The 115,343-nt window shown below is 39.2% G+C and carries 106 protein-coding genes, 2 tRNA genes and 4 pseudogenes (2 of these 112 cut by a window edge); 81 read left to right on the plus strand and 31 right to left on the minus strand.

Going from position 1 to position 115,343, the window contains the following annotated elements:
* From hemC to QT74_RS00620, 10 genes are all read right to left on the minus strand, one after another.
* A protein-coding gene (gene hemC / locus QT74_RS00575) for a hydroxymethylbilane synthase (RefSeq protein ID WP_033763786.1) crosses the window boundary here: on the minus strand, positions 1 to 352 show its start. Its footprint begins 569 nt before the window's first position; 352 of the gene's 921 nt are visible here — the first part of the coding sequence; it begins with the start codon at positions 350 to 352; the stop codon falls past the left edge of the window.
* A 10-nt stretch (positions 353 to 362) separates the two neighbouring features.
* The gene (gene proS / locus QT74_RS00580; protein WP_033763787.1) at positions 363 to 2,096 is read right to left on the minus strand and encodes a proline--tRNA ligase; all 1,734 of its coding nucleotides are present in this window, start codon (positions 2,094 to 2,096) and stop codon (positions 363 to 365) included.
* Between the two features lie 3 nt (positions 2,097 to 2,099).
* Positions 2,100 to 3,449 (minus strand): glutamyl-tRNA reductase, encoded by a 1,350-nt coding sequence (gene hemA, locus QT74_RS00585; RefSeq protein WP_033763790.1) that lies wholly within the window; start codon positions 3,447 to 3,449, stop codon positions 2,100 to 2,102.
* Positions 3,449 to 4,372 (minus strand): polyprenyl synthetase family protein, encoded by a 924-nt coding sequence (locus QT74_RS00590; protein ID WP_033763791.1) that lies wholly within the window; start codon positions 4,370 to 4,372, stop codon positions 3,449 to 3,451. The genes hemA and QT74_RS00590 overlap by 1 nt, the downstream gene beginning before the upstream one ends.
* A 9-nt stretch (positions 4,373 to 4,381) precedes the next feature.
* Positions 4,382 to 4,777: a hypothetical protein gene (locus tag QT74_RS00595; RefSeq protein WP_033763792.1), complete on the minus strand. Its 396-nt coding sequence runs from the start codon at positions 4,775 to 4,777 to the stop codon at positions 4,382 to 4,384.
* The gene (locus tag QT74_RS00600; RefSeq protein WP_033603574.1) at positions 4,770 to 5,054 is read right to left on the minus strand and encodes a DUF2018 family protein; all 285 of its coding nucleotides are present in this window, start codon (positions 5,052 to 5,054) and stop codon (positions 4,770 to 4,772) included. Before QT74_RS00600 ends, QT74_RS00595 begins: the two co-directional genes overlap by 8 nt.
* Positions 5,055 to 5,073: 19 nt before the next feature.
* Positions 5,074 to 5,508 carry a DNA starvation/stationary phase protection protein gene (gene dps / locus QT74_RS00605; RefSeq protein ID WP_020971924.1) on the minus strand — a complete coding sequence of 145 codons (435 nt, stop codon included), beginning with the start codon at positions 5,506 to 5,508 and terminating at the stop codon, positions 5,074 to 5,076.
* A 206-nt stretch (positions 5,509 to 5,714) separates the two neighbouring features.
* Complete coding sequence (gene flgS / locus QT74_RS00610) at positions 5,715 to 6,860, minus strand: acid survival sensor histidine kinase (protein ID WP_023527055.1); 1,146 nt, start codon at positions 6,858 to 6,860, stop codon at positions 5,715 to 5,717.
* Positions 6,857 to 7,174: a hypothetical protein gene (locus QT74_RS00615; protein ID WP_000609421.1), complete on the minus strand. Its 318-nt coding sequence runs from the start codon at positions 7,172 to 7,174 to the stop codon at positions 6,857 to 6,859. Before QT74_RS00615 ends, flgS begins: the two co-directional genes overlap by 4 nt.
* Positions 7,171 to 8,199, minus strand: coding sequence for a flagellar basal body P-ring protein FlgI (locus tag QT74_RS00620; RefSeq protein WP_033763795.1), 1,029 nt, complete (start codon positions 8,197 to 8,199; stop codon positions 7,171 to 7,173). Before QT74_RS00620 ends, QT74_RS00615 begins: the two co-directional genes overlap by 4 nt.
* Before the next feature lie 188 nt (positions 8,200 to 8,387).
* On the opposite strand from QT74_RS00620, the gene QT74_RS00625 reads away from it, so the two are divergent.
* The 3 genes from QT74_RS00625 to QT74_RS00635 are packed head-to-tail and all read left to right on the plus strand — an operon-like array spanning position 8,388 to position 11,521.
* Positions 8,388 to 9,866: a DEAD/DEAH box helicase gene (locus QT74_RS00625; protein ID WP_033763796.1), complete on the plus strand. Its 1,479-nt coding sequence runs from the start codon at positions 8,388 to 8,390 to the stop codon at positions 9,864 to 9,866.
* Positions 9,867 to 9,886: 20 nt separating this feature from the next.
* Positions 9,887 to 10,975 carry a prohibitin family protein gene (locus QT74_RS00630; protein WP_033763798.1) on the plus strand — a complete coding sequence of 363 codons (1,089 nt, stop codon included), beginning with the start codon at positions 9,887 to 9,889 and terminating at the stop codon, positions 10,973 to 10,975.
* 6 nt (positions 10,976 to 10,981) lie between these two features.
* Entirely contained in the window at positions 10,982 to 11,521 is a 540-nt protein-coding gene (locus tag QT74_RS00635) for a DUF2393 domain-containing protein (protein ID WP_033763801.1), read from the plus strand.
* An 80-nt stretch (positions 11,522 to 11,601) separates the two neighbouring features.
* On the opposite strand, the gene nikE is transcribed toward QT74_RS00635, so the two are convergent.
* From nikE to QT74_RS00650, 3 genes are all read right to left on the minus strand, one after another.
* Entirely contained in the window at positions 11,602 to 13,152 is a 1,551-nt protein-coding gene (nikE, locus tag QT74_RS00640; RefSeq protein WP_033763803.1) for a nickel ABC transporter ATP-binding protein NikE, read from the minus strand.
* A gap of 9 nt (positions 13,153 to 13,161) precedes the next feature.
* Positions 13,162 to 14,184 (minus strand): ABC transporter permease, encoded by a 1,023-nt coding sequence (locus tag QT74_RS00645; protein WP_195742329.1) that lies wholly within the window; start codon positions 14,182 to 14,184, stop codon positions 13,162 to 13,164.
* 210 nt (positions 14,185 to 14,394) lie between these two features.
* Positions 14,395 to 14,470: transfer RNA gene (locus QT74_RS00650), tRNA-Ala, on the minus strand.
* A 166-nt stretch (positions 14,471 to 14,636) separates the two neighbouring features.
* Here QT74_RS00650 and hopF point away from each other — a divergent pair.
* From hopF to xseA, 7 genes are all read left to right on the plus strand, one after another.
* Positions 14,637 to 16,070 (plus strand): Hop family outer membrane protein HopF, encoded by a 1,434-nt coding sequence (gene hopF, locus QT74_RS00655; RefSeq protein WP_033763805.1) that lies wholly within the window; start codon positions 14,637 to 14,639, stop codon positions 16,068 to 16,070.
* Between the two features lie 12 nt (positions 16,071 to 16,082).
* Positions 16,083 to 17,501, plus strand: a complete 1,419-nt coding sequence (gene hopG / locus QT74_RS00660) for a Hop family outer membrane protein HopG (RefSeq protein WP_033763806.1) — start codon at positions 16,083 to 16,085, stop codon at positions 17,499 to 17,501.
* Between the two features lie 109 nt (positions 17,502 to 17,610).
* Positions 17,611 to 18,846 (plus strand): adenylosuccinate synthase, encoded by a 1,236-nt coding sequence (purA, locus tag QT74_RS00665; protein WP_033763808.1) that lies wholly within the window; start codon positions 17,611 to 17,613, stop codon positions 18,844 to 18,846.
* On the plus strand, positions 18,843 to 19,271 hold the full coding sequence (locus QT74_RS00670; RefSeq protein ID WP_033603583.1) for a flagellar export protein FliJ: 429 nt from the start codon (positions 18,843 to 18,845) through the stop codon (positions 19,269 to 19,271). Before purA ends, QT74_RS00670 begins: the two co-directional genes overlap by 4 nt.
* The gene (locus QT74_RS00675; protein ID WP_033763810.1) at positions 19,264 to 19,953 is read left to right on the plus strand and encodes a MotE family protein; all 690 of its coding nucleotides are present in this window, start codon (positions 19,264 to 19,266) and stop codon (positions 19,951 to 19,953) included. Before QT74_RS00670 ends, QT74_RS00675 begins: the two co-directional genes overlap by 8 nt.
* Positions 19,950 to 21,005 (plus strand): RIP metalloprotease RseP, encoded by a 1,056-nt coding sequence (rseP, locus tag QT74_RS00680; RefSeq protein WP_195742331.1) that lies wholly within the window; start codon positions 19,950 to 19,952, stop codon positions 21,003 to 21,005. The genes QT74_RS00675 and rseP overlap by 4 nt, the downstream gene beginning before the upstream one ends.
* A 12-nt stretch (positions 21,006 to 21,017) precedes the next feature.
* A complete protein-coding gene (gene xseA / locus QT74_RS00685) occupies positions 21,018 to 22,280 on the plus strand; it encodes an exodeoxyribonuclease VII large subunit (protein ID WP_033763814.1) in 1,263 nt (420 codons plus the stop codon).
* Between the two features lie 34 nt (positions 22,281 to 22,314).
* Here xseA and QT74_RS00690 read toward each other — a convergent pair whose 3' ends face one another.
* Complete coding sequence (locus QT74_RS00690) at positions 22,315 to 23,469, minus strand: DNA methyltransferase (protein WP_080247119.1); 1,155 nt, start codon at positions 23,467 to 23,469, stop codon at positions 22,315 to 22,317.
* Entirely contained in the window at positions 23,462 to 24,076 is a 615-nt protein-coding gene (locus QT74_RS00695) for a hypothetical protein (RefSeq protein ID WP_033763815.1), read from the minus strand. Before QT74_RS00695 ends, QT74_RS00690 begins: the two co-directional genes overlap by 8 nt.
* 176 nt (positions 24,077 to 24,252) lie before the next feature.
* Here QT74_RS00695 and QT74_RS08630 point away from each other — a divergent pair.
* The 19 genes and pseudogenes from QT74_RS08630 to QT74_RS00790 all read left to right on the plus strand — a co-directional run bounded on the left by QT74_RS08630 (position 24,253) and on the right by QT74_RS00790 (position 41,721).
* Positions 24,253 to 24,768: pseudogene (locus tag QT74_RS08630) on the plus strand (BsaWI family type II restriction enzyme).
* Positions 24,765 to 25,523, plus strand: a complete 759-nt coding sequence (locus tag QT74_RS00705) for a DNA-methyltransferase (protein WP_033763816.1) — start codon at positions 24,765 to 24,767, stop codon at positions 25,521 to 25,523. The pseudogene QT74_RS08630 and the gene QT74_RS00705 overlap by 4 nt, the downstream one beginning before the upstream one ends.
* A gap of 73 nt (positions 25,524 to 25,596) precedes the next feature.
* On the plus strand, positions 25,597 to 28,167 hold the full coding sequence (locus tag QT74_RS00710; protein ID WP_033763818.1) for an ATP-dependent Clp protease ATP-binding subunit: 2,571 nt from the start codon (positions 25,597 to 25,599) through the stop codon (positions 28,165 to 28,167).
* 54 nt (positions 28,168 to 28,221) lie between these two features.
* A complete protein-coding gene (locus QT74_RS00715) occupies positions 28,222 to 28,941 on the plus strand; it encodes a cytochrome c biogenesis protein CcdA (protein ID WP_000460102.1) in 720 nt (239 codons plus the stop codon).
* Between the two features lie 9 nt (positions 28,942 to 28,950).
* Positions 28,951 to 30,087 (plus strand): amidohydrolase family protein, encoded by a 1,137-nt coding sequence (locus tag QT74_RS00720; protein WP_033763820.1) that lies wholly within the window; start codon positions 28,951 to 28,953, stop codon positions 30,085 to 30,087.
* Complete coding sequence (gene mqnF / locus QT74_RS00725; protein ID WP_033763822.1) at positions 30,072 to 31,301, plus strand: aminofutalosine deaminase family hydrolase; 1,230 nt, start codon at positions 30,072 to 30,074, stop codon at positions 31,299 to 31,301. The genes QT74_RS00720 and mqnF overlap by 16 nt, the downstream gene beginning before the upstream one ends.
* A 60-nt stretch (positions 31,302 to 31,361) precedes the next feature.
* Positions 31,362 to 31,604: a nuclease gene (locus tag QT74_RS00730; protein ID WP_000780061.1), complete on the plus strand. Its 243-nt coding sequence runs from the start codon at positions 31,362 to 31,364 to the stop codon at positions 31,602 to 31,604.
* Between the two features lie 9 nt (positions 31,605 to 31,613).
* Positions 31,614 to 32,927, plus strand: coding sequence for a tRNA (N6-isopentenyl adenosine(37)-C2)-methylthiotransferase MiaB (gene miaB, locus QT74_RS00735; protein ID WP_078257808.1), 1,314 nt, complete (start codon positions 31,614 to 31,616; stop codon positions 32,925 to 32,927).
* Between the two features lie 38 nt (positions 32,928 to 32,965).
* Positions 32,966 to 33,619, plus strand: a complete 654-nt coding sequence (locus tag QT74_RS00740; protein ID WP_000053505.1) for a lysophospholipid acyltransferase family protein — start codon at positions 32,966 to 32,968, stop codon at positions 33,617 to 33,619.
* Positions 33,612 to 34,595 (plus strand): hypothetical protein, encoded by a 984-nt coding sequence (locus QT74_RS00745; RefSeq protein WP_033763832.1) that lies wholly within the window; start codon positions 33,612 to 33,614, stop codon positions 34,593 to 34,595. The genes QT74_RS00740 and QT74_RS00745 overlap by 8 nt, the downstream gene beginning before the upstream one ends.
* Positions 34,585 to 35,118, plus strand: a complete 534-nt coding sequence (locus tag QT74_RS00750; RefSeq protein ID WP_021436510.1) for a hypothetical protein — start codon at positions 34,585 to 34,587, stop codon at positions 35,116 to 35,118. The genes QT74_RS00745 and QT74_RS00750 overlap by 11 nt, the downstream gene beginning before the upstream one ends.
* Entirely contained in the window at positions 35,115 to 35,654 is a 540-nt protein-coding gene (locus QT74_RS00755) for a hypothetical protein (protein WP_033763834.1), read from the plus strand. Before QT74_RS00750 ends, QT74_RS00755 begins: the two co-directional genes overlap by 4 nt.
* Positions 35,655 to 35,669: 15 nt before the next feature.
* Entirely contained in the window at positions 35,670 to 36,068 is a 399-nt protein-coding gene (locus QT74_RS00760; protein ID WP_001150532.1) for a YkgJ family cysteine cluster protein, read from the plus strand.
* Between the two features lie 36 nt (positions 36,069 to 36,104).
* Positions 36,105 to 37,400: a tetratricopeptide repeat protein gene (locus QT74_RS00765; RefSeq protein WP_033763835.1), complete on the plus strand. Its 1,296-nt coding sequence runs from the start codon at positions 36,105 to 36,107 to the stop codon at positions 37,398 to 37,400.
* Positions 37,388 to 37,945 carry an indole-3-glycerol-phosphate synthase gene (locus QT74_RS00770; RefSeq protein ID WP_033763837.1) on the plus strand — a complete coding sequence of 186 codons (558 nt, stop codon included), beginning with the start codon at positions 37,388 to 37,390 and terminating at the stop codon, positions 37,943 to 37,945. The genes QT74_RS00765 and QT74_RS00770 overlap by 13 nt, the downstream gene beginning before the upstream one ends.
* A 55-nt stretch (positions 37,946 to 38,000) precedes the next feature.
* Complete coding sequence (locus QT74_RS00775; protein ID WP_000055471.1) at positions 38,001 to 38,252, plus strand: YfhL family 4Fe-4S dicluster ferredoxin; 252 nt, start codon at positions 38,001 to 38,003, stop codon at positions 38,250 to 38,252.
* Between the two features lie 12 nt (positions 38,253 to 38,264).
* Positions 38,265 to 39,719 (plus strand): Ppx/GppA family phosphatase, encoded by a 1,455-nt coding sequence (locus QT74_RS00780; protein ID WP_033763838.1) that lies wholly within the window; start codon positions 38,265 to 38,267, stop codon positions 39,717 to 39,719.
* Positions 39,716 to 40,738 (plus strand): lipopolysaccharide heptosyltransferase I, encoded by a 1,023-nt coding sequence (gene waaC, locus QT74_RS00785; protein WP_033763840.1) that lies wholly within the window; start codon positions 39,716 to 39,718, stop codon positions 40,736 to 40,738. Before QT74_RS00780 ends, waaC begins: the two co-directional genes overlap by 4 nt.
* On the plus strand, positions 40,735 to 41,721 hold the full coding sequence (locus tag QT74_RS00790) for a lipid A biosynthesis lauroyl acyltransferase (RefSeq protein ID WP_033763842.1): 987 nt from the start codon (positions 40,735 to 40,737) through the stop codon (positions 41,719 to 41,721). Before waaC ends, QT74_RS00790 begins: the two co-directional genes overlap by 4 nt.
* A gap of 72 nt (positions 41,722 to 41,793) precedes the next feature.
* On the opposite strand, the gene tgt is transcribed toward QT74_RS00790, so the two are convergent.
* Positions 41,794 to 42,909 carry a tRNA guanosine(34) transglycosylase Tgt gene (gene tgt, locus QT74_RS00795; protein WP_033763844.1) on the minus strand — a complete coding sequence of 372 codons (1,116 nt, stop codon included), beginning with the start codon at positions 42,907 to 42,909 and terminating at the stop codon, positions 41,794 to 41,796.
* A 56-nt stretch (positions 42,910 to 42,965) separates the two neighbouring features.
* Here tgt and QT74_RS00800 point away from each other — a divergent pair, with 56 nt between their 5' ends.
* The 13 genes from QT74_RS00800 (at position 42,966) to QT74_RS00860 (ending at position 65,003) form a co-directional block, all read left to right on the plus strand.
* The gene (locus tag QT74_RS00800; RefSeq protein ID WP_033763846.1) at positions 42,966 to 44,402 is read left to right on the plus strand and encodes a COG3400 family protein; all 1,437 of its coding nucleotides are present in this window, start codon (positions 42,966 to 42,968) and stop codon (positions 44,400 to 44,402) included.
* A 4-nt stretch (positions 44,403 to 44,406) separates the two neighbouring features.
* Entirely contained in the window at positions 44,407 to 45,438 is a 1,032-nt protein-coding gene (aroB, locus tag QT74_RS00805; protein WP_033763849.1) for a 3-dehydroquinate synthase, read from the plus strand.
* Positions 45,429 to 47,000: a mechanosensitive ion channel family protein gene (locus tag QT74_RS00810; protein ID WP_033763851.1), complete on the plus strand. Its 1,572-nt coding sequence runs from the start codon at positions 45,429 to 45,431 to the stop codon at positions 46,998 to 47,000. Before aroB ends, QT74_RS00810 begins: the two co-directional genes overlap by 10 nt.
* The gene (gene mtaB, locus QT74_RS00815) at positions 46,997 to 48,253 is read left to right on the plus strand and encodes a tRNA (N(6)-L-threonylcarbamoyladenosine(37)-C(2))-methylthiotransferase MtaB (RefSeq protein ID WP_033763854.1); all 1,257 of its coding nucleotides are present in this window, start codon (positions 46,997 to 46,999) and stop codon (positions 48,251 to 48,253) included. Before QT74_RS00810 ends, mtaB begins: the two co-directional genes overlap by 4 nt.
* Complete coding sequence (locus QT74_RS00820; RefSeq protein ID WP_033763857.1) at positions 48,240 to 49,892, plus strand: AAA family ATPase; 1,653 nt, start codon at positions 48,240 to 48,242, stop codon at positions 49,890 to 49,892. Before mtaB ends, QT74_RS00820 begins: the two co-directional genes overlap by 14 nt.
* Positions 49,893 to 49,894: 2 nt before the next feature.
* Complete coding sequence (gene bioV, locus QT74_RS00825; protein ID WP_033763859.1) at positions 49,895 to 50,413, plus strand: pimelyl-ACP methyl ester esterase BioV; 519 nt, start codon at positions 49,895 to 49,897, stop codon at positions 50,411 to 50,413.
* 12 nt (positions 50,414 to 50,425) lie between these two features.
* Complete coding sequence (locus tag QT74_RS00830) at positions 50,426 to 50,899, plus strand: DUF4149 domain-containing protein (RefSeq protein WP_000713336.1); 474 nt, start codon at positions 50,426 to 50,428, stop codon at positions 50,897 to 50,899.
* 53 nt (positions 50,900 to 50,952) lie between these two features.
* Positions 50,953 to 59,664: an immunomodulatory autotransporter protein ImaA gene (gene imaA, locus QT74_RS00835; protein ID WP_033763989.1), complete on the plus strand. Its 8,712-nt coding sequence runs from the start codon at positions 50,953 to 50,955 to the stop codon at positions 59,662 to 59,664.
* Positions 59,665 to 59,711: 47 nt separating this feature from the next.
* The gene (lysA, locus tag QT74_RS00840; RefSeq protein WP_033763862.1) at positions 59,712 to 60,929 is read left to right on the plus strand and encodes a diaminopimelate decarboxylase; all 1,218 of its coding nucleotides are present in this window, start codon (positions 59,712 to 59,714) and stop codon (positions 60,927 to 60,929) included.
* Positions 60,930 to 60,933: 4 nt separating this feature from the next.
* Positions 60,934 to 61,224 carry a chorismate mutase gene (locus QT74_RS00845; RefSeq protein ID WP_033763864.1) on the plus strand — a complete coding sequence of 97 codons (291 nt, stop codon included), beginning with the start codon at positions 60,934 to 60,936 and terminating at the stop codon, positions 61,222 to 61,224.
* Positions 61,225 to 61,236: 12 nt separating this feature from the next.
* Entirely contained in the window at positions 61,237 to 62,109 is an 873-nt protein-coding gene (locus QT74_RS00850) for a DUF2156 domain-containing protein (protein WP_033763866.1), read from the plus strand.
* A complete protein-coding gene (locus QT74_RS00855) occupies positions 62,110 to 63,789 on the plus strand; it encodes a bifunctional chorismate-binding protein/class IV aminotransferase (RefSeq protein ID WP_033763868.1) in 1,680 nt (559 codons plus the stop codon).
* A 194-nt stretch (positions 63,790 to 63,983) separates the two neighbouring features.
* The gene (locus tag QT74_RS00860; protein WP_001215729.1) at positions 63,984 to 65,003 is read left to right on the plus strand and encodes an aliphatic amidase; all 1,020 of its coding nucleotides are present in this window, start codon (positions 63,984 to 63,986) and stop codon (positions 65,001 to 65,003) included.
* An 82-nt stretch (positions 65,004 to 65,085) separates the two neighbouring features.
* On the opposite strand, the gene flgL is transcribed toward QT74_RS00860, so the two are convergent.
* The gene (gene flgL / locus QT74_RS00865; protein WP_033763871.1) at positions 65,086 to 67,569 is read right to left on the minus strand and encodes a flagellar hook-associated protein FlgL; all 2,484 of its coding nucleotides are present in this window, start codon (positions 67,567 to 67,569) and stop codon (positions 65,086 to 65,088) included.
* 245 nt (positions 67,570 to 67,814) lie between these two features.
* On the opposite strand from flgL, the gene rplU reads away from it, so the two are divergent.
* The 15 genes and pseudogenes from rplU to QT74_RS00940 all read left to right on the plus strand — a co-directional run bounded on the left by rplU (position 67,815) and on the right by QT74_RS00940 (position 80,544).
* Positions 67,815 to 68,129, plus strand: a complete 315-nt coding sequence (gene rplU, locus QT74_RS00870) for a 50S ribosomal protein L21 (RefSeq protein WP_033763872.1) — start codon at positions 67,815 to 67,817, stop codon at positions 68,127 to 68,129.
* A 13-nt stretch (positions 68,130 to 68,142) separates the two neighbouring features.
* The gene (gene rpmA, locus QT74_RS00875) at positions 68,143 to 68,409 is read left to right on the plus strand and encodes a 50S ribosomal protein L27 (protein WP_000940619.1); all 267 of its coding nucleotides are present in this window, start codon (positions 68,143 to 68,145) and stop codon (positions 68,407 to 68,409) included.
* A gap of 116 nt (positions 68,410 to 68,525) precedes the next feature.
* Positions 68,526 to 70,174, plus strand: a pseudogene (locus tag QT74_RS00880) (ABC transporter substrate-binding protein).
* A gap of 10 nt (positions 70,175 to 70,184) precedes the next feature.
* Complete coding sequence (locus tag QT74_RS00885; RefSeq protein WP_000947996.1) at positions 70,185 to 71,189, plus strand: ABC transporter permease; 1,005 nt, start codon at positions 70,185 to 70,187, stop codon at positions 71,187 to 71,189.
* Positions 71,189 to 72,046, plus strand: a complete 858-nt coding sequence (locus QT74_RS00890; protein ID WP_000443370.1) for an ABC transporter permease — start codon at positions 71,189 to 71,191, stop codon at positions 72,044 to 72,046. The genes QT74_RS00885 and QT74_RS00890 overlap by 1 nt, the downstream gene beginning before the upstream one ends.
* Before the next feature lie 11 nt (positions 72,047 to 72,057).
* Positions 72,058 to 72,921, plus strand: a complete 864-nt coding sequence (locus QT74_RS00895; RefSeq protein WP_000599857.1) for an ABC transporter ATP-binding protein — start codon at positions 72,058 to 72,060, stop codon at positions 72,919 to 72,921.
* On the plus strand, positions 72,918 to 73,724 hold the full coding sequence (locus QT74_RS00900; RefSeq protein WP_000770450.1) for an ABC transporter ATP-binding protein: 807 nt from the start codon (positions 72,918 to 72,920) through the stop codon (positions 73,722 to 73,724). The genes QT74_RS00895 and QT74_RS00900 overlap by 4 nt, the downstream gene beginning before the upstream one ends.
* 18 nt (positions 73,725 to 73,742) lie before the next feature.
* Entirely contained in the window at positions 73,743 to 74,825 is a 1,083-nt protein-coding gene (obgE, locus tag QT74_RS00905) for a GTPase ObgE (RefSeq protein WP_033763873.1), read from the plus strand.
* Between the two features lie 41 nt (positions 74,826 to 74,866).
* Positions 74,867 to 75,862: an alginate lyase family protein gene (locus QT74_RS00910; protein WP_033763875.1), complete on the plus strand. Its 996-nt coding sequence runs from the start codon at positions 74,867 to 74,869 to the stop codon at positions 75,860 to 75,862.
* Between the two features lie 282 nt (positions 75,863 to 76,144).
* Complete coding sequence (locus QT74_RS00915; RefSeq protein ID WP_033604519.1) at positions 76,145 to 76,699, plus strand: YceI family protein; 555 nt, start codon at positions 76,145 to 76,147, stop codon at positions 76,697 to 76,699.
* Between the two features lie 8 nt (positions 76,700 to 76,707).
* Entirely contained in the window at positions 76,708 to 78,000 is a 1,293-nt protein-coding gene (hemL, locus tag QT74_RS00920) for a glutamate-1-semialdehyde 2,1-aminomutase (RefSeq protein ID WP_033763877.1), read from the plus strand.
* A gap of 4 nt (positions 78,001 to 78,004) precedes the next feature.
* Complete coding sequence (locus QT74_RS00925; protein WP_000743087.1) at positions 78,005 to 78,268, plus strand: AtpZ/AtpI family protein; 264 nt, start codon at positions 78,005 to 78,007, stop codon at positions 78,266 to 78,268.
* 15 nt (positions 78,269 to 78,283) lie between these two features.
* Positions 78,284 to 78,688, plus strand: coding sequence for a hypothetical protein (locus tag QT74_RS00930; protein ID WP_033763879.1), 405 nt, complete (start codon positions 78,284 to 78,286; stop codon positions 78,686 to 78,688).
* 83 nt (positions 78,689 to 78,771) lie between these two features.
* On the plus strand, positions 78,772 to 79,650 hold the full coding sequence (locus QT74_RS00935) for a carbon-nitrogen hydrolase family protein (RefSeq protein ID WP_033763882.1): 879 nt from the start codon (positions 78,772 to 78,774) through the stop codon (positions 79,648 to 79,650).
* 12 nt (positions 79,651 to 79,662) lie between these two features.
* Positions 79,663 to 80,544, plus strand: a complete 882-nt coding sequence (locus QT74_RS00940) for a polysaccharide deacetylase family protein (protein ID WP_033763884.1) — start codon at positions 79,663 to 79,665, stop codon at positions 80,542 to 80,544.
* Between the two features lie 53 nt (positions 80,545 to 80,597).
* On the opposite strand, the gene QT74_RS00945 is transcribed toward QT74_RS00940, so the two are convergent.
* Positions 80,598 to 81,290, minus strand: a complete 693-nt coding sequence (locus QT74_RS00945) for a hypothetical protein (RefSeq protein ID WP_033763887.1) — start codon at positions 81,288 to 81,290, stop codon at positions 80,598 to 80,600.
* A 1-nt stretch (position 81,291) separates the two neighbouring features.
* The gene (locus QT74_RS00950; RefSeq protein WP_033763889.1) at positions 81,292 to 82,410 is read right to left on the minus strand and encodes a DNA-methyltransferase; all 1,119 of its coding nucleotides are present in this window, start codon (positions 82,408 to 82,410) and stop codon (positions 81,292 to 81,294) included.
* A gap of 94 nt (positions 82,411 to 82,504) precedes the next feature.
* Between QT74_RS00950 and QT74_RS00955 the strand changes: the two genes are divergently transcribed.
* Positions 82,505 to 82,882, plus strand: coding sequence for a hypothetical protein (locus QT74_RS00955; RefSeq protein ID WP_033763892.1), 378 nt, complete (start codon positions 82,505 to 82,507; stop codon positions 82,880 to 82,882).
* Positions 82,882 to 83,847, plus strand: a complete 966-nt coding sequence (locus QT74_RS00960) for a CobW family GTP-binding protein (protein WP_033763893.1) — start codon at positions 82,882 to 82,884, stop codon at positions 83,845 to 83,847. The genes QT74_RS00955 and QT74_RS00960 overlap by 1 nt, the downstream gene beginning before the upstream one ends.
* A 5-nt stretch (positions 83,848 to 83,852) precedes the next feature.
* Here the strand turns inward: QT74_RS00960 and QT74_RS00965 are convergent, their stop codons facing one another.
* The 6 genes from QT74_RS00965 to QT74_RS00990 all read right to left on the minus strand — a co-directional run bounded on the left by QT74_RS00965 (position 83,853) and on the right by QT74_RS00990 (position 90,242).
* Positions 83,853 to 84,998, minus strand: coding sequence for a YbfB/YjiJ family MFS transporter (locus QT74_RS00965; RefSeq protein ID WP_001263617.1), 1,146 nt, complete (start codon positions 84,996 to 84,998; stop codon positions 83,853 to 83,855).
* Between the two features lie 504 nt (positions 84,999 to 85,502).
* A complete protein-coding gene (locus QT74_RS00970; protein WP_033763896.1) occupies positions 85,503 to 86,258 on the minus strand; it encodes a HugZ family heme oxygenase in 756 nt (251 codons plus the stop codon).
* 62 nt (positions 86,259 to 86,320) lie between these two features.
* Positions 86,321 to 87,946 carry an arginine--tRNA ligase gene (argS, locus tag QT74_RS00975; RefSeq protein WP_033763898.1) on the minus strand — a complete coding sequence of 542 codons (1,626 nt, stop codon included), beginning with the start codon at positions 87,944 to 87,946 and terminating at the stop codon, positions 86,321 to 86,323.
* Between the two features lie 2 nt (positions 87,947 to 87,948).
* Entirely contained in the window at positions 87,949 to 88,194 is a 246-nt protein-coding gene (gene tatA / locus QT74_RS00980; protein WP_033763900.1) for a twin-arginine translocase TatA/TatE family subunit, read from the minus strand.
* Positions 88,195 to 88,264: 70 nt separating this feature from the next.
* The gene (gene gmk, locus QT74_RS00985) at positions 88,265 to 88,885 is read right to left on the minus strand and encodes a guanylate kinase (protein WP_000551240.1); all 621 of its coding nucleotides are present in this window, start codon (positions 88,883 to 88,885) and stop codon (positions 88,265 to 88,267) included.
* On the minus strand, positions 88,878 to 90,242 hold the full coding sequence (locus QT74_RS00990) for a hypothetical protein (RefSeq protein ID WP_033763902.1): 1,365 nt from the start codon (positions 90,240 to 90,242) through the stop codon (positions 88,878 to 88,880). Before QT74_RS00990 ends, gmk begins: the two co-directional genes overlap by 8 nt.
* A 142-nt stretch (positions 90,243 to 90,384) precedes the next feature.
* Between QT74_RS00990 and QT74_RS00995 the strand changes: the two genes are divergently transcribed.
* On the plus strand, positions 90,385 to 90,927 hold the full coding sequence (locus tag QT74_RS00995; protein WP_033763904.1) for a phospholipase D-like domain-containing protein: 543 nt from the start codon (positions 90,385 to 90,387) through the stop codon (positions 90,925 to 90,927).
* 7 nt (positions 90,928 to 90,934) lie between these two features.
* On the opposite strand, the gene QT74_RS01000 is transcribed toward QT74_RS00995, so the two are convergent.
* Positions 90,935 to 91,672 (minus strand): outer membrane protein, encoded by a 738-nt coding sequence (locus QT74_RS01000; RefSeq protein ID WP_195742330.1) that lies wholly within the window; start codon positions 91,670 to 91,672, stop codon positions 90,935 to 90,937.
* A gap of 140 nt (positions 91,673 to 91,812) precedes the next feature.
* Here QT74_RS01000 and flgH point away from each other — a divergent pair, with 140 nt between their 5' ends.
* The 4 genes from flgH to pseH are packed head-to-tail and all read left to right on the plus strand — an operon-like array spanning position 91,813 to position 94,629.
* Positions 91,813 to 92,526, plus strand: a complete 714-nt coding sequence (flgH, locus tag QT74_RS01005; RefSeq protein WP_000709991.1) for a flagellar basal body L-ring protein FlgH — start codon at positions 91,813 to 91,815, stop codon at positions 92,524 to 92,526.
* Positions 92,527 to 92,543: 17 nt separating this feature from the next.
* Positions 92,544 to 93,233 (plus strand): pseudaminic acid cytidylyltransferase, encoded by a 690-nt coding sequence (gene pseF, locus QT74_RS08635; RefSeq protein WP_033763905.1) that lies wholly within the window; start codon positions 92,544 to 92,546, stop codon positions 93,231 to 93,233.
* Complete coding sequence (locus QT74_RS08640; protein ID WP_033763907.1) at positions 93,224 to 94,090, plus strand: hypothetical protein; 867 nt, start codon at positions 93,224 to 93,226, stop codon at positions 94,088 to 94,090. The genes pseF and QT74_RS08640 overlap by 10 nt, the downstream gene beginning before the upstream one ends.
* Entirely contained in the window at positions 94,087 to 94,629 is a 543-nt protein-coding gene (gene pseH, locus QT74_RS01020; RefSeq protein ID WP_033618026.1) for a UDP-4-amino-4,6-dideoxy-N-acetyl-beta-L-altrosamine N-acetyltransferase, read from the plus strand. The genes QT74_RS08640 and pseH overlap by 4 nt, the downstream gene beginning before the upstream one ends.
* Here the strand turns inward: pseH and QT74_RS01025 are convergent.
* Positions 94,562 to 95,500, minus strand: coding sequence for a tetraacyldisaccharide 4'-kinase (locus QT74_RS01025; protein WP_033763910.1), 939 nt, complete (start codon positions 95,498 to 95,500; stop codon positions 94,562 to 94,564). The genes pseH and QT74_RS01025 overlap by 68 nt on opposite strands.
* On the minus strand, positions 95,497 to 96,279 hold the full coding sequence (locus QT74_RS01030; protein ID WP_033602187.1) for an NAD+ synthase: 783 nt from the start codon (positions 96,277 to 96,279) through the stop codon (positions 95,497 to 95,499). The genes QT74_RS01025 and QT74_RS01030 overlap by 4 nt, the downstream gene beginning before the upstream one ends.
* Positions 96,280 to 96,364: 85 nt before the next feature.
* On the opposite strand from QT74_RS01030, the gene QT74_RS01035 reads away from it, so the two are divergent.
* The 9 genes and pseudogenes from QT74_RS01035 to QT74_RS01075 all read left to right on the plus strand — a co-directional run bounded on the left by QT74_RS01035 (position 96,365) and on the right by QT74_RS01075 (position 101,680).
* A tRNA-Arg gene (locus tag QT74_RS01035) sits at positions 96,365 to 96,441 on the plus strand.
* Between the two features lie 94 nt (positions 96,442 to 96,535).
* Entirely contained in the window at positions 96,536 to 97,528 is a 993-nt protein-coding gene (gene ilvC, locus QT74_RS01040) for a ketol-acid reductoisomerase (protein ID WP_033763912.1), read from the plus strand.
* Between the two features lie 22 nt (positions 97,529 to 97,550).
* Positions 97,551 to 98,357 (plus strand): septum site-determining protein MinD, encoded by an 807-nt coding sequence (gene minD / locus QT74_RS01045; protein WP_033619837.1) that lies wholly within the window; start codon positions 97,551 to 97,553, stop codon positions 98,355 to 98,357.
* A complete protein-coding gene (minE, locus tag QT74_RS01050; protein WP_000051430.1) occupies positions 98,354 to 98,587 on the plus strand; it encodes a cell division topological specificity factor MinE in 234 nt (77 codons plus the stop codon). The genes minD and minE overlap by 4 nt, the downstream gene beginning before the upstream one ends.
* 6 nt (positions 98,588 to 98,593) lie before the next feature.
* Complete coding sequence (dprA, locus tag QT74_RS01055) at positions 98,594 to 99,394, plus strand: DNA-processing protein DprA (RefSeq protein ID WP_033763914.1); 801 nt, start codon at positions 98,594 to 98,596, stop codon at positions 99,392 to 99,394.
* Positions 99,391 to 99,795 (plus strand): Holliday junction resolvase RuvX, encoded by a 405-nt coding sequence (gene ruvX / locus QT74_RS01060; protein WP_033763916.1) that lies wholly within the window; start codon positions 99,391 to 99,393, stop codon positions 99,793 to 99,795. Before dprA ends, ruvX begins: the two co-directional genes overlap by 4 nt.
* 133 nt (positions 99,796 to 99,928) lie before the next feature.
* Positions 99,929 to 100,670: pseudogene (locus QT74_RS01065) on the plus strand (tetratricopeptide repeat protein).
* Between the two features lie 127 nt (positions 100,671 to 100,797).
* Positions 100,798 to 101,136, plus strand: coding sequence for a hypothetical protein (locus tag QT74_RS01070; RefSeq protein ID WP_000699885.1), 339 nt, complete (start codon positions 100,798 to 100,800; stop codon positions 101,134 to 101,136).
* Positions 101,120 to 101,680 carry a hypothetical protein gene (locus QT74_RS01075; RefSeq protein ID WP_033763918.1) on the plus strand — a complete coding sequence of 187 codons (561 nt, stop codon included), beginning with the start codon at positions 101,120 to 101,122 and terminating at the stop codon, positions 101,678 to 101,680. The genes QT74_RS01070 and QT74_RS01075 overlap by 17 nt, the downstream gene beginning before the upstream one ends.
* 94 nt (positions 101,681 to 101,774) lie before the next feature.
* On the opposite strand, the gene QT74_RS01080 is transcribed toward QT74_RS01075, so the two are convergent.
* The 3 genes from QT74_RS01080 to pyrG are packed head-to-tail and all read right to left on the minus strand — an operon-like array spanning position 101,775 to position 105,846.
* Positions 101,775 to 102,671: an RluA family pseudouridine synthase gene (locus tag QT74_RS01080; RefSeq protein WP_033763921.1), complete on the minus strand. Its 897-nt coding sequence runs from the start codon at positions 102,669 to 102,671 to the stop codon at positions 101,775 to 101,777.
* Positions 102,671 to 104,221 (minus strand): single-stranded-DNA-specific exonuclease RecJ, encoded by a 1,551-nt coding sequence (recJ, locus tag QT74_RS01085; RefSeq protein WP_033763922.1) that lies wholly within the window; start codon positions 104,219 to 104,221, stop codon positions 102,671 to 102,673. Before recJ ends, QT74_RS01080 begins: the two co-directional genes overlap by 1 nt.
* An 8-nt stretch (positions 104,222 to 104,229) precedes the next feature.
* A complete protein-coding gene (pyrG, locus tag QT74_RS01090; protein ID WP_033763924.1) occupies positions 104,230 to 105,846 on the minus strand; it encodes a glutamine hydrolyzing CTP synthase in 1,617 nt (538 codons plus the stop codon).
* Between the two features lie 255 nt (positions 105,847 to 106,101).
* Between pyrG and QT74_RS01095 the strand changes: the two genes are divergently transcribed.
* The 8 genes and pseudogenes from QT74_RS01095 to QT74_RS08645 form a co-directional block, all read left to right on the plus strand.
* Entirely contained in the window at positions 106,102 to 106,764 is a 663-nt protein-coding gene (locus QT74_RS01095; RefSeq protein ID WP_033763927.1) for a phosphatase PAP2 family protein, read from the plus strand.
* Between the two features lie 43 nt (positions 106,765 to 106,807).
* The gene (fliF, locus tag QT74_RS01100) at positions 106,808 to 108,511 is read left to right on the plus strand and encodes a flagellar basal-body MS-ring/collar protein FliF (protein ID WP_033763929.1); all 1,704 of its coding nucleotides are present in this window, start codon (positions 106,808 to 106,810) and stop codon (positions 108,509 to 108,511) included.
* An 18-nt stretch (positions 108,512 to 108,529) separates the two neighbouring features.
* Positions 108,530 to 109,561 carry a flagellar motor switch protein FliG gene (gene fliG, locus QT74_RS01105; protein WP_000201859.1) on the plus strand — a complete coding sequence of 344 codons (1,032 nt, stop codon included), beginning with the start codon at positions 108,530 to 108,532 and terminating at the stop codon, positions 109,559 to 109,561.
* Complete coding sequence (gene fliH / locus QT74_RS01110; RefSeq protein WP_080247111.1) at positions 109,548 to 110,327, plus strand: flagellar assembly protein FliH; 780 nt, start codon at positions 109,548 to 109,550, stop codon at positions 110,325 to 110,327. Before fliG ends, fliH begins: the two co-directional genes overlap by 14 nt.
* A 2-nt stretch (positions 110,328 to 110,329) precedes the next feature.
* Positions 110,330 to 112,180: a 1-deoxy-D-xylulose-5-phosphate synthase gene (gene dxs, locus QT74_RS01115; protein ID WP_033763932.1), complete on the plus strand. Its 1,851-nt coding sequence runs from the start codon at positions 110,330 to 110,332 to the stop codon at positions 112,178 to 112,180.
* A 20-nt stretch (positions 112,181 to 112,200) separates the two neighbouring features.
* Positions 112,201 to 113,991 carry a translation elongation factor 4 gene (lepA, locus tag QT74_RS01120; RefSeq protein WP_033763996.1) on the plus strand — a complete coding sequence of 597 codons (1,791 nt, stop codon included), beginning with the start codon at positions 112,201 to 112,203 and terminating at the stop codon, positions 113,989 to 113,991.
* A gap of 14 nt (positions 113,992 to 114,005) precedes the next feature.
* Positions 114,006 to 114,764, plus strand: a complete 759-nt coding sequence (locus QT74_RS01125; protein WP_033763935.1) for a protein NO VEIN domain-containing protein — start codon at positions 114,006 to 114,008, stop codon at positions 114,762 to 114,764.
* A 350-nt stretch (positions 114,765 to 115,114) separates the two neighbouring features.
* Positions 115,115 to 115,343 (plus strand): annotated as a pseudogene (locus tag QT74_RS08645) (AAA family ATPase); it runs 1,920 nt beyond the window's last position.

Genomic DNA, 115,343 nt, shown 5'->3' on the forward strand with positions numbered 1-115,343 from the left:
TAGGCAAACTCATCAAATCAGGGAATTTCACGCTTAAAAAAGTGTCCCTCACATCAGCCCTTTTGGTGATGCATGCCAAGTCCAACCCCTTTTCAAACACGACCGGCACGTCTTTTAAGGAATGCACCGCCAGATCAATTTCGCCTTTTAAAAGCAATTCTTCTAATTCCTTAGTGAATAGCCCCTTACCGCCAATCTTATTTAAAGGTGCATCTAAAATCTTATCGCCTGTGGTTTTAACGATTTGAATCTCGCTTTCTATCAAGCATTCTTTTTTCAAGCGTTCTTTAATGTGATTCGCTTGCCATAAGGCTAGTTCGCTCCCCCTAGAGCCAATCACTAAATTTCCCACTCTCTCCCCCTTATTCGCTCGCTAACATTTCTAAAATTTTTTCTTCTAATTCGGTGTCTTTAAGCGTTTGTTTTTCTAAATTAGCGCGTTTGATGCATTCAAATTCTTTACTCTCTAAAGTTTGCTTCCCAATAATGAGTGCTAATCGTTCCCCAATCAATTCAAAATCCCTCATCTTTGCCCCAAAACGCGCGTCTCTGTCATCTAGCAGCGCATCAACGCCCTTTTTAAGCAACCTTTCATACACTTCAAAAGCGAGTTTTTTTTGCGCTTCATCTTTCCAGTTAGAAACCACAATCACCACATCAAAAGGAGCGGTATTTTTCGTCCACACACAGCCTAAATCATCGCTTTTTTGCTCTAAAATCGCGCTAAGCAATCGGCTAATGCCTATCCCATAGCACCCCATTTCAAAAAATCGCTCTTTACCATTCTTATCCAAGAAACTCGCTTTCAAGCTTTTAGCATAGCCTTGCCCGAGTTTGAAAATATGCCCCACTTCCAAACTCTTATGGTATTTCAACGCTCCTTGACAATTAGGGCAACAATCGCTTTCTTTAACCTGGACAATATCCGCATAAACAAGGTTTTCAAACCCTTTTAAATCCACGCCCACCGCATGAAAATCCTTTTCATTAGCCCCAACGATCAAGCAATCGCTCTCTTTTAAATCTTCATCAAAAATGATATAAGAAACATGCTTTTTCAAGCCATAAGGCCCTATAAAGCCCGCTATTAGCCCTGCGTGGTTTAAATCTTCTTGACTGGCCTCTCCTAATTCCAAAGCGTTCGCTCCTATAATGTTCAAGGCGTTCAAGGCTTTAGTCTCTTCTAAATTGTCATCGCCCCTAACAAAAAAGCACGCTAGGGTTTCTTTATCTTTATGGATCACTTTTTTAACAAGCGCTTTTAAAACAAAATAAGGCTCTGTTTTAAAAAACTCCGCCACGCTTTGAGCGCTGGTGGTATTAGGGGTAGGGAATTTCGCTAATTGCGCTTTGGGGACATTTAAAGGCTCAGGCCTTTTAGAGCGTTTAGCGATTTCAATGTTGGCGGCATAATCACAATTTTGACACACCACGATCGTGTCTTCCCCGCATTCTGTTAAAACGACAAATTCCCTGCTTTTACTCCCTCCAATCGCCCCGCTATCCGCTTCCACAATGCGAAAATCCAAACCCAAGTCGCTTAAAATCTCTTTATAAGCGCTCTGCGTGTTTAAAAATTCCTCATCCAAGCTCTCAGCGTCTTCATGAAAGCTATAACCATCTTTCATGATAAACTCCCTCGCTCTCACCAGCCCAAATCTCGGGCGGATTTCATCACGGAATTTCGTGTGGATTTGATAGAGATGCACGGGTAATTGCTTGTAGCTTTTGATGAAATTAGAGGCAATTTCGGTGATATTTTCTTCTAAAGTGGGGCTTAAGACAAAATCATTGTCTTTTCGGTCTTTAAAAACCAATAATTCCTTGCCGTATTTATCCAAACGGCCTGATTTTTCCCACAAACTCGCCAAAACCACAAAACTCATTAAAATATTTTGCGCCCCATGCTCTTGCATGCGTTTGTGCGTGATGTTTTCTATTTTGTCTAGCACTTTTTTAGCTAAAGGCAAAAAATTATAAATCCCGCTGCCTACTTGATAGATGTATCCTGCTTGAGCTAAGTGCTTATGGCTTTTTAACACGGCATCTTTTGGGGGTTCTTTGAGCGTTGGGGCAAAAAGTTTTGAAAATAGCATGCATTATTCCTCGTAATATTCGCATTTATAGAGATTCAAATTCTGGGCATGGTTAGCGTTAGATTTGTCTAAATTAAACAAGTTTTTAATCGCGCCCACAAGCACATCAGATTCTTCTTTTTGAGCGTTCTTTTTTAAAGCGATAGTAGGGTGGTGTAAAAAAGTGTTGAAAGCGTTGTGCAAAATCTTTTCAATGTTGCTTTCGTATTCTTTAGGCACATAGCGTTTTTTAAGCGCTTTTTGCAATTCCTTTTGGGCTGAAATCCTAGCTAATTCCCTTAAATCCTTAATCAAAGGCTCTACTTCTAAGCTTTGGATCCATTGGTAAAACTCCATCGTGGCAAGCCCTACAATCTCATAAGCTTTCGTCCTGCTCTCTTGCCTGTTTCCCACATTTTCTCTCACCATAGGCTCTAAATCATCAACGCTATATAAGAAAATATTATCGCATACCGGCTTTTCAATATTTCGTGGCACGGCTAAATCAAACCAAAAACGCCTGAAAATCGTTTCTTTTAACATGGAATTTCGCACGATAAAATGCGGCGAAGAAGTGGCGCAAAAAAGCAATGCGTATTCATTGATATAAGCGCTTAAATTTTCTACATTTTGGAAGCCCACTTTTTTAGGCTCTTCTAATTCTTTGATGAAATCTTCAAATTTAGCCGCACTACGCCCTAAGATAAGCACTTCAAATTGCTTGTTTAAAAGGTGTTTGATGACTAATTGAGCCATCTCGCCAAGCCCTATCACAAGGGCTTTTTTATCCTTAATCCTTTCTTTTTCAAAAATATTAAGCGCTTCTTTGACCGCCACTGAAGAGATAGAAACCCCTTGCTTGGAAATGCCGGTTAGATTGCGCACTTTAGCGGCGCATTTGAAAGCAAAATGGAGCAATCGGGTTAAATCTTTGGAGCAAAATTTCTCTTCAAAAGCGAATTTATAAGCGTTTTTCATCTGCCCTGTGATTTGAGTTTCCCCAACCACCAAGCTATCCAAACTGCTGCACACGCTAAAGACATGATGGACTGCGCTTTCATCAGTGTTGATTAAAACGCATTTTTCTAAATCAGACACGCTCATTTTTTTATTTTGGGCTAGGATTTTTAATAACGCGCTTTTTTGCTCATGAGTATTAGCGCCGTGTTTCAGGCTCGCATAGATTTCAAAGCGATTGCATGTGGATAGCACCATGCACTCTTTGATATTAGGGCAATGGTTTTTAATCGTTTGTAAAAATTCTTTAAGCATTATGGGCGAATTAATAGCGAGTTTTTCGCGCATTTCTAAGCTCATGCTTTTATGCGTAAAGGCTAGGGTGAAATATTTTGACAAATGAGTTTCTAACTCCATTAAAAAGTCCTATAAATGACATCTTGCGCTAGTTTTTCTAAAATCAAATTGTTTTCCTCCTTAATGGCTTCAAGGGCCTTTTTAGAATAAACTTGAGCGATTTTAAGGGTTTCTTCTATGATACCATGTTGCTTGAATTTTTCCTTAGTCCATTCTATGATTTCATGGCTATCTTGTTTAAAATAAGAAATTAAAATCCCTTGTTCATGCTGATTCAATTTTTCATATAAAAGCAAGTAGGGTAAAGTGGTTTTGCCCTCTTTAAAATCGCTAAAATTGGGCTTGCCTAGAGTTTTGGCGTCTTGAGTGATGTCTAATAAATCATCAATGATTTGAAACGCCATGCCAAAATTTAATCCAAAATCCGCATACATTTTGGCGTCTTTATTTAAAAGAATCGCCATGCTCTTTAGGCTCGCTTCCATGAAATGAGCGGTCTTGTCTTCTAAAATACGCCAGTATTTTTGTTTGTCGCTATTAAAACTTCCCCCCACAAACACGTCTTCAATCTCGCCCCTAGAGAGCCTTAAGACCGCATTAGAGAGGGCTTTGGCGATGGATTCACCCATTTTAGAGAGTTCAAAAAAGGCTTTAGAATAAAACACATCCCCAAGCATCACGGCGTTAAAATTACCAAAAAGAGCGTTAATGCTAGGGAGTTTTCGGCGCATGGTCGCCTTGTCAATCACATCATCATGCAATAAAGAAGCGGTCTGTATCATTTCCACAATCGCGCACAAATTGAACGCTTTATCCAATAAAATAGCGTCTGTTTTTTCGTCCAATAAAGCGAGCATGAGTTTGGAGCGCAGCATTTTTGAAGGGCCAATCTTAGAAAACAATTCATCTATAAAGCCGCTTTCAATTTCTTTGATCCAAGAAGTAATTTTATTTTGAATGGCTTGAAGTGGTTGTTCTTGCATGCAAATTCCTTAAGGCTCTTTAGGGGAAAAAACAAGGGGCATGGGGGCTAAAAGCCTTAAAGTGGCTTTATTTTCTTTAAAGTCTTTAAACACAAGCGATAAGGTGCTGTTAGAAGAAAATTTTTCTTCAAAAACCTTGAGGTTGTAGGTGTTTCTTGCATAATCGGTGTATAAAATAAATTGGTAAGGGAAATGGTTAAAACGCATGTTGATGACTAAACCTTTATTTGCATATAGCGTCCAATAGAGCGTAATTTCTTTGGTTTGTTCATTTGAAGTGTCTTTAATAACGGCTCTAAGCGCTTCATCTTTTTTTAATTCTAGCGTTTTATCTATCCCATAATCAAGCCCAAACGCTTTTAAAAAAACAAGAAATATCAAGCCATAGCGGATAAGCTCATTCATTCCCACTAAGAATATTCGCCATGGATTGGATCGCAAAGTCCGTTTTTTTGCCCTCTATTGTTTGTTGCAACGCTTCATCAATTTTCAACGCTTTAGCAAAAGATTCAAACTTTTCTTCTAAGCTTTCTTTTTCTATAAAAGTTTCTAAAAGAGCCAAAAGCTCTAAAAGCCTTTCTAGCTCTTTTTTAGAAAGCTTTCTGCTCGCATGAAAGACAATGTCATTCCACTTGTCTAAGGGGTTTCCCTCAAAGATTTCAAGCTCGCTATAATCCCTCATGCTGGCTTCTTTTGTCGGCTTAAGCCAAATGGGCTTGCAGCATCCAAATGGATTTTTGCAACTTGGCCAATTGATCATCAGCGTAAGTTACGGTTACTTTATCGCCTTCTTTTTCAGCGGTGTTAGAGAGTTCTTTAAATTCTTTTTCTAGGTGTTTGTAATCGTCTAGAATTTCTTTAAAGATGTCTTTAGAATGGAAACTTGTTTTAGTTTCTTCTTTAACACGAGTGAGTTTGAGCGCTTCAGATAAAGTTACCAAGGGGTGGTGTCCTAATTGAGCGATCCTTTCAGCGAGATCATCAAACATGTCCGCAAACTCTTCATAAATTTCTTCAGTGGCTTTATGCACATTGAAAAAATCAGTGCCTTTGACATTCCAATGGAAGTTATGCACTTTCATAAACAACACGATAGCATCCGCTTGCAAATGTTTTAAAATTTCAAATGTTTTCATCAAAAGTCCTTTTTTTAAATTTAACTTAGGTTTTTATGTTTCATAAAAACCTTGAACGCTATCCTACACCAAAAGAGTTAATGAAAAATTTTTTTAATCTTATTTTTGTCAAATATTGATAAACCCTATTCAATTTAATATTATTTAATCTTTTTAAAATTTTGTTTTATAGTAAAACTCATTTTTAAGGGGGATAGTTATCCAAATTAAGAAGCGTTAAGAATCTTAATTTCAAAGGTTTTTTCTTGATTTTCTAATAGCGCAATGCTCCCTTCATGGGCTTTAACGACTTGTAAAGACAGGGCTAACCCTAGGCCATTACCTTTCAATTTAGTGGTTTCAAAAGGCTCAAATAAAGCGCTTTTGTTTTCCACTTCCTTGCCGTTATCAATAATGGTGAAGACGATAAATTCATTTTGAATGAACGCTTCAATCTTCACCTGCCCCTGTTCGCTCTCTTCTAAGGCTTCAATCGCATCAATGGCGTTATACAAGAAATTTTGTAACACAATCCCCATCAAATCAAAGTCAAAAAACCCTTCTTCATCGCTAAAATTAAAAAGAAAATCAATGTCTTTAGAGTAAGTGTAGCAATTTAGGGCTTCTTTGAGATCGCTCTCTAGCGTTTTCAAACTTTGCTTGGTGCGGTTGGCTTGAATGCCTTTAGAAAAAAGCAAGGTGGCTTTAATGATTCTTTCTACGCGCCATAAAGCTTTTTGCAATTCTACAACAATGGGCTTAGTCTTTTCGTTCGCATGCTTTAATAACACCGAAGCTAAAAGAGAGATAGAGCCTACAGGGTTTCTGATCTCATGGGCTAAATGCGCTGAGATTTTCCCCATAGAAGCGAGCCTCTCTTGGCGTTTTTGAGCGCTAATATCGGTTGCGGTGATGATTTGCTTGCCTTGAATGCTGTTTTGCTGGACTAAATAGCTTTTATTTTCATGTTCAATTTCGGTGTTAAAATTTTCTAATTTAGCCTTATTGAACACCTCATGGCTTTGATTGGCTAAAGAATTTTTATAAAAAAAGCTCCCGTTTTCATTCATCACCCAAATGGCTTGCGGTAAAATCTCTATGACCCACTCATAAAGGGCTTTATAATCCTTAAACTCCTTTTCCACCTTGTAGCTTTGCAAAATGAATTGGTTTAAAAGCCCTAGCAATTCTTGCATGTCTTTTTTATTGGAAAAATTTTCTAATAAATCTTCGCTCTCTTTGGGTTTAAAATTTTCTAATGAAATCACATTGTCTTCTTTTTTTAACAACCCCTTGAAAGAAGAAGCCTTATTGGAGTGTTTCAAATGGGAACGCTTTAAATAAGGGCGTTTTAAGCGCTTGGATTTTTTCATGGTTTTTGTTTTTCTTGCTCTTTTAAGAAATTAAACAGCATTTCGCTATAGCCAAAATTCCCGCTCAATTCTTTAGAAAGGGTGTCCTTATACATGGAAGTGTAAATCTCATCGCCTGGGGCTTTAGGATACAAAGGGTTATCCATTTTCATAGCACTATCCAGCATGAATTTTAAAAGCAACGCTTCAAAAGAATCGGTTTGTTCTTTGAGGAGCTTGTCGTTTTTATTTTGAGCTAGCGTTTTTAATTTCTCTTCGCTCGCTAATTTAGAAACATTGTATTGCTCTAACATGGCTTTATTGTTGTTTATCATAATATCTCCATTTCAGCGCTAATCGCGCCACTCTTTTTTAGGGCTTGCAAGATTGAAACCATCCCCTTAGCGCTCACGCCAATTTTTTGTAAGGCTTTTACCACCCCGGCAATGGTGATGTTTTTCCCGTTAGAACTCAGCGTGTTATGAGCGGTGTCTAAGGACATGTTGTTGTCTAAATCCTGCGTGTTTTTAGAATCATTTAATGGCTCTTTAGTGATTTTCAGCGTGATGTCTTGGCTTGTAACCACTATAGGATGCACTATTATATCCACTCCTGAAACGATCGTGCCTGATTTTTCATCTACAATGATCTTATTTTTCGCGCTGTAATTAATAGGGATTTCTTGCACTAAGGCTAAAAACTCCACCATAGAAAGACGCTCTGGGCGGGTGATTTGAATGGTTTTTGGATCTAGTGCTATGGCTACTTTATTGCCAAATACCTTATTTAAAGTGTTTTGCACTTGGATAGCGTTTTTAAAATTGGGGTTTTTCAGGCTTAAAACCATGGCGTTTTTGTGGAACAAATCATACGAAACTTCCCTTTCAATAGTCGCTCCGTTGATGATATTGGCTGAGAGCAAGTTATTAGAATTGCCCGAAACGATAGCCCCTTGAGCGAGGGCGTAAATATTCCCATCTACCGCATTTAAAGGGGTCATCACCAAAGTCCCTCCTTGAATGGATTTCGCATCGCCAATAGAAGAAATGTGAATATCAATTTTATCGCCCTGTCTTGCAAAGGGGGGCAAGGAGGCTGTAATCATCACGGCAGCGACATTTTTAGATTTAATATCATCTGCAGAGATCTTAACATTCACGCTCTCTAGCATGTTGGAAATGGATTGCATGGTGAATTTTGAGCCGGATTTATCCCCTGTGCCATTTAAGCCAATCACAAGCCCATAGCCAATCAGCTGGTTATCCCTTACGCCCACCACGCTCGCTATATCGCCTATTTTTTCGGCCAAAAGCTTGTGGAAGGCTAATACAAAAATAAGCCACAAAAACACCCGTTTCAATCAAACCCTTTCTTTATTCCTTAATTCTAATTATTTTAGCATAAGCCTTTTATAAAAACTTTAAACTTAATTGAGCGTATTTTTATGCTATACTCAAAAATCTTATAAACTTTAAATCAAAGATTTTAATTTTAGCCTTTTATTAACTTTTTATAAAGTTTCAAATTAAATTGAGGTATGAATCTCCCATGGAATTGAATCAACCACCACTCCCTACAGAAATTGATGATGACGCTTATCATAAGCCGAGTTTTAATGATTTGGGCTTAAAAGAATCGGTTTTAAAATCCGTTTATGAAGCCGGTTTCAATTCCCCAAGCCCCATTCAAGAAAAGGCCATTCCGGCTGTTTTGCAAGGCCGAGATGTCATCGCGCAAGCCCAAACAGGCACAGGAAAAACCGCCGCTTTCGCTCTGCCTATTATCAATAACCTTAAAAACAACCACACCATAGAAGCCTTAGTGATCACGCCCACTAGAGAATTGGCTATGCAAATTAGCGATGAAATCTTTAAATTAGGCAAACACACCAGGACTAAAACCGTGTGCGTGTATGGAGGGCAGAGCGTTAAAAAACAATGCGAATTTATTAAGAAAAACCCCCAAGTGATGATCGCCACGCCAGGAAGGCTGTTGGATCACTTAAAGAATGAACGCATCCATAAATTTGTGCCTAAAGTGGTCGTTTTAGATGAAAGCGATGAAATGCTGGATATGGGGTTTTTAGACGATATTGAAGAGATTTTTGACTACCTCCCTAGCGAAGCGCAGATCTTGCTTTTTTCAGCCACGATGCCAGAGCCGATCAAAAGGCTAGCGGATAAGATTTTAGAAAACCCTATTAAAATCCATATCGCTCCTTCTAATATCACTAACACTGACATCACCCAACGCTTTTATGTGATCAATGAGCATGAGAGGGCCGAAGCGATCATGCGCCTTTTAGACACTCAAGCGCCCAAAAAGAGCATCGTTTTCACGCGCACTAAAAAAGAAGCCGATGAATTGCACCAATTCCTTGCTTCTAAAAATTACAAAAGCACCGCCTTGCATGGGGATATGGATCAAAGGGATCGCCGCTCTTCTATCATGGCGTTTAAAAAAAATGACGCTGATGTGTTGGTGGCTACAGATGTGGCGAGTCGTGGGCTAGATATTAGCGGTGTAAGCCATGTGTTTAATTACCATTTGCCCCTAAATACCGAGAGCTATATCCATCGCATCGGGAGAACCGGGCGAGCGGGCAAAAAAGGCATGGCGATCACTTTAGTAACCCCTTTAGAATACAAAGAGCTTTTACGCATGCAAAAAGAAATTGATTCAGAGATTGAACTTTTTGAAATCCCCACCATTAACGAAAATCAGATCATCAAAACCTTGCATGACGCTAAAGTGTCTGAAGGGATCATCAGCCTTTATGAACAGCTTACCGAAATTTTTGAGCCGTCTCAATTGGTTTTAAAACTTTTGAGTTTGCAGTTTGAAACCAGCAAAATTGGCTTAAACCAGCAAGAAATTGATGCGATTCAAAACCCTAAAGAGAAAACGCCAAAAACCTCTAGCAAAAAAACGCACCAGCATGAGCCAGCGCGTTCTTTCAAAAAGGGCCATTACAGGGAAAAAGGCTCTAAAACGAACCACCATTCTAAAAAACCCAAACGCCGTTAAAATATTTAAAAAGGAAATTCATGCCCATTGATTTGAACGAACATTTAAAAAAGAAAAATCCTCAAAGAGAAACCCCCACGCCTAATACGCCTAATAATGGGGGGCGTTTCATCCCGCCGTCTAATTCTTTTAATTCTAAAAAACTATCGGTTTTAATCGTCATTATCCTTTTAGGCGTTATCGCTTTTTTGGCCAAGCCTTTTGAAGTGATTAGCTCAGGAGAAATTGGCATTAAAATTACCGCCGGGAAATACGAACCCACCCCCTTACAGCCAGGAATACACTTTTTTGTGCCTATCATTCAAGACATTCTCATTGTAGATACAAGGATCAGGAATATCAATTTTTCACGCACCGAAGACATGGGCGTGGCGGGTAAAAACCAAGGGATTTTTAGAAACGACGCTATTAATGTGATGGATAGCAGGGGTTTGACCGTTTCTATTGAACTCACCGTGCAATACCGCTTAAACCCCCAAACCACCCCCCAAACGATCGCTACTTATGGCTTGTCTTGGGAGCAAAAGATCATCAACCCTGTGGTGCGCGATGTGGTGCGCTCTGTCGTGGGGCGCTATCCGGCTGAAGATTTACCCATTAAGCGCAATGAAATCGCCGCTCTTATTAATAGCGGTATCAATAAAGAAGTTTCTAAGCTCCCCAACACCCCTGTGGAATTAAGCTCTATCCAGTTACGAGAAATCGTCTTGCCCGCTAAGATTAAAGAGCAAATTGAAAAAGTCCAAATCGCGCGCCAAGAATCAGAAAGGGTGAAATATGAGGTGGAGCGCTCCAAGCAAGAAGCTCAAAAACAAGCCGCTCTGGCTAAAGGGGAAGCGGACGCTAACAGGATTAAGGCTCAGGGCGTGGCGGATGCGATCGTGATTGAGGCTAAGGCAAAATCTCAAGCTAATTTAAGCATTTCACAAAGCTTGAGCGACAAGCTTTTAAGACTGCGCCAAATTGAAGTTCAAGGTCAGTTTAATGAAGCGTTAAAAACGAACAATAACGCTCAAATCATGCTCACTCCAGGTGGGGCTGTGCCTAATATTTGGATTGACACTAAAAGTAAGGTTAAATCTAGTATTGCCGAGACTAAAGAGCCTTAAAAACGCATGGCGTCTCTTGCCTTTATCCAAACTTTTTTGGAGTCTTTTAAGGGCTTTTTAAATCAAGCGACTTTAATTAGCGTTTTAATAGCGAGCGTTTTAATCCTTTTTTGCGCGATTTTGCTCCTTTTGGCTCTGCTTTTAAGAAACCGCTGGGCTAGTTATATAACGACAGTAGCTTTTTTGGGCGCGTTTTTAAGCATGCCTTTTGTTTTAAGCTTTCTACTCACTCAAGCGATTTACCCCATAGAAACACGCATCTTGCATGCTAACCCTTTAAGTTATAGCAACGCCTTTTCTTTGCAAGTGGGAGTCAAAAACCATTCCAAATTTACTTTAAACAAATGTGTTTTACGCCTAGAAGTCCTTAAAAACCCTCACAATTTTGTGGAAGAGCATGCGTTTAAATGGTTTGTCAAAAAAAGCTATGAAAAAATCTTTAAAGAAAAGATTTTGTCCAAAGAATCCAAGGTCTTTTCATTCTTTATTGACAACTACCCTTATTCAAAAACAGCCCCCTATCAAGTTTCTTTGTTTTGTTTGTAGAAAACTAAAAGATAACGCCCAAGATAACATTCATTAAAAAGCGGTTAAAAACGCTAAAAGCATAAACTTTTAAATAAAGCTTAAAGCCTGGATTCTAACAAACGCTTCGTATAAGCGTGCTTAGGGTTGTCAAACACCTCTTTAATAGCGCCTGTTTCTACGACCTTTCCTTCACTTATCACTAACACCTTATCGCAAAACGCTTTGATCACATCTAAATCATGGCTAATAAACAAATAGCTCAAGTCTTGTTTTTCTTGCAAGTTCAACAATAATTCCAGCACGCTTTTTTGAATGCTCTTATCTAAAGCAGAGGTAGGTTCATCTAAAAGAATGATTCTAGGTTTTAATGCAATCGCTCTAGCGATCGCTACTCTTTGGCGCTCCCCACCACTCAATTCATAAGCGTAAAAATTGAGCAGTTTAGAATCCAAGCGCACTTCTTCTAAACAAAGTTCAGCTAAATGGTGCCATTCTTCTTTGGAAGCTTTAGGGTAAGCGAAGCACAAAGCCTCAGTTAAAATGCTTTGAATGCTTAGGCGAGGGTTTAATGAAGCGTAAGGATCTTGAAACACCATTTGCAAGATCTTGCGGTAGGGTTTGAACGCTTTGGAGTTTAAAGACCCCACGCTTTCGCCTAAAATCTTTTCTTCCCCACTATTTAAAGCGAGCTTTAAAAGCCCTAACGCTAGAGAGCTTTTCCCACTCCCGCTTTCGCCAATAATGCCAATATTTTCTTTGGCTTTGAGAGAAAATTCCACTGATGCAATAAGGGGCTTTTTTAAAGAAGATCTAAAAAAGCGTTTTTGCAAGTAATAAACGCTAAAATCTTTCACCTCTAAAAGCGTCTCATCTGACGCTTTTAAATTTTTGGCGGGTAAATGAGAAGCTTGAATCAAGAGTTTTGAATATTCGTGCTTGGGGTTATTGAAAAGCTCTTCAGTCAGATTGGTTTCTACGAGTTCGCCTTTTTTTAACACATAAACCCTATCGGCTAAGCGTTTGACCGCCTTTAAATCATGGCTAATGAATAAAAGGGCGATGTTTTTTTCCACGCTCAATTGTTTGAGCAAGTCTAAAATCTGGTTTTGGATTTGTGCATCTAGGGCGGTGGTAGGCTCATCGCAAATGAGCAGTTTGGGCACATTAATAATGCCCATAGCGATACACACCCTTTGGCGCTGCCCTCCGCTCAATTCATAAGGGTAACGATCCAAATGCTTTTCATCTAGCTGGACTTGTTTCATGGCGTTTAAAACTTCTTGTTTGAGAAGCGTTTTAGAAGCGTTTTTGTGGTGCAAAAAATAGGCTTCGCTCATTTGCTTGCCGATTTTATGCAAAGGGTTTAGGCTGGATAGGGGGTCTTGAGCGATATAAGCGATCATATTGCCCCTTAAATGCTGCATAAACGCTTCGCTTTCTTGTAAAAGGTTGGTTTTTTCAAACAACACTTCGCCATTATAAGGCTTAAACCTGGGGTTTAATCGCATGATAATGTTAGCGATAGAGCTTTTACCGCTCCCGCTCTCGCCCACGATCGCCACCCTTTCGCTAGAATTTAACGAAATATTGATGTTTTGGAGTGAAAAATGAGCATTTAAAGTGCAACTTAAATTCTTGATTTCTAGCATTAACCCCCCTTATTTGAGCATGTTAGCGTTGAAAGCATCGCGCACCCCTTCGCCAATGAACACCAAAACAGAAAGCAACAAGCTAATCGCCACAAACGCAACGATGGCTAAATGAGGCGTGGTGAGGTTATCCTTACCTTGATTGACCAATTCGCCTAAGCTCGCGCTCCCTATAGGCATGCCAAAACCCAAGAAATCTAAAGACACTAAAGTGGCGATGCTAGCCGCCATTAAAAACGGCACATAAGTGATTGTCGTCACTAAAGCGTTGGGTAAGACATGGTAAAAAATGATTTTTAAATCATTCACCCCAAGCGCTCTAGCGGCTTTGGTGTAGTCCATATTCCTTGCTTTTAAAAACTCCGTGCGCACGACTTGAGAAAGCCCCATCCAGCTAAAGAGCAAGACTAAAAACAAGATGATCCAGAAATTAGAATTGAACGCGCTAGAAATCACAATGAGTAAAAAAAGCATAGGAATCGCGCTCCAAATCTCGCTCAACCTTTGCCCTAATAAATCCACTAACCCTCCATAATACCCTTGAAACGCTCCCAAACTCACGCCAATAAGAACGCTAAAAAGCGTGAGTAAAATCCCAAACACTAAAGAAACACGATAGCCATAAACCAGCCTGGCTAACACGTCTCTAGCCTGATCGTCTGTGCCTAGAAGGTGCTTGAAACTTGGGGAGGTGGGAGCGGGCGAGTCTAAATCCATAATGATCGTATCATAGCTATAGGGAATGAGTGCATGGATAATGAAAGCGTCTTTTAAAAGCGTGTTTTTCACATAAGGATCGTTATAATCCGTAGGGGTGAAAAAATCGCCTCCAAACTCCACTTCCGCATAGTTTTTAAACATGGGGAAATACGCCTTATTATCCTTATAGATAAATAAGGGGCGTTCATTCACCCACAAGGGGGCTAAAAGAGAAAGCGCTAACAAAGCAATAAAAAGATAGAGCGAAAAAACCGCCCGCTTATTCTTTTTAAAACTAAGAATGCGCATTTTAAACAAACTGCTCACGCTCAAACTCCCTTAATGAAAAACAATTCCTAAGATTATAATTAATTATGGGTAATACTAGCAAGAAAATGGGTTGGCTCTGCTCTAAGCTTGACAACAAAAATCCTCAAAGGCATTTTTTATCATCAGTTTATCATCAATATAATAAAGAGTTTGATTTTAATTAAATTTTAATCAAGCGATAGTCTTTTTAAAAAAGCGATCTTAGGGGGTTTATGGTGGAGTGTAGGGGGTTCGAACCCCTGACCTCAACGCTGCCAGCGTTGTGCTCTCCCAACTGAGCTAACACCCCAAATAAAATTAAGCGAGCATTATAACATTTTGCTTAAAAGATGTCAATTTGATGTTTTTTTGAAACACTTAAGGGCAAAATAAGAATGATTATCTTAAAATTAGAAAGTTTCTTTTATAGATGAAGTAAAATCACTTACCGAAGCAAAAAAGCAAAAAGGATATTTTTGAAAAATTACCCCTTTAAGAAAATGATCACCCTTTCTTTACTAGCGGGCATGCATTTGTGCAACGCTGAAGAAGATGGGGCGTTTTTTGTCATTGATTACCAAACGAGTTTGGCCAGACAGGAATTGAAAAATCCAGGCTTTACCCAGGCGCAAGAATTGAAGCAATTGATAAGAGATGGGGCCGTGAGGTTGCAAACCTCTGCTATTCCCTTGTCCTATTATTTGGATATTTTGGGGAATAAAACAAAAACTCTTCTAAGCGAAAGTGCAAACAACAATGTACAACCAAACGGACAAAGCGCACCAAACCCAGCCTTAGCCAATTTAGAGGAATCTCTAGGGATTTTGGAAAAATTATTGGATCTATCTCAACAATACGCTTCAGAAGGTGTCATTAAGCCTTTGGTGGTGGATGTGGGGAAAGAACAAATCGGCATTACTGATAGCATGCTCTTAGTGGCTCAAAACATCGTTTTAGCTTTGGGGCAAGTGAATGTAACCCAACAAAAAAATAACGAACAACTATACGAAAATATCATGAAAGTCATGCTTTTAGGGGCAGGCGGGACCAATGGAGCGTATAACGGCGTGAGCGTGGGCGATATTGCTACTGGCATGCAAAATTTTTCTTCGCAAACGGGCTTGATAGGGGCTAACTCTACGGTTGGCGAGCTTAACGCTTTGATTAAGAGCGGGATTTCTTTAGACAGAGAAACTTTAAACTTAGGGAGTTTTATTGAGAGAAATATCTGTAGCAGCGCATCGTCTTGTTTCAGTAAGAATCAGCTCATCTATAAGCAAGGGTTAGACAGAACCATAAACATCATCAATACGAGCTTGAATCAGTTTGAATATTCAGCTAGTTCTCTTTATAAGATTTCTTATATCCCTAACCTCTTTTCGCTTAAAGATTACCAGTCAGCGAGCATGAACGGCTTTGGGGCTAAAATGGGCTATAAGCAATTTTTCACCCATAAGAAAAATATTGGCTTAAGGTATTATGGGTTTTTGGATTATGGTTATGCGAATTTTGGCGATACGAATTTAAAAGTGGGGGCAAATCTTGTTACTTATGGGGTAGGGACGGATTTTTTATACAATGTGTTTGAACGCTCTAGAAGGAGGGAAAGGACTACAATAGGTCTTTTCTTTGGGGCTCAAATTGCAGGGCAAACTTGGAGCACAAATGTAACGAACTTATTGAGCGGGCAAAGGCCTGATGTCAAGTCCAGTTCGTTCCAATTCTTGTTTGATTTGGGCGTGCGCACTAACTTTGCAAAAACCAATTTCAATAAGCACAGGCTAGACCAAGGGATAGAATTTGGGGTGAAAATCCCTGTTATCGCTCATAAGTATTTTGCAACTCAAGGCTCAAGCGCGAGCTATATGCGGAATTTTAGCTTCTATGTGGGCTATTCAGTCGGTTTTTAAGGAAGGCTCTTGATGAAAGATACCAATACAAAAGAGATAAAGAATACAAGAATGAAACAAGGTTATAGCAAATACCAAATGCTCAAAAAGGGGCTTTTAAAAACCGCTCTGCTTTTTAGCTTTCCTTTAAGCATGGCGTTAGCTGAAGACGATGGCTTTTATATGGGGATAGGCTATCAAATCGGCGGCGCGCAACAAAATATCAATAACAAAGGTAGCACCTTAAGGAATAATGTCATTGATGATTTCCGCCAAGTGGGCGTGGGCATGGCAGGGAGTAATGGGCTTTTAACCTTAGCGACAAACACGACCATGGACGCTCTTTTAGGGATAGGCAATCAAATTGTTAACACTAATAAAACTATTGATAACAACAACGCAGAATTAACCCAGTTTAAAAAAATACTCCCCCAAATTGAGCAACGCTTTGAAGTGGATAAAAACGCTTATAGCGCTCAAGCCTTGCAAGTGTATTTGAGTAATGTGCTGTATAACTTGGTTAATAATAGCAATAATGGCAGTAATAATAGAGTGGTTCCTGAATACATAGGGATTATAAAAGTTCTCTATGGCTCTCAAAGCGAATTTAGCCTCTTAGCCACCGAGAGCGTGGCGCTTTTAAACGCGCTCACAAGAGTGAATCTGGATAGTAATTCGGTGTTTTTAAAAGGGCTTTTAGCTCAAATGCAACTTTTTAATAACACTTCTTCAACAAAACTAGGCCAGATCGCAGAAGGCTTGAATAAGAGCGGTGGTGCAGGAGTCATGCTCCAAAAGGATGTGAAAACCATTTCGGATCGAATCGCTACTTATCAAGAGAATTTAAAACAGCTAGGAGGAATGCTAAATAATTACGATGAGCCTTACTTGCCCCAATTTGGGCCAGGCAAAAGCTCTCAGCATGGGGTTATTAATGGCTTTGGCATTCAAATGGGCTACAAGCAATTTTTTGGGAGCAAGAGGAATATAGGCTTACGGTATTACGCTTTCTTTGATTACGGCTTTACGCAATTAGGCAGTCTCAGCAGCGCTGTTAAGGCGAATATCTTTACTTATGGCGCTGGCACAGACTTTTTATGGAATATCTTTAGAAGGGTTTTTAGCGATCAATCTTTGAATGTGGGGGTGTTTGGGGGCATTCAAATAGCGGGTAACACTTGGGATAGCTCTTTAAGAAATCAGATTAAAGACTCGTTTAAAGAAAACCCCACTCCCACGAATTTCCAATTTTTGTTCAATTTGGGTTTAAGGGCTCATTTTGCCAGCACCATGCACCGCCGGTTTTTGAGTGCGTCTCAAAGCATCCAGCATGGGATGGAATTTGGCGTGAAAATCCCAGCTATCAATCAAAGGTATTTGAGGGCTAATGGGGCTGATGTGGATTATAGGCGTTTGTATGCGTTCTATATCAATTACACGATAGGTTTTTAAACTCTTTAAAAAGGTATTTTTAGAGTTTAAAGGGGCTTTTTTACTTTTTTTTGGTATTCTAACAAGCTTTTAAACAATCCAATCTACTTTGTTTTAAGGATAATATTTTATGGCAGATGTCGTTGTGGGGATTCAGTGGGGAGATGAGGGGAAGGGAAAAATTGTTGATAGGATCGCTAAAGATTATGACTTTGTGGTGCGCTATCAAGGCGGGCATAATGCTGGGCATACCATTGTGCATAAGGGGGTTAAGCATTCTTTGCATTTAATGCCCTCAGGAGCGCTATATCCCAAATGCAAGAACATCATTTCTAGCGCGGTGGTCGTGAGTATTAAGGATTTGTGCGAAGAAATCAGCGCGTTTGAGGATTTAGAAAATCGTTTGTTTATCAGCGACAGAGCCCATGTGATCTTGCCTTATCATGCCAAAAAAGACGCTTTTAAAGAAAAGTCTCAAAACATCGGCACGACTAAAAAAGGCATAGGTCCTTGCTATGAGGATAAAATGGCGAGGAGCGGGATAAGAATGGGGGATTTATTAGACGATGTCATATTAGAAGAGAAACTAAAAGCGCATTTCAAAGCCATTGAGCCTTTTAAAGAAGCGTATGATTTGAATGAAGCTTATGAGAAAGATTTGAGGGAGTATTTTAAACAATACACCCCAAAAATCCGCCCCTTTATCAAAGACACGACCAGCATGCTAATAAAAGCCAATCAAAAGGGTGAAAAAATCCTATTAGAAGGGGCGCAAGGCACGCTTTTAGACATTGATTTAGGGACTTACCCTTTTGTAACAAGCTCCAACACCACGAGCGCTAGTGCTTGCGTTAGCACCGGCTTGAACCCTAAAGCGATCAATGAAGTCATAGGTATCACGAAAGCCTACTCTACTCGTGTGGGTAATGGGCCTTTCCCTAGCGAAGACCTTACGCCTATGGGGGATCATTTAAGGATTAAGGGTGCGGAGTTTGGCACGACAACCAAACGCCCAAGGCGTTGCGGTTGGCTGGATTTGGTGGCTTTAAAATACGCTTGCACTTTGAATGGTTGCACGCAATTAGCTTTAATGAAATTAGATGTTTTAGACAAAATCAATGAAATTAAGGTGTGCGTGGCTTATGAAAGAAAAGGCGAAAAATTAAAGACTTTCCCTAGCGATTTGAAAGATTGCGTGCCGATTTATCAAACTTTTAAGGGCTGGGAAAAAAGTGCAGGCGTGAGAAAATTAGAGGATTTAGAGCCAAACGCTAGAGAGTATATCCGTTTTATTGAAGAAGAAGTGGGGGTAAAAATCCGCCTGATTTCTACAAGCCCTGAAAGAGAAGACACGATTTTTCTATGAAAAAATTCGCTTCTGTGTTGGTGCAATTAAAGACTCTTGCGTTAGAAAAAATAGAGCAAAAGCTTCAAAACAAACGCCTGGAGTTGCAACAAAATGAACAACAGATTTTAAACAAACAAATGGATTTGAGCGCGTTTAAAAACCCTAATTTGGGGGGAATGAGCCTTTTTTTGCAAACCCAACAATTAAAAAGCGCTTTAAGGATGGAGATAGAGCGTTACCAACAAGAATGCGAAATTTTGCACGAAAGTTTAAAAATCTTAGAAAAAGACTATCTTTTGGCCAATCAGGAATTAGAAAAAGCTAAAATCATTTTAGAAAAAGAAAAACAAAAAGAAAAAGAAATCATGGAGAAAAAAGAGCAGGCTCTTTTAGATGAAAACGCCATGATCTTACACTGGCAAAAAGAGGGTTTGCATGCGTAAAATCTTACTCACAGGCTTTGTTTTGCAAGCGCTTTTTAGCGAAGAAGCCGCGCAAGAATTGTTGCAATGCTCTGCGATTTTTGAATCTAAAAAAGCGGAATTGAAAGACGATTTACGCCAATTGAGCGAAAAAGAGCAGTCTTTAAGGATCTTGCAAACCGAAAACGCTCGCCTTTTGGAAGAAAAAAGCGAATTATTAAACCAAAAAGAAAAAGAAGTGGAAGAAAAACTAAAAAATCTAACCGCTAAAGAAGAAGCCTTTAAAAACTTGCAAGCCGCAGAAAAAAAACGCCTTGAAAATTTGATAGAAGAAAATGAAGACATTTTAAGAGAAATCAAGCAAGCTAAAGAGAGTAAGATTGGCGAAACTTATTCCAAAATGAAAGATTCCAAATCGGCTTTGATTTTAGAAAATTTGCCCACCAAAAACGCCTTAGAAATTTTAATGGCGTTAAAGCCCCAAGAATTAGGCAAAATTCTAGCCAAAATGGATCCTAAAAAAGCGGCGGCTTTGACGGAATTATGGCAAAAACCTCCACGAGAAAATCAAGAAAACCAAAAAACCACAGAGTCTCCCCTAACGCCCACGCCCTCTAATGCGCCAATCATAAAAGAACCAACCATAAAAGAGCCTAATATGAAAGAACCAAACGCGCAAGAGTCTGCATCTAAAGGGGTATAATGTTAATTGTAGCGATTTTAACGCTAGCGTTTTTAATCTTTGTCCATGAGTTAGGGCATTTCACTATCGCTAGGCTTTGTGGGGTCAAAGTAGAAGTTTTTAGCATTGGTTTTGGTAAAAAACTTTGTTTTTTTAAGCTTTTTGGCACTCAATTCGCTCTGTCTTTGATCCCGCTTGGGGGCTATGTGAAATTAAAGCGCATGGATAAAGAAGAAAATAAAACGAATGAAACCCATCAAGCGAATGACAGCTACGCACAAAAAAGCCCTTTCCAAAAGCTATGGATATTGTTTGGGGGGGCGTTTTTTAATTTTCTTTTTGCGATTTTAGTGTATTTTTTTCTGGCATTGAGCGGGGAAAAAGTCTTACTGCCCATCATTGGCGATTTAGAGAGTAACGCGCTAGAAGCTGGGCTGTTAAAAGGGGATAAAATCCTTTCTATCAACCACAAAAAAATAGCGAGTTTTAGAGAGATTAGAAGCGTAGTGGCGCGTGCTAGAGGCGAGTTGGTTTTAGAAATAGAGCGAAACCATCAGACTTTAGAAAAACGACTGACCCCCAAAATCGTAGCGGTAATAAGCGAATCTAATGATCCTAATGAAATGATCCGGTATAAAGTGATAGGCATCAAGCCGGACATGCAAAAAACAGGCATTGTTTCTTATTCTTTGTTTCAAGCGTTTGAGCAAGCCTTGAGTCGGTTTAAAGAGGGCGTTGTTTTGATCGTGGATTCTTTAAGGCGTTTGATTATGGGGAGCGCTTCAGTTAAAGAATTGAGCGGGGTGGTAGGCATTGTGGGAGCGTTAAGCCATGCGAGTAGTGTGAGCATGCTCTTGTTGTTTGGGGCGTTTTTGTCTATCAATTTAGGGATTTTAAATTTATTACCAATTCCAGCCTTAGATGGGGCGCAAATGCTAGGGGTTGTTTTTAAAAATATTTTTCATATCGCTTTGCCAACACCCATACAAAATGCGTTGTGGCTAGCGGGGGTGGGGTTTTTGGTTTTTGTCATGTTTTTAGGGCTTTTCAATGATCTCACTCGTTTGCTATGAAAGGGGGAGTTGGTGCATGTATTGAGCGTGAGCGAAATCAATGCGCAGATCAAAGCCCTTTTAGAAGCGACTTTTTTGCAAGTTAGGGTTCAAGGGGAAGTGAGTAATTTGACTATCCATAAGGTGAGCGGCCATGCGTATTTTTCGCTCAAAGACAGCCAGTCGGTTATTAAATGCGTGCTGTTTAAAGGGAACGCTAACAGGCTTAAATTCGCTTTAAAAGAAGGGCAGGAAGTGGTTGTTTTTGGGGGCATTAGCGTGTATGTTCCAAGGGGGGATTATCAAATCAATTGCTTTGAAATAGAGCCTAAAGATATAGGTTCATTAACTTTAGCTTTAGAGCAATTGAAAGAAAAATTACGCCTTAAAGGCTATTTTGATGAAGCCAATAAATTACCCAAACCGCATTTTCCTAAACGAGTGGCAGTCATCACTTCTCAAAGTTCAGCCGCTTGGGCGGACATGCAAAAGATCGCTTCCAAACGATGGCCGATGTGCGAATTGGTTTGTATCAACACTTTAATGCAAGGTGAGGGGTGCGTTCAAAGCGTGGTGGAGAGCATCGCTTATGCGGATAGTTTTCATGACACAAAAAACGCTTTTGATGCGATTGTAATGGCTAGGGGTGGGGGGAGCATGGAGGATTTGTATTCTTTCAATGATGAGAAAATCGCTGATGCATTGCATTTGGCTAGAACTTTCAGCATGTCAGCTATTGGGCATGAGAGCGATTTTTTATTGAGCGATTTAGTGGCGGATTTAAGGGCTTCTACGCCTTCAAACGCGATGGAAATTTTACTCCCTAGCAGCGATGAATGGTTGCAAAGACTTGATGGGTTTAATGTGAAATTGCACCGCTCTTTTAAAATTTTGCTCCATCAAAAAAAGGCGCATTTAGAGCATTTAGCGGATTTTTTAAAACGATTGAGTTTTGAAAACAAGCACCATTTAAACGCTTTAAAACTAGAAAAATTAAAAATCGCTTTAGAAAATAAAACCCTAGAATTTTTACGCTTTAAAAAAACGCTTTTGGAAAAAATCTCTACTCAAACATTAACAAACCCTTTTTTACAAACTAAAACAGAGCGATTAAACAGGCTAGAAAACGCCCTTAAACTCGCTCATGCGCATTTGAAATTACCCCAATTCGGGGCGTTGGTGAGCAAAAATAATCAAGCGATAGAATTAGAGGCATTAAAAAGGGGCGATAAAATTGAATTGAGTAATGAAAAAGCCAGAGCGAGCGCTGAAATTTTGAGCGTGGATAGGGTGTAGGGGTTTGAAAAATAATATTTAAAACGCTATTTGTTTATCTTAAAATTTCGTATTCACTTCTTTTGATGATCTTTTCTAAACGCAATAGCATGATGTTTGAAATCGTGTTTTTATACCCCTTGTTTTTTAAAATGCTAATAGCTTGCGGGTTATTTTTAATTGTTTCTTCTTTTTGGCACAAATAAAAAGACCAATTCAAATAATAATCCTTATTAACTTCTATAACCGCTTGCGCTGTTGTCCCACTACCTGCAAAAAAATCTAAAATAATAGAATCTTTAGGAGTGGAGCATAATAATAAATATTTAATCAATGCTACAGGTTTTGGCGTCTTAAAAAGCCCCTTTAAGCCTAATTTTTCTAAATCTTTTGTGCCTTGTCGGCTATAAAAATCTAACACGCTCAAACAATTATCTTGCGATTCTTTTAAGTAATATTTTTCATAAGGGCGATTATTCTTAAAAATAAGTCTATTTTGATAATATAACTCCTTAAGTTTTTCATCACTGCTCCACCCTCTGCTTTTTAGGGGTTCTAAAAAAAGATTGATTTCTTGTATCGCTACACTGCGTGGGTTTGAAGGCGTAGATAAATCTTTAGCGAAATAAATCTCACCTTTTTCATCCACTAAATTATAATTTTTTAAAAAATTAAAATGTTCTTTTTGGGATAACTCTTTGATTTGTTTTTTTAAGACAAGTTGGGCTTGAGCTTGTCCTTTTTGTTTAAAAACATTCTTAATCGTTCGCATTAAATCTTTTAATGGTTTAGCATAAATGGGCAAAAGCGTTCGTAAGATTTTAAAACCAGGAGCGAATGCTTTATTTTTGGCGTAGCTTAAAACATATTCATGGGTAATATTGATGTGTTTAGCGTTAGACCTTGTGGCTTGTTTAGTGATAAAAGTGCCTAAAAAATTGCGCGTTCCAAAAATTTCATTGGCAATGATTTTAACTTCAGCCATTTTATTATCATCTATAGAAATAAAAATACAACCACTTTGTTTTAACACAGCCTTTGCTAAAATCAAATGTTCTTTAATCCATTTTTCATAGTCAGCATGATCGTCTTCATATTCAAAGTTAGAACTCTTGGTGTTATAAGGGGGGTCTATATAGATAGTTTGGATGCTTTCTTTTTTTATTCTTTTCAAACACTCCAAAGCCTCCATAATAAAAACTTTATGCAAGATGGTTTTCCCAAGAAAAATGACCAAATTTAAGATTAAAAAGATTGATAAGCTCTTGTTCTTTTAAATCAATGGGTTTCATTTTAAAATCAAATTCTTTGATTAATTTACTAACCCCTATCGTTTGAGTTGAACGCCTGCTCTCATTATGACACTCTTTTACTTTTTGTTCTAAATACAAGCCCATTTCAGGGTGTTTTCCATAAACAATGAATAAAAGATTAGAAATATTGTTCCAAACGCCCACGGCTAAAGTCATTTTAATATCGCAAAAAACTTTGGCTTTTTCTAAAGTGGTGTCATTAAAAGTCGCGCTCCAAGTTTTACTTTGAAAGGATACTTGTTTGATTTCTAAAAATTCATCGCTTGAACTTCTTTTGGCATCAAGACCATGCTTTTGAATATTGATAAGCTCATAATCTAAATATAGAGCCACCATGCTGTCTCTTAGTTCGTTCAAAAATGAATCGTTGTCATGTTTATTGTATTTATTTTGAATTTCTTCAATCGGCTTTAATGCCTGATAGCTTTCTGTAATGAAGTTTCTATCAATGGGTTCAAAGCGCCCTTTATTAAAAAATCCCAAAGATTGATTTAAAAATTGCATATCTAGCCCTTTGATGAAATTCTATTATTTTAGTGAAAATATATTATTCATTAGCAATACTTTTAAGCAGAATATCTAAAATTTGCATTTCATTTTTATCATAAGCTTGTTTAAACACCAGCCATTATCAAAAAGTTTTGTATTATAATTTGATTGATTTGATTAAGGTGTTTGAATTGAGTTTGGCCGATGTTATTTTAGAGCGTTTTAAAGATTTTATGAGAGGACAACCTGAGCCTTACAAGTTTTTGCAAGTTTTTTACGTGCAAGAAAAAGAACGCTTTTTAAATAATAAAATGAACGATTATATTAAGCAAAATAAAAGCAAAGAAGAAGCCAGTATTTTAGCCAGACAAGGCTTTGTGAGCACCATAGGAAGGGTGTTAGAAAAAATCATAGAACTTTTATTAAAAGATTTTTGTATTAAAATGGAAATTAAAGCTTCTACAATCGCCTATAACTTCTCACATTAAAGTCTTTATGATAACACCGGATAACGATGATGAAATCAGCTTTAAAGACAAACCTAAAAAAGCTAGGATGAAATCAGCTTTAAAGACAAGCCTAAAAAAGCCAGGATCGTCATGGAGCATGAATTAGATGGCCTCTATTTAGCCAAAAGCCATTTTGATCAAAGCTCTAAAATTAAGGGTATAGAAAATTTGTTAGAAGATTTAAAAAGGCTTTTATGAAACCTTATTTCAGTTTGGAAAAATTGGATTTATACCATGGCGATGCCAGCGTTTTAAAGACTTTTGAAAAAGGTTTTTATGATTTGTGTGTTACTTCGCCGCCCTATAATTTGAGTATTGAATATCAAGGGAGTAATGATTTTAGGGCTTATGATGATTATTTGAATTGGTGCAAGAATTGGCTTAAAAATTGCTATTTTTGGGGCAAGGAGCAGGCGAGATTGTGCTTGAATGTCCCTTTAGACACGAATAAACATGGCAAGCAAAGTTTGGGGGCTGATATGATTGCAGTGGCTAAAGAATGCGGTTGGAAATACCAAAATACGATTATTTGGAATGAAAGCAATATCTCAAGACGCACGGCTTGGGGGAGTTGGTTGCAAGCTAGCGCGCCTTATGCTATCGCTCCTGTGGAGTTGATCGTTGTTTTTTATAAAAACGAATACAAACGAAAAAAACAAACTTCTACGATGAGTAGAGAGGAATTTTTACTCTACACGAACGGGCTTTGGAATTTTAGCGGTGAATCCAAAAAGCGCCTAAAGCACCCAGCCCCATTCCCAAGGGAATTACCCAGGCGTTGCATCCAATTGTTTTCTTTTTTGGAAGACACGATTTTTGATCCCTTTAGCGGCTCTGGCACGACTATTTTAGAGGCGAACGCTTTAGGGCGTTTTAGCGTGGGGCTAGAAATTGAAAAAGAATATTGCGAGTTGTCTAAAAAGCGTATTTTAGAGAGTTTGTCGTTAGTGTGAGCGTTTTAAAAAACCTTTGAGGGTTAAAATAGTGTAAAATAGTAAAAATTTTAAAACTCAAAAAGGATTGATAATGAATTTATTTGAAAAAATGACTGACCAATTGCATGAGGCTTTAGACAGCGCGATCGCTTTAGCTTTGCACTATAAGAACGCTGAAGTAACGCCCATGCACATGCTTTTTGCCATGCTCAATAACTCCCAAGGCATTCTTATTCAAGCCTTACAAAAAATGCCTGTGGATATTGAAGCTTTAAAGCTTAGCGTTCAAAGCGAGCTGAATAAGTTCGCTAAAGTTTCACAAATCAGCAAGCAAAATATCCAATTAAACCAAGCTTTAATCCAAAGTTTAGAAAACGCTCAAGGCTTGATGGCTAAAAGGGGCGATTCTTTCATCGCTACCGATGTGTATCTTTTGGCGAATATGAGCCTTTTTGAAAGCGTTTTAAAGCCTTATTTAGACACTAAGGAATTGCAAAAAACTTTAGAATCTTTAAGAAAAGGCAGGACTATCCAGGATAAAAACGATGATTCTAATTTAGAAAGTTTAGAAAAATTTGGCATTGATTTGACGCAAAAAGCTTTAGAAAATAAGCTCGATCCGGTGATCGGGAGAGATGAAGAAATCATTCGCATGATGCAAATTCTGATCAGAAAAACAAAAAATAACCCTATTTTATTGGGTGAGCCTGGAGTGGGGAAAACGGCTGTTGTGGAAGGTTTAGCCCAACGCATTGTCAATAAAGAAGTGCCTACAACGCTTTTAAACAAACGAGTCATCGCTTTAGATTTAAGCTTATTAGTGGCTGGGGCCAAATACAGAGGCGAATTTGAAGAGCGTTTGAAAAAGGTGATTGAAGAAGTTAAAAAAAGCGCGAATGTGATTTTATTCATTGATGAAATCCACACGATTGTAGGGGCTGGGGCTAGTGAGGGGGGCATGGATGCGGCAAATATTTTAAAACCGGCTCTAGCTAGGGGAGAATTGCACACGATTGGAGCGACCACTTTGAAAGAATACCGCAAGTATTTTGAAAAAGACATGGCGTTACAAAGGCGCTTCCAACCCATTTTACTTAATGAACCTAGCATCAATGAAGCGTTACAGATTTTAAGGGGGTTGAAAGAAACTTTAGAAACGCACCATAATATCACTATCAATGACTCCGCGCTCGTAGCGAGCGCTAAACTCTCTAGCCGTTACATTACCGATAGGTTTTTACCCGATAAAGCGATTGATTTGATTGATGAAGGGGCAGCCCAATTAAAAATGCAAATGGAATCAGAGCCGGCCAAACTTTCTAGCATCAAGCGTTCCATTCAAAGACTAGAAATGGAAAAACAAGCCCTTGAAATGGAAAAAAAAGAGAGCAACCACAAACGCATGCAAGAAATCCTTAAAGAATTGAGCGATTTGAAAGAAGAAAAAATCAAATTAGAAGCGCAATTTGAAAACGAAAAAGAAGTGTTTAAAGAAATTTCACGCTTGAAAATGGAAATGGAAAATTTGAAAAAAGAGGCTGAAAGGTTTAAACGCAATGGGGATTACCAGCAAGCGGCTGAAATTGAATACTCTAAAATCCCTGAAAATGAAAAGAAAGAAAAAGAATTGCAACACAAATGGGAAGCGATGCAACAAAACGGCGCGCTTTTGCAAAACGCTTTAACCGAGAACAACATCGCTGAAATCGTGAGCCAATGGACGCATATCCCGGTCCAAAAAATGCTCCAAAGCGAAAAGAATAGGGTTTTAAACATTGAAAGCGAATTGCAAAAAAGGGTGGTGGGGCAAGAAAAAGCGCTCAAAGCGATCGCTAAAGCGATTAAAAGGAATAAGGCCGGGCTTAGCGATAGCAATAAGCCCATAGGGAGCTTTCTCTTTTTAGGGCCAACAGGGGTGGGTAAAACCGAGAGCGCTAAAGCCTTGGCGCAATTCTTGTTTGATAGCGATAAAAATCTTATAAGAATTGACATGAGCGAATATATGGAAAAGCATGCCATAAGCCGTCTTATTGGGGCCGCTCCTGGGTATGTGGGCTATGAAGAAGGCGGGCAATTGACTGAAGCGGTGCGCAGAAAACCTTATAGCGTGGTGCTGTTAGATGAGGTGGAAAAAGCCCATCCGGATGTGTTTAACCTCTTGTTGCAGGTTTTAGATGAGGGGCATTTAACGGATAGTAAGGGCGTGAGGGTGGATTTCAAAAACACGATTTTGATTTTAACCAGTAATGTCGCTAGCGGTGCGCTTTTAGAAGAGGGTTTGAGTGAAGCTGATAAACAAAAAGCGATTAAAGAGAGTTTGAGGCAATTTTTCAAGCCGGAATTTTTAAACCGCTTAGATGAAATCATCTCCTTTAACGCCCTAGATAGTCATGCTATCATTAATATCGTGGGGATACTCTTTGAAAACATTCAAAAAAAAGCGCTTGAAAGGGGTATTAATATTACTTTAGATGAAAAGGCAAAGGAATTGATTGCAGAAGTGGGGTTTGACAGATTCTATGGCGCTAGACCCTTAAAGCGCGCGCTCTATGAAATGGTAGAAGACAAGCTCGCTGAACTCATTTTAGAGGATAAAATTAAAGAGAATGACAGCGTGGCGTTTGTGGTAGAAAATAACGAAATTGTGCCTAAAATTCAGTGAGTTTTTGTTATTTTAAAAAGATGAGAAATGATCATTTTTAAAAAGGATTAAAACATGTTTGATAACACGCTCATCAATTTATTTGAAACAGCGCCTCTTTTGACTTCGCTTTTAGCCGGGATTTTGACTTTTTTAAGCCCTTGCGTGTTGCCTTTGATCCCGGCGTATATGTCTTATATTTCTCAAATTTCTTTAGAGGATATTAAAGATGGCAAGGCTAAAAGGGTTTCGGTTTTTTTAAAATCCTTGATGTTTGTGATAGGGTTTTCGCTCGTGTTTTTGGGCGTGGGCATGTCTATGGCTAAGCTTATCCATAGCTTTTCATTTTCTTGGGTGAATTATATCGCCGGGGGGATTGTGATCCTTTTTGGGCTGCATTTTTTAGGCGTGTTTCGTTTTGCATTTTTATATAAAACTCAAAGCGTGCGTTTGGCGAGCAAGTCTAATGGCATGCAACGCTTTTACCCTTTTCTTTTAGGCATGAGTTTCGCTTTAGGCTGGACGCCATGCATCGGGCCGATATTCACCTCCATAGTAATCATGAGCGCGAGCAAGGACGCTTATGGCTTGATGCTTATGGTGGTGTTTGTAATGGGCTTGGCAATCCCCTTTTTATTGGTGGCTTTAATGCTAGAAAGAGCGCTTTTATTTTTAAAATCTTTAAAGAAATACAACCGCATGATTGAAATTATTTCAGGGCTAGTGCTTATTTTAATGGGGGTGCTGATTGTAACCAACTCTATGGAAAGCTTGACGAATTTCTTGCAAAAATAGGAGGCAATAGTGCTTTTAAAAAACGCTTCATTTTATGATGATAAGGGTTTGAAAAGAGCGGACATCCGTTTAAAAAATTCCCTTATTGCAGAAATTAAAGAAAACTTAAGCCCTAGCGGCAGCGAAGAAGTGGTTGAATGTAAAAAATTATTCGTGTTGCCAAGTTTTATAGATTTGAGCGTTACTTGCTTGGAGGGCTATGAAAATTTAAAACAAAAGGCTTTTAAAGGGGGGGTAGGGTTACTCAATATTTTTAATTGCGATCAAAGCGGTATTAAAAACATCACAGCGCTCAAAAACAACCAGCTAGCCGACATCGCTACGCTTAAAAAAGAAGGGGGGGAAATTTTAATCGTAGAGTCTGATGCTTTTTTAGAGCTCATCAGCCATTATGCAAAATCTTACAACTTGCCTCTTTTAATTTCTTTAGAAAATTCTTTTGAAACCCTAAATAGTGGGGAATTAGCCTATGAATTGGGGCAAAATTTTGTGGAAAATGCGTTTGAAAACACGCGCTTGGTGCGTTTCATGGAAGTTTCTAGAGCGTTACAAATCCCCATGCTTTTAGATAAAGTGAGTAGCATAGCCACGCTCAAACTCATTAAAGCCTTTAATGATTTAGGAGCGCGTTTGCAAGCCCAAACGCCCTTAAGCCATTTAATCTTAGATGAGAGCGTGTATGAAGATTATGAACCACGATTTAAAATCGCCCCTCCTTTAAGGGATAAAGAAAGTCAAAACGCCTTAAAAGAGGCCCTAAAGAATGATGAAATCGCCATGCTCACAAGCCTTCATGTTTTTAAAAACTCTAACGCAGAGCTTTTTGAAGAAAGCGCTTTTGGGTGTGAGAGCATAGAGGACGCTTTTAGCGTGGCTTATACTTTTTTAGTTCAAAAAAAGGTTATCAGCTTCCAACAGCTCATTAAAGTCATGGCGATTAACCAAGCGAAGTTTTTAAAACTCAATGCAGGCGAGGTTAAAGAAAATCAATTAGCCAATCTCATGATTGTAGATTTAAACGCTCAAACAAGAGTGAGTAATCAAAATTCGCCCTTTTATGGTTTAGAATTGTATGGCGAAGTTCAAAGAATGATCTTAAAAGGGCAAACCACATTTATTAAGGAGAATGCATGCAAGAAATCATAGGAGCGTCTTTAGTTTTTTTGTGCAATGAAAAATGCGAAGTGTTAGAAGATTATGGCGTAGTCTTTGATGAAAAGATTGTTGAAATAGGCGATTATCAAAGTTTAACGCTTAAATACCCCCACTTAAAGGCGCAGTTTTTTGAAAACTCCGTCCTTTTGCCCGCTTTTATCAACGCGCACACCCATTTTGAATTTTCCAACAACAAGGCGAGTTTTGATTACGGGAGTTTTTCTGGCTGGTTAGGGAGCGTGTTGAACAATGGGGGGGCGATTTTAGAAAATTGCCAAGGGGCTATCCAAAACGCCATCACTGCACAATTAAAAAGCGGGGTAGGGAGCGTGGGGGCGATTTCTAACCACTTGATAGAAGTGGGTTTATTGAAAGAAAGCCCTTTGAATGCTGTCGTGTTTTTGGAGTTTTTAGGGAGCAGTTATTCTTTAGAAAAATTGAAAGCGTTTGAGAAAAAATTTAAGGATTTAAAAGATTTAGAAGATGCAAAACTCAAAGCCGCTCTCGCTGTGCATGCCCCTTATTCGGTCCAAAAAGACATGGCTTTGAGCGTCATCCAATTGGCCAAAGATTCACAAAGCCTGCTTTCTACGCATTTTTTAGAATCGCTTGAAGAGTTAGAATGGGTAGAAAACTCTAAAGGGTGGTTTGAAAATTTTTACCAGCATTTTTTAAAGGAGTCTCATTCCAAATCGCTCTATAAGGGCGCGAACGATTACATTGACATGTTTAAAGACACGCACACTTTATTTGTGCATAACCAGTTCGCTTCTTTGGAAGCGTTAAAAAGGATTAAAACTCAAGTCAAAAACGCTTTTTTAATCACATGCCCCTTTTCTAACCGCCTATTGAGCGGGCAAGCGTTGGATTTAGAAAGAACCAAAGAGGCCGGTTTGAGCGTGAGCGTGGCCACTGATGGCTTGAGTTCTAACATTTCGCTGAGCCTTTTAGACGAATTAAGGGCGTTTTTGCTTTCCCATAACATGCCGTTATTAGAATTAGCTAAAATAGCCCTTTTAGGAGCGACTAGGCATGGGGCTAAAGCTTTAGCTTTGAATAATGGCGAGATAGAAGCCAACAAAAGGGCGGATTTGAGCGTGTTTGGTTTTAATGAAAAATTCACCAAAGAGCAAGCGATCTTGCAATTTTTATTGCATGCTAAAGAAGTGGAGCGCTTGTTTTTAGGGGGGAAAAGGGTGATCTAATTTGTTTTAAAGACAGAATGCGTTAAAATGGGAAATTTAAATCAATTAAGGAAAGAGTCAATGAAATTAGTTTTAGCCAAGAATACAAGAAAATCAGACGCTAAGAGCGTGGAATTAGAGGATTTGTATCGCAAATTTAGTGAAGATAAGCGTTCTATTTTCTATTTTGCCCCCACAAACGCCCACAAAGACATGCTCAAAGCGGTGGATTTTTTCAAAGAAAAAGGCCATACGGCTTATTTAGATGAGGTGAGGGTCAGCACTGATGAAAAAGATTTTCTTTATGAATTGCACATTATTTAAAGGCTTGTATTGAAAGTTTATATTGAAACCATGGGTTGTGCCATGAATTCTAGGGATAGCGAGCATCTACTAAGTGAACTATCCAAACTAGACTATAAAGAGACTAGCGACCCTAAAACAGCGGATTTGATTTTAATCAACACTTGCAGCGTGCGCGAAAAACCTGAACGGAAATTGTTTTCAGAGATCGGGCAATTCGCTAAAATCAAAAAACCCAACGCCAAAATCGGGGTTTGCGGGTGCACCGCAAGCCACATGGGAGCGGATATTTTGAAAAAAGCCCCAAGCGTGAGCTTTGTGTTAGGGGCTAGGAATGTGTCTAAAATCTCTCAAGTGATCCATAAAGAAAAAGCGGTTGAAGTGGCGATTGATTATGATGAAAGCGCGTATGCGTTTGAATTTTTTGAAAAAAAGGCTCAAATCCGATCGTTATTAAACATCTCTATAGGTTGCGATAAAAAATGTGCTTATTGCATCGTCCCGCACACTAGGGGGAAAGAAATTTCTATCCCTATGGATTTGATTTTAAAAGAAGCTGAGAAATTGGCGAATAACGGCACTAAAGAGCTCATGCTTTTAGGGCAGAATGTGAATAATTACGGCGTTCGTTTCAGTAGCGAGCATGCGAAAGTGGATTTTAGCGATTTACTGGATAAATTGAGCGAAATTCAAGGCATTGAAAGGATACGATTCACTTCGCCTCACCCCTTGCACATGAATGATGCATTTTTAGAACGCTTTGCCAAAAACCCTAAAGTGTGCAAGAGTATCCACATGCCCTTACAGAGTGGATCTAGCGCGGTGTTAAAGATGATGCGAAGAGGTTATAGTAAAGAGTGGTTTTTAAATCGGGTGGAGAGGTTAAAAGCTTTAGTGCCTGAAGTGGGCATCAGCACGGATATTATCGTGGGCTTTCCTAATGAGAGCGATAAGGATTTTGAAGACACGATGGAGGTGCTAGAAAAAGTGCGCTTTGACACGCTCTATAGTTTCATTTATTCCCCACGCCCTTTCACTGAGGCGGGAGCTTGGAAAGAAAGAGTGCCATTAGAGGTTTCATCTTCAAGGTTAGAGAGGTTGCAAAACAGGCACAAAGAAATTTTAGAAGAAAAAGCCAAGTTGGAAGTGGGTAAAACGCATGTGGTGTTGGTGGAAAATAGGCGTGAAATGGATAATCAAATCGTGGGTTTTGAGGGGCGTAGCGATACGGGGAAATTCATTGAAGTAACTTGTAAGGAAAAAAGAAATCCGGGCGAGCTTGTAAAAGTGGAGATTGTTTCTCATTCCAAAGGGCGCTTGATAGCGGCCATCAAAGGCAACTAATCAAAATAACCAATGAAGAGTGGGTTTAAAGGCGAGAATTGAGCTTAAAATTTTTCAGGAAAAATATCGTTTTAAAGGTTGTCCCTCGTTTGGCGTTTGGAGTCCTTTGGTTGTTGCATAAAACTTGTAAAAACCGCTATTTTTTAGCTCAAAATTTAAAAGAAAAACCCTTTATTGTAAGCTGTTGGCATGGGGAGCTTGGCATGATCGGGTTTGCGTATTTAAGGCTTGAAAAACCTTCTGTTTATGTGATCGCAAGCCAGCATTTTGACGGCTCTATTGCGGCGGGTTTGTTTGAAAGCTTTGGTTTTAAAAACATTAGAGGTTCTAGCAAAAAAGGGGGGGTTAAGGTTTTGATAGAGGGGCTTAAACGATTGAAAGAAGGTTGCGATGTCGCTATCACTCCTGATGGCCCCAAAGGCCCACGACACAGCATAGCGGATGGGGTGATCGCTTTGGCTCAAAAATCAGGCGTGGGGATTAGCGCTTGTCGGGTGGTTTGTAAAAACGCATGGCGGTTGAACACTTGGGATCAATTTGAAATCCCTAAGCCTTTTAGCGAAGTGCATTATTACATGCTAGAATCGGTGATTATCCCTAAAGAATGGGAGCTTTCAAAGGCTAAAGAATATTTAAAAACGCGCATGGATTCTGTTGGATTTGAAGAATCTCAAAGGGGTTTGGGTGCTTAAAGGGTTAAAAAAAGCGTTTAAGGAGAGGTTTTGCTCTCAAGTGTATATCTCTTTTAATGTGGATCACAATCTTTTATCCACTCAAGTCATAAGGATCAAAAACGATCGCATTAAAGAGAAATTTTTTAAAACTTTTGAGACTAAAGTGGAGACTAAAAATGGTGAAGTCCCTATTCAAGCCTTAAAAATCGCCAGAACTTATAGCCAAAAATACCCCTACACTTATTTCAGCGCAATGAGTAAAGCTAAAGAGGTTTTATGCGAAAAACAGGCGTTTGAACAAATCAAACAAGAAAATCAAGATTATCATGCTTGTGAAGTCAATCAAAAGTATTGCGTTTATGTGGAATCTAAGGATTTTTTAAAGGATTTCAAGCGTTTTAAAATCCAGGATGTGGATTTTTTGTTTTCGCCTTTTAGCCTTATTTATGAATTTGTGCGCGACCAGTTAGAAGAAAAGCCGTTGTTGTATTTGCTTTTGGAGCGTTCAAGGTTTTATTTTTTGATTGCGGATAAAAAAGAGATTTTTTTAGCCCAATCTATGTTTTTAGAAGAACAACCTGAAGAGTTTATAGAGAGCAAAGAAGAAGATTCTATGGAAATGAGTAATGAAGCTGTGAATTTGTTTTTGAGTGAAATCCAAGAAGATATTGACAGCCTTGAAGAAGCGATAGGCCTAGATAGCAGTAAGGATAATAGCGAAAAAATGACAGAGGACGCTTATAGTTTGATTGAGGGCATGACGAATATCCCCTTGATTGCAGATGTTTTGCAAGAGGGTTTGCGTGGCGTCTATCATTCTAGAGAGATAGACTTTGTAGAAAAAGTGGTTGTTTTAGACAGCTGTCAAATCCACCACAAAGCGTTAATGCATTTGCAAGAAACTTTGATGATAGAAGTGAGTAGGTTGGATTTTTCTTTAGTGGAACAATTGAATGTTTTAGCGCGCATGGAGAATGAAAAGCATGCGTTTTAGTTATATTGAACCAAGAGCGAAATACCTTATCAGCAAGCTTTCTAAAATTTGGGTTTTTTACATTTTTTTATCTTTTGTGGTAATAGGGGGGTTAGTGTGGTTTATGCATAACGCCATTAAAAGCACTCAAGATAATGCGTCTGATTTAACGATCCAAGAAAAGCTCTACCGCCATGAAATCAGCCGCTTGCAGGTAAAGACTGATGAAACCTTAAAGCTCATTAAAGAAGCCAAAAAGCGTTTGAATTACAATGATGATATACGAGATGTTTTGCAAGGGCTTTTGAATATTGTTCCCGATCTCATCACTATTAATAGCATTGAAATAGACCAACAAAGCGTGGTGGTGAGCGGTAAAACCCCTTCTAAAGAAGCCTTTTATTTTTTGTTTCAAAACAAGTTAAGCCCCATGTTTGATTATTCTAGGGCGGAATTTTTCCCTTTAAGCGATGGGTGGTTTAATTTTGTTTCCACCAATTTTTCTAATTCTTTGTTGATAAAAAACCCGGAGTCCATTAAATGAAACCATTGCATTTTTCACACTTAGACAGAGAGCAATCAGGCGATGTGGGTTTTATCATTAAAAACCTTGTTTTTTTAGGGGTTTTTTCCTTATTGGGTTGGCTCAATACCGAGTATTTTCTATGGCCTAGCATGCTGGAATTAAAAAAAATCCTTTTAGAAGAAAATCGTAAAAAAAGCGTTTTAGAATACGCGCAAAGGCATTTTGAAACAGCCCTAGCAAACTATCGTAATCAAAAAGAAACCAGCGAATCCTTATTAAAGATTTTTAATGATGAAGAGTCCAGGCGGATTTTAGAAAAGATTTTAAAAAAATGTTTTGATGCTTATAAAATCAAACCCTTGCTCTCTCAAAACTCCCTTCAAAAAACCCAATTTTTTATCATGGCCAGGGCGAGCGAATTGGAAAAGACCTATCTTTTTTTCACCTTAATCAACAAGTATTTACCGAGCGCTCAAAGCCAATTGCCCTTAAAAATTTCTAAAGATGATGAAGGGTTGTTGGTGCAATTTAGCGTGAGTATTGATCTCCAATAGGATAGGGGTAGTTTAATGCAAGATTTTGATTTCAGTTTTAATCCTAAGGCATGCGAGGGTTGTGGGGCAAAGTGTTGCGTGGGGGAAAGCGGGTATATTTTTTTGAATATCCAAGAAATGCAACAAATTAGCGCTTTTTTAAAATTAGAACTAGAAGAATTCAGTCAAAAATACGTTAAAAAGGTGGGGTATAAGTTCTCTTTATTAGAAAAAGACGCTAAAGAGTTGGGTTTGGCGTGCGTGTTTTTGGATTTGGAAACCAAAAAATGCCAGATTTATAGCGTGCGCCCTAAACAATGCCAAACTTTTCCTTTTTGGGAGAGCGTGAAAACTTTCTCTAAAGAGCAAAAAGAAGCTTTTTGTCAAAGCTGTCCGGGCATCACACAAAAAACCAAAGAAACTAAAGTGTGCTAAAATTCACTTTAGTTACACAAAAAAGGAAATAAAATAATGGATATTCAAACAAAGAAAAGATTTTTAGCAAATATATTGCTTTTTAGTCTGTTTTCTTGCCTTAAGGCTGAAACCCTTTCAGAAGATCATCAAATCCTGTTGAGTTCAGACGCTTTCCATAGAGGGGATTTTGCTGCCGCTCAAAAAGGTTATATGAATCTCTATAAGCAAACCAATAAGGTGGTGTATGCTAAAGAAGCGGCCATTTCAGCGGCGAGTTTAGGGGACATTAAAACCGCTATGCATTTAGCCATGCTCTATCAAAAAATCACCAATAATCGTAACGATGTTTCTATCAATAAGATTTTAGTGGATGGCTATGTGCAAATGGGGCAGATTGATAAGGCGATTGAACTATTACACAAAATCCGTAAAGAAGAAAAGACCATAGCCACAGACAATGTGTTAGGGACTTTGTATTTGACTCAAAAGCGTTTGGATAAGGCTTTCCCGTTGTTGAATAAGTTTTATAACCAAGTGCATGATGAAGACAGCCTAGAAAAACTCATTACGATCTATTTTTTACAAAACCGCAAAAAAGAGGGCTTGGATTTGTTGCAATCTCATATAGACAGGTATGGTTGCTCAGAACAATTGTGCCAAAAAGCGCTCAACACTTTCACGCAATTTAACGAGCTTGATTTGGCTAAAACGACTTTCGCTCGTTTGTATGAAAAAAACCCTATTGTGCAAAACGCCCAATTTTACATAGGGGTATTAATCTTGTTAAAAGAGTTTGATAAGGCCCAGAAAATCGCAGAATTATTCCCTTTTGATAGGCGTTTGTTGTTGGATTTATACACCGCGCAAAAAAAATTCGATCAAGCTTCCAAACAAGCTTCTTTGATCTATCAAGAAAAAAAAGATCCTAAATTTTTAGGGTTAGAGGCGATTTATCATTATGAAAGCTTGAGCACGAATAAGAAAAAACTCACCAAAGAAGAGATGCTACCCATTATTCAAAAATTAGAGCAAGCCACCAAAGAGCGCCAAGCATGGCTTGCTAAAACCAAAGACAAAGAAGACGCCCAAGACGCTTTCTTTTATAATTTTTTAGGGTATTCTTTAATAGATTATGACATGGATGTTAAAAGGGGCATGGATTTTGTGAGAAAGGCCTTAGCCCTAGATTCTGGCTCAGTGCTTTATTTGGACTCTTTAGCATGGGGTTATTACAAATTAGGGAATTGCTTGGAAGCTAAAAAAATCTTTTCTGGCATCGCTAAAGATGTTATCCAAGCCGAACCTGAATTGAAAGAGCATAATAAAGTCATTCAAGAATGCAAGAAGTAAGGATTTTAGAAAATTTGCAAAAAAGCCTGGCTTTAAAAGAGGGCATGCTCTCTTATGAAATGCTGGGTAAAAGCTTGTCGTATAACCCTTACTTGCCCAGAATTATTCCTCAAACCAAAGACTATGTTTTTGTAACTCCTAGCGAGGTTTTAGAAAGGCTTTTGCAAGAAAACGCCCGCACCGATTGCGTCATTGTCAATTTCAAAGGCTTGTATGAATTGGGCGTGCCAAGCGTGTTTGATCTAGAAGTTTTAGGGTTGTTGCGCCGCCATGCAAGCTCTGTGATTGTCCAAGAGGATTTTTTTATCAGCCACTACCAGCTTTTAGAATCGCTTGTTCAAGGCGCTGATGGGGTCATTTTAGACGAAGAGCTTTTAGAAGAGGATTTAAAGGGCATGATAGATTTTGCTTGCCGTTTGGGCTTGAGCGTGTTTGTGGAAACTGACAAGCAAGATCATACTTTTTTGAAAGATTTAGGGGTTTTGGGGGTGTTAGAAAAAATCCCTCATTCTTATAATGAGAAAAAAATAATCTTTTTAGATTGAATTTTAAGCTAATTTTGAGTAGAAATCGTATTCAAACTTTTTAAAAGGAGTTGTCATGTCATTATTGGTGAATGATGAATGCATTGCATGCGATGCTTGCAGAGAAGAATGCCCTAGTGAGGCGATTGAAGAGGGCGATCCTATTTATAATATTGATCCGGATCGATGCACGGAATGTTATGGGTATTCTGATGAGCCAAGTTGCGTGAGCGTTTGCCCTGTAGATGCGATTTTGCCGGATCCTAACAATGCAGAAAGCACAGAGGAATTGAAATACAAATATGAAAGCTTGCAAGAGCGAGATTAAAGGCTGTTCATAATGGCTAAAATCACAACCGTGATTGATATAGGCTCTAATTCAGTGCGTTTGGCTATCTTTAAAAAGACGAGCCAGTTTGGGTTTTACTTGCTTTTTGAGACTAAATCTAGGGTTAGAATTTCTGAGGGCTGTTATGCGTTTAAGGGGGTTTTGCAAGAAATCCCCATGCAAAGAGCCATCAAAGCCTTGAGTGAGTTTAAAGAAATCGCCCTCAAATACAAAAGCAAAAAAATTTTATGCGTGGCGACTTCAGCGGTGCGCGATGCCCCTAACAGATTGGAGTTTGTAGCAAGGGTGAAAAAGGCTTGCGGTTTGCAAATCAAAATCATTGACGGGCAAAAAGAAGCGCTCTATGGTGGGATTGCGTGCGCGAATTTGTTGCATAAAAATTCAGGGATCACGATAGATATTGGAGGGGGTAGCACCGAGTGCGCGTTGATTGAAAAAGGCAAGATTAAGGATCTCATTTCGCTTGATGTTGGCACGATTCGCATCAAAGAAATGTTTTTAGACAAAGCCTTAGACGTCAAATTGGCTAAAGCCTTTATCCAAAAAGAGGTTTCTAAATTACCCTTTAAGCATAAAAACGCCTTTGGGGTGGGGGGGACGATCAGAGCGTTGAGTAAGGTGTTGATGAAGCGTTTTGAATACCCTATTGATTCTTTGCATGGTTATGAAATAGATGCACATAAAAATTTAGCGTTCATTGAAAAAATTGTCATGCTTAAAGAAGATCAATTACGGCTTTTGGGGGTGAATGAAGAGCGTTTGGATAGTATTAGGAGTGGGGCGTTGATTCTATCAGTCGTTTTGGAGCATTTAAAAACTTCTTTAATGATCACTAGTGGGGTAGGGGTGAGAGAAGGCGTGTTTTTAAGCGATTTATTGCGCCACCATTACCATAAATTCCCCCCTAATATCAACCCCTCTCTCATCTCTTTAAAAGATCGCTTTTTGCCCCATGAAAAGCACAGCCAAAAAGTCAAAAAAGAATGCGTGAAATTGTTTGAAGCCTTATCGCCTTTGCATAAAATAGATGAAAAATACCTTTTCCATTTAAAGATTGCGGGGGAATTAGCGAGCATGGGTAAGATTTTAAGCGTCTATTTAGCCCACAAGCACAGCGCGTATTTTATTTTAAACGCTTTGAGTTATGGCTTTAGCCACCAGGATAGAGCGATCATTTGCTTATTAGCCCAGTTCAGCCATAAAAAAATCCCTAAAGACAACGCTATCGCCCACATGAGCACGATGATGCCAAGCCTTTTAACCTTGCAATGGCTGAGTTTTATTCTTTCTTTAGCCGAAAATTTGTGCCTGACAGACAGCCATCATCTAAAATACACGCTAGAAAAAAACAAGCTTGTGATCCATTCTAACGATACGCTTTACCTGGCTAAAGAAATGCTCCCCAAACTCATTAAGCCCATTCCTTTGACGATAGAGTTTGCTTGAAAATAGCGATTGTCAGGCTTTCAGCGCTCGGAGATATTATCGTGAGTGCGGTGTTTTTGGCGGCTATCAAAGAGTGTCTGCCTAACGCCCAAATAGAATGGTTCGTGGATGAAAGATTTGGCGCGATTTTAGAGCATTCCCCCTATATTGATAAATTACACCCCATTGCTTTAAAAAGCGTGCTTACAACCTTGAACCCTTTGAAGATTTTCAAACTTTTTAAATCTTTGAGGGCTTATGAATACGATATAATCATTGACATGCAAGGCCTAGTCAAATCCGCTCTCATCACTCAGATGTTAAAAGCCCCTAAAAAAGTCGGCTTTGATTACGCTTCGGCTAGGGAGGGTTTGAGCGCGTTTTTTTACTCGCAAAAAGTTTCTATCGCTTATGATGAGCCTATTTTAAAGCGTAATTTCACGCTCCTTTCTCATGCCCTAAACTTGCCAAAAGAAGAAATTTCAAAAGAAATTTCACAGAGTTTAAGCTCTAGGGCTAAAGCGTTTTCTTACCAAGATTCTCCAAAAATCAATGCGTTAAATTTGAATCAAAATAAACCAAAAATCCTTTTTGTTTTAGAAACTTCTAAAATCAATAAAACTTACCCTATAGAGCGTTTTAAAGATCTGGCTTTGATGCTAGAAAATTTTCAAATTTGCTTGTTATGGCATGCTGATGAAGATAAGGCTAATGCGCTTTATGGCACTTTAAAAAACCAATGCGATGTGTTATTGCTCCCCAAACTCACTTTAAACGAAGTTAAGGCGTTGCTCTTTAAAATGGATGTGATTATTGGGGGCGATACGGGTATTACGCATTTAGCATGGGCGTTGCAAAAAGCTAGCATCACCCTTTATGGCAACACGCCTATGGAGCGTTTTAAATTAGAAAGCCCGATCAATGTTTCGCTCACCGGTAATTCAAACGCCAGCTACCATAAGAAGGATTTTTCTATCCAAAACATAGATCCTAAAAAAATTAAAGAATGCGTTTTAAACATTTTAAAGGAAAAAGAATGACTTATAAAGAACGACTCATACACGAAAAGATATTGAACCAAAACGATAAGGGTTTGAAAACGGAATTACGCATTTTGAGTATTTTTATCGTGGAATCTTTAGTGAATATTTTGGGGTTTATTTTGGCTAAAATGCCCCATTCGTGGTTTTTAAGGTGCATTAAAGCTTTAGCGTGGCTGATGAAAACTTTTGATAGACGCCGTTATTTTGACGCTAAAGCCAATTTGGATTTTGTGTTTGGGGATTCTAAAAGCGAAGAAGAGAAAAAAAGGATTATTAAAAAGGGTTATGAAAATTTTGCTTTCATTATTTTAGAAACCATTAGAGTGATCTTTATCCCTAAAGATGAATACGACGCTCGTTTCACGCTCATCAATGAAGAGAATGTGTGGAAGTCTTTAAACAAGGAAGGCCAAGCGATCACTTTATGCATGCATTTTGGCTATTGGGAAGCGGTAGGCACGACTTTAGCGCAATATTATGAGAACTATGGTAGGGGGTGCTTGGGGCGTTTGACTAAATTCGCCCCCATCAATCACATGATCATGAGTAGGCGAGAAGCGTTTGGGGTGCGTTTTGTCAATAAAGTGGGAGCGATGAAAGAACTCATTAAAATGTATAATCAAGGCAACGGCCTTGTGGGGATTTTAGTGGATCAAAATGTCGTGCCTAAAGATGGGGTGGTGGTGAAATTCTTTAATAAAGACGCTACGCACACCACGATCGCTTCTATTTTATCGCGCCGTTACAATATAGACATCCAGCCGGTATTCATTGATTTTAATGACGATTATTCGCATTATACAGCGACTTATTACGAAAGTATCCGCTCTCAAATCACCGATAACGCTGAAAACGATATTTTAGAATGCACGCAAGCCCAAGCGAGTTTGTGCGAAGAAGTGATTAGAAACCACCCAGAAAGTTATTTTTGGTTCCACAGGCGTTTTAAAAGCACCCACCCTGAGATTTATCAAAGATAGGGTTTTTATTTTACTGAATGTTGATCGTAAAATGTAAAAAAAATGCTTTTTAGTATTTTTAAATTTCATCATTCAATGAGAGCGAGAGTTATATTTCTCCAAAAATTCTTTTTTAAAACTCAAAAACCGCTTTTCTAAAATGGCGTTTCTGGCGTTTTTAACCAGCTCTAAATAAAAATGCAAATTGTGCAAGCTGGCTAAACGAGCGTAAGTGAGTTCTTTAGCCCTAAAGAGATGGTGCAAATAGGCTTTAGAGTAGCGTTTGCAAGCATAACAAGCGCAATTTTCTTCAATAGGGGTATCATCCAATTTATAGGGCGCGTTTTTGATAGAAATTTTGCCAGAATGCGTGAAAAGGGTGGCGTTTCTAGCGTTTCTGGTGGGCATCACGCAATCAAACATATCCACCCCTAAACTGATAGCGTCTAGGATATTTTCAGGCGTGCCTACGCCCATTAAGTAGCGAGGCTTGTCTTTAGGGAGCAAGGGGGCGGTGTGCGCAATGGTTTCTAGCATTTCATCAGCGCTTTCCCCCACCGCTAAACCGCCTATCGCATAGCCATCAAAACCTTTATGCGTTAATCCCACGCTAAGGCTGCGCATTTTCAAATGCGTCCCGCCCTGGATAATGGCAAAAAGGTTGTTGTTAGGGCGGTTATTTTCTTTGTGGTATTCTAGGCTGAGATTCGCCCATTTAGCGCTTCTTTTAATGGATTCTTCAAGGCGTTTTAAGGGAGCGGGCAAGCCCACTAAATCGTCTAAAACCATCATAATATCGCTATTCAAAGAATATTGAATGTCTAAAACTTTAGCGGGCGTGAATAGATGCTTGCTCCCATCAATATGGGATTTAAAAACGATCCCGTCTTCTTGCAACTTGACATTATCGCTCAAACTGAAGGCTTGAAACCCCCCACTATCGGTTAAAAAACTCCCCTGAAATTGAGCGAAACGATGCAAGCCCCCTAATTGTTCAACCACTTTCTCACCCGGCCTTAAATACATGTGATAGGTGTTGGCTAAAATGAGTTTAGCGCCTAAAATTTCTTGCGCATCTGTAGTGTCTAAAGATTTGATGCAGCCTTGCGTGCCTACGGGCATAAAAACAGGCGTTGCCACTTGAGAATGGGCTAAATTTAAAAGACCAGCTCGCGCGTGTTTGTCAGTCGCTTGGAGTTGAAAATCCATCGTTTAAGCCTTAATCTTGGATATAATGGCGTAATCATTTTTTAGGAAGTTTTGAATTGAAAAAAATCGCCCTTATTTTAGATGGCATTGTAGCAAAAAATTTTTTAGACTTGGTGCTAAGGCATTATTCTAATCATAATTTTTATATAGTGGTCGTCAAAAATGAGAGCCTTATCCCTAAAAACTACCCGAGCACTTTCGCTTTTTATTGTTTTGATGCGACTTCTAGTTTCAGGCTTTTGCAAGTGTTAAACGATGAGGTGAGCGATGCGTTTTTAATCATACAAGATTTTAAAGAACAACGCATTATCCATAAAATCATTCAAACCCACTTCAAACGCATGCGCGTGGTTTTGAGCGTGAAAAAAGATGGTGAAAAAACTTTAGAAAATAATGAAGAAAATAAAGATGAAAAGCTTATTTTGATTGATGAATTTGAAGTTTTAGCCAATAAATTCATTTCTCGTTTGCCTAATATCCCTAGCACCCCTAGAGAGTTTGGGTTAGGCAAGGGCGAGATCATGGAGATTGATGTGCCTTTTGGGAGCATTTTTGCTTATAGGCATATTGGCTCTATCAGGCAAAAAGAATACAGGATTGTAGGGCTTTATCGCAACGATGTTTTGTTGCTCTCCACTAAATCTTTGGTTATCCAGCCGCGAGACATTCTCTTAGTGGCGGGTAATCCGGAAATTTTGAATGCGGTGTATCATCAAGTCAAAAGCAATGTGGGGCAGTTCCCAGCCCCCTTTGGTAAGAGCATTTATTTATACATTGATATGCGCTTACAAAGCCGAAAAGCGATGATGCGCGATGTGTATCAAGCCTTGTTTTTGCACAAACATTTAAAGAGCTACAAGCTCTACATTCAGGTTTTACACCCCACTAGCCCTAAGTTTTATCATAAATTTTTATCGCTAGAAACCGAAAGCATTGAAGTGAATTTTGATTTTTATGGGAAAAGTTTTATCCAAAAACTCCATGAAGACCACCAAAAAAAAATGGGTTTGATTGTGGTAGGCAGAGAGCTTTTTTTATCCAAAAAACACCGAAGAGCCTTGTATAAAACAGCCACCCCGGTTTATAAAACCAACACTTCCGGCTTGTTTAAAACCTCTCAAAGCGTGGTGGTATTGAATGAAAGCTTGGATATTAATGAGGACATGTCTTCAGTGATCTTTGATGTGTCTATGCAAATGGATTTGGGCTTGTTGCTCTATGATTTTGACCCTAACAAGCGCTATAAAAACGAGATTGTCAATCATTATGAAAATTTAGCCAACACGCTCAACCGCAAGATTGAGATTTTTCAAACCGATATTAGAAATCCTATCATGTATCTCAATTCTTTAAGAAATCCCATTTTGCATTTCATGCCTTTTGAAGAGTGTATCACGCACACGCGCTTTTGGTGGTTTTTATCCACTAAAGTGGAAAAATTAGCGTTTTTAAACGACGATAACCCTCAAATTTTTATCCCTGTAGCGGAGTGAAAGAATGCAAGAAATTGTAATCCCTTTAAAAGAAAAAAGCTATAAAGTGTTTTTGGGGGAACTGCCTGAAATAAAATTGAAACAAAAAGCGCTCATTATTAGCGATAGCATCGTGGCCGGGTTGCATTTATCGTATTTATTGGAGCGCTTGAAAGCCTTAGAAGTCAGAGTGTGCGTGATAGAGTCCGGAGAAAAATACAAGAATTTTCATTCGTTAGAGCGGATTTTAAACAACGCCTTTGAAATGCAATTAAACCGCCATTCTTTAATGATAGCCCTTGGTGGGGGAGTGATAAGCGATATGGTGGGGTTTGCGAGCAGTATTTATTTTAGGGGGATTGATTTTATTAATATCCCTACGACTTTACTCGCTCAAGTGGATGCGAGCGTGGGGGGGAAAACAGGGATCAATACGCCTTATGGCAAGAACTTAATCGGATCGTTCCACCAGCCTAAAGCGGTTTATATTGATTTGTCTTTTTTAAAAACCCTTGAAAAAAGGGAATTTCAAGCAGGGGTTGCTGAAATCATTAAAATGGCGGTGTGTTTTGATAAAAACTTGGTAGAAATATTAGAAACAAAGGATTTAAAAGATTGTTTAGAAGAAGTGGTTTTCCAAAGCGTCAGTATCAAAGCTCAAGTTATTGTGCAAGATGAAAAAGAGCAAAACATCAGGGCCGGGTTGAACTATGGGCATACCTTTGGGCATGCGATAGAAAAAGAGACTGATTATGAGCGATTTTTGCATGGCGAAGCGATCGCTATTGGCATGCGCATGGCTAATGATTTAGCCCTTTCTTTAGGCATGCTCACTTTAAAAGAATACGAACGCATAGAAAATTTATTGAAAAAATTTGGTTTGATATTCCATTACAAAATCATTGATATTCAAAAATTTTACGAACGCTTGTTTTTAGACAAAAAAAGCGAAAATAAGACAATCAAATTCATTCTGCCTAAAGGCATTGGAGTGTTTGAGGCTGCCTCTCATATCCCTAAAGAAACGATTTTAAAGGTGTTAGAAAAATGGCATTAAGGGTATTATTATTCTTTTGTTTTTTGTTTTTACAAGCAGAAGATAAAAGCCAAGAGCTATTGTCCATACAAAAACAAATGGCTTTGGTGGATAAAAAACTCGCTAAAGACGATAACGTGTGGTTGAAAAAATTTGAAAACTACAAGATCTACAATCAAATTTATACCGAAAAAGAGAGCGTGAGGCAGGAATTAAGGCGTTTAAAAAACAAAAAAAGCAAGGATTTATTAAAGATTAGCACCTTAGAGCATACCTTAAAGGCTTTAGAATCCCAGCAAAAAATGTTTGAAAGCTATGGGGTCAATCCTTTTAAGGACTTGATAGAGCGCCCTAATATCCCCAATATCCCTAATATCGCTAACCCTATTGCAATCATTGATGGCATTTCTTTCATTAAAAGCATGCATTTAAAGCATGAAAGTCTTAAAAAAAACCAAACTGCTTTAGAAGAAGTTTTAAAGCTTTTAGATCAAAAACACCAGCTTTTAAATGAGTGGCACGCCTTAGATAAAAGCGCGAAACTAAGCGATGAAATTTATCAAACTCAAGCCAAACGCTTAGAATTGCAAGGGGCTCAAAACATTTTAAAAACCACGATCGGGATCTTTCAAAAAGACAGCGATGAAGCCATAAGCATTGTTAAATCTCAAGTTAAAAACCAGCTTTTTAAATTGGTTTATGTGTTTTTAGCCGCCCTTTTGAGTGTGGTGTTTGCGTGGATTTTAAAAATCATTTCCAGTAAATACATTGAAAATAACGAGCGCGTCTATACCGTTAATAAAGCCATTAACTTTGTGAATGTGAGCGTGATCATTTTAATCTTTCTTTTTTCTTATTTAGAAAATGTTACTTACTTGGTCACGGTTTTAGGCTTTGCGAGCGCGGGTTTAGCGATTGCGATGAAAGATTTGTTCATGAGCTTGCTTGGGTGGTTTATTATTTTGATTGGGGGGAGCGTGCATGTGGGCGATAGGGTGCGTATCGCTAAGGGGACAGATATTTTTATTGGCGATGTGTTGGATATTTCTATGTTGCACATTACGATTTTAGAAGATGTAACCTTTACCACTTACACGAACAACAGGAGAGCGGGCCGGATTATTTTTGTGCCTAATAATTATATTTTCACCACCATGTTTGCTAATTACAGCCATTTTGGGATGAAAACGGTTTGGGATGGGGTGGATTTTTGCATTACATTTGATTCTGATTTTAAAAAAGCTTCTAAAATTGCACTCAACATCGCTACAGAATTGTCTAAAGAATACACGGATATTACCTATAAGCAGCTCAATAAAATGCGCGACCGGTATTCTTTAAGGAGTTTGAGTGTGAAGCCTCGATGCTTTTTGATGCCTGAAAATAACGGGATAAAAATCTCGGTGTGGTATCAAACCAATTCGTATGCGACCATGTCTTTAAGGAGCAAGATTGTGGCTGAAATTGTTGAAGCTTTTTTGAAAGAAGAAAATATCCATATCGCTTATACGACCAGCAAGCTGCTTAAAGTGGATGCTGATTTTTTAGGCGATGGTTTTGGGAATAAAAGGGAACAAAAATGAAAAAAGTCTATTTCAAAACTTTTGGGTGCAGGACGAATCTTTTTGACACGCAAGTGATGGGCGAAAATTTAAAGGATTTTAGTGCGACCTTAGAAGAACAAGAAGCCGACATTATTGTGATCAATTCTTGCACCGTGACCAATGGGGCCGATAGCGCAGTAAGGAGTTACGCTAAAAAAATGGCGCGATTAAATAAAGAAGTGCTATTTACTGGCTGCGGGGTGAAGACTCAAGGCAAAGAGCTTTTTGAAAAAGGGTTTTTAAAGGGCGTTTTTGGGCATGACAATAAAGAAAAGATTAACGCGCTTTTACAAGAAAAAAAGCGTTTTTTTATAGATGATAATTTAGAAAACAAGCACTTAGACACCACGATGGTGAGCGAGTTTGTGGGAAAAACTAGGGCGTTTATCAAGATCCAAGAAGGCTGTGATTTTGATTGCAATTATTGCATTATCCCAAGCGTGAGAGGGAGGGCTAGGAGTTTTGAAGAGAGGAAAATTTTAGAGCAAGTGGGCCTTTTATGCTCTAAGGGCGTTCAAGAAGTGGTTTTAACCGGCACCAATGTGGGGAGCTATGGGAAAGATAGAGGAAGCAATATCGCGCGATTGATTAAAAAATTAAGCCAGATCGCTGGATTAAAACGCATAAGGATTGGGAGCTTAGAACCTAATCAAATCAACGATGAATTTTTAGAGCTTTTAGAAGAGGATTTTTTAGAAAAACATTTGCATATCGCTTTACAGCACAGCCATGATTTCATGCTAGAGAGAATGAACCGAAGAAACCGCACTAAAAGCGATAGGGAATTATTAGAGGTAATCGCTTCTAAGAATTTTGCTATTGGCACGGATTTTATTGTGGGGCATCCGGGCGAGAGCGGAAGCGTTTTTGAAAAAGCGTTTAAAAATTTAGAAAGCTTGCCTTTAACGCACATCCACCCTTTTATTTACAGCAAACGAAAAGACACCCCCTCTAGCTTGATGACTGATAGCGTGAGTTTGGAAGATTCCAAAAAGCGTTTGAATGCGATTAAAGATTTGATTTTTCATAAAAATAAGGCGTTCAGGCAATTGCAACTCAAGCTCAACACGCCCCTAAAAGTCTTAGTGGAAGTGCAAAAAGATGGCGAATTTAAAGCCTTAGATCAATTTTTCAACCCCATTAAAATCAAAAGCGATAAGCCTTTAAGGGCTAGTTTTTTAGAAATCAAAGAGTATGAAATTAAGGAGAGGGAAAATCATGCCGTTTTCTAAATTTTTAGAAAACCTCACCGCTCCCTTTAAACGCATCAAAAACCGCTCGCTTGTTTTGGCGTTAGGGTTTTTGATCCTTACTTTTTGCTTGCTTCTTTTTTTAGTTTTGAGCGATGTTTCTAGGCTCATATCGGGTAAGGACTTTTTTTATGTGATCCAATCTCACCCTAAGCAAACTCTAATTGAAGATGAAAATTATTTTTATGCTAACAAGGGTCTTTATAAAACCAACAAAGAAGCCTTTTTAAGAGCCTATAAAATCCCAGAAAGCATGCCCATAGAAAAACGAGAAAATTTAAGCAAGGTTTCTAAAATGAATTTAGCGTTGCTTTTTTTCATTTCTAGCATGCTTTTTGGGATCTTTTGGCGCTTGCCCAAACGATTGGATACTAAAATGAGTTTGGAGAGCGCGACTAAAAACGAATTAGAAAATGCATTCCAGCGATACGATGCGCTAGGGGTGCGTTTTGAAGACATTGCAGGGGTGGATGAAGTTAAAGAAGAATTATTAGAAGTGATAGATTATTTAAAAAACCCTAAAAAATACCAGGATTTAGGGATTTTTCTCCCTAAAGGCGTGCTTTTAATCGGGCCTCCTGGAGTGGGGAAAACCATGATCGCTAAAGCCTTAGCGAGTGAAGCTAGAGTGCCGTTTTTTTATGAAAGTGGGAGCGCGTTTTCTCAAATTTATGTGGGGGCTGGGGCTAAAAAAGTGCATGAACTTTTCATGCACGCTAAAAGGCATGCCCCCTCTATTATTTTTATTGATGAAATTGACGCTTTGGGTAAGGCTAGGGGAGGGCATAGGAGCGATGAAAGAGAGGCCACGCTCAATCAGCTTTTAACCGAAATGGATGGGTTTTTAAAAAACGATGAGGTGGTGGTGATAGGAGCGACTAACCAAATGGAAGTGATGGATGAAGCGCTATTAAGGAGCAAACGATTTGATCGGCGCATTTTTATTTCTTTACCGGATTTACTAGAAAGACAAAGCATTTTAGAAAAGCTGTTAGAAAACAAAAAACACGCGCTCAATTATCTTAAGATCGCTAAAATTTGCGTGGGTTTTAGCGGGGCGATGTTAGCGACTTTAATCAATGAAAGCGCTCTAAACGCCCTAAAACACCAACGAGAAGAGATCACTGAGAGCGACATTTTAGAAGTGAAAGACAAGATCGCTTATGGCAAGAAAAAGCCCCAAACTTTAGACGAAAACCAAAAGGAATTAGTCGCTTTGTATCAAAGCGCGAAAGCCTTGAGTGCGTATTGGCTAGAAATTGAATTTGATAAAGCGCCAATATTAGGGGAATTTATCGCTTTTAATGAAAATAAAATCCACAGCGAGAGCGAGATTAAAAATTACATTAAAGTGTATTTGAGCGGGACGATTATTTTAGAGTTGCTCTATAAGGAGCGTTATAGTCTGTCTAAACAAGACTTGCAAAAAGCGAAATTTTTGAATGAATTTATGGCCAGTGAGCTTCTTTTAGCCCCTACAAAAGAGTCTTTAAGCGTTCTTTATGAAGAGCAATTGGAGTTTTTAAAGCCACAAATTGCAGCTTGCAAGCGATTAAGCGTTCTATTATTGGAGCAAGAATGTTTAGAACATTCCAATTTGTATGATTTGTTGAACGGGTGAAAATGCGTTTTTTTAGTGGTTTTGGGTTTGTTAATGAAAGCGTTTTGTTTGAAGAGTGGCTTTTAAAAGGGGCTTATGATGTGTCAGGCTTTTCTATGGGGGCGATTAAGGCGATAGAATACGCTTATAATGAAATCTCACAACAGCGGCGCATCCATTCTTTGTTATTGTTTTCGCCTTGCATGCTAGCGCATAAGAGTTTGGCGTTCAAACGCTTGCAACTTTCTTCGTTTCAAAAAGATCCGCAAAGCTACATGGATAACTTTTATCAAGCCGTGGGATTGAGCGCTCAATTGGAGCGTTTTAAAAAAGAGGGTTCTTTAGAAGAATTAGAATTTTTATTGGATTACAAGTATAGTGATCGTATAATTAGATTTTTATTAGAAAAAGGCGTGAAGATTGAAGTGTTTATCGGGTTAAAAGACAGGATCACTGACATTCAAGCCCTTTTAGAATTTTTTATGCCTTTAGTTCAAGTGTGGCAGTTTAAGGATTGCAACCATTTGTTGCAAAAATCTTAAAAAAGGTGGAAGATGAAAAAATTTGGTTTAGGGGTGTATTTGCTTCTTTTAGGTATTTTGGGCGGCTCTTTGATCATTTTAGGAGCGATAGTCGCGCCCATTGTTTTCAAAGCTTCAAGCATTTTACCCGAATTGAATCTGACTCCATTTGAGAGCGGGAAACTCATGGCGCAAATCTTTGTGCGTTTCAATTATGTTTTAGGCGCGATCGGTTTTGTGGTGTTACTTTATGAAATCATTTCGTTTATTTACTATAAAAGATCGTTAGTGTATTTGATTCTTGGCGTGGCGATAGGAGCGTTGTGTTTGCTCTTTGTCTTTTATTACACGCCTTATATTTTAAACGCTCAAAAAGCGGGCGAAGCCGTTCTTCAAAGCGCTGAATTTGCCCGCTCGCACGCTCAAAGCGAATGGCTGTTTAAGGAATTGTTTGTGCTGGTGTGCGCTTTGTTTTTTTGGCGTTTGCTTGGAAAAAATGCACTTTGATTTAAAGGGGAGGATTTTTAGTTACTATTTAGGAAATGAGAGGGCAGTATTTAATGAAAAAGTTTAAAAAGAAACCAAAAAGTATCAAACGATCGCATCAAAATCAAAAAACAATCTTAAAGCGTCCTTTATGGCTTACACCTTTACTGATCGGTGGGTTTGCTAGTGGGGTGTATGCGAATGGAACGGATATTTTAGGGCTTAGTTGGGGGGAAAAAAGCCAAAGGGTATGCGTGTATCGTCCATTGTATGCTCTATGGAGTTGCTACAAATGGGAAGAAAAAACACAACAATACACAGGAAACCAACTCATCACAAAAACTTGGGCAGGGGGTAATGCGGCTAACTACTACCACTCTCAAAACAACCAAAATATCACAGCCAATTTAAAAAATGATAACGGCACTTATTTTTTAAGCGGTCTGTATAACTACACCGGAGGGGAATATAATGGGGGGAATTTAGACATTGAATTAGGCAGTAACGCTACTTTTAATCTAGGTGCGAGTAGTGGGAATAGCTTCACTTCTTGGTATCCTAATGGGCATACTAATGTTACTTTTAGCGCTGGGACTATCAATGTGAATAATAGCGTAGAAGTGGGCAATCGTGTGGGATCGGGAGCTGGCACGCACACCGGCACAGCCACTTTAAACTTGAACGCTAATAAGGTCAATATCAATTCCAATATTAGCGCGTTTAAAACTTCGCAAGTGAATGTAGGCAATGCTAACAGCGTTATTACTATCAGTTCGGTTTCTTTGAGTGGGAATGTTTGCAGTTCTTTAGCTAGTGTGGGCGTAGGGGCTAATTGCTCCACTTCAGGGCCTAGCTATTCTTTTAAAGGGACGACTAACGCTACTAACACGACCTTTAGCAATGCAAGCGTCAGTTTCACTTTTGAAGAAAACGCCACTTTTAGCGGGGCGAAATTAAATGGGGGGAGTTATACTTTCAATAAAGAGTTTAGAGCCACCAATAACACCGCCTTTAATAGCGGTAGTTTTAATTTTAAAGGCGCAAGCTCTTTTAATGGCACGAATTTCAACAACGCTACATACACTTTTGATAATCAAGCCACTTTCCAAAACAGCTCCTTTAATGGGGGGACTTTTACTTTTAATAGCCAAATTAATCCAACTAACAGCGCTCAGCACCCCCAAATTCAAAACAGCTCTTTTAGTGGTAACGCTACCACTCTTAAGGGTTCTGTGAATTTCCAACAAGCCTTTAACAATTCAAACCACCAACTAACGATCCAAAACGCCTCTTTCAATAACGCTAATTTTAACAATACCGGTAAAATCACTATAGAAAAAGAGGCGAGTTTTAACAACACGACATTCAACACTTCTATTAATACAAACAACATGAGTGTTACCGGTGGCGTTACTTTAAGCGGTAAGAATGACTTGAAAAATGGCTCAACCCTTTATTTTGGGAGTTCTCAAGTTACTCTCACTCAAGGGACGACTTTCAACCTCACAAGTTTAGAGGATAAAAATAGCGTAACGATTTTAAATTCTAGCGGTGGGATCACTTATAACAATCTTTTAAACCATGCGCTCAATGGCTTGACAAACGCCCTAAAAACGAGCGAAAGTTCTTCAGAGCCACAAAGTTTCGCTCAAGGTTTGTGGGATATGATCACTTACAATGGGGTTACCGGACAGCTTTTGAGTGAAAACGCTACGACACCCAAATCCACTGACACTCCCACTAACACCCCGCAAGTCTATCAAGTGGGCTACAAAATAGGGGATACCATCTACAAACTACAAGAAACTTTTGGCCCTAATTCCATCACTATCCAAGCTTTAGAGAGCGGGACTTACACGCCACCCCCTACAATCAGTGGTTCACAATTTGACTTATCCACTTCAAATTATATTAATGCTGACATGCCTTGGTATAACCATAAATATTATATTCCTAAATCTGAAAATTTTACAGAGAGCGGGACTTATTATCTGCCAAGCGTTGAAATATGGGGGAGCTTTACCAACTCGTTTAAGCAAACCTTTAGCGCGAATAATAGTAATTTAGTGATTGGGTATAACTCAACATGGACTGGAAATAGCGTTTCTTCTAGCGAAACGGTGTCTTTTGGGGACACTTCAGGGAGCGCTCTTTCTGGGCATTGCGGGACTTGGCCGTATTATCAATGCACAGGCACGACTAACGGCACTTATAGCGCCTATCATGTGTATATCACAGCGAATCTGCGTTCTGGCAATCGTATAGGCACGGGTGGGGCAGCTAATCTAATCTTTAATGGGGTAGATAGCGTCAATATCGCTAACGCTACCATCACGCAACATAACGCCGGGATTTATTCAAGCTCTATGACTTTTTCCACGCAAAACATGGACAATTCGCAGAATTTGAGTGGTCTAAACGCTAATGGCAAGCTTTCGGTGTATGGCACCACTTTCACTAACCAAGCCAAAGACTGGAAATTCATTTTCAATGCAGGGCAAGCGGTTTTTGAAAACACCAACTTTAATGGAGGGAGTTACCAATTCAGCGGCGATAGCTTGAATTTTTCAAACAACAACCAGTTCAATAGCGGTTCGTTTGAGATTAGCGCAAAAAACGCTTCGTTTAATAACGCCAACTTTAACAACAGCGCTTCTTTCAATTTCAATAATTCTAACGCAACCACTTCGTTTGTGGGGGATTTCACTAACGCTAATTCAAATTTGCAAATCGCCGGGAACGCTGTTTTTGGGAACCCTACCAATAGTAATGGCTCTCAAAATAATGCTAATTTTAATAATACCGGCTCTGTTAATATTTCAGGGAATGCAACTTTTGATAATGTGGTTTTTAATGGCCCTACGAACACGAGCGTGAAAGGGCAAGTTACCCTCAATAACATCACTTTAAAAAACCTGAACGCCCCTTTGTCTTTTGGCGATGGGACAATTGTTTTTAACGCTCATTCGGTTATCAATATTGGTGAAGCTATCACTAATGGCAACCCTATCACCCTTATAAGCTCTTCTAAAGAAATTGAATACAACAACGCTTTCAGTAAAAATCTGTGGCAGCTCATCAACTACCAAGGGCATGGGGCAAGCAGTGAAAAGCTCGTCTCTAGTGCGGGTAATGGCGTTTATGATGTGGTGTATTCTTTCAATAACCAAACCTACAATTTCCAAGAGACTTTTTCACCTAATAGTATTTCTATCCGGCGTTTGGGCGTTAGCATGGTGTTTGACTACATGGATATGGAAAAAGCGGATCATTTGTATTATAAAAGCATTGTTGGTTTTATGACCTACATGCCTAACAGCTATAACAATAATTTAGGGAATGCAAACAACACCATTTATTATTACGACAACAGCATTGATTTTTATGCGAGCGGGAAAACTCTATCCACTAAGGCGGAATTTTCTCAAACATTCACCGGGCAAAACAGTGCGATCGTTTTTGGGGCTAAAAGCATATGGACGAATGCGAGCGATGCGCCACAATCTAATGTAATCATTCGCTTTGGGGACAATAAGGGAGCAGGGAGTAATGATGCAAGCGGGCATTGCTGGAATTTGCAATGCATAGGCTTTATTACAGGGAATTACGAAGCGCAAAAGATTTACATCACCGGTAGCATTGAAAGCGGGAATCGCATTTCTAGCGGTGGGGGTGCAAGTCTTAATTTTAACGGGCTTCAAGGCATTCTTTTAACGAACGCGACTCTGTATAACCGCGCTGCTGGCACGCAAAGCTCGTCTATGAGTTTTATTTCTAATAACGCAAACATTCAGGCTCAAAACTCCTATTTTATAGACGATACCGCGCAAAATGGCGGCAAGCCTAATTTTAGTTTCAACGCTTTGAATCTGGATTTTTCTAACAGCTCTTTTAGGGGCTATGTGGGGAAAACGCAATCTGTTTTTAAATTCAACGCCACCAATGCGATTAATTTCACTAACAGCACGAATTTAAGCTCTGGTTTGTATCAAATGCAAGCTAATAGCGTGTTGTTTGACAATTCTAATTTAAGCGTTTCAGTGGGGACAAGCAGTATTAAAGCTAATGCGATCAATCTTTCTCAAAACGCTTCAATCAATGCGAGCAACCATTCAACCCTTGAAATTCAAGGCGATTTGAATTTGAATGACACCAGTTCGCTCAACCTCAACCAAAGCACTATTAATATTTCTAACAACGCCACGATCAACGATTTTGCAAGCTTGATTGTGAATAATGGCTCTCATCTTAATTTTAATGGGGCGGTTAATTTTAATTCATCTAACATTACTACGAGTTTGAATGATTCTTCTATCGTGTTTAAGGGGGCAGTTTCTTTAGGAGGGCAGTTTAATTTAAGCAATAATTCTTCTTTAGATTTCCAAAATTCTAGCGCTATTACCTCTAGCACGGCGTTTAATTTCTATAATAACGCTTTTTCTCAAAGCCCCATCACTTTCCGTCAAACCCTTGATATTAAAGCGCCTTTGAGTTTAGGAGGCAACCTCTTAAACCCCAATAACAGCAGTGTGTTGAATCTTAAAAACAGCCAGCTTGTTTTTAGCGATCAAGGGAGCTTGAATATCGCTAACATTGATTTACTAAGCGATCTAAACGATAATAAAAATCGTGTGTATAACATCATTCAAGCGGGTATGAATGGTAATTGGTATGAGCGCATCAACTTCTTTGGCATGCACATCAATGACGGGATTTATGATGCTAAAAACCAAACTTATAGTTTCACTAACCCTCTCAATAACGCCCTAAAAATCACCGAGAGCTTTAAAGACAACCAATTAAGCGTTACGCTCTCTCAAATCCCGGGTATTAAAAACACGCTTTATAACATTGGTTCTGAAGTCTTTAACTACCAAAAAGTTTATAACAACGCTAATGGCGTGTATTCTTATAGCGATGACGCAGAAGGCGTGTTTTATCTCACTAGCAATGTGAAAGGCTATTACAACCCCAACCAATCCTATCAAGCTAACGGCAGCAATAACACCACGAAAAATAATAATCTAATCTCTGAATCTTCTATCATTTCGCAAACCTATGACGCGCAAGGCAACCCTATTAGCGCATTACACATCTATAACAAGGGCTATAATTTCAATAATATCAAAGCGTTAGGGCAAATGGCGCTCAAACTCTACCCTGAAATCAAAAAGATATTAGGGAATGATTTTTCGCTTTCAAGTTTGAGCGGTTTAAAGGGCGATGCGCTAAACCAGCTCACCAAACTCATCACGCCTAGCGATTGGAAAAACATTAACGAGTTGATTGATAACGCAAACAATTCGGTGGTGCAAAATTTCAATAACGGTGCTTTGATTATAGGAGCGACTAAAATAGGGCAAACAGACACCAATAGCGCGGTGGTTTTTGGGGGCTTGGGCTATCAAACACCTTGCGATTATACTGATATTGTGTGCCAAAAATTTAGAGGCACTTATTTAGGGCAGCTTTTGGAGTCCAGCTCGGCTGATTTGGGCTATATTGACACGACTTTTAACGCTAAAGAAATTTATCTTACCGGCACTTTAGGGAGCGGGAACGCATGGGGGACTGGGGGGAGCGCTAGCGTAACTTTTAACAGCCAAACTTCGCTCATTCTCAATCAGGCTAATATCGTAAGCTCGCAAACCGATGGGATTTTTAGCATGCTAGGCCAAGAGGGCATCAATAAGGTTTTCAATCAAGCCGGGCTCGCTAATATTTTGGGCGAAGTGGCGGTGCAATCCATTAATAAAGCCGGGGGATTAGGGAATTTGATAGTAAATACGCTAGGGAGTAATAGCGTGATTGGGGGGTATTTAACGCCTGAACAAAAAAATCAAACCCTAAGCCAGCTTTTGGGGCAGAATAATTTTGATAACCTCATGAATGATAGCGGTTTGAATGCAGCGATTAAGGATTTGATCAGACAAAAATTAGGCTTTTGGACCGGGCTAGTGGGGGGATTAGCCGGACTAGGGGGCATTGATTTGCAAAACCCTGAAAAGCTTATAGGGAGCATGTCCATCAATGATTTATTGAGTAAAAAAGGGTTGTTCAATCAGATCACCGGCTTTATTTCCGCTAACGATATAGGGCAAGTCATAAGCGTGGTGTTGCAAGATATTGTCAAACCGAGCAACGCTTTAAAAAACGATGTAGTCGCTTTAGGCAAGCAAATGATTGGCGAATTTTTAGGCCAAGACACGCTCAATTCTTTAGAAAGCTTGCTGCAAAACCAGCAGATTAAAAGCGTTTTAGACAAAGTCCTAGCGGCTAAAGGCTTAGGGCCTATTTATGAACAAGGTTTGGGGGATTTGATACCTAGTCTTGGTAAAAAAGGGCTTTTCGCTCCCTATGGCTTGAGTCAAGTGTGGCAAAAAGGGGATTTTAGTTTCAACGCGCAAGGCAATGTTTTTGTGCAAAATTCCACTTTCTCTAACGCCAATGGAGGCACGCTTTCTTTTAACGCAGGAAATTCGCTCATTTTTGCCGGAAACAATCATATCGCTTTCACTAACCATTTTGGAACGCTTCAATTATTGTCTAATCAAGTTTCTAACATTAACATCACCACGCTTGATGCTAGCAACGGCCTTAAGATTAACGCTATTAATAACAATGTTTCCGTATCTCAAGGCGATCTTTTTATTAATGCTAGTTGCGTGCAACCAAGCGGTTTAACAGCGCCAAGCACAAACCCTTGCACGCTTAACGCTAATTCCAATAACGCTTCTAATAATGCATCAAATAACACGCAAATCGCCTTGAACAATAACGATGAAAGTTTGAGGGTTACGGCGAATGATTTCAATTTTTCAGGCAATATTTACGCTAATGGGGTGGTTGATTTTTCAAAAATCAAAGGGTCTGCAAACATTAAAAATTTGTATCTTTACAATAACGCCCAATTCCAAGCCAACAACCTCACGATTTCCAATCAAGCGGTGCTAGAAAAAAACGCCAGCTTTGTAACGAATAATTTAAACATTCAAGGCGCATTCAACAACAACGCCACGCGCAAAATAGAGGCACTTCAAAATTTAACGATCGCTTCAAACGCTTCTTTAAGCACCGGTATTTATGGCATACAAGTAGGGGGGGCTTTGAATCATTTTGGAACGATTAATTTCAATTTAGAAAACCCTCAAACGCCTGCAACAGCGCTCATTCAAGCAGGAGGCGTGATCAATCTTAACGCCACTCAAACGCCTTTTATAAATATCAATAACAGCATGGCCAATAACACGGCTTACACTTTATTGAAAAGCAGCCGTTACATCAACTACAATATCAACCCCAACAGCTTGCAATCGTATTTGAAACTCTACACTTTAATCAATATCAACGGGAACCACATAGAGGAAAACAACGGCGTGTTGACTTATTTAGGCCAACGGGTTTTATTGCAAGATAAGGGGTTATTGTTAAGCGTAGCGCTGCCGAACTCCAGTCAAAACAACGCCCCTAAAAACAACATTTTAAGCCTTTCTGTCCTTCATGATCAAATTAAAATGTCTTATGGCAATAAGATCATGGATTTTACCCCGCCTACCTTGCAAGATTACATTGTGGGCATTCAAGGGCAAAGCGCGTTAAATCAAATTGAAGCCATAGGAGGGAATAGCGCTGTTAAATGGCTTTCAACATTAATGATGGAAACGAAAGAAAACCCGCTTTTTGCGCCGATTTATTTAGAAAACCACTCTTTGAATGAAATCTTAGGCGTGACAAAAGATCTCCAAAACACCATAAGCTTGATTTCTAACCCTAATTTTAGGGATAACGCTACCAATCTTTTAGAAATGGCGAGCTACACCCAACAAACCAGCCGTTTGACCAAACTCTCTGATTTTAGGAGCAGAGAAGGGGAGTCTAATTTTTCTTTGTTAGAGCTTAAAAACAAGCGTTTTAGAGACGCTAACCCTAGCGAAGTTTTTGTCAAATACTCTCAACCTAACAAACACCCAAATAACCTTTGGGTTCAAGGGGTGGGGGGAGCGAGCTTTATTGCTGGAGGCAATGGCACGCTTTATGGCTTGAATGCGGGCTATGACCGGTTGGTTAAAAATGTGATCCTTGGGGGTTATGTGGCTTATGGCTATAGCGACTTTAACGGGCACATCATCCATTCTTTGGCGAATAATGTGGATGTGGGGGTGTATGCGAGGGCTTTTTTAAAAAGGAATGAATTCACTTTGAGCGCGAATGAAACTTATGGAGGCAATGCGACAAATATCAATTCTTCTAATCCCTTGCTCTCTGTAATCAACCAACGCTACCATTACAACACTTGGACAACGAGCGTGAACGGGAATTACGGCTATGATTTCATGTTCAAACAAAAAAGCGTGGTGTTAAAACCTCAAGTGGGCGTGAGCTATCATTTTATAGGCTTGAGCGGGATGAAAGGCAAAATGAATGACGCCGCTTACAAACAATTTGTCATGCATTCAAACCCTTCTAACGAATCGGTTTTAACGCTCAACTTGGGGTTAGAGAGCCGTAAATATTTTGGTCAAAATTCCTATTATTTTGTAACGGCCAGGTTGGGTAGGGATCTTTTGATCAAATCCAAGGGCGATAATGTGGTGCGTTTTGTGGGTGAAAACACTTTATTGTATCGCAAGGGGGAAGCTTTTAACACTTTTGCGAGCGTGGTTACAGGGGGTGAGATGCATTTGTGGCGTTTGATGTATGTGAATGCGGGGGTGGGGCTTAAGTTGGGCTTGCAATACCAAGATATTAATCTAACCGGGAATGTGGGCATGCGAGTGGTGTTTTAGCTTTTTTGCTATAATGCTTCGTTCAAATTTTATGGTTAGGTTTTTCTATGTTTAATTATGAAGAGCTGTTTCAAACTTATAAAACCCCTTTTTACCTCTATGATTTTGACAAAATCAAACAGGCTTTTTTAAGCTATAAAGAGGCGTTTAGGGGGCGTAAATCGTTGATTTGTTACGCTTTAAAGGCGAATTCTAATTTGAGTATCCTTTCTTTATTGGCAAGTTTAGAAAGCGGAGCGGATTGCGTTTCTCTAGGCGAGATACAAAGGGCTTTAAAAGCGGGCATCAAACCTTATAGAATCGTGTTTAGCGGGGTGGGTAAGAGCGCGTTTGAAATAGAGCAAGCCCTAAAACTCAACATTTTATTTTTGAATGTGGAAAGTTTTATGGAATTAAAAACGATTGAAACAATCGCTCAATCTTTAGGGATAAAGGCTAGGATTTCCATTCGAATCAACCCTAACATTGACGCTAAAACGCACCCCTATATTTCTACCGGTTTGAAAGAAAATAAATTCGGCGTGGGAGAAAAAGAAGCTTTAGAAATGTTTCTTTGGGCTAAAAAAAGCGCGTTTTTAGAGCCAATTAGCGTGCATTTTCATATCGGATCACAGCTATTAGATTTAGAGCCGATTATAGAAGCGAGCCATAAGGTGGCCAAAATCGCTAAATCTTTGATAGCGCTAGGGATAGATTTGCGTTTTTTTGATGTGGGCGGAGGCATTGGCGTGAGCTATGAAAATGAAGAAACGATTAAGCTTTATGATTACGCGCAAGGGATTTTAAACGCGCTTCAAGGCTTGGATTTGACCATTATTTGTGAGCCGGGCCGATCCATCGTGGCTGAGAGTGGGGAATTGATCACGCAGGTTTTGTATGAAAAAAAGGCTCAAAACAAGCGCTTTGTAATCGTAGATGCGGGCATGAATGATTTTTTACGCCCGAGTTTGTATCATGCTAAGCATGCTATAAGGGTTATAACGCCATCTAAGGGGCGTAAGATCTCGCCTTGCGATGTGGTAGGGCCTGTGTGTGAGAGCAGCGACACTTTTTTAAAAGATGCCCGTTTGCCAGAATTAGAGCCAGGCGATAAAATAGCGATTGAGAAGGTTGGGGCTTATGGCTCTAGCATGGCCAGTCAATACAATTCGCGCCCCAAACTCTTAGAATTAGCCCTAGAAGATCACAAAATCAGAGTGATCAGAAAAAAAGAAAGTTTAGAAGATTTATGGCGTTTAGAAGAAGAAGGCTTAAAAGGGGTTTGAGTAGATGCAAAAAAGTTTGGATAGTCTTTTAGAAAATTTAAGGGCTGAAATTGATGTTTTAGACAATGAATTGAGCGATCTTTTAGACAAACGCTTAGAAGTGGCTTTAAAAATCGCGCTCATCAAACAAGAAAACCCCATTTATTGCCCTAAAAGGGAGCAAGAAATTTTAAAACGACTCAATCAAAGAGGTTTCAAGCATTTGAACGAAGAAATTCTTACGAGTTTTTATGCAGAGATTTTTAAAATTTCTAGAAAATTTCAAGAAAACGCCCTAAAAGAATTAAAAAAATAAAAGAGAGTTGCCATGTTTGAAAAAATTAAGCTAGAGCATAAGGACTTGTTTTCAAGGTTTTTAAGCGCTCAAAAGATCGTTTTATCAGATGTGAGTTTTACGAATTGTTTTTTATGGCAGCATGCAAGGCTCATTCAAGTGGCGGTGATTAAGGATTGCTTGGTGATTCAAACCACTTATGAAAATCAAAAACCCTTTTATTTCTATCCTATCGGTAAGAATGTGCATGAATGCGTGAAAGAACTTTTGAAATTAGAAAAAAATTTAAGATTCCACTCCCTGACTTTAGAGCAAAAAGACGATTTGAAAGACAATTTTGTAGGGGTGTTTGATTTCACTTACAACAGAGACAGGAGCGATTATGTTTATTCTATTGAAGAACTGATCGTGCTCAAAGGGAAAAAATACCATAAGAAAAAAAACCACTTAAACCAGTTTCTAACCAATCATGCGAATTTTGTTTATGAAAAAATTTCTCCTCAAAACAGAAAGGAAGTTTTAGAGGCCTCTAAAGCGTGGTTTTTAGAAAGCCAGACTGATGATATAGGGTTAATCAACGAAAATAAGGGCATTCAAAGCGTGTTGGAAAATTATGAAAGCTTGGATTTAAAGGGGGGGCTTATTAGGGTTAATGGAGAAATAGTCTCGTTTAGTTTTGGAGAAGTTTTAAACGAAGAGAGCGTGCTCATTCACATTGAAAAAGCCCGCACAGATATTGTGGGCGCGTATCAAATCATCAACCAGCAATTGCTTTTGAATGAATTTAGCCATTTAACTTACGCTAACAGAGAAGAAGATCTAGGATTAGAGGGTTTGAGAAGGTCTAAAATGAGCTATAACCCGGTGTTTTTGATAGACAAATACGAAGCCGTTGCTAAAAATTAAATGATTTTTGGGGATTTTAAATATCAAAAAAGCGTTAAAAAACTCACAGCCACTAATCTTAATGAGCTTAAAAACGCCCTGGATTTCATCTCTCAAAATAGGGGGAATGGGTATTTTGTGGGGTATCTTTTATACGAAGCGCGTTTAGCGTTTTTAGATGAAACCTTTCAAAGCCAAACCCCTTTTTTGTATTTTGAACAATTTTTAGAAAGAAAAAAACACTCTTTAGAGCCTTTAAAAGAGCATGCGTTTTACCCTAAAATCCACAGCTCTTTAGATCAAAAAACTTATTTCAAGCAGTTTAAAGCCGTTAAAGAACATTTAAAAAACGGCGATACCTATCAAGTGAATCTCACGATGGATTTATTTTTAGACACTAAAGCCAAACCAAAGCGCGTTTTTAAGGAAGTGATACACAACCAAAACACGCCTTTTAAGGCTTTGATAGAAAATGAGTTTGGGAGTATTTTAAGCTTTTCGCCGGAATTGTTTTTTGAATTAGAGTTTTTAGAGACAGCGATTAAGATTATTACAAAACCCATGAAAGGCACGATCGCTCGCTCAAAAAACCCCTTAATAGATGAAAAAAACCGATTGTTTTTGCAAAATGATGACAAAAACAGAAGTGAAAATGTGATGATTGTGGATTTATTGCGTAACGATTTGAGCCGCTTGGCCTTAAAAAATAGCGTGAAAGTCAATCAATTGTTTGAAATCATCAGCTTGCCGAGCGTGTATCAAATGATAAGCGAGATTGAAGCTCAATTGCCCCTAAAAACTAGCTTGTTTGAGATTTTTAAGGCGTTGTTCCCTTGCGGATCGGTGACCGGATGCCCTAAAATCAAAACCATGCAAATCATTGAAGAATTAGAAAAACGCCCTAGGGGGGTGTATTGCGGGGCGATAGGCATGGTTGGAGGAAAAAAAGCCCTTTTTAGCGTGCCTATCCGCACTTTAGAAAAAAGAGTGCATGAAAATTTTTTGCATTTAGGGGTAGGGAGTGGGGTAACTTATCAAAGTAAAGCTTCAAAGGAATATGAAGAGAGCTTTTTAAAAAGCTTTTTTGTGATGCCCAAAATAGAATTTGAGATTATAGAGACGATGAAAATTATCAAAAGGGATCAAAAATTAGAGATTAACAATAAAAACGCCCATAAAGAACGCTTAATGCATAGCGCCCAATATTTTAACTTTAAATACGATGACAATCTTTTAGACTTTGAATTAGAAAAAGAAGGGGTTTTAAGGGTTTTACTCAATAAAAAGGGCAAGCTCATTAAAGAATACAAAACCTTAGAGCCTTTAAAAAGCCTAGAAATCCGTTTGAGTGAAGCCCCCATTGATAAACACAATGATTTTTTATACCATAAGACCACTTACGCCCCTTTTTATCAAAAGGCTCGAGCGCTCATTAAAAAAGGCGTTATGTTTGATGAAATCTTTTATAACCAGGATCTAGAACTCACTGAGGGCGCTAGGAGCAATCTTGTTTTAGAAATCCATAACAGGCTTTTAACCCCTTATTTTAGCGCGGGCGCGTTAAACGGGACGGGTGTTGTGGGGTTGTTAAAAAAGGGTCTTGTTGAACATGCCCCTTTAAAATTACACGATTTGCAAAAAGCGTCTAAAATCTATTGCATTAACGCGCTATATGGCTTAGTGGAAGTGAAAATCAAATAACTATAAAAACAGAGCGGCTAAAACCTCATTTTTCTGGAAATAGGTTACCAAATAGAGCAAAAAAGTTAAAACTCGCCCACAATAATCATAATGATTAAAGTTTTCATATTCATTATAAATCCGTTTACACAATTATTTTATAAATTCAAGTAGAGGGTTTGTAGGAACTCTCATCAAAAAACAAGGAACATAATATGAGACATGGAGATATTAGTAGCAGCCCAGATACTGTGGGTGTAGCGGTAGTTAATTATAAGATGCCTAGACTCCACACTAAGAATGAGGTGTTGGAAAATTGTCGTAATATCGCTAAGGTGATTGGTGGGGTCAAACAGGGTTTGCCCGGATTGGATCTGATTATCTTCCCCGAATACAGCACGCATGGGATTATGTATGACAGACAAGAAATGTTTGACACAGCCGCAAGCGTTCCTGGAGAAGAAACCGCAATCTTTGCTGAGGCCTGTAAGAAAAACAAGGTTTGGGGAGTGTTCTCTTTGACTGGGGAAAAACACGAGCAAGCCAAAAAGAATCCCTATAATACTTTGATTCTTGTCAATGATAAGGGTGAAATTGTGCAAAAATACCGCAAAATATTGCCTTGGTGCCCTATTGAATGCTGGTATCCTGGGGATAAAACTTATGTGGTTGATGGGCCTAAGGGCTTGAAAGTTTCTTTGATCATTTGCGATGATGGGAACTACCCTGAAATTTGGCGCGATTGTGCGATGCGTGGGGCAGAACTCATTGTGCGCTGTCAAGGTTACATGTATCCGGCTAAGGAGCAACAAATTGCGATCGTGAAAGCTATGGCGTGGGCTAATCAGTGTTATGTAGCGGTAGCGAATGCGACCGGCTTTGATGGGGTGTATTCCTATTTTGGGCATTCTAGCATTATTGGTTTTGACGGGCATACTTTGGGCGAATGCGGGGAAGAAGAAAATGGTCTTCAATACGCTCAACTTTCTGTGCAACAAATCCGTGATGCGAGGAAATACGACCAAAGCCAAAACCAACTCTTCAAACTCTTGCACAGAGGTTATAGTGGGGTTTTTGCTAGTGGCGATGGGGATAAGGGTGTGGCGGAATGCCCTTTTGAGTTCTATAAAACTTGGGTTAATGACCCCAAAAAAGCTCAAGAAAATGTAGAAAAAATTACTCGCCCAAGCGTGGGTGTGGCCGCTTGTCCTGTAGGCGATTTGCCCACGAAATAAAGGGCAAAAGGAGGGGGGGCTTCATAGAAGCTTAAAGCATTTTTAATATCTTTTTTTAGAACGCTTAAAAACCATCAAAAGATTACAAGTATTTCGTTAAAGACAAGTTATTGATTTTGTTCGTGGAAGCCAAAACAGCGTTATAATTGTTAGTGAGATTGGAAAACTTGTTGTAAGTTTCTGCCATATCCGTGCCGGTCGTTTCCCCACGAATGCTTTGAACTTGCGTTTTTAAAACTTCATTACGCCTGATAATGTTCTCAAACGCTTTACCATGAGCGCCGTTTTTAGCGATCATTTTTTCTATGTGATCGCTCAAATGGTCTATAAGGGTGATGCCATTTTGAATGCCTAAATTACGCATGTCGCTAGAATAAGTATCCCCTAAAGCGTCCGGGCGATAAATCCCTTTTCTGACAGAAGCGATAACGCCCTCTAGTTGATCAAAAAAATTCACGCTTGGCTTGTCAATAATCAGAGCGTTATTAGCGTTTAATTTAAGGCTTGGTTTGTCGCTGTGCAAGGCGTTTTGAGAAAAATCATTCGCATCTTTATCAAAAAGCATGAACTGCATTTTCGTGTTTGAATGCATGTTGTCTTGGATTATTATTTTGCCATCTTCATTCAAATTGACAGAAAGATTGCCTTTAGCTTGTTTCAACAAATCAATAAATTGTTCCTTGCTTTCTTTTGAATAGGGGTTATCGCTGATTTGCTGATAGATTGCAGGGTCAATATTGCTATAATTAAGTGCAATACTCATTGCATCCATAAGCTGCCTGTAAGTAACTTCATTGGGTTTAGAAACTTGGACATCAGCGGTTGTGGGGTCATAGAGCGGGATTTTAATGCCATTAGGAAGGCTCAAAAAAGCCCCATTATCCAAAATCATTTGCGCTTCTAAAAACGAACCATTAACATCGTTTAATTTCATGTTAAAAACGCTTTTTTCTAAACTCCCCCTAGAGACTTCACTGAGTTGAGTAGAGCCATTAGCCACACCATTTTGAGCGATTTGAGCGACATTGCTTTCTAATTTTGCCCCCTCTTTATTGAAATAAGTTTTTTGGTATTCGCTCGCATTATTCGTAGGGATACCAGCGACTTCTAGCCCTTTAGCATCTAGGGTGCTTAAAGCAAAAGAGATGGGCGATTGGTTAGGTGCATTATCAATGATCCTCAAACGCCCGTTGCTTTCAACTTCCACATCCACTTCATTATTAAAACGCTCTTTAATCGCATCTTTCAAATCTTTAATGGTGGAGTTTTTCACGTCTAAAAGGATGGGAATATCCAAATAAATAGGGAGGTTTGGGATTTTGATACTGCCGGTATTGTCTAAACGGCTGGCATTGATTTTTAAGGTTTCTACTTTATCGCCAAAAATCTCGCTCAATTTGGTGTTTTTATTGGCTAAAACATTGTCTTTGGTAACAAACACGCTAGGAACTTCAAGCGCATTAGGGTTATACATGCTCTGTATCGCTTTAACTTGGCTCAAACTCCTGTCCGTTACAAACGCACTTTTGACATATTCAGTAACCCTTTTGCCGCTAGAACGCAAAGCGTCCAAATCATCAAAATCCCCATCGCTAGAAATCAAGTGGAAGTCTAAATTTTCACTGCCGGGTGTTAGGTTTTTAATCTCAATTTGCCCCCAATTGTTCAAACTCACATCCACGACTTTGTTTTGCGAAGTGTTCCCGTAAGCATGCCCGATCTTATCCAATAAATCGCTCACTTTAGTCGCGCTTTCTTGGTTTTGATAGGCTTTATCCAGCGCGAATTTTTCCTTAAAACTAGAGCCATCAGGCCTAATGCCTTGCAAATAAAAAAATTCTTTAGGGTCATTGGTGGGGTCTTTGTCGTTATCGCCGATGAGTTCTCGCAAGGTATCGCTAGGTTTAATAAAGACTTCTTCAGGTAATGAAGAATGCTCTAAAGCGTCCATCACATCAGGGTGGAGCTTGTTTTGGTTGAATAATTTAATGTTGGAGGTGATGAGCTTGTGTTTGTCTTTATCTGTGCCTAAAAACAAATCTTGCCCGCTGATATTATAAGGCACAAGGTTATCAGAACTGACTAGCGCGTTTAGATCTTCGCCATTGCCATGGTATTTCCCCTCGCTATCAATGGGGGGTCTATCCACCTTACTGCCCCCAAATAAAAATTCCCCCCCTATGGAGGTGTTAGCGATATTTATCATATGCTCTCTTAAGCGTTCTAAATCGTTAGCAATAGCGTTGCGAGAAGTTTCTGAATGCACATCGTTAGCGGATTGGATGAGTTTGGTTTTAAAAGTTTCCATCGTTTTAGAAAATTCTTGTAAGGCTTTGTCGGTATTGAGCGTTGAAGTGTAGGCGTTTTGAGCCACATCAATGCCTTGATTTAAGGTGTTTTCTTCGTATTGGAATTTTAAATTTTGGTTATTAATGTCGCTGTTTTGATAACCATAACGGATTTTTAGCCCTGAAGCGATTTGGGTGTTAGCGTCATTGATTTTATTTTGCAAAGCGTTTTGATAGTGATTCATTTGGTTGTATTTAGAGCCAAAGGTAACGCGCATGATCGTTCAATCCTTATTGGTTTTTCAAATCAAACAAGCTAAAAGTATTCCAAAAACAAGAGATTGGAGGTTTTAACCAACATGTTTTTGCTTTTTAAATTGGAATGCAAGAATCATGGCGGGTTAAATAGAACTATTTTGAATGAAAAATTTCGTTTAATCTAAATTTAAAGTTACATTTTAGCAAATACTCACTATAATAGGCGTTTATTTTAAAAAGAGCGTTTAATTTTTAAGGAATAGAAATGTCATACGCAATATTCAAACATGGCGGTAAGCAATATAAAGTCGTTGAGGGCGATATTGTTTTACTGGATAAAATGAATAAAGAGCCTAAGGCTTTAGTGGAGTTAGTGGAAGTGTTAGCCGTATCCAAAGAGGGCAAGCTTTCTTGCGGAAAACCCTTTGTGAATGGGGCTAAGATTGAAGCGGAAGTGATCAATGAAGGGCGCACTAAGAAAGTCATCACTTTCAAAAAACGCCGCCGAAAAGATAGTAAAACCAAGCGTGGTTTTAGAAGAGATTTCACTCGTGTGAGAATCACTAAAATTGTAGCATAAGGAGTATTAAACAATGGCACACAAGAAAGGTCAAGGGAGCACGCAGAATAACAGAGATTCTGCAGGAAGACGCTTAGGCGTGAAAAAATTTGGATCAGAGTTTGTGAGAGCAGGGAATATTATCGTGCGCCAAAGAGGCACTAAAATGCATCCTGGTAACAATGTGGGCATGGGGAAAGACCATACCTTATACGCACTGACAGATGGCGTTGTGAAGTTTGAGCATAAAGACAGAAACCGCAAGAAAGTTTCTGTAGTTAGCGGGAATTTTGGGGAGTAGAGTAACCTTTAAAGGTCAATTAAACCTTTGGGTGTTCGTTAAACACCTATAAACGCCATAAAATATTTATAATTTAGATCTCTATCCTTTATAGAATTTGTTGTGGAGATTGGCTTATGAATAATGTTTTTGTTAAGGGTTTGTTTTTTTTCTTTTGTTGTTTGGGTTTTTTTTGAAAGCTTCAGAAAACTCAAACGCTACTCTTAATCCATCTAAGGAAAATGTTTCTGTTGAAGAGCAAAAGCGTTTTGGAGGCGTTTTGGTTTTTGCAAGAGGCGCTGATGGCTCGAGCATGGATCCTGCTTTAGTAACTGATGGCGAAAGCTATGTGGCAACGGGCAATATTTATGACACGCTTGTGCAATTCAAATACGGCACCACAGAAATTGAACCCGCCTTAGCGACAAGCTGGGACATATCCCCAGATGGTCTTGTATATACCTTTCATTTACGCAAAGGGGTTTATTTCCACCAGACGAAGTATTGGAATAAAAAAGTGGAGTTTAGCGCTAAAGACGTGCTGTTTTCGTTTGAGCGTCAAATGGATAAGGCTAAACGATACTACAGCCCGGGGGCTAAAAGCTATAAATACTGGGAAGGCATGGGCATGTCTCATATTATCAAGAGCATTGAAGCTTTAGATGACTACACCATTAGATTCACGCTTAATGGGCCAGAAGCCCCGTTTTTAGCCAATTTAGGCATGGATTTTTTGAGCATTTTGAGTAAGGATTACGCTGATTATTTAGAACAAAATAATAAAAAAGACGAGTTGGCTAAAAAGCCTGTTGGGACAGGGCCTTTCAAATTCTTTTTGTGGAATAAAGATGAAAAAATCATTCTTTTAAAAAATCAGGATTATTGGGGGCCTAAAGCTTATTTGGATAAGGTGGTGGTGCGCACCATTCCTAATTCTTCCACTCGTGCCTTGGCGCTACGCACCGGTGAGATTATGCTCATGACCGGGCCTAACCTTAATGAAGTGGAGCAGTTAGAAAAACTTCCTAATATCGTGGTGGATAAAAGCGCTGGGTTGTTGGCGAGTTGGCTTTCGTTGAACACGCAAAAAAAGTATTTTAATAACCCTTTGGTGCGTTTGGCTATCAACCATGCGATTAATGTGGATGATTACATTAAGGTGATTTATGAAGGCTTTGCCCAAAAAATGGTCAATCCTTTCCCGCCCACTATATGGGGTTATAACTACAACATCAAACCCTATGAATACGATTTGAAAAAGGCTAAAGAGTTATTGAAAGAAGCGGGCTATCCTAACGGCTTTAAAACCACCATTTTTACCACTTCCACTCGTAACCCAAAAGGAGCGGTGTTCATACAAGCGAGCCTGGCTAAAATTGGCATTGATGTGAAAATTGAAGTGTATGAGTGGGGGGCTTATTTGAAAAGAACGGGCCTGGGCGAACATGAAATGGCGTTTGCAGGCTGGATGGCAGACATTGCGGATCCGGATAATTTCTTATACACCTTATGGAGCAAGCAAGCCGCCTCAGCTATACCCACTCAAAATGGTTCCTTTTATAAGAGCGACGCCTTTTCAGATCTTCTTGTAAAGGCTAAACGGGTTTCGGATCAAAAAGAGAGGGAAGCCCTTTATTTAAAGGCTCAAGAAATCATCCATAAAGATGCGCCCTATGTGCCTTTAGCTTATCCTTATTCAGTGGTGCCGCATTTGTCTAAAGTCAAAGGCTATAAAACGACCGGAGTGAGCGTGAATCGCTTCTTTAAGGTGTATTTAGAAAAATAAAAGGGGTTGCATGCTGAGTTTTATCATTAAGCGTATTTTGTGGGCGATCCCCACGCTGTTTGGAGTGAGTATCATCGTGTTTATGATGGTGCATTTAGTGCCAGGAGATCCGGCGTTAGTGATTTTAGGCGAAAAGGCCAATCAAGCCGCTATTGACGCTTTAAGGGAGCAATTTGGCTTGAATAAGCCTTTGATAGAGCAGTATTTTTTCTTTATCAATAACGTGTTGCATGGCAATTTTGGCACTTCTATCATGACTGGTGAGCCTGTGATGCATGAGTTTTGGCAACGCTTCCCGGCTACGGTGGAATTGGCTTTGATCGCTTTGTTTATGGCTCTTGTTTTGGGTATTAGCGTTGGCGTGTTGGCTGCGATCAAACGCTATAGCGTGTTTGATTATTCCAGCATGACTTTCGCTTTAGCCGGGATTTCTATGCCGGTGTTTTGGCTAGGGCTCATGCTGATTTATATCTTTAGCGTGCAATTGGGGTGGTTGCCTGTTTTTGGGCGTTTGAGCGATGTGTATTATTTAGATGGCCCCACAGGTCTTTATTTGATAGACAGCCTGATCGCAGGAGATTATGGGGCGTTTGTGGATACGATCAAGCACTTGATTTTGCCCAGCATTGTGTTAGCCACGGTTTCTACCGCTGTTATTGCCAGAATGACTCGTGCGAGCATGGCAGAAGTGTCTAAAGAAGATTATGTGCGCACCGCTAAAGCTAAGGGGTGTAGCTCCTTTAGGGTGATTTTTGTGCACACTTTGCGTAACGCGTTAATCCCTGTAACGACCATCGCAGGCTTGATGCTAGCCGGGCTTTTAGGGGGGAGCATGATAACTGAAACGGTTTTCTCATGGCCTGGGATTGGCAAGTGGATCGTTAATGCGCTCAACCAGCGCGATTTCCCAATTATCCAGTCCATGTCTTTGATTATTGCCATGATGTATATTGGGGCTAATCTTTTAGTGGATATTTTATACGCTTTTATTGATCCTAGAATAAGGTTGTCATAATGGAGTCTTTTAGAGAGTTTATCCAACAATTCAAAAAAAATAAGGCGGCAGTGGTTGGCGCATGGATTGTGCTTTTATTGGTGGTTTGTGCGATTTTTGCGCCCCTTTTAGCCCCGCATGATCCTTATGTCCAAAACGCGCAAGATCGCCTTTTAAAGCCTATATGGGAGCATGGGGGGAATGCTAAATACCTTTTAGGCACCGATGATTTGGGGCGCGATATTTTGAGCCGCTTGATCTATGGGGCTAGGATTTCTTTAACCATAGGGATTGTTTCTATGGGGATTGCGGTCTTTTTTGGCACGATATTAGGGCTAATAGCGGGGTATTTTGGAGGGAAAACGGATGCAATTATCATGCGTATCATGGACATCATGTTCGCTTTGCCCTCCATTTTATTGATCGTGATTGTGGTCGCGGTGTTAGGGCCTTCACTCACTAACGCCATGCTCGCTATTGGGTTTGTGGGGATTCCTGGGTTTGCAAGATTGGTGCGCAGTTCCGTGCTAGGCGAAAAAGAAAAAGAATACGTGATCGCTTCTAAAATCAATGGCTCTTCGCATCTTCGTTTGATGTGTAAGGTGATTTTCCCTAATTGCATTATCCCTTTGATCGTGCAAACGACAATGGGTTTTGCTTCCACGGTTTTAGAAGCGGCCGCGCTGAGCTTCTTAGGTCTTGGGGCCCAACCTCCCAAACCTGAATGGGGAGCGATGCTGATGAACTCCATGCAATACATCGCTACCGCTCCTTGGATGCTTGTTTTCCCTGGGGTGATGATTTTTTTAACGGTCATGAGTTTTAATCTGGTAGGCGATGGCATCATGGACGCTTTAGATCCTAAACGCGCCTCTTAAAAGGAGCTTGCATGATTTTAGAAGTTAAAGATTTAAAAACTTATTTTTTCACCGATAAGGGCGTGAATAAAGCAGTGGATGGCGTGAGTTTTGGCTTGAAAAAGTCTCAAACGCTCTGCATTGTAGGGGAGAGTGGGAGCGGGAAAAGCATCACTTCGCTTTCTATTTTAGGGTTGATTGAAAAGCCCGGGAAAATTGTGGGGGGGAGCATTCAATTTTTAGGGCAGGATTTGTTGCAACTCAAAGAAAAACAGATGCAAAAAGAAATCAGAGGCAAAAAAATTGGCATGATCTTTCAAGAGCCTATGACGAGCCTAAACCCTTCCTACACGGTGGGTTTTCAAATCAATGAAGTGTTGAAAATCCACCACCCTAACCTTAACAAAAAAGAACGCTTAGAAAGGGTGGTTTATGAATTAGAGCGTGTGGGCATTCCCCATGCAGGGGACAAATACCATGAATACCCTTTCAATCTCAGCGGAGGGCAACGCCAAAGGGTGATGATCGCTATGGCTATGGTGTGTGAGCCTGAAATCTTGATCGCTGATGAGCCAACGACAGCATTAGATGTAACCATTCAAGCGCAGATTTTAGAATTGATGAAAGAGTTGCAACAAAAAAAAGGCACTTCTATTTTGTTTATCACCCATGATTTAGGCGTGGTGGCACAAATCGCTGATGAAGTGGTGGTGATGTATAAAGGGCATGTGGTGGAGCAAGCGAGTGCGAAAGAGCTTTTTGCTGATCCAAGACACCCTTATACCAAAGCTCTTTTAAGTGCGATCCCTAAACCGGGCAAAGAATACCGCAAAAAACGCTTAGAAACCGTGGATGAAAATACAGATTATTTGAGTTTTCAAAAGGAGTTGCGATGAAGCTCTTAGAAATTAAAGAATTGAAAAAATCCTATGCGATAGACAGGGGGTTATTCAAACCCAAGAGGATCATCCATGCGCTCAATGGGATCAGTTTTGAAGTGGAACAAAATGAAGTTTTAAGCATTGTGGGGGAGAGCGGTTGCGGGAAAAGCACGACAGCAAAAATTTTAGCCGGGATTGAAAGGCAAGATAGCGGGGCGATTTATTTCAATGGTAAGCGCCATTTGCATTTTAGCAAACAGGATTGGTTTGATTACCGCAAAAAGGTGCAAATGATTTTTCAAGACCCTTATTCTAGCCTGAACCCTCGGTGGAAAGTGGGCGAGATCATCGCTGAACCCTTGCTTTTAAACTCTCATTTTTCAAAAAAAGAAATCAAAACAAAAGTGCTAGAGATCATGCAAAAAGTGGGCTTGAAATTAGAATGGATCGATCGTTACCCCCACCAATTTTCAGGCGGTCAAAGGCAACGAATCGGCATTGCTAGGGCGCTCATTTTGCATCCTAGCGTGGTGATTTGCGATGAGCCTGTGTCTGCGCTAGACGTGTCCATTCAAGCGCAAGTGTTGAATTTGCTCTTGGATTTGCAAAAAGAAATGGGGCTGACTTATATTTTTATCAGCCATGATTTAGGGGTGGTGGAGCATATTAGCGATAAAATCATCGTGATGAATCAAGGGCAAATCGTAGAAACGGGGGATGTGGATAGCGTGATAAGCGCTCCAAAGCACCCTTATACGCAGAAATTACTCAATGCGGTGCCGCATTTGGAAAAATCCATGCAAAGATTTGCCAAATAAAAGAAAGGGTATTAAGCTGTGTTTGTAGATAGCGTGGAAATCATCATCGCTTCGGGTAAGGGGGGGCCTGGAATGGTGAGTTTTAGGCGAGAAAAGTTTGTCATCAAAGGCGGTCCTGATGGAGGCGATGGAGGCGATGGAGGCGATGTGTATTTTGAAGTGGATAACAATACCGACACTCTAGCGAGTTTTAGAGGCACCAAATACCATAAGGCTAAAAATGGGGCTCCAGGAGGCACACGAAATTGCACAGGTAAAAAGGGCGAAGACAAAATTATTGTCGTGCCACCAGGAACGCAAGTGTTTGCAGATGACAAGTTGTGGCTTGATTTGGTAGAACCTAAAGAAAGGGTGTTAGCCTTAAAAGGAGGCAAGGGGGGGTTAGGGAATGCACATTTTAAAAGCGCGACTAAACAACAACCCACTTACGCGCAAAAAGGCTTAGAGGGGGTTGAAAAATGCGTGCGTTTGGAATTAAAACTCATCGCTGATATAGGGTTAGTGGGCTTCCCTAATGCGGGTAAATCCACGCTCATTTCCACCATCTCTAACGCTAAACCTAAAATCGCTAACTATGAATTCACGACTCTAGTGCCTAATTTAGGGGTTGTGAGCGTAGATGAGAAAAGCGAATTTCTAATGGCGGATATTCCTGGCATTATTGAAGGAGCTAGTCAGGGAAAAGGCTTAGGGATTAGCTTTTTAAAGCATATTGAGCGCACCAAAGTTCTAGCCTTTGTTTTAGACGCTTCCAGGCTGGATTTAGGCATTAAAGAGCAATACCAACGCTTGAGGTTGGAGTTGGAAAAATTTTCACCCGCTTTAGCCAATAAGCCTTTTGGGGTGTTGCTCAATAAATGCGATGTTGTAGAAAACATTGATAAGATGACTAAGGATTTTTGCGCCTTTTTAAATTTAGAGGCGCAAAAATTAGAGGCGTTTGATTTAGAGCCGTATTTAGGGTTTTTGCACCCCCATTTAACCAGCGATTTTGAAAATAACCCTAATGAAAAATCCGCGCTCTTTGTCTTATCCCTTTCAGCGGTTAGCGCCCTTAATACGCATGCGCTTAAATTTGTGTTGTTAAAAGCGTTACCCTAAAACGCTATCTTTAAACCAATCCATTAAAATAAAGGCGAGGAATGAAAGGATTTGTTTTGTTTTTATCATTCATGTTTGTTTGCGTTTGCGTTCAAGCTTACGCTGAGCAAGATTACTTTTTTAGGGATTTTAAATCTATAGATTTGCCCAAAAAACTCCATCTTGACACAAAGCTCTCCAAGCAAATCCAGCCATGCACGCAACTTAGTGCATCCAAGCACTACACTTCTACTGGGGTTAGAGAGCCTGATGCATGCACAAAGAGTTTTAAAAAGTCCGCTACCATGTCCTATGATTTAGCGTTAGGCTATTTAGTGAGCCAAAACAAACAATATGGTTTAAAGGTTAGGGATATTTTAAACGCTTGGGCTAGAGAGCTTCAAAGCGTGGACACTTATCAAAGCGAGGATAATATCAATTTCTACATGCCTTATATGAACATGGCCTATTGGTTTGTCAAAAAAGAATTTCCTAGCCCAGAATATGAAGATTTTGTCAAGCGGATGCGTGGGTATTCTCAATCGGCTCTTAACACTAACCATGGGGCGTGGGGCATTCTCTTTGATGTGAGCTCTGCACTTGCATTAAACGATCAAGCCCTTTTGCAAAGTAGCGCTAATCGGTGGCAAGAGTGGGTGTTTAAAGCGATAAATGAGAGTGGGGTTATCCCTAGCGCGATCACTAGAAGCGATACAAGCGATTATCATGGCGGTCCTACGAAAGGCATTAAGGGGATCGCTTATACCAATTTTGCACTTCTTGCGCTAAGCGTATCAGGCGAATTGCTTTTTGAGAACGGGTATGATTTGTGGGATAGTGAAGCTGGGAAAAGGCTCTCTGTAGCGTATAATAAAGTCGCAACATGGATTTTAAACCCTGAAACCTTCCCTTATTTCCAGCCTAATCTCATTGGGGTGCATAACAACGCTTATTTCATTATTTTAGCCAAACATTATTCTAGCCCTAGTGCAAATGAGCTTTTATCCCAGGGCGATTTGCATGAAGATGGTTTTAGGCTTAAACTCCGATCGCCATGAATATTTTAAAGATCAAACTAACTTGAGCGGGTTTTTAAATCTTCTTAAGCTGTTGATGCAAGTTTTTCTTATTTCACGCTCTTTTAACTTCCCTATGAATGGTTAAGAATGTTTGGTCCAGTCGGCATTATTTACAAAAAGAGTTTAAAATAAACGCAATTGTATCTCTAGGTCGTATTTAGAGTGCAAATGATTATCAAAATGAATTATTTTAGTTGTAAGCATGCTTATTTACACTAAAATAACAAGCGTTATTGATAAAACCACATTAAAGGATAATGAATGAAAAAAATGGTTTTGGTATCGGTTTTGTTGGCAGGGTTTTTGCAAGCGGTGAGTTTGGATTTATCTTCAGCTAAAACGACATGGACGGCCTTTAAAACTAAGGCTAAAACACCCGTAAGCGGGAGTTTTGAAAGCATCACTTATAAACTGGGTAAATCTCAAGATAGTTTAAAAACCCTTTTAGAAGGGGCGAGCGCGAGCATGGATAGTTTGAAAGTCAATTTAGGCGATGACACTAAAAACAAGAATGTTAAAGAAGCTTTTTTCGCTCTTTTTAAAAACACTAACATCAAAGTAACTTTTAGAAATGTTGTAGAAGGCGATCATGCGGGTTCTCTCACCGCTTATGTGAGAATGAATGAAAAGCTAGTGAAAGTGCCTATGCAATACACGATTGCTGATAGTAAGATCGTGATTAAAGGGGTCTTGGATTTATTGAATTTTGGCTTGAAAAACGAATTAGCGAGCTTAGCTAAACGATGCGAGAGTTTTCATGAGGGTTTGACCTGGTCGCAGGTGGAGATCCAATTTGAAAGCATGATCAAGGGATAATTTAAATCATGGAGTTGTTGCACAGTATCAATGATTTCAATGAGGCCAAGCAAGTGATCGCTGGGGGGGTCAATTCGCCTGTTAGGGCGTTTAAGAGCGTTAAAGGCACTCCGCCTTTTATCTTAAAGGGTAAGGGGGCGTATCTCTATGATGTGGATAACAATCATTATATAGATTTTGTGCAAAGCTGGGGGCCTTTGATTTTTGGGCATGCGGATGAAGAGATTGAAGAAAATATCATTAAAGCGTTAAAAAAAGGCACTTCTTTTGGCGCTCCCACAGAGTTAGAAACCACTTTAGCTAAAGAAATCATTTCTTGTTATGATGGCTTAGATAAGGTGCGTTTAGTGAGTAGCGGCACGGAAGCGACCATGAGCGCAATACGACTCGCTAGAGCTTATAGCCAAAAAGACGATTTGATCAAGTTTGAAGGGTGCTACCATGGGCATAGCGATTCTTTATTGGTGAAAGCGGGTAGCGGGTGCACTACTTTTGGCTCTCCTTCTTCTTTAGGCGTGCCAAGCGATTTTAGCAAGCACACTCTAGTGGCTCGTTATAACGATTTAAACTCCGTTGAAGAATGCTTTAAAAAAGGCGATGTGGGTTGCGTTATTATTGAACCCATTGCTGGGAATATGGGGTTAGTGCCGGCTCAAAAAGAGTTTTTAATAGGGTTAAAGGCTTTGTGTGAAAAATACCAAGCGGTGCTGATTTTAGATGAAGTGATGAGCGGGTTTAGAGCGAGTTTGAGCGGTTCGCAAGAATTTTATGGCGTGGTGCCGGATTTGGTAACCTTTGGTAAGGTGATAGGCGCGGGGCTTCCTTTGGCGTGTTTTGGAGGGCGTGCGGAAATTATGGACTTGCTTTCACCCATTGGAGGCGTGTATCAAGCAGGCACATTAAGCGGTAACCCCCTAGCGGTGTGCGCGGGGTTGAGCACGCTTTATAAAATCAAAAGAGACAAAACCCTTTATACTCGCTTAAACGCTTTAGCCGTTCGTTTGACTCAAGGCTTAAAAAAGAGCACTCAAAGTTATAACATCGCCTTACAAACGCTCAATATGGGGAGCATGTTTGGCTTTTTCTTTAACGAAAATGCGGTGCGTGATTTTGATGACGCTTTAAAAAGCGATACCGAAATGTTTGCGAAATTCCACCAAAAAATGCTCTCTAAGGGCGTGTATTTGGCATGTTCAAGCTTTGAAACCGGCTTTATTTGCGAGCCTATGACTGAAGAGATGATTGATTTGGTGGTTGCAAAAGCCGATGAAAGTTTTGATGAAATCATAAAGGGCGTGTGAATTTTTGAAAAAGCCAAAGTATTATAAATTCATAGAGGGGGCGAATTATTTGAGCTTAGGGCTGTCTATGGTGGTAGCGATCCTTATGGGCGTGGCTATAGGCTATGGGCTTAAAAAGCTCACTCACATTTCGTGGCTTTTTTGGCTTGGGGTTATTTGGGGCGTGTTAGCGAGCTTTCTCAATGTCTATAAAGCTTATAAAAACATGCAAAAAGACTATGAAGAACTGGCTAAAGACCCCAAATACACGCAAAATAAAACAAAATAAATCCAATCAAATCCCATGTGCCAAATCCAATGCTTGCTTATTTTACTTTTTATCAATATAGTTAGCGCGATTATCGTTTATTTTTTCCAAGCGTTTCAAGGGGTTTTGAATTTTGAAGGGGGGTTTTTAGGGTTTTTTATCGTGGCGTTGTCTTCGTATTACGGCGTTAAAAAGCGTTTGGATTTAAGGAAACAAAATTCAGGAGAAAAAGAAGAAAAGCAAAAATTCCAAAAATTCGCCCTGGGCTTGGAAATGTCTTTCAATGTGTGGCGTTTAGGGGGGTATGGGGTTTTATTAGGCATTTTAGGAACGCTTTTATTCTTGCATCTTTTTAACGGGTTAATCTTTCTTATCGGCGTGTTTGTGAGCTCGCTCTCTAGCGCGTTATTACGATTCTTAAATAATAATGGTAAGTTTTGACACAAATGCATGCGGATTTTAACCCCTTTAATTTTCTTTTAATTTTCAATCCTATACAATAAAAACAAAAATGGGAGTGGATCTTGAAAACAAAAAATCCCGCTAAAAGAATCCTAAAAACCGCTGTGATTCAAATGCAATCCAAACCCTACGCCTTAAATGAAAACCTGCAATCAGCGCTCAACCTGGCCAAAGAAGCCCACAACAAAGGCGCGAATCTCATTGTTTTGCCGGAATTGTTTGATAGCGGTTATTGCGTGAATGATAAGGATGTGGATTTTGGGTTGGATTTTAAAGCGATAGAGCATGGCGAGCTAAAAAACGAGTCGTTGAGCGCATTAAGCGATTTTGCGAAGTCTAGCGATACGCATATCGTGGCGTGCAGCATTGAAAAAACGGATAAAAAACTCTACGACAGCGCTTATATCATTCCACCAAAAGGCGGGATCGTTGGCAAGCATCGTAAAATCTATTTGTGGGGCGATGAAAAATCACGCTTCAAAAGGGGCAAAAAATACGAGGTTTTTACGCTGGATTTTGGGGATTTTAGCACGAAAGTGGGTTTGCAAATTTGCTATGAAATCGGCTTTGGCGTGGGTGCGAATCTGTTAGCGTTACAAGGGGCCGAGGTTTTAATCTATCCTAGCGCGTTTGGCAAAGCTAGGGCTTATAATTGGGATTTATTGAGCAGGGCTAGAGCGTTAGAGAATGGCTGCTTTGTGTGCGCTTGCAATCATAGTGGGGAAGAAACTAACGCTCAATTAAAACAAACGCTAGAATTTGCCGGTGATTCAAGAATCATCGCGCCCAATGGGAAAATCATCGCGCAAGCCACCAAGCTTAATGAAGTCATTATCGCCGAAATGGATTTAAACGAAGTGGCGTTGCAACGCCAAAAAATCCCTTATTTACAAGATTTTGACACCAAACTCACCAAAAAGGGGTTTGGAAAATTCACTTAAAAAGGAGCGATTATGGCAAAAGAAATTTTAGTGGCTTATGGTGTGGATATTGATGCGGTGGCTGGTTGGTTAGGGAGCTATGGTGGGGAGGATTCGCCTGATGATATTTCGCGCGGGCTTTTTGCGGGTGAAGTGGGGATCCCACGGCTTTTGAAATTGTTTAAAAAATACCATCTTCCTGCGACTTGGTTTTCGCCGGGGCATTCTATTGAAACTTTCCCTGAGCAAATGAAAATGATTGTGGATGCAGGGCATGAAGTGGGCGTGCATGGGTATTCGCATGAAAACCCTATCGCTATGACGGCCAAGCAAGAAGAAGATGTTTTGTTAAAAAGCGTTGAATTGATTAAAGATCTCGCCGGCAAAGCCCCCACAGGCTATGTGGCGCCGTGGTGGGAGTTTTCTAATATCACTAATGAATTGCTTTTAAAACACGGCTTCAAATACGACCACTCGCTTATGCACAATGATTTCACGCCCTATTATGTGCGCGTGGGGGATAGTTGGAGCAAGATTGATTATAGTTTGGAAGCCAAGGATTGGATGAAGCCTTTAATCCGTGGGGTGGAAACAAATTTAGTGGAAATCCCTGCGAACTGGTATTTGGACGATTTACCGCCGATGATGTTTATCAAAAAATCCCCCAATAGTTTTGGTTTTGTAAGCCCACACGATATAGGGCAAATGTGGATCGATCAATTTGATTGGGTTTATCGTGAGATGGATTATGCGGTGTTTAGCATGACAATCCACCCTGATGTGAGCGCCCGTCCGCAAGTGTTGCTCATGCATGAAAAAATCATTGAGCATATCAACAAGCACGAGGGCGTGCGTTGGGTAACATTCAATGAAATCGCTGATGATTTCTTAAAACGAAACCCTAGAAAAAAATAGTGGTTAAAATTGCATCTAAGTTAGTGTGAATTTAGCGGGATTCACACCAACTGCTACAAATAAACTTTCAATTCATTCTCCATTAGTTTGATTGTTTTCTTTAGATTTTCTTCTTCTAAAGGTTTGAAATTTTTGTGTATGGGTTGGTTTATGTCTCTTTCGCCTTTGAGTAAGGTTACTATATTTAGATTCACGCTTTCAAAGTAGCTCATTATAGAATGCGTGGGTTTTGATCCCAATAGGGTTTCTGGCAAAGTTGAATAATCCCCTCCTAATTGACTTTCTAGCTGAAATAAATAACAAGATATATTTGGATATAAAGTCTTAAGGAGATGAAAATCTACTAGTATTCGCTTTAGCATAGCGTTTTCCGTATAGGCTTTACACTCTATCCCCATAACCAATTGATTGTCCACAAATATATGTTTATCAACGCTCAATCCGTAATAATAATCTTTCTTACGCTCTAATATATATGCCCTTACTTGTTTGTTAGCTATACTTTCCATATAGCTATCTTTGATAGGAATTTTTATTTTATTAGAATTTATTTCAAGCCTATTAGCTTTAGCGCCAATATTTTGCCACGCTATTTTTACAATCTCTTCGCTGATATTTTCTAGTAATTTGCCTTTAGCGCTTCTTATAACTCCGCCATATGCCCTGCTATCTTGCCCATGAGCATCTTTATCAATACCTTTAACCACACTATTATAAACTTGTATAATATCTTTTATAGAATCCACATTAAATCCCTGCGTTAAAGAGATTTGTTGTCTCTTTTAATCTCTCTTTTGCCACTTCACAATACTTTTCGCTAATGTCTATGCCTATGAATCTGCGCCCTAGTTGCTTGGCGACTTTTGTCGTTGTCCCTGCACCATTAAATGGATCCAATACAATATCATTTTGATAAGAAAATAGCTTTAAACACCGCTTTACTAATTCTTCTGGGAACATTGCATCATGCCCGTATTGTTTCATGTTGCGTTCTGGGGAAAAGTTCCACTTGCCATAAACCCACTTTTTAAATTCATCATCGGTTATGTCAATGCTGTTTTTATCGCCCTCTTTTTTAAGGTTATTTTTGCAAAAAATTTCAATAAACTCCCACGAATATTTTAAATAGGGTGCAGCAGGGCTTTTCCAGCTTCCCCAAGTGCAGTATTTGCAGTTGTAGTTATTCTTTTCCCATAAAATCTCGCCTTTCCAAATAAGCCCTTCATCAATGAAAAATTTGCTGATAAAATGGTGTGTAGGGATATAATCGCTAAACATAGGCTGGATATTGACAATGATTCGCCCTCCGCTTTTTAATACACGAATACACTCTTTAAAAATGGCAAAAAGCGTGTTGAAATACTCTTGCCAAAGATTTGTATCCTGCGTTGCATTGTAATTGATGCCAAAGTTGTAAGGTGGCGAAGTCAGCACTATATCTATGCAATTATTTGGGAGCTTTTTTAAAAACTCCAAGCTGTCTTCGCAGTAAATTTGATTAAGATAGTTTTGGATCTCATTCGTCTCTTTGCTAAACTCTTTTTTGTAAGATTCGTAAGCCAATCTTGCCTTTGCGTTTTGTTTTTTGTTGGCGACTTTTTTGGCTTTGTTGAAGCTTTTAAATACGATTTTGCCATTTTGACTAGAAAATGAGCGAATTTTATACAACTCCTCTAATGTCTTTTGAATCAGTGTATTTTGTGTAGTAGATTCAAGCATTTTTAAATCCACAATGTCAAAATTAAGCGTGATATTTGAAGGATTGACAATCGATTCAATACCGCAAGATTGTAACAATGAAAGCGCGTCTGTTATTTCATCTGGTGCGTAAATATTTTCTAGCGTAAGAGTTCTATAATCCTGCATTAAATTTCCTATAATAAACAATTAAACAACACTAGATTTATTCTTGTTTTTTTCAGTAAAATTGTAGCATGATTTAGGTTTAAAAGGTTGGAAGATGTGCGTTTTATGCGGGGAGCTTATCAGTTCTTTTCATTGGACCGATGAAAATTATGGGAGCGATAGTTATGAGATTGATGAAAATTTGAGAGAGCCAAATGCGCTTATTAGCACTAATGAAAACGCTAGAGAACGCAAAAGAGCACGGCTCAAACGAGTGGGATTGCTCAATCAAATTTTGGCGTTTTATGGGCTAAAAATTGATGATTGGCAAGGTGCGAAGTTTGTGCTGTGCGATAAAAAAGGGCAAAGCGTGATCGTGAATGATTTAGGCGATTTGTGGGATAAGGCACAAAAATTAGCCAAAAAAGAGATGGACGCGCTAGATTCTAATTTATTAGCGTTTTTAAATCAAAATACACACGCCACTCACTGATGCCCAAAATCCCTATCACGCTCATCACCGGTTTTTTAGGCAGCGGTAAAACGAGTTTTTTAAGCGAATATTTAAACCAAACAGATCACCAAGGCGTCGCTCTTATCATCAATGAAATCGGTCAAGCCGCTTTGGATCAGCGCATCTTAAGCGTTCAATATTGCGGTGAAAAAATGCTCTATCTTAACGCAGGGTGCGTGTGTTGCAACAAACGCTTAGATTTAGTGGAGTCTCTAAAAGCCACGCTCAACAACTATGAATGGCGCGGCGAAATTTTAAAGCACATCATCATTGAAACCACCGGTTTAGCCAACCCGGCGCCGATTTTATGGACGATTTTGAGCGACACTTTTTTAGGGGCGCATTTTGAAATTCAAAGCGTGGTGGCTTGCGTGGATGCACTGAATGCTAAAATACATTTAACCAACAACGAAGCTAAAGAGCAAATTGTTTTTGCTGATAGCGTTTTATTGACCAAAACGGATTTGCAAAATGACAGCGGGGCTTTAATCAAATTAAAAGAGCGCTTGTGGGCCATTAACCCTAGTGCGGAAATTTTTGACAAGAGGGCGATAGACTATGAGAGTCTCTTTTCACGCAAAAATAGGGCGCGAAATTTTATGCCAAGAATGCCAAAAGATTCGCACTCGCAAGGCTTTGAGACTTTAAGCATCAGGTTTGAAGGCACGATGGAGTGGAGCTCGTTTGGGATTTGGCTGAGTTTGTTATTGCATCAATACGGCACACAGATTTTACGCATCAAGGGGATTATTGACATTGGAAGCGATCTTTTGGTGAGTATTAACGGCGTGATGCATGTCATTTACCCGCCTAAGCACATTTTAAAAGATCAAAACGGCTCTAACCTCGTTTTTATCATGCGCCATTTAGAGCGTGAAAAAGTCTTAAATTCCTTAAAGGGTTTTAAGGATTTTCTCGGCATCAAGGGTTTTGAAACCCCATAATTTTTCTATTTATTGGTAGCTGTTTGCATTTTGATGGGGAAAAGAACGATGAAGCTTAAAACCAAACACACCCCACAAATAACAAAAATCAAAACATAGCCCAAATCCCCTAAAAAGATTGTAAAAAGATACGAGAAAAGCGCTTGGAAAATGCCAAAAGAAAACACCACCCACGAAGACGCTTGAGCGAAATGCTTGGCGCCTGCAATTTTTAAAGCCATCATGCTGAATAAATTGATATTAGCGGTTGTGGCCGCTCCCATTATAAAGATGCTTAAATTGAGTAAAGAGATTTGGTGGAAAAAAATGGGCAAAAAGCATGCGATAGATTTTAAAATAAGGATAAAGATATTGGCGTTTTTAGCCCCTAGCTTTTGAGCCATGGGGCCGCTGATTAAAGAGCCAAGCGTGGCTCCAAAGCCAAAAAACGCCCATGAAGTTCCAGCGATAGTGGGGGAGATATTTAAATGGCGGATCAAATAATCCACCCAAAAAAGCGTGTGCGGTAAAAAACCAATCGCATTGAGCGCACAAGAAATGAGCAATAACCACAAATGAAAGGGGATTTTAAACGCGCTTTCTTCTTTTTTAACGGATTTTTTCCTTAAAGAACGGGTTTTTAACCCCACTAAGGAAAGGATAAAGGCTATCAAACAACTGCCCCCTAAAAAAATCCATGCCCATTTGATATTATAAGAGCTAATCCATGGCAGAACAAACCCGCTAAAGACAGATCCAATGCCTACAGCGCTAAAAATAAGCCCTCCCACTAAGGCTTTTTTATGTTCTTTGACATAGGGCAAAGAAAGAGGAGCGACTAAAATCATTAACGCGCTGCTAGCCACACCGGCGATAAAACGCCAGATCCAAAGCCAAAAGAAAGGGATACTATCAAAATAACAGACTAAAAAACTCAAAGCGATTAAGCCAAAACTGATTTTAGCGATGCTTTCTAATGACATTAACGGGCTTAAAAATTGGATTAAAAAACTCCCAAAAACATAGCCCATTAGCACCGCAATACCCAGTTGGAAGCTTTGGTGTGGGGTTAAACTCCCTGATAAAATGAGTAGGGGGATTAAAACCACATAGCCAAAACGAGCCAAGCCGTTAGACACAAAAACCCCTAAAAAGCAAACAAACACGCGCATTTTGATCCTTAACACATGACAAGTTATAAAAAAACAAGATCTTATATTATATTGAAACTTGTTAATTGATAGCGCATAATGGGAGCAAGATGAGGATAAATTTAAGGATTATCCTTTATCAATACCCGTATTATTAAAGAGACCCCACGATTGAATGAAAAAGAGTTGGTTATCGGTGTTATAGAGCTTGTTTCAAAAGCGCTTCATAAAAACAAAAGGCTTCTACTAGAATAAGACTTCTTTGCGGTGGTTTTCATTGCTGAAACAGACGCTAATAACTATGGGCTAGGCTTAAAAAGAGCACCACTGAATAGCATAAAAGCGTTTTTTTGTTATTTTGGAAAAATTTTGTGATTTTTTTACTTTTTGATGCTTTTTGTGTGGTGTTAGCCCATAAAAAGGCTTTTAGCATTTTTTAAGGTTAAATAGTAAAGAGCTTGATTTTGCCGTAATCTCTTCAAAAAGCACTCTTTTGGGGCGTTTGCCCCTTATGGGTGAGAAAGTTTATTTCTTGTGAGCGAAATTGTGTGGGTTGCCTTTATCCCCAACATAAGCGATTTTGTCGCCTAAAATGTCATAAGCTTGACCAAAGCCCTTCACAAAACGCCCTTCTTTGAAATCCAACGCGATCAAATGGAAATCTTGCATGGTGCGAATGGTTTTAATGCCCCCAGCACCACCGGTTTTTTCAATGAAAGAATCAAACGCTTTGTCAAACTCCGCCCCTCTTTCAATGAAACGAGCGTTGGTTTTATAACGCAAGCGTTTTCTCAAAATAGCTGATTTAGCCTTGCTCTCGTCTTCTAAAAACATCACTTCCACATTGTGGGGGTTGTTTTTAAGGCCGGCAAAATGCTCAGCCACTTCACTCACATAAATGTAGTATTGTTTGCCGTCATGCATCAAGCTCGCATAAGAGCATACCACATGCCCATTAGGGTGTAAAGTCGCTAAACAAACAGAATCAAAGCCTTCTCTAAAGGCTTTAATTTCTTCTTCTACGCCTTTTAAATCATGGGTTTTTTCCACGCTTTGGCACAATTCAATGATGGCATTTTTGTAGTCTTTAGGGTCTTTAACTTCTTGGTTAAATTCAATCCTTAAGGTTTGGTTATTGTTGTAACCAATCACAATACCTTGTGGATCCACGCTTTTAAATGCAACATTTTCAGCGTGATGGACTTGCCCGAATTTTTTCAATAAGCCTTTCATGTCTTCTGTATGGTGGGCGTTCATGTGTTCTATAATACGATTAAGCAAAATATTCTCCTTATTTTTTAAAAATAATGAGAATATTATAATCAAAAAAACTAATTTTGAGCTTAATCTTTGACTGAAATCCTGGTTTTTATCTCTATGCCTAAAAGTTTAAAGGCGTTGGTTAAGCTCAAGCTCACCATTAAACAAATCTTTAAAAGCTCTTTAGCTTTAGGGGTGTCTAAAATCTTGCCAGCGTTATAGAAGTGGTGGAATTCTGAGGCGAGAGTTTTTGCATATTCGCATATTTTTTGCAAGCCGTATTCTTCAAAAGAGGCTTCAATGATTTTAGGCAAGCTTAAAGCGCTAAAGAGGAGGTATTTTTCTTCAGCGTTCAGGTTTTTTAAAGGGGTTTGCAAAACCTCTTCTCTAGAAAAAGGGGATTTTTCTAGCATGGTGTGGATGCGCGAGTTAGCGTAATGGATGTAATAAATAGGGTTTGAGCTGTCTTGTTTTTTTAAAGTATTGACATCAAATTCTAAATGGGTGTCAAGCCGTTTGCTCAAAAAAATAAATCTTAAAGCGTCTTTACCAATATCATCAACCACATCTTTAATCAAAATGAAATTACCCGCTCTTTTACTCATCTTGTAAGGTTCGTTATCTTTGAGTAAGCGTACCATTTGAGCGAGCAAGACTTCAAGCTTACGAGAATCATAGCCTAAAAATTCAAGGCTAGCCTTCACTCTAGCGATATAGCCGTGGTGGTCTGCCCCCCAAATGTTGATGTATTTGGTGTAGTTTTGCTTAAATTTTTCATTATGATAGACAATATCGCCGGCCAAATAAGTGTAATTTTTATCTTCTTTGATAAGCACCCGATCGCTTTCATCTTGGTATAAGGAAGATTTGAGCCAGATTTTAGAATCCTTTTCATAAAGGGCGTTCGCTTTTTCTAAGGTTTTAAACACCGCATCTTTATGGTTAAAAACCTCTTTTTCGCTCGCATAAGAATCAAAATGAATGCCTAGAGAATCCAAATTATCCTTGATTTCTAAAAGCATTAAATCTTTAGCGTAGCCGCTTAAAACTTCAATGATAATCTCTTCATTTTCTTGAAAAAGGCTCGGCTCTAAATCGTTGCGGGCTTTTTTGGCAATTTCTATGATGTATTCGCCCTTGTAAAAGACTTCCGGATAAGTTACGCTCTCTTTTAAAACATGCTCTCTGTAAGCGAGCCACACAGAAAGCCCTAACAAGCGGATTTGAGACCCCATGTCATTGACATAATATTCGCACAAAACCTCATGCCCTAAAAAACGAGCGATTTTAGCCAAACTATCGCCAAACACCGCCCCCCTAGCATGCCCTATGTGTAAAGGCCCTGTGGGGTTAGCGCTCACGAATTCTAAAAAGATTTTTTGAGAATTTTCACTTGGTAGTTTAGAGCCAAACTTTTCTTTTAATTCCAAAGCCTTTTGGGTGAAACGCTCCAAAAAATCCAAAGAAAGCGTGAAATTGATATAACCCTTACAAGCCACTACGCTGTCAAAAAGCCCTTGAGTTTTAGCATGCGTGCTGATTTTAAGGGCCAATTCCTCAGCGATGGCTAAGGGCGATTTTTTAAAAACTTTGGCGAGATTGAAAGCAATGGGCGTAGCGTAATGCCCATGCTCTCGGTCTTTAGGGTATTCAATAATAACTTCAGCTTCTAAAATCTCTTCTAAAACGCCCTTAATAAGAGTGTGCATTTTTAGCTTTCTTGTTTTTGCATGCTTTTCATTTCGCTGCTTTCATGCACTTTGGTTTGTGCTGCTTGAGCGTCTAGGGTTTTAGGCTCATTTTTAGCTTCTTCTTCATCGTCTTTCACGGCTTTTTTGAAATTTTTGATCCCACTGCCTAAACCTTTAGCCAATTCAGGGATCTTTTTAGCCCCAAACAACAACACAATCACTAATAAAACAATGACCCAATGCCATATACTTGTAAATCCGCCCATATGTTACTCCTTGAATTTATTGGTTGGTTTGCTTTGAATTATAGCTTGTTTGAAAAAGAATTGATAAACTTTATAAGGATTCGTTTTTCCAAGCCTTGCATATTTTTTCAAAATTAAACGCTTTTAAGCGATAAACGAGAGTTTTAGCGATGCTCAAAATGATTTCTTTGGATTTTTCTAAATCTTCATTGATGATGAGGTAGTCAAAACTCTCCAAGCTTTGCATTTCCTTATAAGCGTTAATCAAGCGCTTTTCTATCGTCTCTTTAGAATCCGTCCCCCTTAAAAGCAAGCGCTCTTTTAAAACCTCTTGATTTTTGGTGCTAATAAACACAGAGCATGCGTTAGGGTAATGCTTTTTAAGGATCTCATGCCCTTGCACATCAATATCAAAAATCACGATCTTACCCTCTTTTAAGGCTTTTTCCACAAGGGCTTTAGAAGTGCCATAATAGTGGTTATGCACGATCGCCCATTCTAAAAATTGCCCTTTTTCTATGCCCTGTTTGAACTCTTCTTCGCTGACAAAATTGTAATGCAAGCCATCAATTTCGCCCTCTCTAGGCTTTCGTGTGGTGGTGGAAAGGGAAAAATAGGTTTTTGGGATCTTTTCTTGCAAATACTTTGTAAGGGTGCTTTTACCCGCCCCGCTAGGGCCTGAAAGAATGAGCAAATTAAAGTCATTATGCATGCGGGTTTTTATCCTCTAGAGTGATTTTAATGCTTAAGGTTTTGTTTTCTAAAAGGCTTTTTAAGGACTCTTGATTGAGGCTTTTTAATAAATCTTGCAAATTCAAGCGCAATTCTAGGGGGCTGGAAGTTTTATCGATTTCTTCTTTTTCTTGCGGGGTTTCTGTGTCGTTCTCATTCTTGGAGGTTGCTGTGGCGTTCTCATTATTAGGGGTTTCTGCAACGCTCTCACTCAAAAAGGGCAATTCTTCCCCCATCGCTTTAGCCATCACCGGCTCAGGAATGTCTTCAATGCTTTCGTAATGATCTTCTTGGGTTTCTTCTTGGGGGGTTTCTTTATCTTGTAAATTTTGTGCACTTTCTTGCATGCTTTCATCTTTGGGTGTTTCTTTTTCTTGTGATTGGGGGATTTCTACATCTTGCGGTGTTTCTGTACTTTCTTGGGTTTCTTTTTTGTTCTCTTGGTCGTTAGAGTTTTCTTGGATTTCTTTGACTAATTCTTGCATGGCCTCTAATTCTTGTGCGCTTGGGGAATCTTGTGTTTTTTCTTGTTTTTCTTCCTTATTTTCTTGCGTTTCTTCCTTAACTTCTTCTTGCACTTCTTCTTTCATCTCTTCCTTAACTTCTTCTTGCACTTCTTCTTTCATCTCTTCCTTAACTTCTTCTTGCGTTTCTTCTTTAACTTCTTCTTGCGTTTCTTCTTTAACTTCTTCTTGCGTTTCTTCTTTAACTTCTTCTTGCATTTCCAACTCTTTAGAAACTTCTTTATCTTTGAGAGTTTCACCCTCTTGCGTTTCATCATCTTTAGGCTTTTCTTCTTTTTGGGGCGTTTCTTTAATCTCTTCTTTTTCTTCTTGCACATCTAAAGTGGGGAGTAACTGCTCTTCATTGTTAGGCTCTTCTTTGGCTAGGGCTTCTAAATCGCCTAAATTTTCTAACTCGTCCCAATTGGTTTCTAAAACTTCTTGAGTTGGGTCTAAATTCTGGCTAGGCTCTAGCTCGCTTGCATTAAAACCAAGCTTTTTTTGAAGGATTTTTAAAACCTCAGTGGGTAAAAAAGGTTTTTTCATTTTCACCTCAAAGCCTTCCAAGAAGGGTTGCGCTTCATTACCCTTTTTATACATGCATAAATTTAGATGGTTTTGAGAGATGATTTCTTTTAACTCTAGCCAATCCACTTGATCCAGTTTTTCCAAACTTTCATCATCGGCTATCAAAAGCCATTCTGGATCTTTTTTAAGGCGCACGGATAGCTCTTCATAGTGGTTAAAATGTTCCATAGGTAATTCTAACTTTTTAGAGACGCTCTCAAGCAACTTTGCAATCATGGGGTTTTGGTTGAATACAATCATAGTCATTTTAGGGACTCCTTAATTTTAGTAAGAAACGCTTCTTTAAGCTGTCAATTTTTATCGCTTTTTTTAAATCTTTTATTATAATCAAAAATCCACTTGGTTGGTTGTTTTTATAATGAGCGTAATTTAAAATAAGGATCATTTGATGTTAGATAAAATTAAAAAAATCGTTGGCGTTAGCGTGTTAGTGGGCTGTTTGGGGGTTTTGCAAGCTAAAAATAGCCTGTTTGTCTTACCTTATGAGCAAAGGGACGCTTTAAACGCTTTAGTTTCTGGCATTAGTAACGCTAGAGAGAGCGTGAAAATCGCTATTTATAGTTTCACGCACAGAGACATTGCAAGAGCCATTAAAAGCGTAGCGAGTAGGGGGATTAAGGTGCAAATCATTTATGATTATGAAAGCAATCATCATAACAAGCAATCCACTATCGGCTATTTAGACAAATACCCTAACACTAAAGTGTGTTTATTAAAGGGGCTTAAGGCTAAAAACGGGAATTATTACGGCATCATGCACCAAAAAGTAGCGATCATTGATGATAAGATCGTGTTTTTAGGCTCAGCGAATTGGAGCAAAAACGCTTTTGAAAACAATTACGAAGTGCTTTTAAAAACCGATGACACAGAGACAATTCTTAAAGCCAAGAGCTATTACCAAAAGATGTTAGGGAGTTGCGTTGGGTTTTAAAAGCCCTTTAGAAGTGGTAATTATACCCCACATAAAAGGCAAAGACCCTACGCATTTGAACCTTGAGTGCATCAGTAGTGTAGTATTTGTTATTAATGGTGGGGAATTTAAAGCCGATTTCAAATTCATGTTCATCTACAAATAAAGCTTTGAGACCAAAGTTAAAGAGGAATTGAAAAGAGGTGTTATCAACCGCACTGCTGTTAGTGATGCCTAACAATTCCTGCCCTTTACTGCCAATATACCAGCTATTCCCCGCAATCGCAATCCCCCCAAAAACGCCAATATCCACGCCAATATCATCTTGATAGAAACTCCCTTGGAAGAAATTCCACACCGCATCCACGCCCACGCCATAAGTGATCATGTTATTGCCGCCATAATAACCTTTAGGGTATCTCATGCCATAGCCTTGCCAATCTAAAAAAGCAAAATAGCGCAAGCCCAAGATTTTATCCGGATGGAAAAAGTGGTTATAACCCATGACTAATCCAATCCCATTAGATCCCATGTTGGTGAGCTTTTTAACGCTATTAACACTGGTTATGATATTGGTGTAACCGGTTTGATAGTTAGTAACTTCTCTAACTTCATGGATATTAGTCATTAAATTGATAGAACCTGTTTGGTAATTGAATCCCATATACAAATTTTTTGTCCAAGAAGGCGCTGCGCTTTCTTCTTTAGCTACTAAGACATGTGTTAGCAAGCTTGTGCCAACTAACATTTTTAACAAGGTTCTCAATTTTATCTCCTGCATAGTAAGTTTCATTATAAAGATCTTAAAGATCTAAATTTTACAACAACTTACTCAAAATTAAGCATTTATTCTTTATAAGAGAGTATAATTTAGGGTTTAAAATAACTCAAAAGTAAGGCTAGTGGATGAAAAAGGCACTTTATTTAGGGGCTGTTGCGTTTAGCGTTGCATTCAGCATGGCATCAGCCAATGAGCCAAAAATTGATTTTAACCCTCCTAATTATGTAGAAGAAACCCCCTCTAAAGAATTTATCCCTGAATTGAACAAATTAGGGAGTTTGTTTGGGCAGGGTGAGCGCCCTTTATTTGCGGATAGGAGGGCGATGAAGCCTAACGATTTGATCACAATCATTGTTTCTGAAAAAGCGAGCGCGAACTATTCCAGCTCTAAAGATTATAAAAGCGCTTCAGGGGGTAATTCCACGCCTCCAAGACTCACTTATAACGGGCTAGATGAAAGAAAGAAACAAGAAGCACAATATTTAGACGATAAGAATAATTACAATTTCACCAAATCCAGCAATAACACGAATTTTAAAGGCGGTGGCTCGCAAAAAAAGAGCGAAGATTTAGAAATCGTGTTGAGCGCTCGAATCATTAAGGTGCTAGAAAACGGGAATTATTTCATCTATGGGAATAAGGAAGTGCTAGTGGATGGGGAAAAGCAAATCCTTAAGGTGAGTGGGGTGATCCGCCCTTATGATATTGAAAGGAATAACACCATCCAATCCAAGTTTTTAGCCGACGCTAAGATTGAATACACGAATTTAGGGCATTTGAGCGATTCTAATAAGAAGAAATTCGCTGCTGATGCGATGGAAACCCAAATGCCTTATTAAAAAGAGCAAAGCCTAGCATGAGAGCGATCGCTATTGTTTTAGCCAGAAGTTCCAGTAAAAGGATCAAGAATAAAAATATTATTGATTTTTTCAATAAACCCATGCTCGCTTACCCTATTGAAGCGGCGCTAAACTCCAAGATCTTTGAAAAAGTGTTTATTTCTAGCGACAGCATGGAGTATGTTAATCTAGCCAAGAATTATGGGGCGAGTTTTGTGAATCTACGCCCTAAGGTTTTAGCCAACGATAGGGCTACGACTTTAGAGGTGATGGCCTATCACATGGAAGAATTGAAATTAAAAGACGATGATATAGCGTGTTGTTTGTATGGCGCTTCAGTTTTTTTGCAAGAAAAACATCTGCAACGCGCTTTTGAGGCTTTAAAAGAAAATCAAAATGCGGACTATGTTTTCACATGCTCCCCCTTTAGCACTTCGCCCTATCGTTCTTTTAGCCTTGAAAACGGCGTTCAAATGGCTTTCAAAGAGCATTTAAACGCGCGCACGCAAGATTTAAAAACGCTCTATCATGACGCCGGACTGCTTTATATGGGGAAGGCTCAAGCCTTTAAAGAAATGCGGCCCATTTTTAGCCACAATTCTATCGCTTTAGAATTATCGCCCCTAGAAGTCCAAGATATTGACACTTTAGAAGATTTGGAATTAGCCAAGCTCAAATACAGCCGTTTAAAAAATTCATGCCAGTAAAAATTTTGTGCGATGCGTTTGCAACAAGCGGTTTAGGGCATGTAAGGCGTGGTGGAAAAATCCTTTCTTATATAGAAAAATTAGGCGTTGGAGCGAGTCTTTATTTGCACAAGCAAAACGATATAAGCGCTTTTTTAGAGGGAATTAGCAGCGATGATTTTTTGATTACAGACAGCTATTGTTTAAATTCAAAAGATTTTTATCTTTTAAAAGAAAAATCTCAAAACCTTATGGTAATAGAAGACAAAGAGCATGCCAAGGGGTTTTACCCTAAAGAGACTAAAATCATCAATTGCATGCTCAATGCTTCAAACCATTACAATTATTTTTCTAAAGATCATTATTTGGGGGTGGAGTTTTACCCTGTTGATATTCGTTTTATTTATGATCGCCCCATCAATGCAAAAAATAAAGAAGTGTTGATCACGCTAGGGGGGAGCGAGCCAAAAATATTAAAAGAGATAGTTAAAATTTTAGAAAATAATGAAATAAATTTGCATATCATTTCATCTCATATCCCTAAAAACCCTCCCAAAAACACGCATTATTACAACCATTTAAGCCCTTTAGAGTTCAGTTCTTTGATGAAATCTTGCGCTTGCGCCATTAGCGCTGCGGGCCAAACCCTCTATGAATTAGCCCTTTCTCAAACGCCCTCGCTCATTATCCCCATTGCGCCTAATCAAATCCTTCAAAGCAAAGAATTTGAAAATTCAGGCATTTTCAAACAAACGAGTTTAAAAACTTTGGCTAAAGATTTTGAAAAATTGCAAATTCAAAAAAATCAAGCCTGGGCAAAAAACCTAGTTTTTGGGAGCAAATTAGAGGGCGCATTAAGGGAGTTTTTAGGGGTTTGAAAAAAAATTATTGTTATGAAAATATCCAAGCGGTTGATTTTACTAATTTAAACGATGAAGAAAAGTTGTTGGTTTTAGAGTTTCGTAACCACCCAAACACTGCCTTATGGATGTATAGCGCTAATATTTCTTTGAAAACGCATTTGCAATTCATAGAAGATTTAAAAACTTCACCTAACCACCGCTATTTTTTGTTTAAAGAAGAGGGCGTTTATTTGGGGGTTGGCTCTATCACTAAAATCAATCTTATTCATCAGCATGGGTATTTGGGGATTTATAAAAACCCTTTTTTAAAAAATAAGGGAGAGGCCATTTTAAAAGCTTTAGAATTTATCGCTTTTGAAGAATTTCAATTAAATTCTTTGCATTTGGAAGTGATGGAGGATAATTTCAAAGCGATCGCTTTTTATGAAAAAAACCACTACGAGTTAGAGGGGCGTTTGAAAGGCTTTATCTCTAAAGACAAGGGGTTTATAGATGTTCTTTTGTATTATAAGGATAAGAAAAAATATAATGGTCAATCTTTTCTAAAATTTTAGGGCTAATTTCTAACCTTAAATTCAGCACGCTCAAAGGCAATTTGCAATCTTGCAATTTGACTAAATCTTTTGAAGTAACCAACAAGGAAGTGGCGTTATTTTGATGAAACTCTTTTTCTAAAAGCTTCAAATCAAAAGGGGCATGGTCTTTAAAATAGATTTTTTTAACCACTTCTTTAGGCAAGAATGCGTCTAAGCGGCTAGGGTTGGCGATAGCCGTTACTAAAAGCATGCGTTTGGTGGGGCGGGTAATAGAGGTGATTCTTTTATAATCTTTATCTTCTGTAATGACTAAATGGGCTTCTTTATAGCTTTTAATATTTTCTCTATACAACCCGCTAGGCAAACAAAAAGGGTAATAGGGGGGGACTTTGGGTTTTAAAAGCGCATTGAATTGGTTGAAATTAAACCTAAAGCCATCGTCTAAAAACACGATTTTTGCCCCTAATTCAAGGGCTTTCAAAACGCCTAGTTCTCTTTTTTCGCTCACAATCACGCTCGCTTGTTTTAAATTTAAGGCTAAAAGATAGGCTTCATCGCCGGCTGTGTTTTGGGAGACTAGAATTTTCCCTTTAACGCTCACCACCACTAAACCTTTAGAATCCCGCTGATACCCCCTAGAAACAATAGCCACTTCGTGGTATCTTGGCGCGATTTCTAAAATAAAGGGCGTTTTACCGCTCCCTCCAGCGATCAAGTTGCCTACGCTGACAATAGGGATTTTAAAATCATACTTTTTAGCGGTTTTTCGTTTAAACGAAGCGATGCATTGATAGATTAAAGAAAAAGGGTAGAGCGCAAAAATCAACCCTTTTTGCAAAAGAGTGGGGGCGTAAAAATAGCGTTCTAAAAAGGGTTTATCGCTTTTCATTTAGGATCAAATCGTTTGGCGATGGTGGGTAATTCTAGTTTAAAAGCGTTTTTTTGGACACGGCTTATTATGTTTTTCACTAAAGTTTCATCATGGCCTAATTGAATGAGCGTCTCTAAATGGATGGGTTTTGTTTGAAACAACGCTTCAATATCCTTTAATAAAGGATCAATCACGCTATAAGGATAGCCCAAATCCTTTTCATCGCTTTGGCCTATAAATAAATCCGCGCTAGGGGGCTTATCTAAAATCTTTTTAGGGATATTTAAATGGCAAGCGAGTTCATAAACTTCGGTTTTAAACAATTCCCCAATCGGGTTGATCGCGCACGCCAAATCCCCAAATAAAGTGCCATAGCCTAGCATTCTTTCGCTTTTATTGCTCGTGCCAATGACTAAAGAATGGCTTTTTAAAGAATAATCGTATAAAAAAGCCATGCGCAATCTTGAGCAAAAATTCCCCTTTCTAGTAAGGCTTGCGTCTTTAAAATGAGAGCCAAAGATTGCATCATAGGGCGCGATAGAATATTCTGTATAGGGGATAGAAAAGGTTTCGCACAAATTTAAAGCGTCTGATTTACTTTCTGGCACAGAAACTGAAGAAGGCATTAAAAGGGCATGGGCGTTTTCTTTAAAAACCTTTTGAGATAGCACCCCAACGACCGCGCTATCCAGCCCCCCGCTCAACCCGTAAACGACTTTCTTAAAGCCTCTTTTGTGAACTTCTTTTTCTAAAAAATCGCATAAATAAGATACGAGTTCGTGGTAGTGTTTTTGCATGCTTTGAATTATAGTAGAAAAAATGTATCCTTTAAGTAAAAAATTAGTTTTTCTTGCTATAATTTTTGTTTCACTTCTTTTAAAAGTGCTCGTAGCTCAGCTGAATAGAGCAACAGGTTGCGGTCCTGTAGGTCGGGGGTTTGAATCCCTCCGAGCACACCATTTAATGAGTTTTTAATATTCTGCATGTTTTTAAACATTATCGCTCCCATTATGGTAAAATAAATACTCGCTTAAACACGCTAGGAGATTTGATTTGGCATTACCCGTTTATTACGATAAAGACATTGATTTAGGCGTTATCCAATCCTTGCAAGTGGGCGTTATTGGTTATGGCGCTCAAGCAAAAGCCCAAGCGCTCAATTTGAGAGATTCTAAAGTGAAAGTGCGTATTGGCTTGTATCAAGGGAGTTTGAGCATTCCAAAAGCAAAGGCAGAGGGCTTTGAAGTGCTAGAAGTCAAAGAATTAGTCCAAAAGTCTGATGTGATCATGGCGTTACTCCCGGACGAATTGCATAAGGAAGTTTTAGAAAAAGAAGTGATCCCTTTTTTAAAAGAGAATCAAATTGTGGGCTTTGCTCATGGTTTTAGTGTGCATTTCAATCAAGTCTCTTTTAAAAAAGGCATCGGCGTGATTTTAGTTGCGCCAAAAGGGCCCGGGAGCGCTTTAAGAGAAGAATACCTTAAAAATAGGGGTTTATACCATTTGATCGCCATAGAGCAAGAAAATTCAAAAAACAACGCTAAAGCCGTGGCTTTAAGCTATGCAAAGGCGATGGGTGGGGGGAGAATGGGGGTTTTAGAAACGAGCTTTAAAGAAGAATGCGAGAGCGATTTATTCGGCGAGCAAGCGGTTTTGTGCGGGGGGTTGGAAGCGATTGTAAGAATGGGGTTTGAAACTTTAATCAAGGCAGGATACCCTGAAGAATTAGCCTATTTTGAATGCGTGCATGAAGTGAAATTAGTAGCGGACTTGTTGCATTATAAGGGGGTGGAGGGCTTGAGAAAACACATTTCTAACACCGCTGAATTTGGGGCGATTAAAGCTAGAGAGCCTATGGCAAATCTATTAGAAAAACGCATGCAAAAAATCTTAAAAAAGATTCAAAACGGCTCATTCGCTAAGGATTTTTTACTAGAAAAGAGCTTGAATTACCCTAGGTTAAACACAGAGAGAAAAGCCCTTAAAGAGACTAAAATAGAGCAAATTGGGGAAATTTTACGCGCCCCATTCAACCATGAAAAATAAATCATTAAAATAAAGGAATCATATGGCAATAGTAGTTACTATCACTTCAGGTAAGGGGGGCGTGGGTAAAAGCACCACCACGGCTAATTTGGCGATCGGACTGGCTGAGAGCGGTAAAAAAGTCGTAGCGGTTGATTTTGATATAGGTTTGAGAAACTTGGACATGATTTTAGGGTTAGAAAATCGCATTGTTTATGATGTGGTAGATGTGATGGAGAAAAATTGCAACCTTTCGCAAGCGTTAATCGTGGATAAAAAAACTAAAAACCTTTCTTTTTTAGCGGCTTCACAAAGTAAAGATAAAAACATTTTAGATAAGGAAAAAGTAGCGATTCTAATCAACGCTTTAAGGGCGGATTTTGACTATATTTTGATTGACTCGCCCGCTGGGATTGAAAGCGGTTTTGAGCATGCGATTTTGCATGCGGACATGGCGTTAGTGGTGGTAACGCCGGAGGTGAGTTCTTTAAGGGATAGCGATAGAGTCATTGGCATCATTGACGCGAAGTCTAACCGGGCTAAAAGGGGCGAAGAAGTGCATAAACACTTAATCATCAATCGCTTAAAACCTGAATTAGTGGAAAGCGGTGAAATGATTTCTATTGAACAAGTGTTAAATATTTTGTGTTTGCCTTTGATTGGGATCATTCCTGAAGACAGCCACATTATTTCAGCGACCAATAAGGGCGAGCCGGTGATTCGCACCGATTGTGAGAGTGCAAAAGCCTACCAGCGCATCACTAGAAGGATTTTAGGCGAGGAAGTGGAGTATGTGGAATTTAAGGCTAAAAAAGGCTTTTTTAGGGCTTTAAAAGGGATGTTTTCATGAGTTTGTTTGATTTTTTTAAAACTAAAGGGAGTGCGGCCACTGCAACGGATCGATTGAAATTGATTTTAGCCAAAGAGCGCACCTTAAATTTGCCTTATATGGAAGAAATGCGTAAAGAAATCATCGCTGTCATTCAAAAATACACTAAATCTTCAGACATTCATTTTAAAACCCTTGATAGCAACCAAAGCGTGGAAACGATTGAAGTAGAGATTATATTGCCTAAATAGTTTGAAATGAAAAGTAATTTCCAATATAGCGCGCTAGAGAATATCCCTAAAGCCTTTGACATCCTCAAAGACCCCCCTAAAAAGCTCTATTGTGTGGGCAATAGCGAGCTTTTGGATGCGCCTTTAAAAGTGGCTATCATAGGCACAAGAAGACCCACCCCTTATAGCAAGCAACACACTATCACGCTAGCTAAAGAGCTTGCTAAAAATGGTGCGGTTATTGTGAGTGGGGGAGCGTTAGGCGTGGATATTATCGCTCAAGAAAACGCCTTGCCAACAACGATCATGCTTTCGCCTTGCAGTTTGGATTTAATCTATCCTACCAACAACCATAAAGTGATCCAAGAAATCGCGCAAAACGGCTTGATTTTAAGCGAATATGAAAAGGATTTCATGCCCATTAAAGGCTCTTTTTTAGCGAGAAACCGCTTAGTGATCGCTTTAAGCGATGTGGTGATTATCCCTCAAGCGGATTTGAAAAGCGGCTCTATGAGCAGCGCGAGATTAGCCCAAAAATACCAAAAACCCTTGTTTGTTTTACCTCAGCGCTTGAATGAGAGCGATGGCACTAATGAGCTTTTAGAAAAAGGGCAGGCTCAAGGGATATTTAATATTTATCATTTTATAAACACCCTTTTAAAAGACTATCATTTACAAGAAATAAATGAAAATAAAGATGAATTTTTAGAATATTGCGCGAAAAACCCTAGCTATGAAGAAGCGTATCTCAAATTTGGGGATAAACTTTTAGAATACGAGCTATTAGGTAAGATCAAGCGCGTCAATCATCTCGTGGTGTTAGCGTGATTTTGGCATGCGATGTGGGGCTAAAACGCATCGGCATCGCCATGCTTTTCAATGGTATTATTTTGCCTTTAGAAGCGATTTTGCGCCACAATAGGAATCAGGCCTCTAGGGATTTGAGTGATTTGTTGAGAGAAAAAAACATTCAAGTGCTAGTGGTGGGTAAGCCTAATGAAAATTATGCGGATACGAATATTCGCATTGAGCATTTTATCAAGCTTGTAGATTTTAAGGGCGAAATCGTTTTTATTAATGAAGATAGCTCCAGCATAGAAGCTTGTGAAAATTTAGAGTATTTGGGTAGGAAAAATAAGCGGCTCGCTATCAAAGACGGCCGGTTAGACTCTTTGAGCGCTTGTGGGATTTTAGAGCGCTATTGCCAGCAGGTTTTAAAAAATCATTAGATCTGATTGCAATTTGATTATAATAAAGTCTGAATTTTTTAATAAAAGGGAGAAGCGTCATGCTGAAAAGTTTCAAAAAAGCGATTTTTAGGGCTTTGTGCTTGTGTTGTGTGTTGATTGGGGGGGGGGGTTAATGGCAGAGCCAAACCCTGAAGAGCTTTTTGATCAGGGCAAAGAGATTCTTGATTTTGCCGTGAGTGGTGGGGGTGGTGCATTTAGAGGAGATAGTCTTGAGGCTAAGAAGTATTATATTCAAGCTAAGGAATATTTTGAAAAAGCTTGTAATTTAAACTATGCTAAGGGGTGTGTTAGTCTAGGGGGTCTATATGAGGGTGAAAATCTGGTAATTAGGAAAGGAGAATCCTAGGTTAAAAGAGCGTTTGAAAAAAGCCGCTCAATACTACTCTAAAGCGTGTGAATTAGATAATGCTGGAGGGTGTGTAATATTATCAACAAGAGGAGATGAACTAGCGAACAAACAAGAAGTTTTTCAATATCTCTCTAAAGCTTGTGAATTAAATAGTGGTAGTGGGTGTCTTATGTTAGGGGGATTATATGAGAAAGACTTTAAAAAAGCCACTCAATACTACTCTAAAGCGTGTGATTTAAACGATAAGTTTGGGTGTTCCACACTAGGAGCTATGCAATATATTGGAAAGGGTGTAGTCAAAAATGAAAAACAAGCGATGGAAAAATTTGAAAAAGCTTGCAAACTAGGAAAGCAAGAAGCATGCGAGATGGTTACTTATAAAGGGCTTTGCGAATTAGGACATAAAGAAGCATGCGAGATATTTAGCCTTGAAGTGCTTTGCGAATCATTAGATCAAAAGGCATGCGATATGTCCTATGACAAGAAAAAAGCCTTAGGTTTTTAGGGGGATAAGAGCATCGCCAAAACGCTCCCTATTCTTTTAAGAAAATATTTTACTAGGGAGTTTTAATCTTTTTTTGGTATTCTTTTAGGGGTCATTAGTCTTAAAAACTCTTTAAAAACGGATAACCATGAAAATTATGCATCAAGTCAAGGATTTTTTAGATTTTTGCAAACAAACGATCCACAAAAATTCCAATGAAGCGTTTCAAAAAACCAAACGAGCGCTTTTTAAAGAAAAATCTCAAAAAATCAGGGAGCAAGCGGTTAAAATCGTAGAAAAACGCTTGATAAAAGAGAATATGCAACTGAGCGATTTTAATGAAGAAGAATTAAAAATCATGTTTGAAGCTGAAGAAAAAAGATTGTTAGAGCAAATCCACGCTAAAGAATTGAAAGAAAAACAAGAAAAAACCACCAAGCATTTTAAAGAAGTTTGGGAAAAGGGCGAAAATGAGCAAGAAAAATAGCGTAATTTCTGGTTTGATGAATTTTTTTAGCGAAAAGAATGAACGCTGGCTGTTAGCCCACAGGCACACGAGAGGGTTTGTGATCGTGGCGTGGCTTTTTAGGTTTAAAAGCATTGCGTTTTCTATTTTGATCACTCTGTTGGTTATTTTAGTGGATATTTGGGTTTATAGCGATGTGCGCCAGTTTTTATTGGACACTTCTAGCTCTTTCATTTGGCTTTTGATCGCTTTACTAATCAAGTGGGGCGTGATTGTCATAAGCGCGCGTAAATGCTACCAATTCAGCCAAAAAATGTTTGCACTCATTCAAAGAAAAAGGCAGATTAGGGAGAATTTAAAAAACCGCTCCAACTACAAAGACACCAAAAATTTTGAAAAACTCTCTGACACTGCTGAAGAAATCATTTCAAAAAAACAAGAAGAGTCCCGCCACAAAGAAGATTCTAATCATGAAAACCATAAAGACAAGCTTTCTAACATTACCGAAGAAATGATTCTCAAAAAACAAGAGGAATTGAAAACTAGAAAGGATAAGGGGGATTAAAAAAGCATATAGAAAATCTTAATCAAAAAAACCCCCCAATAAAAATAATCAAAAAATAATCAAAAAATAATCAATAAAAGTAATCAGGGGATAATCAATAAAAGAGCGGTAGATCTTTTAAAAAAGGCATGAAGCGTTCGGGCATTGGGGAAGCGATTTGATAGATCGCCCCTTTAAATTCAAACTCTAAACTAGCGGCATAGAGCATGAGTAAAGGGGCGTTATTTTCACGCTTTAATTGAAGGTATCCTCTCGCTTCTTCATCAGCCACCCCATAAAGCCCCTCGCCCACGATCCTGTGATTTATACTGCTTAGATGCAAGCGGATCTGGTGCGTGCGCCCGGTGAGCGGGGTTATTTTAAGCAAGCTTATATCCAAAAAAGGGTTATAGCTTAAAGGCTCAACAAGCGTGATTGAAGGCTTGCCTAAAGGAGAAATTTGAGATCGAATGCGCAAATCTTTTTGAATGTTTTGTGGCGTTAGAATGGGTTTGTCTATGGTGATACTTTTATCCACCAACCCATGCGCTAGCGCCAAATAAGTTTTTTTCACTTTTTTTTGCATGAAAAGCGCTTTTAAATCCTTAACGCTTTGTAAGGTTTTACCCGCCAAAACTAACCCGCTCGTTTCATAGTCCAATCTGTGGGCTGGGTGGGCGTTTTTGCCCAAATGCGATTGGATACAATCTAATAAGCTTTCATGGTAAAAATAGCCTTTAGGGTGGGTATAGACTTGAGCGGGTTTGTCAAACACGCCAAAATCCTTCGTTTCAAAAACAAGTGCTTGAGTTTTTTCATTAGGCTTGAAATGAATCAAGCTAACGACCCCTTGAATGATTTGAGATTTACGCACGGCTTGTTGGTTTTGTTTCAGGCGTTGTTTGTCAAGGTGGCGTTGGGCTTCTTTTAGAGAGCATTTTAAAACATCGCGCACCAAAAACAAGGCTTTGGTGGGTTTTAAAATTTCAAATTCTTCTTCAACAAAAGGCACTACAACAAACTTTTAACAAACATTTTAGGCTCATTAGAACACTCATCTAATTCCACGCTAAAAATCGCACTCACCTTTTCGCCCGCTTTCAGAAACCGATCAGCGTTAAAATAAATAGCCTCTTTGACGCATTCTTTATCCTTAAAACGCAAAACCTGGTGGCTTTCTTTGATGATTTTTTCTTCTATGACTTCTAAATTTTGCGCTTGGAATAAAGGCTCGGGGTTTTCTTGCCCATAAGGTTCGCCCATTTCTATAATCTCTAAAAGCTCTCTGTCAATGTCTTTTAATTTGAGCGTTAAAGGGGGTTCTTCTTCACAAAAAGGCAAGACTTTAAAATCAAAATTTTCTAAAGTTTCAAAGAGCGAGACGATATTGTTTTTTCCAACGCTCAACCCGCACGCTTGCCTATGCCCTCCATAGCCGAGCAACAAAGAAGAAACCCCATTCAAAGCGTCAATCAAGTCAATATTTGGAGAGCTACGAGCGCTCCCTTTATACACCCCTTCTTTAAAGGTAAAAACCAGGCTTGGCTTTTGAGTGGCTTCCACTAATTTTGAAGCCACAATCCCAAGCACGCCCTCATGCCAATTGTCCTTAAAAGCGATGATGATTTTTTCTCCAACCATCGCGTGCTTAAAGGCTTCTTCAAAAACCTGCTGTTGGATCATTTTACGCTTCGTATTGCATGCTTTCAAGCGTTCATACAAAGAATAACCATCTTGAAAATTATTCGCACTTAAAAAATCTAAAGCCATTTTAGCGTCTTGCATGCGCCCTGCGGAGTTGATTAAAGGGGCGATATTAAAAGAAATATCGCTCGCTTTTAAAGAGCGTTTTCTAAAAACTTCTCTTTGGCGTAAAAACCCCATTGCCCCTAAGGATTCTTTTTGCAAAAAATACAAGGCTTTAGAAACTAAAAAGCGGTTAAAAAAAGTCAAAGGCATCATATCAGCAATAGTCGCCACGCCCGCTAAGCATAACAACTCACTAGAATGGCTCTTTTCTTTTCCTAGAAGCTGGTGGATCCCATAGCACAAATAAAACGCCACCAACGCCCCGCACACTTCCTTTTGGATAAAATCACAATCCGGTTGCTTGGGGTTGATCACCGCATAAGCGTCTGGGACTTCATCATTATTTAAGCAATGGTGATCGGTGATGATAAGGGTGTAATTTTTTTCTTTGCAAAATCGCGCGGCTTCAAAGGCGTTAATCCCGTTATCCACCGTGATGATTAAAGGGGCGTGGTGTTTTTCTAAAAACTTTTTAGAAATCCCATAGCCATCCATGAAGCGATTAGGGATTGCAATGCGGACATGCTTATAGTTCAGGCTTTCAAAAAATTTTGCCATGATAGTAGAGCTAATCACGCCGTCAGCGTCATAATCGCCCACCACTAAAATCTCTGTGTTTACACGCATGGCTTCTATGATTTTGAGCGCGGCTTTTTTCAAGTCTTTGAATAAAAAGGGGCTAGGAAACCCTTTTTCATTATAAGCGATAGAAGCCATGCGCTCTTTGATTTGAGCTTTAAGCTTTTGTTTCATTCTTTAGATTAGGATTTAGAAAGAGCGTTCTTAATGAAATCCAAAATAATTGGGTTAGGGCTTTGCAACCTGGAGGTGAATTCTGGGTGGAATTGCACCCCTACAAAGAACGGGTGATCTTCTAACTCAATCGCTTCAATCAAATGATTCGCCCCAAAACCCACCACTTTCAAGCCCTTATTTTCCCACTCTTGGCGGTATTTGGGGTTGATTTCATAACGATGGCGGTGTCTTTCTTTAATGCTAGGCTTTTTATAAGCTTTTTCTAACAAGCTGTTTGGCATGATTTCGCATTCGTATTCCCCTAATCGCATGGTGCCTCCTAAGGGCGAATTATAGGTACGCACCTGTTTTTGGTGGTTTTGATCCATAAAATCTCCAATCAAATACACCACAGGGTATTCGCAGCGTTGGTTAAACTCCGTAGAGTTAGCCCCTTTTAAACCCAAAACATTGCGGCAAAATTCAACGATCGCTAATTGCATGCCCAAACAAATCCCTAAAAAAGGAAGTTTTTCTAGCCTAGCCCTTTGAATGGCGCAAATTTTGCCCTCAATCCCCCTTTCTCCAAAGCCCCCCGGCACTAAAATCGCATCAACGCCATCTAAATCCGTTTTTTCATTAAAATTCTCGCTATCCAGCCATTCAATATTGACTTGCGTGTCCAAATGCGCGCCCGCATGGATTAAGGCTTCAATCAGGGATTTATAAGATTCTTTTAAGCTTAAATACTTGCCCACAAAACCGATTTTGACTTTGTGTTTAGGAGCGATAATCTTTTCTACTAAAGTGTTCCAAGCCGCCATTTTGGGGTGTAGTTTATTCAAATTAAAGCGTCTGGCAATGGGGGTTAAAATGCCTTCTTGCAAGAAAAGAATGGGGCATGCGTAAATGCTTTTAGTGTCTGTGGCTACAATCACGCTGTCTTGCTCCACATCGCAACTCAAAGCGATTTTATTTTTCAACTCTTTATCCAAAGGCTTAGGCGATCGCGCCAAAATGATTTGAGGGGTTACGCCAAGGCGCCGTAATTCCTGGACGGAATGTTGCGTGGGTTTGGTTTTTAATTCGTTAGTGGTTTGGATATAGGGGATTAGGGTTACATGCACATTGATGACTTTTTCATTCCCTAATTCCAGTTTAAGCTGGCGGATTGCTTCCAAATAAAACATGCCCTCCATATCGCCCACGGTTCCACCCACTTCCACGATTAAAAAATCCAACCCCTTAGCCGCGCTTTTAATGCGCCTTTTGATTTCATCGGTTACATGGGGGACGATTTGAATGGTTTTGCCTAAATATTCCCCTTTCCTTTCGTTTTCTATCACGCTTGAAAAAATCTGCCCGGTAGTGAAATTATTCAACCTCGTTAAATTCCTGTTCAAAAAGCGCTCATAATGCCCTATGTCTAAATCCGTTTCAGCGCCATCGCTTGTAACAAACACTTCCCCATGCTCTAAAGGACTCATGGTGCCTGGGTCAATATTAATATAAGGGTCAATCTTCAAAATAGAAACCTGATAATTGCAATGCTGCAAAAGCGTAGCGATTGAAGAAGATGAAATCCCTTTCCCTAGAGAGCTTAACACGCCCCCTGTAACGAATATAAATTTGGCTCTATCCATAAGTTAATGCGTTCCTTTGATTTTTACTTCTCACATTGTAGTCTAAAAAGGGTTAAAAAGCTTTAAAAGAGTGCAAAAATTAAAACGATTTTACAAAAAAAAAAACAATTTCAGTTTCTTATTAGCTAGGTTTGATTAGAATAAAAAGCTTTTATGCGTTTAAACTTCGTTGTCTTAAAAATTTTAAGAGCAATTTTAAAGTTTGTTGGCGTATAGTATCAAGTTTGAATGAACTGACTAAAAGGGTTTTAAACAATGGCTGAAAATTCTTTCAAAAATGTTTCCACACAACCCAAACCATTCTTTTTATTACAAGTGAAAACCCTTTTTCTTCTAGGAGGCGTTTTTAGCGCGCTTTTTATTATGATTGCTGTTTTAGTCCTTTTTGGTTACACCAACCCCATGGATAATGCCATTTTTAGCTTGATGCATTCAAATTCTTCTAGCCCTATTTTAGATCAAACGCTCCGATGCGTTGTTTTTTTAGGCTCTTCTCAATTCGTGTTGCCTTTGAGCTTGTTGGTGGGGGTGTTTTTAAGCCTGTATCGCAGAAACTTAGCGCTTGGGGTGTGGTTTGTGCTAAGCGTGATCTTATTTGAAGCCCTTTTAGAATCTTTAAAACACCTTTTGGCACACTCCATTCAATGGCTTTCGCACAGTGCTAATTTCCCTAGCGCTATTGCGCTTTCTTTAACGCTATTTTATGGGTTGCTTGTTTTATTGATACCCCATTTGATCACGCATCAAATATTTCAAAACATTCTTTCTTATAGTTTGCTTGGTTTGATTCTTTTAATAGGGTTAGCACTGATTGTTTTAGGGGTGTCTTTTAGCAGTGTTTTAGGAGGGTTTTGTTTAGGGGCGTTAGGGGCTTGTTTTTCCATAGGGATTTATTTGAGCGTGTTCCAAAAGATCTAAGCGAACGGCTTAAAAGAATGAAAATTTTATCAAGGTTTTAATATTGGATTTAAAGGTATTATTGCAACGGATTGTTGATTTTTTCATCAAGCTCAATAAAAAGCAAAAAATCGCCCTGATTGCAGCGGGGGTTTTGATCACCGCTTTGCTCGTGTTTTTATTGCTCTATCCTTTTAAAGAAAAAGACTACGCGCAAGGGGGCTATGGGGTTTTATTTGAAGGATTAGACTCTAGCGATAACGCTTTAATCTTACAGCACCTCCAGCAAAGCCAAATCCCTTATAAAGTCTCAAGAGATGACACCATTCTTATCCCTAAAGATAAAGTGTATGAAGAAAGGATCACACTGGCTTCTCAAGGGATCCCTAAAACGAGTAAAGTGGGCTTTGAAATCTTTGACACTAAAGACTTTGGGGCGACTGATTTTGATCAAAATATCAAACTCATTCGCGCCATTGAGGGGGAATTGTCGCGCACGATTGAAAGTTTAAACCCCATTTTGAAAGCCAATGTGCATATTGCAATCCCTAAAGACAGCGTGTTTGTGGCTAAAGAAGTCCCTCCTAGCGCTTCGGTGATGCTCAAACTCAAGCCTGACATGAAGCTTTCACCCACTCAAATTTTAGGGATTAAAAATTTAATCGCTGCAGCTGTGCCTAAACTCACGATAGAAAATGTGAAAATCGTGAATGAAAACGGCGAATCAATAGGCGAAGGCGATATATTAGAAAACTCCAAAGAATTAGCCCTAGAGCAATTGCATTACAAACAAAATTTTGAAAACATTTTAGAAAATAAGATTGTCAATATCTTAGCCCCTATTGTGGGGGGTAAAAACAAGGTGGTCGCAAGGGTCAATGCGGAGTTTGATTTCAGCCAAAAGAAAAGCACTAAAGAGACTTTTGATCCCAATAATGTTGTAAGGAGCGAGCAAAATTTAGAAGAAAAAAAAGAAGGCGCTTCTAAAAAACAAGTCGGCGGTGTGCCTGGGGTGGTGAGCAATATCGGCCCGGTGCAAGGATTAAAGGACAATAAAGAGCCAGAAAAATACGAAAAATCTCAAAACACGACCAATTATGAAGTGGGTAAAACCGTTAGCGAAATTAAGGGCGAGTTTGGCACTTTAGTGCGCTTGAATGCAGCGGTTGTGGTGGATGGCAAGTATAAAATCGCGCTTAAAGATGGTGTGAACACTTTGGAATATGTGCCTTTGAGCGATGAAGCGCTTAAAAAAATCAACGCTTTAGTGAAACAAGCCATTGGCTATAACCAAAATAGAGGCGATGATGTGGCGGTGAGTAATTTTGAATTTAATCCTATGGCGCCTGTGATTGATAACGCTACCTTTAGCGAAAAAATCATGCACAAGACTCAAAAAATCTTAGGATCTTTCACGCCTTTAATCAAGTATGTTTTGGTGTTTATAGTGCTATTCATTTTCTATAAAAAAGTGATCGTGCCTTTCAGCGAGCGCATGCTAGAAGTGGTGCCTGATGAAGATAAGGAAGTGAAATCCATGTTTGAAGAAATGGATGAAGAAGAAGATGAGTTGAATAAATTGGGCGATTTGAGAAAAAAAGTAGAAGATCAATTAGGGCTTAATGCAACCTTTAGCGAAGAAGAAGTAAGATATGAAATTATTTTAGAAAAGATTAGAGGGACCCTTAAAGAGCGTCCTGATGAAATCGCTATGCTCTTTAAACTCTTAATCAAAGATGAAATTTCTTCAGATGGCATCAAAAGCTAAAAAGATAAAAGGTTAAAAATGGCAACCAAGCTCACCCCCAAACAAAAGGCTCAATTAGACGAACTCTCCATGAGTGAAAAAATCGCCATTTTACTCATTCAAGTGGGCGAAGACACCACAGGCGAGATTTTAAGGCATTTAGACATTGACTCTATTACAGAGATTTCTAAACAAATCGTGCAATTAAACGGCACAGACAAGCAAATCGGCGCGGCGGTTTTGGAGGAATTTTTTGCGATTTTCCAATCCAACCAATACATCAACACCGGCGGTTTAGAATACGCTAGAGAGCTTTTAACCAGGACTTTAGGGAGCGAAGAAGCCAGAAAGGTGATGGACAAACTCACTAAAAGCTTGCAAACGCAAAAGAATTTCGCTTATTTAGGCAAAATCAAACCCCAACAACTCGCTGATTTCATCATTAACGAACACCCTCAAACCATCGCCTTGATTTTAGCCCACATGGAAGCCCCAAATGCCGCTGAAACCTTAAGCTATTTTCCTGATGAAATGAAAGCCGAGATCTCCATTAGAATGGCGAATTTAGGCGAAATATCGCCTCAAGTCGTAAAAAGGGTTTCTACCGTGCTAGAAAACAAATTAGAATCGCTCACCAGTTATAAAATTGAAGTGGGCGGCCTAAGGGCAGTGGCTGAAATCTTTAACCGCTTAGGCCAAAAGAGCGCTAAAACCACGCTCGCTCGCATTGAAAGCGTGGATAACAAGCTCGCCGGTGCGATTAAAGAAATGATGTTCACTTTTGAAGATATAGCCAAACTAGACAATTTCGCTATCAGAGAGATTTTAAAAGTAGCGGATAAAAAAGATTTGTCTTTGGCTTTAAAAACTTCTACCCAAGATTTAACCGATAAATTCTTAAACAACATGAGCAGCAGAGCGGCAGAACAATTTGTAGAAGAAATGCAGTATTTAGGGGCGGTTAAAATCAAAGATGTGGATGTGGCTCAAAGAAAGATCATTGAAATCGTGCAGAGCTTGCAAGAAAAAGGCGTGATCCAAACCGGTGAAGAGGAAGATGTTATTGAATAGCCGCAAAAATTTGATCCAAAAAGACCATTTGAATAAGCATGACATTCAAAAATACGAATTTAAGAGCATGGCAAACTTACCCCCTAAAACTAATCCTAATGGCGCGTCTTTAGAAACGCCTAACCACCCCCAAGAGCCTTTGGAAAAAAAAGCGATAGAAAACGATTTGATTGATTGCTTATTGAAAAAAACCGATGAGCTTTCAAGCCATTTGGTGAAATTGCAAATGCAATTTGAAAAAGCCCAAGAAGAGAGTAAAGCTTTGATTGAAAACGCTAAAAACGACGGCTATAAAATCGGCTTTAAAGAGGGCGAAGAAAAAATGCGTAACGAGCTCACCCACAGCGTGAATGAAGAAAAAAACCAGCTTTTGCATGCGATCACGGCTTTAGATGAAAAAATGAAAAAATCACAAGATCATTTAATGGCTTTAGAAAAGGAACTGAGTGCGATTGCGATAGATATAGCTAAAGAAGTGATCCTTAAAGAAGTGGAAGACAACAGCCAAAAAGTGGCCCTAGCTTTAGCTGAAGAGCTTTTAAAAAACATTTTAGACGCAACGGATATTCATTTAAAGGTCAATCCCTTGGATTACCCTTATTTAAACGAGCGTTTGCAAAACGCTTCTAAAATCAAATTGGAGAGTAATGAGGCTATTTCTAAAGGAGGCGTTATGATCACTAGCTCTAACGGGAGTCTTGATGGGAATTTAATGGAGCGCTTTAAAACGCTCAAAGAAAGCGTGTTGGAAAATTTTAAGGTGTGATTTTGCAAAATAAAACTTTTGATTTAAACCCTAACGATATTGCAAGCTTGGAGTTGGTGTGTCAAACGCTAAGGAATCGTATTTTAGAAGTGGTGAGTGCTAATGGGGGGCATTTAAGCTCTTCTTTAGGGGCTGTGGAGCTGATTGTGGGCATGCATGCCTTATTTGATTGCCAAAAAAACCCTTTCATTTTTGACACTTCGCACCAAGCTTATGCCCATAAGCTTTTAACCGGGCGCTTTGAAAGCTTTAGCACTTTAAGGCAATTTCAAGGTTTGAGCGGCTTTACTAAACCCAGCGAGAGCGCATACGATTATTTCATCGCCGGGCATAGCTCCACTTCGGTGTCCATAGGCGTGGGGGTGGCTAAAGCTTTTTGTTTGAAACAAGCGCTAGGCATGCCTATCGCTTTATTAGGCGATGGGAGCATCAGTGCAGGGATTTTTTATGAAGCCTTAAACGAACTGGGCGATAGGAAATACCCCATGATCATGATTTTGAACGATAATGAAATGAGTATCAGCACGCCTATTGGAGCTTTGTCTAAAGCCCTTAGCCAGCTGATGAAGGGCCCGTTTTATCAGTCTTTCCGCTCTAAAGTTAAAAAAATCTTAAGCACCTTACCTGAAAGCGTGAATTACTTAGCGAGCCGTTTTGAAGAATCTTTTAAACTCATCACCCCGGGCGTGTTTTTTGAAGAATTGGGCATTAATTATATAGGGCCTATTAACGGGCATGATTTGAGCGCGATTATTGAGACCTTGAAATTAGCCAAAGAGCTTAAAGAACCGGTGCTAATCCATGCGCAAACCTTAAAAGGCAAAGGCTATAAAATCGCTGAAGGGCGCTATGAAAAATGGCATGGGGTGGGGCCTTTTGATTTGGATACCGGCTTGTCTAAAAAATCCAAAAGCGCGATTTTATCGCCCACTGAAGCGTATTCTAACACCCTTTTAGAATTGGCCAATAAAGATGAAAAAATCGTAGGCGTAACCGCGGCGATGCCTAGCGGCACAGGATTAGACAAACTCATTGACGCTTACCCTTTGCGCTTTTTTGATGTCGCTATCGCTGAACAACACGCTTTAACTTCCAGTAGTGCTATGGCTAAAGAGGGGTTTAAACCTTTTGTGAGTATCTATTCTACTTTTTTGCAGAGGGCTTATGATTCTATTGTGCATGACGCTTGCATTTCTAGCCTGCCGATTAAATTAGCTATTGATAGGGCTGGGATCGTGGGTGAAGATGGCGAGACGCACCAAGGGCTTTTAGACGTGTCGTATTTGCGCTCTATCCCTAACATGGTCATTTTTGCCCCACGAGACAATGAGACTTTAAAAAACGCCGTGTATTTTGCTAATGAATACGATTCAAGCCCTTGCGCGTTCCGCTACCCTAGGGGATCGTTTGTATTAAAAGAGGGGGTTTTTGAGCCTAGCGGTTTTGTTTTGGGGCAAAGTGAATTGTTGAAAAAAGAGGGCGAAATTTTACTCATAGGCTATGGTAATGGCGTGGGGCGGGCGCATTTGGTCCAACTGGCTTTAAAAGAAAAAAACATAGAGTGCGCGCTCTTGGATCTCAGGTTTTTAAAGCCCTTAGATCCAAATTTAAGCGCGATCGTTGCCCCTTATCAAAAGCTCTATGTTTTTAGCGATAATTACAAGCTTGGGGGGGTGGCTAGCGCGATTTTAGAGTTTTTGAGCGAACAAAATATTTTAAAGCCTGTTAAAAGCTTTGAAATCATGGATGAATTTATCATGCATGGGAACACCGCTTTAGTGGAAAAATCCTTAGGCTTAGACACAGAGAGTTTGACTGACGCTATTTTAAAAGATTTAGGACAAGAGAGATGAAAGAAAAGACGCCTACGCCAATGAAAAATATCCGCAATTTTTCCATTATCGCTCACATTGACCATGGTAAAAGCACTTTAGCGGATTGTTTGATTTCTGAATGCAACGCTATCAGCAACAGAGAAATGACGAGCCAAGTGATGGACACTATGGATATTGAAAAAGAAAGAGGCATTACGATTAAGGCTCAAAGCGTGCGCTTGAATTACACTTTTAAGGGGGAGGATTATGTTTTAAACCTCATTGACACCCCAGGGCATGTGGATTTTAGTTATGAAGTGTCTCGCTCTTTGTGTTCGTGCGAAGGGGCGTTATTGGTGGTAGATGCCACTCAAGGCGTGGAAGCGCAAACCATCGCCAACACTTATATCGCATTAGATAACAATTTAGAAATTTTACCGGTGATCAATAAGATTGATCTGCCGAATGCGAATGTTTTGGAAGTCAAACAGGATATAGAAGACACGATAGGGATTGATTGTTCTAGCGCTAATGAAGTGAGCGCTAAAGCTAAAATTGGCATTAAGGATTTGTTAGAAAAAATCATTACCACTATTCCTGCCCCTAGCGGTGATGCTAGCGCTCCTTTAAAAGCGCTCATTTATGATTCATGGTTTGATAATTATTTAGGGGCGTTAGCGTTAGTGCGTATCATGGATGGGAATATCAACACAGAGCAAGAAATTCTAGTGATGGGAACGGGTAAAAAACACGGCGTTTTAGGGCTATACTACCCTAACCCTTTGAAAAAAATCCCTACTAAGAGTTTAGAATGCGGCGAGATTGGCATTGTGAGTTTGGGGCTAAAAAGCGTTACTGATATTGCGGTAGGGGATACGCTCACAGACGCTAAAAACCCTACCCCTAAACCCATTGAAGGCTTTATGCCGGCTAAACCCTTTGTGTTTGCGGGGCTTTACCCTATAGAAACGGACCGGTTTGAAGATTTGAGAGAAGCGTTATTAAAACTCCAGCTTAACGATTGCGCTTTGAATTTTGAGCCTGAAAGCTCAGTAGCGCTTGGCTTTGGTTTTAGGGTGGGCTTTTTAGGGCTATTGCATATGGAGGTGATCAAAGAAAGGCTGGAGAGGGAATTTAGCCTTAACTTAATCGCTACCGCTCCCACGGTGGTCTATGAAGTGCATTTGACGGATAATAGTATCAAATACATCCAAAACCCTAGCGAATTACCCCCTGAAAATCATATCGCTTGCATCAAAGAGCCTTTCGTGAGAGCGACGATTATCACGCCTAGCGAATTTTTGGGTAATTTAATGCAATTATTGAATCATAAAAGAGGCATTCAAGAAAAAATGGAGTATTTAAACCAGTCTCGTGTCATGCTCACTTATTCCTTGCCTAGTAATGAGATTGTGATGGATTTTTATGACAAGCTCAAATCTTGCACGAAAGGGTATGCGAGCTTTGATTATGAGCCCATAGAAAACAGAGAAGCTAATTTGGTGAAATTAGATGTGAGGGTTGCAGGCGATATAGTGGATGCACTTTCTATCATTATAGATAAAAATAAGGCGTATGAAAAGGGGCGCGCTTTAGTGGAAACGATGAAAGAGCTTATCCCAAGACAGCTTTTTGAAGTCGCTATCCAAGCGAGCGTGGGGAATAAAATCATCGCCAGAGAGACGATCAAATCTGTCGGTAAGAATGTAACGGCTAAGTGCTATGGGGGCGATATTACACGAAAAAGAAAGCTCTTAGAAAAGCAAAAAGAGGGCAAGAAACGCATGAAGGCTATCGGTAAGGTGGAGCTTCCCCAAGAAGCGTTTTTAGCGATATTAAAGATTGATTAGGGCGTTTAGCTTCTATGGCAAAACATAAGAACTATGAAATTTTAAATCTCATAGGCTATGCTTTGGCGAAATTTGATAATGACTTTATTAGAGAATTTGGTTTTTCTATTAAAAATACTTTTTTTGAATATTGCGTCCAAATTGGCTTGGCTGACACGATTGGTGTTATCAAAAATCGCATGGATTTATTTGATTATTTTTTTCCTAACAAACGCAAAGGTTGGTGGCAAAAAGGCGATGCATATATCCATAGAAAATTATGGATTGATAGTTTGTTTGGAAATGAAAGCGTTAAGGGTTTTAGCCATATTGTGAAATGGTTTTTGCAAGAACAATACGGAATCAAAGATTTAGGCATTACCCCTAACGCTTACCTTAAAGCCCGCTATAAAAGCATGCAAGAAACGGGTTTAGAAGCCGAATTGTATTTTTTAAACCACTATAAAAATATAGAAGTGTTTTCTTGTGGGCATTTAAAAGACATGCGTCTTTTTGGCGATGGGTATGACTTCTATATTCAAACCAACAAGCAAGCGTTTTTAGTGGAAGTTAAGGGGATTAGAGAAAAGCAGGGAACATTGAGATTGACCCAAAAAGAATACGATCAAGCGCAAGCGTATAGCCATGATTATGTGCTTGTAGTGGTATTGAATTTGAGTGAAAAACCCTATCTTTTATCTATCGCTAACCCCTTAAAGCATTTAGAGTTTAAGGCATGCGAGAGGAAGCAAAAAAGCATTTTAGAATACCACTTAATAGGGCAAATAAAATAACTATATTAAAGGTGGGGTTCATTTAATCTAAATTAATAGCAGTGGTTGGAAATTTAGATATAATGAAGAGTTTTAACCAAGCTTGAGAGACGGATGAAAAAAATCCGCTTGAATTATCTTAAAAACGAGCCAAGAAAGGAAAAATCCACATGAGCAATCATCATAACAACAAAAAAGAAGAGAATACAAACAAGGCGCAAGTTACCCCCCCCAACAATAGTAACGATGCAGAGCCTTTAAAAGTAACCACGCGCTACTTAGAGGTCAAGAATTATAAAAATATTGGTGTTCAAAACGAGCAAGAAAAAGATGAAAGGCTGTATCTTAACAATTCGTTTAATGGCGATAAGTTGGGCGGTTTGGTTATTATTCTAGGTGAGAATAATACCGGTAAAAGCAATTTATTGAAAGCTTTAGGGTGTTTTAGCGAGCATGTAAATGAATTTAAGAAAAACTGCACCCCTAATTATGTGGGCTATGAAGAATCGATAAGTTCTTTAAAATTAAGCACCCTTAAAGATAAAATACTCCAAAATGAAATGACTTTAACCATAGATAGTTCTTCAAAAATCACTTTTG

The sequence above is a fragment of the Helicobacter pylori SA213A genome (genome assembly GCF_000476275.1).
GTDB lineage: Bacteria > Campylobacterota > Campylobacteria > Campylobacterales > Helicobacteraceae > Helicobacter > Helicobacter pylori_CL.

Coding starts and splice junctions, on each gene's coding strand:
- proS (WP_033763787.1), bottom strand. CDS start 2,096: ATGCTATTTTCAAAACTTTTTGCCCCAACGCTCAAAGAACCCCCAAAA.
- hemA (WP_033763790.1), bottom strand. CDS start 3,449: ATGGAGTTAGAAACTCATTTGTCAAAATATTTCACCCTAGCCTTTACG.
- QT74_RS00590 (WP_033763791.1), bottom strand. CDS start 4,372: ATGCAAGAACAACCACTTCAAGCCATTCAAAATAAAATTACTTCTTGG.
- QT74_RS00595 (WP_033763792.1), bottom strand. CDS start 4,777: ATGAATGAGCTTATCCGCTATGGCTTGATATTTCTTGTTTTTTTAAAA.
- QT74_RS00600 (WP_033603574.1), bottom strand. CDS start 5,054: ATGAGGGATTATAGCGAGCTTGAAATCTTTGAGGGAAACCCCTTAGAC.
- dps (WP_020971924.1), bottom strand. CDS start 5,508: ATGAAAACATTTGAAATTTTAAAACATTTGCAAGCGGATGCTATCGTG.
- flgS (WP_023527055.1), bottom strand. CDS start 6,860: ATGAAAAAATCCAAGCGCTTAAAACGCCCTTATTTAAAGCGTTCCCAT.
- QT74_RS00615 (WP_000609421.1), bottom strand. CDS start 7,174: ATGATAAACAACAATAAAGCCATGTTAGAGCAATACAATGTTTCTAAA.
- QT74_RS00625 (WP_033763796.1), top strand. CDS start 8,388: ATGGAATTGAATCAACCACCACTCCCTACAGAAATTGATGATGACGCT.
- QT74_RS00630 (WP_033763798.1), top strand. CDS start 9,887: ATGCCCATTGATTTGAACGAACATTTAAAAAAGAAAAATCCTCAAAGA.
- QT74_RS00635 (WP_033763801.1), top strand. CDS start 10,982: ATGGCGTCTCTTGCCTTTATCCAAACTTTTTTGGAGTCTTTTAAGGGC.
- nikE (WP_033763803.1), bottom strand. CDS start 13,152: ATGCTAGAAATCAAGAATTTAAGTTGCACTTTAAATGCTCATTTTTCA.
- hopG (WP_033763806.1), top strand. CDS start 16,083: ATGAAAGATACCAATACAAAAGAGATAAAGAATACAAGAATGAAACAA.
- purA (WP_033763808.1), top strand. CDS start 17,611: ATGGCAGATGTCGTTGTGGGGATTCAGTGGGGAGATGAGGGGAAGGGA.
- QT74_RS00670 (WP_033603583.1), top strand. CDS start 18,843: ATGAAAAAATTCGCTTCTGTGTTGGTGCAATTAAAGACTCTTGCGTTA.
- QT74_RS00675 (WP_033763810.1), top strand. CDS start 19,264: ATGCGTAAAATCTTACTCACAGGCTTTGTTTTGCAAGCGCTTTTTAGC.
- QT74_RS00695 (WP_033763815.1), bottom strand. CDS start 24,076: ATGCAATTTTTAAATCAATCTTTGGGATTTTTTAATAAAGGGCGCTTT.
- QT74_RS00705 (WP_033763816.1), top strand. CDS start 24,765: ATGAAACCTTATTTCAGTTTGGAAAAATTGGATTTATACCATGGCGAT.
- QT74_RS00710 (WP_033763818.1), top strand. CDS start 25,597: ATGAATTTATTTGAAAAAATGACTGACCAATTGCATGAGGCTTTAGAC.
- QT74_RS00715 (WP_000460102.1), top strand. CDS start 28,222: ATGTTTGATAACACGCTCATCAATTTATTTGAAACAGCGCCTCTTTTG.
- mqnF (WP_033763822.1), top strand. CDS start 30,072: ATGCAAGAAATCATAGGAGCGTCTTTAGTTTTTTTGTGCAATGAAAAA.
- QT74_RS00730 (WP_000780061.1), top strand. CDS start 31,362: ATGAAATTAGTTTTAGCCAAGAATACAAGAAAATCAGACGCTAAGAGC.
- QT74_RS00750 (WP_021436510.1), top strand. CDS start 34,585: ATGCGTTTTAGTTATATTGAACCAAGAGCGAAATACCTTATCAGCAAG.
- QT74_RS00755 (WP_033763834.1), top strand. CDS start 35,115: ATGAAACCATTGCATTTTTCACACTTAGACAGAGAGCAATCAGGCGAT.
- QT74_RS00760 (WP_001150532.1), top strand. CDS start 35,670: ATGCAAGATTTTGATTTCAGTTTTAATCCTAAGGCATGCGAGGGTTGT.
- QT74_RS00765 (WP_033763835.1), top strand. CDS start 36,105: ATGGATATTCAAACAAAGAAAAGATTTTTAGCAAATATATTGCTTTTT.
- QT74_RS00770 (WP_033763837.1), top strand. CDS start 37,388: ATGCAAGAAGTAAGGATTTTAGAAAATTTGCAAAAAAGCCTGGCTTTA.
- QT74_RS00775 (WP_000055471.1), top strand. CDS start 38,001: ATGTCATTATTGGTGAATGATGAATGCATTGCATGCGATGCTTGCAGA.
- QT74_RS00780 (WP_033763838.1), top strand. CDS start 38,265: ATGGCTAAAATCACAACCGTGATTGATATAGGCTCTAATTCAGTGCGT.
- QT74_RS00790 (WP_033763842.1), top strand. CDS start 40,735: ATGACTTATAAAGAACGACTCATACACGAAAAGATATTGAACCAAAAC.
- tgt (WP_033763844.1), bottom strand. CDS start 42,909: ATGGATTTTCAACTCCAAGCGACTGACAAACACGCGCGAGCTGGTCTT.
- aroB (WP_033763849.1), top strand. CDS start 44,407: ATGCAAGAAATTGTAATCCCTTTAAAAGAAAAAAGCTATAAAGTGTTT.
- QT74_RS00810 (WP_033763851.1), top strand. CDS start 45,429: ATGGCATTAAGGGTATTATTATTCTTTTGTTTTTTGTTTTTACAAGCA.
- mtaB (WP_033763854.1), top strand. CDS start 46,997: ATGAAAAAAGTCTATTTCAAAACTTTTGGGTGCAGGACGAATCTTTTT.
- QT74_RS00820 (WP_033763857.1), top strand. CDS start 48,240: ATGCCGTTTTCTAAATTTTTAGAAAACCTCACCGCTCCCTTTAAACGC.
- bioV (WP_033763859.1), top strand. CDS start 49,895: ATGCGTTTTTTTAGTGGTTTTGGGTTTGTTAATGAAAGCGTTTTGTTT.
- QT74_RS00830 (WP_000713336.1), top strand. CDS start 50,426: ATGAAAAAATTTGGTTTAGGGGTGTATTTGCTTCTTTTAGGTATTTTG.
- imaA (WP_033763989.1), top strand. CDS start 50,953: ATGAAAAAGTTTAAAAAGAAACCAAAAAGTATCAAACGATCGCATCAA.
- lysA (WP_033763862.1), top strand. CDS start 59,712: ATGTTTAATTATGAAGAGCTGTTTCAAACTTATAAAACCCCTTTTTAC.
- QT74_RS00845 (WP_033763864.1), top strand. CDS start 60,934: ATGCAAAAAAGTTTGGATAGTCTTTTAGAAAATTTAAGGGCTGAAATT.
- QT74_RS00850 (WP_033763866.1), top strand. CDS start 61,237: ATGTTTGAAAAAATTAAGCTAGAGCATAAGGACTTGTTTTCAAGGTTT.
- QT74_RS00855 (WP_033763868.1), top strand. CDS start 62,110: ATGATTTTTGGGGATTTTAAATATCAAAAAAGCGTTAAAAAACTCACA.
- QT74_RS00860 (WP_001215729.1), top strand. CDS start 63,984: ATGAGACATGGAGATATTAGTAGCAGCCCAGATACTGTGGGTGTAGCG.
- flgL (WP_033763871.1), bottom strand. CDS start 67,569: ATGCGCGTTACCTTTGGCTCTAAATACAACCAAATGAATCACTATCAA.
- rplU (WP_033763872.1), top strand. CDS start 67,815: ATGTCATACGCAATATTCAAACATGGCGGTAAGCAATATAAAGTCGTT.
- rpmA (WP_000940619.1), top strand. CDS start 68,143: ATGGCACACAAGAAAGGTCAAGGGAGCACGCAGAATAACAGAGATTCT.
- QT74_RS00885 (WP_000947996.1), top strand. CDS start 70,185: ATGCTGAGTTTTATCATTAAGCGTATTTTGTGGGCGATCCCCACGCTG.
- QT74_RS00890 (WP_000443370.1), top strand. CDS start 71,189: ATGGAGTCTTTTAGAGAGTTTATCCAACAATTCAAAAAAAATAAGGCG.
- QT74_RS00895 (WP_000599857.1), top strand. CDS start 72,058: ATGATTTTAGAAGTTAAAGATTTAAAAACTTATTTTTTCACCGATAAG.
- QT74_RS00900 (WP_000770450.1), top strand. CDS start 72,918: ATGAAGCTCTTAGAAATTAAAGAATTGAAAAAATCCTATGCGATAGAC.
- QT74_RS00910 (WP_033763875.1), top strand. CDS start 74,867: ATGAAAGGATTTGTTTTGTTTTTATCATTCATGTTTGTTTGCGTTTGC.
- QT74_RS00915 (WP_033604519.1), top strand. CDS start 76,145: ATGAAAAAAATGGTTTTGGTATCGGTTTTGTTGGCAGGGTTTTTGCAA.
- hemL (WP_033763877.1), top strand. CDS start 76,708: ATGGAGTTGTTGCACAGTATCAATGATTTCAATGAGGCCAAGCAAGTG.
- QT74_RS00930 (WP_033763879.1), top strand. CDS start 78,284: ATGTGCCAAATCCAATGCTTGCTTATTTTACTTTTTATCAATATAGTT.
- QT74_RS00940 (WP_033763884.1), top strand. CDS start 79,663: ATGGCAAAAGAAATTTTAGTGGCTTATGGTGTGGATATTGATGCGGTG.
- QT74_RS00950 (WP_033763889.1), bottom strand. CDS start 82,410: ATGCAGGATTATAGAACTCTTACGCTAGAAAATATTTACGCACCAGAT.
- QT74_RS00955 (WP_033763892.1), top strand. CDS start 82,505: ATGTGCGTTTTATGCGGGGAGCTTATCAGTTCTTTTCATTGGACCGAT.
- QT74_RS00960 (WP_033763893.1), top strand. CDS start 82,882: ATGCCCAAAATCCCTATCACGCTCATCACCGGTTTTTTAGGCAGCGGT.
- QT74_RS00965 (WP_001263617.1), bottom strand. CDS start 84,998: ATGCGCGTGTTTGTTTGCTTTTTAGGGGTTTTTGTGTCTAACGGCTTG.
- argS (WP_033763898.1), bottom strand. CDS start 87,946: ATGCACACTCTTATTAAGGGCGTTTTAGAAGAGATTTTAGAAGCTGAA.
- tatA (WP_033763900.1), bottom strand. CDS start 88,194: ATGGGCGGATTTACAAGTATATGGCATTGGGTCATTGTTTTATTAGTG.
- gmk (WP_000551240.1), bottom strand. CDS start 88,885: ATGCATAATGACTTTAATTTGCTCATTCTTTCAGGCCCTAGCGGGGCG.
- QT74_RS00990 (WP_033763902.1), bottom strand. CDS start 90,242: ATGACTATGATTGTATTCAACCAAAACCCCATGATTGCAAAGTTGCTT.
- QT74_RS00995 (WP_033763904.1), top strand. CDS start 90,385: ATGTTAGATAAAATTAAAAAAATCGTTGGCGTTAGCGTGTTAGTGGGC.
- flgH (WP_000709991.1), top strand. CDS start 91,813: ATGAAAAAGGCACTTTATTTAGGGGCTGTTGCGTTTAGCGTTGCATTC.
- pseF (WP_033763905.1), top strand. CDS start 92,544: ATGAGAGCGATCGCTATTGTTTTAGCCAGAAGTTCCAGTAAAAGGATC.
- QT74_RS08640 (WP_033763907.1), top strand. CDS start 93,224: ATGCCAGTAAAAATTTTGTGCGATGCGTTTGCAACAAGCGGTTTAGGG.
- QT74_RS01025 (WP_033763910.1), bottom strand. CDS start 95,500: ATGAAAAGCGATAAACCCTTTTTAGAACGCTATTTTTACGCCCCCACT.
- QT74_RS01030 (WP_033602187.1), bottom strand. CDS start 96,279: ATGCAAAAACACTACCACGAACTCGTATCTTATTTATGCGATTTTTTA.
- minD (WP_033619837.1), top strand. CDS start 97,551: ATGGCAATAGTAGTTACTATCACTTCAGGTAAGGGGGGCGTGGGTAAA.
- minE (WP_000051430.1), top strand. CDS start 98,354: ATGAGTTTGTTTGATTTTTTTAAAACTAAAGGGAGTGCGGCCACTGCA.
- dprA (WP_033763914.1), top strand. CDS start 98,594: ATGAAAAGTAATTTCCAATATAGCGCGCTAGAGAATATCCCTAAAGCC.
- QT74_RS01070 (WP_000699885.1), top strand. CDS start 100,798: ATGAAAATTATGCATCAAGTCAAGGATTTTTTAGATTTTTGCAAACAA.
- QT74_RS01075 (WP_033763918.1), top strand. CDS start 101,120: ATGAGCAAGAAAAATAGCGTAATTTCTGGTTTGATGAATTTTTTTAGC.
- recJ (WP_033763922.1), bottom strand. CDS start 104,221: ATGAAACAAAAGCTTAAAGCTCAAATCAAAGAGCGCATGGCTTCTATC.
- pyrG (WP_033763924.1), bottom strand. CDS start 105,846: ATGGATAGAGCCAAATTTATATTCGTTACAGGGGGCGTGTTAAGCTCT.
- QT74_RS01095 (WP_033763927.1), top strand. CDS start 106,102: ATGGCTGAAAATTCTTTCAAAAATGTTTCCACACAACCCAAACCATTC.
- fliG (WP_000201859.1), top strand. CDS start 108,530: ATGGCAACCAAGCTCACCCCCAAACAAAAGGCTCAATTAGACGAACTC.
- fliH (WP_080247111.1), top strand. CDS start 109,548: ATGTTATTGAATAGCCGCAAAAATTTGATCCAAAAAGACCATTTGAAT.
- lepA (WP_033763996.1), top strand. CDS start 112,201: ATGAAAAATATCCGCAATTTTTCCATTATCGCTCACATTGACCATGGT.
- QT74_RS01125 (WP_033763935.1), top strand. CDS start 114,006: ATGGCAAAACATAAGAACTATGAAATTTTAAATCTCATAGGCTATGCT.